Raw genomic sequence first — 83,454 nt, forward strand, 5'->3', positions numbered from 1 at the left:
AACAACATAGAGAGCCGTAGTCGGATTTTTTTCCATCAGAGCATCGACTCAGCGAGGGAGCATAATGACGCCCCTTTATGGATAAGCAGAACGAAGGAATTAAGGACCCTGGAATCAGGTGATCCCGTATGACATGGGAGGTTAGGCTGCCGTAAGGACTTGGGGATAAGAAGGGCCAATCATAGTGATAATAAGACGACGTCTTATTAAGTGCACCCCAAATACCTGTATATCCGTAGTTTTGGCCGTGGGGAATGGCATGGACTTAGATAGCTTCATCTATGTGACTATGAAAAAGTGAGAAAAAGTGAGTTAACAAGAGATAAAACAAGATTAATATGGGAGGTGTTCTTGTGTTAATAAAGATTGACGAAGATGAAAGAGTAATCGTATTATGGGAAAGACTAATGATATTGAGAGGTAAGTTCTATGACTGAAAAAAGAGTATGTACCCGTTGCTTATTGAGGGATATGATTGATGCCGATATGGGGATGATAGAAAAATATAGGTCGGCTTTAAAGGCGGAGGACACTGTGGATGATGCAGAATATGAAAGACGTCTTGGAATCTGTACCAGCTGCGAGAAGCTAAATGAAGGTACCTGTATGTCCTGCGGATGTTATGTGGAGCTCAGGGCAGCAGCTAAAGTATCTAGATGTCCTAACAAGAAGTGGTAAGAGAAAACGGGTAAGCGAAAATCTATTTAGTACCTATATGGTGAACAAGCATATAAAAATGGAAGAAAACTAAAAATTATATGCTTGGAGAAGGAGATTATATAGGGATTTAATCTGTTCAAGCATATAAAAAAGAAAAAAATTGAAAAATTATATGCTTAGAGAAGGAGATTATATAGGGATTTAATCTGCTCAAGCATATAAAAAAGAAAAAAATTGAAAAATTATATGCTTAGAGAAGGAGATTATATAGGGATTTAATCTGCTCAAGCATATAAAAAAGAAAAAAATTGAAAAATTATATGCTTAGAGAAGGAGATTATATAGGGATTTAATCTGCTCAAGCATATAAAAAAGAAAAAAATTGAAAAATTATATGCTTAGAGAAGGAGATTATATAGGGATTTAATCTGCTCAAGCATATAAAAAAGAAAAAAATTGAAAAATTATATGCTTAGAGAAGAAGGTTACATAGGAATTAAACCTGTTCAAGCATATAAAAATGCAAAAAAATAGAAAATTATATGCGTGGAGCAAGAATTAAGATTTTTGGGATTTAATAGCTCCCCAGACAATACTACAAATATTTTAGAGAAAATTAAAATATTTATTGAAAACATAAAATTGATTTGATATATTGAATTCATCGGTTGAGGATTATCCTCATCTACTAAGCATATTTAATAGGGGCTTGATGCTTAGCGATAAGACAAATATGGAGGATGAACCATGAAAAGATTTCTTTCATGTGTTCTGGCTATTTCTATGGCAGGTGGTCTTGTGGCGTGCTCAGGCTCAGATTCAGAAGTGAAAAACTATACGGTCAGCTATGATGGCATTGCCACTGGCGACGTTTCTTCGGGCGTTTCTGTCCATGACCCATCAATCCTAGAAGTAGACGGAACATATTATATTTATGGCTCTCATATGACAGCAGCAAAAAGTGATGATTTGCTTAGCTGGAAGAAGGTAGCTGATGGCTACAACAAAACTAATCCGGTCTACGGCCAGATTTATGATGTAAAGGAAAAATCCTTTGCCTATGCAGGCAGCAAGGACAGTATTATTAAAACTGATGATGGCAAGACCCATGTGTGGGCACCGGATGTAATTTACAACGAGTCCATGGGAAAATATGTGATGTATTATTGCACCACAAGTACATTTAATGCATCAAACCTCTGCTTTGGAATAAGTGATTCTCCAGAGGGTCCGTTTGAATGGCAGGGAGCTTTGATTTATTCAGGCTTTACAAATAAAAATATAGATGCCACAGACGTTCTTGATTATGTGGATGAAGACTATGCAAAGAAGCACTACATAAAGGGTGGCGCTTATAATTACGAGGACTATCCAAACGCCATCGATCCAACAATTTTCTATGATAAGGATGGCAGGATGTGGATGACCTATGGTTCGTGGTCTGGTGGAATTTATCTGTTGGAACTCGATCCTAAAACAGGCTATGTGATTCACCCGGAAGCTGATGAAGCAAATAGGGTAGACGCCTATTTTGGTAAAAAGCTTCTAGGTGGTGGACATATTTCCATCGAAGGACCGTACATTATGTATGACGCAAATACGGATTATTATTATTTGTTTGTATCTTACGGTGGTCTAACCTCAACTGGTGGATACCAGATGCGCGTTTTCCGTTCAAAGACTGTTGATGGAGATTATGTAGATATGAATGGCGCTTATCCTGAAAAGAGTGCACTTCATCAGAACTTTGGACTTAAGCTTTCAGGAAATTATAAGCTTCCAAGTATAGACAAGGCATACATGGCAACAGGTCATAACTCAGCCTTTGTAGATTCGGATGGAAAAGAGTATATCGTTTATCACACCCGCTTTAATGACGGCGGTGAGGGGCATTCTCCAAGAGTGCATCAAATGCTGATGAATGAAGAGGGATGGCCATGCGAACTTCCATATCAGACTCAGGGGGAGACTGTTTCTAAGGCAGGATATGACAAGAAAGAGGTTGTTGGCCGTTACTTTGTAGTTAATCAGGGAACAGATATCTCCAGCGATATCGCAAATCCGATAATTGTTTATCTTAACAAGGATGGAAGCTGTGATGGCAAGGAAGTAAGTGGTAAATGGGAAATGAAGGATGGCACTTACTATATGACTATTACTATTGATGGACAGGATTATAGTGGTGTTTTTTGCCAGATGAAAGATGAAGCTGGCACAGATGTAATGACATTCTCGGCTGTTGGGAACAATCAGTCGGTTTGGGGCGTAATGTATGATGATAAATAATAAGGGAGATTATAAGTAATTATGGATAAGAATTTTGAATACAATAAACCGTGGATATTGCAGCGTGCAGATCCATATGTATACAGACACACAGATGGAAAGTATTATTTTACTGCTTCAGTGCCAGAGTATGACAGGATAGTTTTGCGCTGTAGCGACACTCTTGAAGGGCTTAAGGATGAGTCAGAACTTGAGGTTTGGCATAGACATGAGTTAGGTCCGATGTCCAAGCATATTTGGGCTCCAGAAATCCACTTCCTTTTTGGAAAATGGTATATCTATTTCGCAGGAGGTGAAATGGAGGATATATGGAAAATTCGTCCATACGTATTGGAATGCCAGGGACCAGATCCTATGAAAGATCCTTGGGTTGAAAAGGGAAAGATTACCAGAGCTGAGACAGATGAATTCTCTTTTGAAGCCTTTTCTTTGGATGCTACTGTATTTGAGAATAAGGGTGTCTGGTATTATATTTGGGCTGAGAAAGTTGGTGTTGGAAAACAGATTTCAAATCTTTATATCGCCCGTATGAAAAATGGATATACTTTGGAGACTGACCAGGTGCTTCTCACTACTCCTGATTATGACTGGGAGCGTCATGGATACTGGGTAAATGAAGGACCATCTGTAATTATTAGAGATGGCAAAGTGTTTATGACATATTCAGCCAGCGATACAGGTGTAAATTATTGCATGGGAATGCTGACTGCTGATGCAGACAGTGATTTGCTTGATCCACTTTCGTGGAAGAAGGAGAGATATCCTGTATTGGCATCATCACCTGAACATGTGGTATATGGTCCAGGCCATAATTCATTTACTGTGGATGAGGAAGGCAATGATATTCTTGTTTATCATGCCAGAACTGAAACAGAGATAGTGGGAGACCCACTGTATAATCCTAACAGGCATGCGATGCTAATGAAGTTCCAGTTTATAGATGGGAAACCTGTATTTAAGTTTTAGGACAATAAAGAAGCCAGTCTGTAGTTGACAAGCTCATAGATTTCTCAAGCGGAGAAATACTATGGCTTGTCAGCGTAACAGGCTGGCTATTTTTAATTATTCTATTGGCATATAATTTAATGATACTCTGATGTCCTGACTGTAATTTCCGAAAGTCTTTCCGAAGAGTGTTACACCTCCGATGTGGTCTGCATCATCATCTACAGCAATTCTAAAATCTAAAGGCTGGCCCTGTTTGATGTTTAAATCAGCGATAGTGAGATCTGAAATCTGAAGACCATCAATAAATGTGCCGTGCTTGTTTATAACAAGCAGCTTAAGCAATCCGTACTGATTCCAGTTCTGTGGCCACCAGTCTGGCGTAAACATTCCTAAGATATCTCCACCAAAATCTCCAGGGCTGGTCCACATACCAAGCTTGGTTCCGTTAAGATAGAAGCTGATATCGGAAGGCCAGTTGTTATCAACCCCTGGTGCCTCAGAAGAAATCTCAAAAGAGATGGAAATCTGAGTGATGCGATTGTTGCTAGGTACAAGATTAGGGAAAGAGTACTCCACAAATCCCTTTGTAAACCACATAATATCTGCATTGAATCTGTCTGGATGACTAAAGTATCGTGCATCATCGATTTCACCAATAACAGAGGTGCTGTTAGCAAGACCGCAGGTAGGGCAGATATCATATTTTGAAAACTGTCCAACTTTTATGTCTGTGGTAAATACATTTGTAAGATCCGCAGGCTTTTCTACTTCTATAACAATTTTATCCTGAATAACTGAACAAAGCTTTGAATTGCCGTGACTGGCAGATTCATTTGAGGTAGAAATAAGACCGCATTCCTCTAATTTTTTTATGTGGCCAGTGAGAGCACCATTGCTGAGATTGAGCTGTGTGGCCAGCTGGTTCATACTCATACGGTCATTTTCTAATAAGATATTAAGTATCTGGATTCGCACGTCTGAGCCTAAGGCTTTAAACAATTCTAGTCCTTCATCCAGGGAAGTGATATGAATCATCGTACTGCTCCTTTTAAATAATGAAAATTAGTTCATATAATTATAAAATATACGTAATTTAAGTGTCAATACAAATAGAATAAGGAATTAAATATTTTATAATAAATTAAAGATATGAAAAATTTAGCTATTTAAAGTGATGCAATGTATATTCAATTGGTAATAATGACTAAAAATATTGTGACGAATTTGTGGATAATAAAAGAACATCCAAAATAGTTTAGTTTTATCTAAAATAAATATTGACGTATGAATATCATGGCTTTATTATAATACCATAATCGTTAATGAGTTGTGCAGTTCAATTCACGGGCTAACAAGCCTCAGCCCTTGGATATATAAATTGCATAGCCAGACGCAAAAACATTTCTTTTAAAAACAAGGAGGAGAAGAATGAAGAAGAAATTGGTAAGTGCATTGCTTTGCACATCAATGGCAGCCAGCTTACTTGTTGGTTGTGGGGGAGCAGCATCAGAAGGCGGGGTAGATCCTGACGCTGTAGATGAAACAGAAGAAGTAGAAGCTGAGTCAGCAGAAGCTGAGGTAGTAACAAATACATTTGGTGATCCAAATGGTACTCATCTTGAGATGTGGACTTTCGTTGAGCTTCACGGACAGCATTACGGTGTAATGGCTGAGGAGTGGAACAAGCAGCATCCAGATAACACAATCGAAATTACATGTACAACATATCCATATGGCGATATGCACACAAAGCTTCTTACAGCTCTTGAAGCAGGAACAGGTGCTCCAGACATCTGTGACGTAGAAGTAGGTCAGTTCCCTAACGTAGTTGAAGGTCTTGATCAGTGGTTAGTTCCACTTAATGACTACGCAAAGGATTATCTTGATACAATGGTTACATCTCGTATGGAGACATACCAGGGCGAGGATGGAAATTATTACGGTGCTCCTTACCATGTAGGTGCTACAGTAATGTATTACAACGTAGCTGCTATGAGCGAAGCTATGGGACTTAGCCAGGACGAAGTTATTGCAAAGATTGATGCAGTAAAGACCTGGGATGATTACGCAAAGCTTGGTGAAGAGTATCTTGGTACAGTAAATGAAGAGGGTAAGTATTGGACATCAGTTGATACAGGCGGTGTTGATTGGCTCTGGATTGCAATGGCTGAAAACGGAGATGACTGGACAGGTGGATTTGATAATCCAGCAAACGTAAATATTGATTCAGTAAAGACAATGCTTACAATGCAGCAGGATTGGTTAAAGAGTGGTCTTGCAGAGGTTTCTCCAGATGGACACGTTGACCTTGAGGCTGGTTTCCAGAATATTATGGATCACAACATCGTTTCATTCCCTAAGGCAATGTGGTACATGTCACGTTTCACAAACTATATGCCTGATGAGAAGGGCAACTGGTACATTGCTAAGTGTCCTGTATTCAAGGCTGGACAGAAGTGCTCTGTAGGTATTGGTGGTACAGGTACAGTAGTAACACAGCAGTCTGAAAATAAGGATCTTGCAGCTGAGTTTACTTGCTGGGCAAAGATGTCTGAAGAAGGCGAGCAGCACATTTGGGATACACTTGGATTTGATGTATGTAATTCAGCTTTATGGAATGATGATGCATTCGCACATGATGATAACAACCAGTACAATCAGTTCTTTATAAATTATCCATATGATGTACTTAGCGATATTGGAATGGAAAACATCGGAAAGATTTCTGTTGTATCTATCAGCCCAACAATCAATGAGTACTTCTGCACAACAACACTTAATCAGGTTCTTGAAGATCCAGATTACTCTGTTGATGATGCACTTGAGGAAGCTCAGAATGCTGTCGATATGGAACAGTAGGAGATATTTATATGGATATAAATACAGCAAGGATGCCTGCCAGAGGGCAGGCATCCTCTTTTAAAAAGGTAGAAGGAGCAAAAGGCTTTATGAAGTTTAAGAAATTATTCTATTCTCAAAAGGTTGCACCATATGTTTTTGTTGTGCCTTTTGTCCTCAGTTTCTTTTTCTTTTGGGTTTATCCTCTTATCACAGCTTTTACTATGAGCTTTCAGGATATAGGAGCGATAAAATCTGATTGGGTTGGTTTTGCAAATTACGCAAAGCTTTTAAAGGATAATGTATTTCATATTGCAGTCTTTAACAGTGTAAAATACATGTTCTTCACATTAGTACTTCTTATTCCATTCCCAATGCTTTTTGCTGTTTTGATGGATAGCAATTTAGTAAAGGCAAAGGGTGTATGGAAAGCAGTTCTTTACATGCCAGCTTTAACATCAGTAGTTATTTCTGGTACATTATTCCGTCTCATGTTTACAGAGTACACAACAGGTCAGATGAATATGGTAACAGCGGCTCTTGGCCTTGGAACATATAAATGGTTAAAGATGGGCTGGTCAGGAATGCTTGCTCTTTTAATCGTAGCCTGCTGGAGATGGACAGGAGTAAATATGCTTTACTTCCTTTCAGGACTTAAATCTATTGATACAGCTCTTTATGAGGCTGCAGATATAGATGGAGCGTCAAGCTGGCAGAAGTTTAGATTTGTAACACTGCCTCTTTTAAAGCCAACAACAGTATACGTACTTACAATATCTGTATATGCAGGTCTTGCAATGTTCCTCGAGTCATACATGTTATGGGCAGGAAATTCATCACCAAACAATATCGGTCTTACTATCGTAGGATACCTGTATAAACGTGGTATTGAAAAGAATGATATGGGTTATGCCTGCGCTGTTGGTGTAGTGCTTCTAGTTGTAGCTCTCATCATCAACTTCGCACAGTTAATTTTTAATGGAACATTTAAGAAGGAGGAGCAGTAGTATGGCAAAGCAGAAAACTATGGCAGCCACTCCTCAAAGAAGAATAGGAACAATTCTAGGAACAGGCTTCTTTCTGATTCTTAGCTTGATTATCGTATTTCCGGTATTTGCAGGATTATTGGCATCATTTCGACCAGGCACACAGCTCATTCGTAGAGGTTTATCTATAGATTTAGATTTCTCTACAATGAATTTAAATAATTATACTTATTTATTTAGTGGTAATGCAGACAGCCAGAAGTACTTTATGTGGTACAAAAACTCACTCATTATCACAGTACTATCAGTGGCTCTTACACTTATTATTTGCTACTTTGTTGCATATGGACTTACAATGTACGATTTCAAATTTAAGAACCTTTTATTTACAATTGTACTCGCAACAATGATGGTACCATTTGAGATCCTTATGCTTCCATTATATAAGGAAATCATTGCACTTAAGTTGATTGACACCTACACAGGTGTAATCATAATAGGCGTGTGCAGCGCTTCAACAATTTTCTTCTTCAAGCAGTACCTGTCGGGTTTGCCAAAGGATTTATTGGATGCAGCGCGCATTGATGGCTGCAGTGAATATGGCATTTCGGTAAGAATAATCCTTCCACTTGCCAAACCAGCTTTTGCATCCATGGGTATTTTATGTGCAATGGGCAGCTGGAATGCCATCCTTTGGCCACTGCTTGTACTTAAAGGCGCAGAGAAGTTTACACTTCCAATTGGACTGAACACACTTCTTACACCATACGGAAATAACTATGATGTTCTTATTGCCGGTTCGATGTTCGGAATTTTACCTATTTTGGTAATTTTCTTAATCTTTAACAGATACATTATTGACGGAATGACTGCCGGTGCGGTAAAAGGTTAATAAACAATCGGAGATTGTTTATTAACCCTAATTGAAGGAGACATAATATAATGGCAAAATTAGTAATCAATAACGAAAATAAAAAATCCACAATCGCTCCAGAAATCTACGGTCATTTCTCAGAGCATCTGGGCAGATGTATCTACGAGGGACTTTATGTAGGAGAGAACTCAGACATTCCAAATGTAAATGGAATGCGTAAGGATGTTGTAGAGGCTCTTAGGGAAATGAAGGTGCCTGTACTTCGTTGGCCAGGTGGATGCTTCGCAGATGAGTATCACTGGATGGATGGTATTGGTCCAAAGGAAAAGCGTAAGAAGATGATTAACACTCACTGGGGTGGTGTAGTAGAAGATAACAGCTTCGGTACACACGAGTTCTTCGAGCTTTGTCGTCAGCTTGGATGTAAGACATACGTAAATGCGAATGTTGGTTCAGGCACAGTTCGTGAGATGAGTGAGTGGGTTGAGTATATGACATTTAACGGAGTATCTCCAATGGCAGATCTTCGTAAGGAAAATGGTCATGAAGAGCCATGGGTAGTTGATTACCTTGGCGTTGGTAACGAGAACTGGGGATGCGGCGGAAATATGCGCCCACAGTTTTATGCTGATGAATACAGACGTTATCAGACATATGTTAGAAATTACAATGGCAACAAGCCAATCGCAAAGATTTGCTGCGGTGCCAATGTAGATGATTATCACTGGACAAAGGAGGTTCTTGATACCTGCTTTGATCATACACCAGAGCACTTCCATGGATTTATGGATGGTCTTTCTCTTCATTATTATACCCTCCCAGAGACAGAGGATGACTGGAACTTCAAGGGAAGTGCAACAGATTTCACAGAGGAGGTATTCTACCAGACTCTTAAGAGATCTTACTTTATGGAAGAGCTTATCAATAAGCATGGTGCAATTATGGACACTTACGACCCAGATAAGAAGATTGGCATGATGATTGATGAGTGGGGTATCTGGACAGATGTTGAGCCAGGTACTAATCCAGGCTTCTTATATCAGCAGAATACAATGCGTGATGCCTTAGTAGCTGGTATGAACCTTAATATCTTCAATAAGCATTCTGACAGAGTAAAGATGGCATGTATTGCTCAGATGATTAACGTACTTCAGTCAGTAATGCTTACAGATGGCGAAAAGATGATTAAAACCCCTACATATTACGTCTTCAAAATGTATCGTCATCACCAGGGAGCTACACTTCTTGATTCAAGCCTTGTTGGAAACGGCACAGTTGGATCAGAGAAGAATGAACTTCCTAAGGTATTCGAATCAGTATCAGAAGATGCTGATGGTGTTATCACAATTACTCTTACAAACAATTCTCTTGAGTCAGCAGAGGATGTGGAGATTCAGCTTACAAAGGATGGTGCTTCATACAAGGTATGTGAGGCAGTATTTGTATCTGGAAAGATGAACGCTTACAACACATTTGAGAATCCTGAGGTTGTTAAGGAAGAAGAGTTCAAGGATTTCAATAGAACTCCTAATGGTATCACAGTTAAGCTTCCAGCTTGTTCAGTTGTTAGCATCAGAATCAAGAAGTAAATTGAACTAACTTTTTTTCATTCTTAAAATAATAGTGGCAGAGCAAAATGCTCTGCCACATTTTTTTATCTCCAACCGCCGAAGAAGAAATTGAAAATTTTTGTCTGAATCACCTGTAAGTGTTGTTTTATAACTGGAAGAACGTTCTGAACCTGTGGACAGTATTTCTTTACAATAGGAACAACCACACAATTTACAAACTCATTAATTTTCTTATCGATGCATTTTACAGTTTCTTTTTGTTCGTCACTAAGAACATCGGTAGATGGCTTTGCTGGTTCTGTTGGTGTATCGATAGCTGGCTCCTCTGGAGTATCTGGATTATCAATTACTGGCTCTTCAGGAGTGTCTGGCTCGTCTGGCTCAGTTGGCTCTTCTGGTTCTGTTGGGGCACTTGGATCGGTGCCTAGAGTTTCAGGATTAACAGTTGATGTGATATCTGCATACTCATCATTTACGAGAGTAACTGTGTAAGATTTCTCAGGAATGAGTTCATCTTCAACAGTGTATTTTATAACGCCGTTTACTACTGTTACAGGAGCCTTGTCAACAACTGTTACTGACTGACGACCCTCTTTGTATGAAAGAGAAAGGGTAGTATTCTGAAGCACTGTGTCGATACCTGAAATGATAAGCTCCTTGTTATTATTCTCATTAAAGAATGTGCTAAGAGCTGAGCTATCATATGTAGCTTTTACCTTGACTGGAGTTTCAAACTTAAAGCTGTAAACATCAGAAGCTGTAAGGTAATCTACTGAAGTGATGGATCCACCTTCAAAGGATACTGCTGAATTGGTATCAGGTGAGAATGCGATTTCATATGTAGAAACCCATAACTCCTTAAGATGTCTTACGCCCATAGAAATAGGATTTCCATTTGCATCAGTACCGCGAAGGATTGCACCATGAACTGAGTTATTAATAGCGTAAATATCGTTGTCTCTTGTTCTTCTAAGGTAGCTTGTAGTTGGCTCCATAACCTCGAGCTGGTAAGTTCCATATCTTGTGTAATACTTTAACTCACCTTCAGCATCGTTGATTGAAACGCTCTTTCTGATTACCGCATTTTTGAATTCACTTCCATCATAAGGAAGATAATATGATGGAATATCGTTATTTTCATTTAATGTAATCTTTAAAAGATTTGCATAAGAATCATTATCAAGCTTGTCTGCTGAATCAAGAATTGCTGCTTTTACATAGTCTTCTTTTGAAACAGCTACGTTTGCATTTTTAAGTCCGTAAATCTGGTAGCCATCGTCAGTAACTTCTGAAACATTTGTGCTTGTAAATAGGTTACTCTTGCCCTTTGTAGCAGATGATACTGCATCATATTCAGGGGCAGATGTTTGTCCGCGATAAAGGTCTGTATAGGATGCTTCGTAGGTTCCGTAAAGCTTTCCGGAAAGATTTGCTGTGGTGTAATAGTAAACATCAGAGTCATCAATTTCTGTGAAAGAAGAGAAACCAGTTTGCGTTTTTTCTTCATCTGTGTTCTCTAAAACAATTGCTGAATCAGGTGTGAGGTCATCACTGTTGGCTAAGAAATAGTAGGTCTCGTCATTGATTGTAATTTTAGAAGCTGTAACCTCCTGAAGGTCTTCAGATGCATCATCAACATCTTCAGATTCATTTACATTTTCATCAGCTTCTACATATGCTTCAACATCTGCTTCTACATCTTCATCTGCTTCTGCTAGCGCAAGTTCTTCAACATCCTGAGTATCCTCATCAGCGACAGGTGGTTCTGCCTCTACTACAACATCCTCAGTAATTTCAGCAGCAGATACTGAAACTGGAAGTGATGTCAGCGCAAGTCCAAATGCAAGGAACTGGGCTAAAACTTTTCTTTTCATATTAATCCTCCTAAATTATATTTTGTCCGTTAGTATTCACTAACCCTACCGTAGTCAAATATAACACAAGTTAGAAATACCTAACAACTGTTATTTACACTATTATTTGGATAAAAATTATCGTTATTACGTATTGACTCTGAAATTATGAAATGATAATATCCGAAAAGTTAGTGGAATCTAACGATGGTTATATAAATCTAAATATAATTAGGAGGAATAATATTATGAGAAAGAAGATGTATTTATCCCTTATGTCAGTTATGGCATTAGGACTTATTGGTTGCGGAGCTAATGAGGCAGCTGTTGATACAGAAAGTGTGGAGGTAGCTGAGGAAGAGGTGACTCAGGCTGCAAGTTTACTTGATCCAAATACAGAGTATGTATTTGGTACAGCAACACTTTCATATGCTGAGTTTTATTCAGGGGATGTTTCGAGTGTAGATTCTTATGATGCAGTAGCATCTGCAACAACTGGAAAGTCAGAGATTTTCCCAAATATGGTTACAGATTTTGTAGATGAGACAACTAATGCAGATGGATACCACATCACAGGTGTTAAGAATGTAAATGTGGCAGTTCCTGCAGATCAGGTAGAAGCTTACAAGTCTATCAATGACAGCTTTGTAGAGGCTGATGCTGAGCCAGAGCAGTACAAGGTTGTTACAGTAGAAGATGGCAAGGCTACATATTCAGAGACAAATTTTGCAGTAGCTGACACAGTAACAGATGCAGATGCACAGCTTCTTACAGGAACAGTTTGGGGCGATTATGAGATTGATATTTTAGAGACATCTACTTCTTATATTAAGAACACAAGAGAGGATGGAGACTTTAAGATTGATGGAAATATTCAAGGTATCATCCTCGAGACAGAGTCTGGTCTTAAGGTAGGTATGGAGTACCTTCAGAGCGTATGGGTTCAGCCATATGAGATTTCATTTAACGTAGCTTCTGATAACACACACAATCAGAGAATGACTTTTGATAACCTTGACGAGCTTAGCAAGCTTGAAAAGGAGACAGTAACAAAGGTTACATTCATCAATCAGAATGACACATATGTATATGAGCTTGATGGAGTTTATGTAAAGCCTGTATATAAGGATGCAAGGGCAACAGCTGTAGTAGACGAAAAGGCTGAGACAATTACTTTATCAGATGTCCCTGAAGATCTTGAGAATCCTACAGTAACTGCTACTTATGTAGTAGGCGAAGGCAGAGAGGCTATCAGAACTGAGGTATGTTCTGTGGCAGCTGCTGACTCAGTTCAGATGGATTCTGCTGCTCTTAAGGAGGCAAAGGCTGCTGGAGAGGGAAGCTATACAATTGTTATTTCTAGTGATAACTATGCAAATATAGCAGTGGTAACAGAGTAATGGTATTTTTAATCTCTTTGTGCCTTGCACTGATTTTCATCCTTGTATGTGGTGACAGCTTAAAAAAGAATCCAGTTCCTTTTTACATAGGAACATTCGCAATTTCCTTTCTATCTATCTTTGCAGCATGGTCAGATATGGCCATGCCTGCATTGATAGAAAATTGGATTATTCCAATAGTTGCAGGAGGTGGACTGACTGGCGCATTTTTCGCAATAGTAATGTATGCCGGCGCATTTCCAAACCGAAGCCTTGGTGCAAAGACATTTATTCCACTGAGAGGACCGCTTTCGATTATTGCTTCTATTAATGGATTGGGACACAGTGTTGCTTATGGCCTGTCCTATTATAAGAAGGCTTTGAATGGTTTTTCGGAATTAAGTACTAGCCTGATTATTTTTATCGTTCTTTCTACAATAATGACCCTGATAATGATTCCACTTTTCATAACATCATTTGTATCTGTCAGAAGAAAGATGAAGGCTGTTACATGGAAGAAGTTGCAAAGAATGGCATATATTTTCTATGCACTTTTATTTGTCCATGTAATGATGCTTATGGTTCCACCTGCTCTTAAGGGCAGCAAGGGATATGATATTACAGTTTTTGTATATGTATTCATCTATCTAAGCTATCTGGTATGTAGATTGGCAAAAGCAACTGGTGCCACCGCAGAAAAGCTTCCAAGGAAACAGATGGTTTTGGTTAGCCTTTCACTCCTAGTAGCAACTTCAACTGTTGCTGTTATAAATGCCAATATTGAAAAGCCAGAAGAAAAGCCAGATGAAAAACTTGCATCAGAGAAGATTGAGCAGACCACAGATTTATCTGCCACAAATACTCTTAAAGATGGTACATTTACTGGCGAAGGAATGGGTAATAATGGTACAATAGCAGTTGAAGTTACCATTACAGGTGGAGAAATTTCTGATATCGTCTTTACGAAGTTTAGTGATGATGCAGAATACTTTGATGTAGAAAAAGATGGCAAGGAGATGATTGACCAGGTACTTCAAGCTCAGAGTGCAGATGTGGATACAATTGCGGGTGCCACATACTCTTCAGAGGGCTTTTTAGCCGCAGTTAAAGATGCTCTGAAACAGGCTGGTCAGTGAGAATAATGGTTTTGAATTGTGATTCTTTTAAAATAAACTATAAGAAAATGGGCGCAGGTTTACTTTGCGCCCTGCTTTTATGTGGTTGTGGTACTGAAAAGCAGATAGAAGATAAGCTGACAGATACCAAATCAACCACTTTTTTTGCAATGGATACAGTTATGGATATTCAGATAACTGGAGATGAGGAGCTTTTATCTGAGGCAGAACAGAAGGTGGTTGCTCTTGAAAAGCAGCTTTCTGTTACAGAAAAGGATAGTGAGGTCAGCTGCATCAACAGAGATAAAATTGGCAGGCTCACAGGAGATGGCGCTAAGATTTTTGCTGGTGGTATGGATATTTGTGCAGCCACAGATGGCGCTTTGGATTTGACTATCTATCCTGTATTAAAGGAGTGGGGATTTACAACCGGTGAATACAAGGTTCCAAATGATGATGAGATTAATCAGCTATTAGAGGCTGTTGATTATAATAAAGTAGAAATTTCTAATTTGGGAAATGATTATATTGATATAGTCTTACCTGATGATATGGAGATAGATTTAGGCAGTATTACAAAGGGTTACACCAGCCAGATGCTTCACGATTTCTTTAAAGAGAATGGTGTGGAATCAGCCCTTATAAATCTCGGTGGAAATGTTCAGTGCCTTGGTGGAAAACTTACTGGCGAACCATGGAAGATTGCAATTAAAAGTCCTTTCCCTGACAGTAAGGATGGAATCATTGGGGTACTTCAGGCGGAGGATTTAGCCATTGTTACTTCAGGCGGATATGAGCGCTATTTTGAAGAGGACGGAAAGGTATACTGGCATATTTTAGATCCAACCACAGGAAAGCCTGCAGACAAAGGCCTCGCAAGTGTTACAATAGTGGGTAAGGACGGTCTGAGATGTGACGGATTATCTACAGCGCTTTTTGTTAAAGGCTTGGATGAAGCAGTAGAATATTGGAAGAATAATGATGACTTTGACATGATTATTGTTATGTCAAATGGAGATGTGCATATCACTGAGGGGATAGCAGAGAATTTCGCACTTGCATCAGAATATGCCAACGCTAATTTGACAGTAGAGACGAGATAGTATTATGAAAAAGAACGATTTGATATTAATAGGGGCTCTGCTTATTATCGCATTTACGATACTAGGGATTACCAGAGTATGGCAGAAGAATAATACTGACGAAACAGCTATGGTAATCGTCACTGTAGATGGGCAGGAGATGGGGAGATTTCCTCTTAATCAGGACTTGGAGCAGCGCTTTGATTTTGCAGATGGAAGCTATAATGTTCTTCGTATATACGATGGTAAAGCTGAGATTGCGGAGGCATCATGTCCAGATCAGATTTGCGTAAAACATCACAAGATTCACTATACAAATGAGACTATTGTATGCCTGCCAAACAAGCTTGTTGTGGAAATCGTTGGCGGGAAATCCAATGATGTTGATACTGTAGCAAATTAAGGGGGCTCTTATGAAAATGAATACCAGAAAAACTGCATATTTAGGTCTTCTTATAGCCCTTGCATTTGTTCTTAGCTACGTGGAGGTGTTGCTGCCGCTTAATATTGGTATTCCTGGTGCAAAGGTGGGACTTGCCAACATCGTTATCGTTGTTGCACTTTATACCATTGGCGGGAAAAATGCAGGGATGCTGTCACTGGTTCGTGTAATCCTAGTGGGGCTCACCTTTGGAAATTTTGCAATGATGCTTTACAGCTTAGCAGGAGCAGTTTTGTCTTTTGTGATGATGTATGTGGCAAAGCGCACCAAGAAGCTTTCAATAACTGGAGTCAGTGTTGTTGGAGGAGTTTTTCACAATGTGGGACAAATCATTGTTGCCATATTTGTTTTGGAAACCAGCCAGCTGGTTTATTATCTACCGTTTTTGATTATCATAGGAACCATATCAGGTGTAGTAATAGGCATCCTTTCAGGTATGATTTGCAGGCGTGTAAAGGTTGCATTCGCATAAGCTTTTGGAGTATACTCTAACGAGTTAAAAAGATTCTTTAGAAGATGGGATATAAATATGAGCGATTATATTATTAGCTGTTGTTCCACAGTAGATGTTACTGAGGAATATTTAAAAGAAAAGAATATTGAACACGTATGCTTCCATTATTATATGGACGAAGTGGCTTACACAGACGATTTGTTTAAGTCTATGTCAGCAAAGGACTTTTATCAGGCTATGGTTGACGGAGCAATGACTCGTACATCACAGGTTAATGCGGAAGAGTACACAGCTTACTTTAGAAAATTCTTAGAGCAGGGTAAGGATATTATTCATCTTACACTTTCAGGCGGTATCTCAGGAACTATTAATTCTGCACGTATTGCAGCTGAGGCACTTCAGGAAGAGTTCCCAGACAGAAAGCTTGTTGTATTTGATAGTCTTACAGCATCAGCTGGCTATGCCCTTATGATGGATAAGCTTGCATCACTCAGAGATGAGGGCTACGATTTCGACAGACTTGTTAATTGGACAAACGGACATATCCAGAATCAGAATACATGGTTCTTCACAACAGATCTTACATTCTTCATCAGAGGTGGACGTGTTTCTAAGCTTTCAGGATGGTTCGGAACAGCTCTTAATATCTGCCCACTTTTGAATATTAATGACGAAGGAAAACTTTGCCCACGTCAGAAGTGCCGTGGTAAGAAGATGGTAAAAAGAGCAGCTCTTGAAGCTATCAAGCAAAGAATTGATGATGGTGAGGATTACAGCGAGAATATTTTCATCACTCATTCTGTTTGCTATGATGATGCAAGAGAGATGGCAGATATGCTTGAGTTTGCCTTCCCTCACATGAAAGAGAAGATTCGTATTTTCGATATAGGACCTACTATCGGTTCTCACACAGGCCCTGGTACAGTAGCTATTGGCTTCTGGGGCTCATTAAAGGAGCATTAATAAGTAGTACAAAAGTGTTGAGTTTATTATAATGAACTCAGCACTTATTATATTGGAGGGAGAAATAATGAAAGAAAAAATTAAAGGCTTACGTCTAAACATCACAATCTCAGGAATTATCAGTATTATAGTAGGTATACTCCTTTTGGCATATCCAACAGAGAGCCTTAATACAATTAGCAGAGTAATCGCAGTTATCGTAATTCTTGCAGGTATTTGTGCTATTATCAGCCAGATAATTGAAAAGGGCTTCAATGCAATGGGTATAGCAGTAGGTGGCGTTCTTGCGCTTATCGGACTGTGGATTTTTATCGCACCAGGATCTATTGTTTCAATAATTCCAATTGCTATTGGAGTGCTTTTGGTAGTTCACGGACTTCAGGATTTAGGTCTTGCTATCGAAACAATTAAGACTAAGGCACCACGTCCATGGCTTACATTTATTATTGCAATTGTAACAATTCTTCTTGGAGCAGTTTGTATCGCAGATGCTTTCCATTTAGTTGAGATTGCTACAAGACTTATCGGTTTAATGCTCATCTATGATGGTATTACAGATGTCTTCACTGTTCACAAGGTTAACAAGGCAGAAAAGATTATTGATGTAGAGCTTTTAAGCGAGGAAGATGTTATATAATGGGTCAGATGGAATTTAAAATGGAACGCACCGGTCTTCTTGAAGAGGGCGAGGTGCTTCCAATTACTGAATATGCCCTTTCCAACTCATATTATTATGTGTTGGGAAGGTCTTTTGCCATGTCGGGCAATTACACTACTTTGGAGCGAATTAAGGCCAAAGAGGGTAAGGTTATCGACATTAAAGAGACACCCAAAGGATTCTATGTCACAGTAGAATATGAGGATTCTTAAGGAGCAGTTAATGAACAATCAATCACAAAATGCTATTGATATTGTGCTTGCTGAGAGTTTGAAAGAGCTTGCAGCCACCAAGCCAATCGAAAAGATTACAATAAAAGAAATTACAGATAAGGCAGGGGTAATTCGTCCTACCTTTTATAATCATTTCCAGGATAAGTATGAGTTGCTTGAGTGGATTACTGTAAACGAGCTTTTTGCTCCTGTAGAGCCATTTTTGTCCAACGGCATGTTGAAGGAAGCGGTTATGTTTATCCTTACAACAATGGAAAAGGAAAAAGATTTTTACAAGAGAGCTGCCATGTTAGAAGGGCAGAATTCTTTTAATGAGATTTTTAACAGATGCGTTGCGAAGGCAGTGCAGAAGTATCTGGATTTGGAGAGTCTTGCGAAGGTTGCTAATTATCCATGGCTAAAGGAAGAGCTTGTGGCTGATTTTTTGGCGCACTCTATTAGCTGGGTTACAATCCAGTGGATAATGCGAGGCATGAAGGTCCCTGTAGAGGAGCTTACAGATGTCTATGTTAAGATTTTCCACAGTCCATTCATAGAAATTGTTTCCAGTCTTAAAAAATAATTTTTTGGTTTTATGTTAAAACTACAAACTAAAAGCTTTGTATCTTGTATATAAGTCTATATTAGTGGTTGAATATAAGATGTAGAGAAATGTGTAAAATATGCGAACATTGTTCGTATTTTATTTGATTGGAGTATAATAATTTTATGAGTTTATTTGAAGACTTGCTAATTATAGTAGGTGTACTTTTAGATGTATTTGCCACAATGGAAATACAGGGAGCTATGATAGCTCAGATTAAAAAGAAGACGCTACTTATTGCCTGCGGTGTTGTTGCTGCTATAGAGCTGGCGTTCTTTTTTGTGGGCTACACAACCTGCTGGCTGTTAGCAGGTAGAGGCGCTATATCTAATCCTTATTATTACGGCGAGACAGTGGCGGTCATTGTCCTGGCTATCCTTGGTGTAAGGCTTATCGTAAAGGCTATTAAGCGAGAGATTATTCAGGAACATTTAAGAGATGCACTTAGAGTTTGGGACTATGTACGATTTATCATAGTTTCAAGTTTTTATACAGCTGCAGCAGGCTGTGTTTGCGGATTGGTTGGTATTACAGTATGGCACGTAATCGTCATCATTACTGTTATATCGATTCTCATGGTTATTATGGGCTTGTATACAGGCCTTCATTTTGGCTTTGAGAACAAGACTATTGCCTACGTTATCGGGGCAGTATTGTTATGGGGAGTAAGCTTGGAAATGTTATTGCATAGGATACTTGAGGTTATCTAGTAGGGCATTTTTAGGGGCAGGAGTTTGAAAAAACATTATTTTCCTAAAACACTATTTCAAAAGCTGATTTTCACATTTATCATTATGGCGGCTTATCTGGTAGGTAGGGAGCTGCCACTTTATGGTGTGGATTTAGCAGCTTATGAAGCGTTTAGGGATAAGAGTGCGGATTTAATAATGCAGACTATTGGAGGAGATAGGTACAAGACAAGCTTGCTTGCTCTTGGAATATCTCCTTTTATGTTTTCTACGCTGTTTATACAGATGATCGTGGCTTTCAAAAGTGCAGACAGCAAATCACATACATCACCAAAGAAAATCACCAGAGCCACACTTATTCTTATGGTTATCTGGGCCAGTGTTCAGGCCTATCTCACTACAAAATCTACAATTTACATATACGACGGTGGCACGGAGCTGATTCTCGCTAAGATAATTTCTGGTGTGGAAATGGTTACGGGAGCATTTGTTATTCTGTGGCTGGCTACCAGAAACGGCAAGTATGGCGTAGGCGGTCAGACTATTTTGATTTACGTCAACATTTTAGATAGCGTTGTTCAGACTGTTAAAGGGGCAACCTTTAAAGAGCTGAAGGCGATTGGAGTTATATCTTTAATAGCTCTGTTATTCACCATTATTTTTGAGAATACTGAGTACAGAATTCCTATGCAGCGAATCTCAATTCACAGTATTTTCTCAGATAAGAATTATATTCCTATTAAGCTTAATCCTATTGGAATGATGCCTGTTATGTTCGCATCAGCATTTTTCCAGCTTCCTGCGTACATTATCACAGGACTGGCTTCCACATTTCCGGATAATAGTGATTTGCAGTGGCTGGGGGAAAATATGGATACCAACCACCCTTTTGGGATAGGAGTGTACATAGTTGTTTTATACGTAATTACGATAATTTTCTCTTTTATCTTCATCAGCCCAAAGAATTTGGCAGAGTCATTGCAGAAGGCTGGAGACAGTATCACAGGATTGAAGGCTGGTAGAAAGACCAGAGTGTATATACGAAATAGACTGTTGGTTATAGCTATTTTTTCAGCTACGTTTTTGAGTTTGTTTATTGCGCTGCCACTATATATGCATATGGAGGAGATGATTCCTGCATCGGTGATGAGCCTTCCATCAATCCTTATAGCAATGGCTAGTATTAATTGTAATTTGTACAGGGAGTTTAGGGCGGTGAAAGAGTACGACGCCTATATACCGTTTATATAATTGGGGGACCTATGCTTTACTTTATTCCTGCATGGTACCAACAGAATAAGTGGAAAGAGTTGGAGCAGAGCTGGCACACCAGAAGAATGCACACAGAGTTTGATGATACCGTTAAACAGGTGCAGATGTTCCACAGAAGTGGAATGCACGATTTCAAGATTCTTCTTTTGAGTCACACTCCAAACTTCAGACATTTCCTTCATCGCCAGGGTGTTTTACATGCATCTTACTGGTCTTGTTTTGATGCCATTCAGGAGGTTACAAAGAAGAAGGCAGTGGTTTTCTCATTCCACAATCTGAATTGGCCGGAGGGAATTGAATTCGTATATACGCCATTTGTTGTGGTGGCTTATTTGAAGAATGAGAAGTATGCCCAGATTGAATTTGGTGAAGCTGGAAATCCTATTGAAGTGGCCATGTACCAGAATGGTCTGGTGAGCAAACGAAACATCTATGACGACAGAGGATTTGTTTCGGCAATGGAGGCTTATGATCAGGGTAAGCTTTTATATACCGATTATTTGACGGAGGCTGGTGTTGCCAAGATGAGGGTGTACGCAGATGATGGACGTGTGGAAATCAATCCTCAGAATAATACATTCCTTGTTTTTGATGGTGATGAAGTGGAGACTGTGAAGTTTAGTTCCCTGAATTACCCGAACCTTGGGGAGGTTATTCGCGAGGTCTTTTACACCCATATTTTGATGAATAACGATGACGATATTTTCTGCATCGCCATGCATAACCAGAATATTCAGGTGGCAAATGAGCTGATTGGTCGAGAGAAATGTATATTGTCATTCTACGGTGATAGATATCGAATAAAAGATCATCCTGAGGCAAAGGAGCTAGTGAAGAAGGCGGGATATATTATCACTGATTCCGAGGCTACCAGTAGATATCTGGTGAGGGAGCTGGGAGAAGAAATTGAGAATCTTATTGATATTTCACCATATGATTCACGTATGGATTTTGGAATCAGCGGCGAGCTGACAGTACAGAAGGTGCTGGTGCCTGTTGATGATTTGCCTGAGGACAGATTTAAGGCTCTTGTTATTCAACTGGCAAGTTATCTTCCTCAGAATGAGAATGCTATGATTCATCTGTTCACGAGAAATGCTACCTATAACTGGCCGGAAGTTCTTCTTAACAAGGTAGCAGACATTGTGGAGGAAGCGGGATTCGACAGAAGGATTGTCATCCCAGAAGAAATCGAGGATGACACAGCAGAAAATGAGGTGGATTTGGAGGACGAAGAAGAGGAAGAAATCCCTGTAAGATTTTTTGTGGAACAATGTGTGGATGAGCTTTCTGTAAGTAAATGTATCAGAGAGCAACGAATCATGGTGGATATGAGACATAATCCTGATTTGTACTTGCAGATAAACTGCATCAGCACGGCTATACCACAGATTATCAGGCGAGAGACCCAGTACATGCAGAATATGTACAACGGCTTTGTCGTGAAGGATTTTGAGCAGATTCCGGCGGCGTTGGACTACTTCTTAGGTTCCCTTGCTAACTGGAATCAGGCTAAGGTTTATTCTTATGACATAGCCCAAAAGTTTACAACCAGAAAGCTTTTGGAAAAGTGGAAGGAAGTTAGGGCTTATATGGAAAGCCAGGAAAGAAAGTAATTATGGAAAAAGCCAGTTGGACAGTCTATTGGAATGAATATAGTTCGGATACCTATCTGTACGGCTCTGAAATCGAGTATGTGGCAAGGAATAATGTGCGCTTTAAAAATGAGCTGATGCCACCAGGAACCGTCATAAAACAGTGGTATTCTCTGACCAATTATCAGGCCCAGAGAATAGAACCGGCCCTGCCGATTATCGATGGCGAGAGTAGATATCGAATCAAGGTAAATGTGGAGACGCCGGAGGATACAGGCTGCCTGGTTCGTCTGGTATTTTTGGACAGATACGAGAGAGAGGCCGGGGATTTTACACTTCGTGGTAAGGAGGCAGAATTTTCCTGTCCACTTAAAACCTACAGCTACAGAATGCAGCTAATAAATGCGGGGATGACAGAATTTGTTTTTCATTCAGTGATTATTGAGGAATTAGAGAGCAAGGACTAATGAAAATCAAAAAGACCAAGGGGATTGTGAAGCAACTTTATAAGGAGCTGAAGAAGGTCAAAAGCTACAAGGAGGAGATGGCAGCTCTTACTGATGAGGAGCTGAAGGCTAAGACTGTGGAATTCAGACAGCGTTTTGAGAACGGAGAGAGTCTGGATAAAATGCTGCCGGAGGCCTTTGCTGCAATGTGTGAGGCGGACATGCGTGTGCTTCACATGTTTCCTTTTGATGTTCAGATTCTGGCGGGAATTGCTTTGCATTTAGGATATCTGGCTGAGATGAATACAGGTGAGGGAAAGACTCTTACAGCTACATGTCCTATGTATCTAAATGGTCTTACAGGAAAAGGTGCAATTCTGGTTACAAACAACGAATACCTGGCACTTCGTGATGCTGAGGAAATGGGACCGGCCTACGAATTTATGGGTCTTACAATTTCCGCAGGTGTTAAGCGAGATGCTGATGATAAATTTGAAAATGATGAGAAGAAGGAAATCTACAACTCGGATATCGTATATACGACCCACTCTGCTTTGGGATTTGATTATCTGATTAACAATCTGGTGAAGTCGGCCGATGAGCGATTTATGAGGGATTTCTATTACATAATTATTGATGAGGCTGACTCAGTTCTTCTTGACAGTGCCAGCACCCCTCTTGTTATTTCTGGCGCTCCACGTGTCCAGTCAAACCTATATGACATGGCGGATTTCTTCGTAAGGACTCTGCAGGAGGATGTGGACTATGAGGTAGAGGAGAAGAATGTCTGGTTCACAGAAAAGGGGCTTGAGTATGCCGAGAGTTATTTTGGAATAGAGAATATTTTCAGCCCTGAGTGTTTTGAGATATATCGCCATCTTGTGCTGGCGCTGAGAGCTCACAAGATAATTGAAAAGGGAACGGAGTATATGATTTCAGAGTCGGGAGAAGTGGCACTTATCGATGCCAGCTCTGGTCGTATGTTGAAAGGTGTAAAGCTTCGTGGTGGTCAGCATCAGGCTCTTGAGTGCAAGGAGAAGGTGGAGATTACCCAGGAGAACCGTTCTATGGCATCTATCACCTATCAGAATTTCTTCTCAATGTTTCCGAAGATGGCGGGCATGAGCGGAACCATTTATGATGCCAGAGATGAGCTCTACGATGTGTATGGAAAGAAGGTTGTGGTTATCCCTACCAACAATCCAATTCAGCGAGTGGATTGTCCAGACTGGTTCTTCAGTGATTCTGAAAAACAGTTTGAGGCGGCGATTAAACTGGCGGTTAAAAAGCATGAAACAGGACAGCCTGTTCTTATAGTTACTACTATGATTTCTGATACTGAAATCATTTCACATCTTCTTGTGAAGGAGGGGCTGGCTCACTCAGTTTTGAATGCAAATAACGCATTTTGGGAGGCTGAAATCATCAAGGAAGCAGGTCAGATGGGAGCAATGACGGTGGCTACTTCCATGGCTGGTCGTGGTACTGATATTAAGCTGGGACCAGGCGTTAAGGAGCTTGGTGGACTGGCAGTTATTGGTGTTGGTCGAATGCTTAACATTCGTGATGAGAGACAGGCCAGAGGTCGTGCAGGACGCCAGGGTGACCCAGGCTACAGTAGGTTTCTTGTATCTCTTGAGGATGATATTGTGGAAAAGGGGACTGACCCTGAAAAGCTGAAAAAATATATTGATGGCAAAAAACGTATAAGCGATAGAAGGATAAAGAAAATTGTAAACGGAGCCCAGCGAACCAATGAGGAAATGGGCGTTACCAACAGAAAAAATTCAAAGGATTATGATGTGGTTCTCCAACTGGAAAGAAAGCTTATGTATGACACCAGAGATATGCTTTTGGATGGTGGTACAGTTGAAAAAGAAAAGCTTATGGCCATTGCAGGTGAAAACATTGATGAGTTTTTGAGAGAGAATAAAAAGCTGGATACATCAACGCTGAATAGATATTTGCTTGATAATATTTCCTATAGGATGGAGAAGGAAAGCAGCCTGATAAATCTTTCAAACAAGGCCAGAGTGAAGGCTTATATTCTCGCTAGAGTGGAGCGTTCGCTGGAGGAAAAGAAGGAGGCTATCGGCTCAGAAAATGGCATGAATGATTTCATCAGAGTCTCAGCTCTTTCGGCCATAGACGAAGCGTGGATTGAGCAGGTTGATTATCTACAGCAGCTTCAGGGAGCAGTATCGGGACGAAGCTCCGCTCAGAGAAATCTTATGTTTGAGTACCAGGGGGAAGCACTGGAATCTTTCAGAAAGATGGAAAGCAGGATTAAGAGAAATATTATCCGAAATGTGCTGTTGTCGGAAGTGAGTATGGATAAGAAGAATAAGTTAAGGATTATTTTGCCATGATATACAATTTTAATCTCGGTATTGGCTGGGCGTCATCGGGTGTTGAGTATGCCCAAAGCTACAGAGCCGACATTCTAAGAAAAATAAATAAGCCTGCCAAATTTATTTTCACCGACATGTTCCCGAGGGATAACCTTATTGACATGACAAGAAACATTGGTTTTAAGGATGATGAAATCATTTGGCTTTACACCTTCTTTACGGATTTTGTTCCGGAGGAGGTTACCTATGAGCTGAAGGATTTGCTGGCATCGATAGGGGATGATGAGTATACCCTTGAGCGAGATGGTAAGATTGGTCGAATAATATTTGGTGGAAGCAATAATTTCTTCAGAGTGTACTTTTTGAATGAGACTGAAGAAAAGGTACACAGGGTGGAGATGGTTTCCAGAGGATGCCTGATTCGAAAAGATTACTTTATGTCCAAAAGAGTCTTTGCTGAATATTATGCACCCCTTGATGGCAAGGCACATCTTTATCAGAGACGATTCTTTAATCGGGATGGTTCTGTCGCTTATGAGGAGGCAATCGATGATGATTCGGTGATGTACAAATTTCCTGATAAGCTAATCTGCTCCAAGGAAGAATTGATTGGGTATATGACATCCAGGCTAAATCCCACGGCAGATGATATTATCATAATTGACCGCGCTACGGGGCAGGCGCAGGCCATACTTGAAAATGCCGGTGAGGCCAGAGTGGGTGTGGTTATTCATGCGGATCATTTTAGCGAAGGTTCTACTGATGAGGACAATATTCTTTGGAATAATTACTATGAGTATACCTTCTCCATGAACAGACATATTGATTTTTATATCACTGCTACTGAGGATCAGCGGAAGCTATTGATGGAACAGTTTGAGCAGTATATGGGAGTTACTCCTACCGTATATACGATACCAGTTGGAAGTCTGACAGAGCTAATCTATCCAACGGAGCCTAGGAAAAAGCATTCGTTTATTACGGCATCGAGATTGGCTACAGAAAAGCATGTGGACTGGCTGGTTGCAGCAGTGGCAGAAGCCCGAAAAAGAGTGCCGGATATCAGTCTTGATATATACGGTAAGGGTGGTGCAGAAGAGGAGTTAAAGAAGCAAATCGATAAGCTGGGTGCTGAAGAATATATACGACTTATGGGCCAGCGTGATTTGACTGATGTATATAAAAAATACGAGGGGTATTTATCTGCGTCCACAAGCGAGGGCTTTGGATTGACATTGATGGAGGCTATAGGTTCAGGGCTTCCGATAATTGGTTTTGATGTAAGATACGGCAATCAGAATTTTATAGATCAGGGATTAAACGGCTACAAGCTGCCATATCTCATTGGAATGGAAAGAGTCAGACGCCAGGAAAAGCTGGTTCAGGCCATTGTGAAACTGTGTACCGAGGATGATATTGAGTCCTTTAGTAACCATTCGTACGAAAAGGCTAAACAGTATTTGACTGAAGAGGTGGAGTTGAAATGGAAAAAGCTGGTAGAGATGAAATAATTTTATTATTTGATTATTTTAACAGGGGAAGCCAGGATCTTTTTGAGTCTTTTCGTAATGCTGAAATTCCAGTGATTGCCCTTGTCATAAACGATGATGGATTCCTGCCAGATGGTGTGACAAACATTTATGAGCACTTTTTGGGGGATTATCGTAAATGCGATAAATGCAAGGGAAAACCTTTATATTTTAATCAAATTACGGTTCCGGATTATTGGGAAATTAGCGCTAATAACACCAGTGGAAGCATCCATGATAAGGATAAGGAACGAGGAAGAATATTCTTTGCACAGCCTACCCACAAACGCTTCGTTAGACTGGTGGATTATCTTGATGAACTGGGTAATGTCCGGTGTACGGAGCACTATAACAAATACGGTGCGTTGTACGCCAGAACAATGTTTAACAAGAAATCGGAGAAGGTGAATAAAACCTTTTTCGATACCGAGGGCAGAGAGGTAATCGTGGAAAACTACGTTACCTCTGACATAATTTTGAACTATCAGGGGAAGACTTTTATCTTTAAGAATCGGACGGATTTTGTGTGCTTCTTCCTGAAGCTGAGAGGACTGGAAAATAACAGGATTTACTTTAATTCACTTTCGGTTCCGTTCTTTGTTTCCAATACTCTCAAGTCTCCTGGAAAGCCGAAGGAAGATTTGCTCTTCTGGCAGGAACCTGCCAGAGATGATATTCCTGGAAATATGCAGGTTATCTTCGATGGGAAGTCCGGTAGCTGCGACAGGGTGGTGGTTCAAAATCGACAGGCTTACAGGAAGCTTCTGGAGCTTGGAGCACCGGAGGAGAAGCTGAAGCATCTGGGATTTATTTATACGTTCCACAAGAAAAATAATGGTCATCCAGAGGCACTGATTTGCACTAACACGGAGAATGTGGAGAAGCTAAAGGAGATTGTTGAAGGATTACCTCAGGTGACATTCCATGTGACAGCAATAACAGAAATGTCGGCTAAGCTTTTGGCACATGAAAAATATGACAATGTAATCATGTACCCTAATGTTAAGGCGATAACCCTTGAAAGATTGTTTAATCGGTGCGATTTTTACCTTGATATTAACCATGAAGGGGAAATTGTGGAGGCAACCAGAAGGGCATTTGTATACAATCTTCTGATATTTTCATTCAAACAAACGCAACATGGTGTATATACAGCGCAAGAAAATATATTTGATTGTGCAAATTGCACAGGATTAATTCAAAGACTGAATAATCTGCTAAAAGACAAAACAGCTTTAAATGAGGCAATTTCCACTCAGCATTCGGAAGGTTCGACAACTAGCACAAAAGAATTCATAGAAATTTGTAAACATTAACGAATACAGCCCTTTTTGTGGAGTAAAACTGCACAAAAACATGGGCTGTTTTTTTATGTTCTATACAACCATTTTTCTTGAATTGGGGTGGAAATTATGCTTAAATAATAACGGACTGTCTGTAACCCCTTAATTGCAGACGGTAATTTTCAGTTATTTTTATTTTTAGGAGGATATTGTAATGGCTAACAAATGGGTGTATATGTTTAGCGAAGGTGACATGTCAATGCGCAACCTTCTCGGCGGAAAGGGTGCTAATCTTGCAGAGATGACAAGCATTGGCTTACCAGTACCACAGGGTTTCACAATCACAACAGAGGCTTGTACTCAGTACTATGAGGATGGCCGTAAAATTAACGACGAGATCATGGCTCAGGCTATGGAGGGTGTTAAGAAAATGGAAGAGATCAACGGCAAGAAGTTCGGAGATCTTAAGAACCCACTTCTCGTTTCAGTTCGTTCAGGTGCTCGTGCATCTATGCCAGGTATGATGGATACAATCCTTAACCTTGGTCTTAATGATGAAGTAGTTGCAGCTATGATCGCTGGTAACCCAGATCCAGCTTTCGAGCGTTTCGTATATGATTCATACAGAAGATTTATCCAGATGTTCTCAGATGTAGTTATGGAAGTAGGTAAGAAGTACTTCGAGCAGCTCATCGATGAGATGAAGGAAAAGAAGGGTGTTAAGTTTGACGTAGACCTTACAGCTGCAGACCTTAAGGAACTTGCAGAGCAGTTCAAGGCAGAGTACAAGAATCAGCTTGGTTCAGACTTCCCTTCAGATCCAGTAGAGCAGTTAAAGCTCGCTATCGAGGCAGTATTCCGTTCATGGGACAACCCTCGTGCAAACGTTTACAGAAGAGATAACGATATCCCTTATTCATGGGGTACAGCAGTTAACGTAATGCCAATGGTATTCGGTAACTTAAATAATGAGTCTGGTACTGGTGTTGCATTCACTCGTGACCCAGCTACAGGCGAGAACAAGCTTATGGGTGAGTTCCTTATCAACGCACAGGGCGAGGACGTAGTTGCTGGTGTTCGTACACCAATGCCAATCGCTCAGATGGAGAAGGAGTTCCCAGAGGCATACGCAGAGTTCATCAAGGTATGTGAGACTCTTGAGAATCACTACCATGATATGCAGGATATGGAGTTCACAGTAGAGAACAAGAAGCTTTACATGCTCCAGTGCCGTAACGGTAAGAGAACAGCTCCAGCTGCTCTTAAGATTGCTTGCGACCTCGTTGATGAAGGACACAAGACTCCAGAAGAGGCTGTAGCAATGATCGACCCACGTAACCTTGATACACTTCTTCACCCACAGTTCGAGGCTGCTGCTCTTAAGGCTGCAACTCCACTTGGTAAGGGTCTTGGCGCATCTCCAGGTGCTGCTTGTGGTAAGGTTGTATTTACAGCAGATGATGCTGAGGCATGGGCTGCTAGAGGAGAGAAGGTAGTTCTTGTACGTCTTGAGACATCTCCAGAAGATATCACAGGTATGAAGGCTGCTCAGGGTATCCTTACAGTTCGTGGTGGTATGACATCACACGCTGCAGTAGTTGCTCGTGGTATGGGTACATGCTGCGTTTCTGGTTGTGGCGACATCAACATGGATGAGGAGAACAAGAAGTTCACTCTTGCAGGCACAACATTTACAGAGGGTTCTGAAATCTCTATCGATGGTACAACAGGTAACATCTACGCTGGTATCATCCCAACAGTTGACGCTGTTATCGCTGGCGAGTTCGGTCGTGTAATGGCTTGGGCTGATGAGTTCAGAAGACTTAAGGTTAGAACAAATGCAGATACTCCAGCTGATGCTAAGAAGGCTAGAGAGCTTGGTGCAGAAGGTATCGGTCTTTGCCGTACAGAGCACATGTTCTTCGAGGCTGACAGAATTGCAGCATTCCGTGAGATGATCTGCTCAGATACAGAGGAAGAGAGAGAAGTTGCTCTTGATAAGATTCTTCCTTACCAGCAGGGAGACTTCAAGGCTCTTTACGAAGCACTTGAGGGATGCCCAGTTACAATCAGATTCCTTGATCCACCTCTTCACGAATTCGTTCCTACAGAGGATGCTGATATCGAGAAGCTTGCAAAGGCTAAGAACAAGTCAGTAGAGGAAATCAGAAACATCTGCGAGTCACTCCACGAGTTCAACCCAATGATGGGTCACAGAGGATGCCGTCTTGCAGTTACATATCCTTCAATTGCTAAGATGCAGACAAAGGCTGTTATTCGTGCAGCACTTGAAGTACAGAAGGCTCATCCAGATTGGAATGTTAAGCCTGAAATCATGATCCCACTTGTATGTGAGGTTAAGGAGCTTAAGTACGTTAAGCAGGTAGTTGTAGAGACAGCTGATGCTGAAATCGCAGCAGCAGGCGCTACACTTGAGTATGAAGTTGGTACAATGATCGAGATTCCACGTGCAGCTCTTACAGCTGACGAGATCGCTAAGGAAGCTGACTTCTTCTGCTTCGGTACAAACGACCTTACACAGATGACATTTGGTTTCTCTCGTGATGATGCTGGTAAGTTCTTAAATGCTTACTATGATACAAAGATTTTCGAGAACGATCCATTTGCTAAGCTTGACCAGACAGGTGTTGGTAAGCTTATGGAGACAGCTATTAAGCTTGGTAAGCCAGTAAATCCTAAGCTTCACGTAGGTATCTGCGGTGAGCACGGTGGAGATCCATCTTCAGTAGAGTTCTGCCACAAGATCGGTCTTGACTATGTATCATGCTCTCCATTCAGAGTACCAATCGCTAGACTTGCAGCTGCACAGGCAGCTATCGCCGAGTCACGTCAGTAAAAGATCCGAGCTGTTTTTTGGGAACTTTCGAAATTTCGAAAGATTTTATGAAACAAAGCATGAGGATTTATCATCCAAATAATTCGTTTCATTACCCAGAAAAGCTTGAAATAGAGCTATTCCTAGTATAGGGTGTCTGCAAAGGCACCCTATATTTTTATGTAAAAAATAATTTCAACCAAGCTGTAATGAAATCTAGATACAAGTAATTGTTATCTGCATTCGACAAAAATTTATGTCAAAAGTTCGGAAAATCCGAACCTAAAAAATTGACCAATTTGAAAAAAGTTCGGAATATCCGAACTTGGAAGGAGGTTCGAAAATGTCGAAATTTACAGCGAAAAAGCTTAAAGATGCTCGTGTAAGAGCTGGATTTACTCAAGATGAAGCAGCCAAGCTAATGAATCTGAAAAAGACTAGCATCAGTGAAATGGAAGCTGATAAGAGAAGTATATCTGCAGATGAACTTGCTCAGTTTTCTCGTATTTATAATGTAGATGTGAGAGAATTGCTTTTTGTTGAATTTACAGAAGCAGGAGACGAGCAGAGATTAACTGCTAAGTATAGTTCTTTCCTTAAGTTACTCGAAAAACTATCTGATCGAGAAGTTGAAGATGTTTATTGGGTAATAAAGCGTAAGGTTGAAGGATTACTATAAAACTTAACAGTTTATTTGAAAGGCCGGTTGGTGATATTTACTTGCCGGCCTTCTTTAATTATGTAGTTAAATGCAGCACCGAAACCTCATATTCGATGCTGCATAAAGCTATTATAAGATGGCGGATTGTTCTTCTGTTATGTCATCGACAGAATCATCTTGTGTTACACAATGGCTCGAAGGGTGTTGAAGTGTATTTAGTATTACCTGTCCTTCACGTTTGATTTTCTTTTTCTGCTTGGCGTGGTTTATTAATGCAATACCTCCGCCTACTGTTACAGTAATCAATATTCCAACTGTAGCCCCTTGAATTCTCCCAAGTTTAAGGTTAGATGCAGATTCTGATGCATAGTAACGTACAATACGCTTTAGACCATCTTGCATGCTTCCATTACCCAACTCTGATAGAGCGTGTGTGGTAACTGGAGCAGATGGATTCGGCGTGTTAATTAGTTTTGTTATTTGTGTTGCTGTAGAATTCATTTTTATATCCTCCTGAAATCTTTTATTTGTTGGTTTTATTTTATAAGGTGTGGTATTATAAGTAAAGAATAATAGTTCGCGTAAGAAATCATTTGCGTGCGTCGAGTCTATTCTAACGAATAATAATTCGTATAAAGGAGTTTTATATATGCTTAAAGGAAAAAGCTTGAGTGAATACGAGGGTTTTGCTTATCGTTTAGTTATGGCTGCAAATAATAAACAGATTGATGATACCAAGGAATTGGCGGAAAAATTATATAGTGATGAGACTTGTAGAGGGATAATCAAGATGAGAAAAAGAAAAAAGGAGGTCGCTTCTAATCCGGTAGATAATGTTTTAAGAAATGTTCAAAAGCATTTAAATGAGAAAGATCCATACAAAGTTCCCAGTACATACATTTATGCGTATAGTGTGGTTTTGGATTGTTCGATTGATTATCTTTATGGACGAACTGACGTAATGTCTGTTGACATGGATGTGAAAGAGATTTGTAAAAAAACGGGTTTGTCAGAAAAGGCAGTAAAATGCTTACTAGAATATAAAAGTGACAATGATGATAGTAGTATATTTTCTATAACTCAATGGTGGTCAGAGTTTCTTTGTGAAGATTCTTTTTATAGCATTCCAATGGTTTGGCATGATTATGCTAGTAGAATTGTTGAATTATATGATTTAGATAAAAAGGTAGCAGCTATGCAAAAGGCGGACAATGAGGTTGTGGTTGATGATCACATAATGCAATTGTTGTTGGAAGATGATAACCATAAAACATTACGAAGTATAAGGCGTGAAAAGGAAGACTCGACCTTAGGTGCATATCACAAAATGATACAGCTTATAGAGCATTATTTTGAACAATATGCAGAAGAATGGGCGAAAAATCAACATCTTGATTATGAGGAAATGTATTACCGTGGTGAAATAAATAAAAGGAAAATTATAAAAGAGCAAATAAAACAACCAGAAATAAAATAAAGTAGATTGAGACCATCCAATTAAATGGATGGTCTTTTTTTCTTGACGTGTACGCAATGACTACATTATAATGAAACTAAAGATACACGCAGTGACTACATAAAGGAGGACAGCCATGAAGAAGGATACATACAATGTCGAAGGCATTGAAATCGAAGTGGAACATATAGATAGGAATGATGGCAATCGTGAGCGTAGACTTGTAGCATATCAGTTTAAAGCAATTAGAGAGCAGTCTGGTATGAATCGTAAAGAGTTTTCTGAATGGCTTGGCATTCCCTATCGGACCATGCAGGAATGGGAACTTGGACGCAGACAGATGCCGGATTACGTGCTTCGCTTGATTGCATATAAAGTTAAGATGGAGAAGGAAAGGGGGAATCTATGATGACAGTATTATATGGTGTTGGAACAGTCTTAAGAGTGATCGTTAGAATCTCATTATTGCCGGTACAGGCAGCTCTTACATTACTGATGCTTGCTATCGGCTTTATTGGTGGATTAGCAAATATTGTATGCTGGTTGTTAGGGGCTTTCTTTGTTATTGGTGGTATCTGTTCATTTATTAATGGATCTACATCTCTTGGATGGCAGGGCGTTATAGTAGGTATTATTGTAGCTGTAGTTCCTCAGGCTTTAACTCTTTGGGGCGCCGAAGGAATACTTGGACTTAAGGAACTTTTGGGAAAGATATAGCTGGCACTAGTGTGCTTTTAATAATATAAATTTATAAAAGTTGGTGGGGACTAATTATTATGACTAGAATAGAAAAGGAATATAATAGAGTAGTTGAGTATGGCTGTCAGATTGATGAATTATCATTAAATTGTAAATTTGAAGAGTTAAAAAAAGTATTGGACGACATGATTGAATATAAAAATGCTGATGATAATGTAAGCAATGATGTCAATTTTAATTACTATCTTGGAACTGGTTTTGGTATATATGCCGATTATGTGCAACAATCAGCGAATGATAAATTTGATTCGTCAGTCATAGATTTAAGACGGAAATCAATGATTTATTTTCGTAAGAGTCTTGAATTGAATAATGGAGTTAGTAATCCTGACTCAAGATTAAAGTTATGTATATTAACAAATTATGCAAATCAGTTAGTGATTGCAGGACGGTACATAGAAGCACTAAATGTATATCGCAATGTACTTGGAATCGATAATGAGTTTTCGATGGGAATGGGAAATTATGGTAGAACTTTAATGTTTTTGGCAAATATGGTAAATGATAAGGGACACTATCAAGAACTGCATTGTTATGCGTATCATGCACTAAAAAAAGCTATACAAAACATTGATTATGATATGCATGAGCAGGCATTATCAGCGTTTGGAAAAATTGTAGAGGAATATGAAGCATTGCCATCGATTGATTATGTTAATAAACCAATAGTTTTTCCTGAATATACACTTGGAGATAGTGATGAAGAGATTCAATATAGAAAATGGTGCTTAAAAAATCATCTTTTTCTTAATCCGTTAAATGATGTAATTGAAATAGAATCTGCATTTGCTCACGATCCATTGAATATCATAAAATATACTGAAGATATTACCGCCTCTGATTCAATCAATGGAAACCCAGCAGAACCACCAAGATGGTTTGCTATGTTAAATAATTTAAAAGAAGAATACATTTATGCAAGGTATCTATGTTTTACTAGTAGCCAAGAGGATGCATATCCCCATTTTGCTGATAAAGATGTCACTTTATCTTTTGGGAGCTTTGATAACACAGTTTATTCGATACGGGTGGAACAAGGTAAAACGGCATTTAGAGTCTTATATTCATTACTTGATAAAATATGTTTTTTTGTAAATGATTTTTGGAGAATCGGTTTAGAAGAGGGAAAGGTAACTGCAAGGGGTATTTGTAAGGCAAGGAAATATCCTAAAGATAATAAAGCATTAATGTCATTATATTGGGTTCTATGTGAGTTTTTCGAAAAATACGGGGATGCTGAACAGCCATATGAAAAGGAACTAGCAATACTAAGAAATGCTCTTGAACATAAATATGTCAAAATCCATAAAGGGGATTGGAATAGAAGACTAAAAATTGAAAGTGATAGTTTTTATCATGTATCAGAAAATGACTTAAGAGCTAATACAATCAGATTATTACAACTTGTTAGAGAATCTCTTATGTATCTTATTTATGCTATTGAAAAAGAGGAAATCAAAAAGAGTCAATCAAAATCATATGTTGGAACTATGCCTATTTCAAATTATCCTGATGCATGGAAAAAATAAAATTTAGACAGCGAAAAATATATTTCATAAAAACATAAAATGGTCTCTGACCGACATTGTCTCTTTTTGACTCGTTTTGTCTCGTCTCGACCGACATTAGCACTTCTCTTATAAATTTAACGGTGCTATTATTATCATAGACAAGTGAGAGGTAAACAAAAGCCACTCACTTGTTTTTCTTTTGCAGAAGAATAGGAAGCAGATACAAGCGTCATTGCATGACCAAACCCTCAAGGTCGTGTGTGGCGCTTTTTTTGTTATCCGAAACCGGTAAGCGCGCGCCGGTGTTTCTATAAAAAACTGTTAAAGAAAAGGAGAAAATTGAATATGGATTATGAACGTTTCAAAGAAGGTTTCCAGGATGCGTTAAAGGCTGAACTTGCTGTTAGAGGAGCTGATGTTGAACTTACTGCTCGAAGAGTAGATAAGATGAATGAAAGCTATGATGCTATCACAGTAAGACATACGGACAGTTCTATTGGAGTGAACATCAGTGTTGAGAAAGCATTTGCTGCTTATGAGAATGGTACACCAATCCCTGAGATCGCTGAGCATTTTGCTGATGCAGTGGAGAAAGGATTCCGTGAATCGCCTCAGGTGGATCTGGAGTCGCTCTCTGATTATGAGCAGATGAAGAACAAGCTTTCTATGGAAGTGGTTTCTGCAGAGAAGAATGCGGAACTTCTTGAGAGCGTACCTCATGAAAGAATGGAGGATATGGCTGTTGTTTATCGCTTTGTGCTTGATCAGACAGATTCCGGCAATGGAACAATCCTTGTTACCAATCAGTTGCTTGATCAGTATGGCATTACCAAAGAGCAGCTTCGCGCTGATGCCATGGAGAATGCACCTGAAATCAGACCATCTGAGATCAGAGGTATGTCTGAAGTAATGAGTGAGCTTGCACCTGGCATGATTCCTGAGGTTGCACCGGAAGATGAGCAGATGTTTGTTGCTACAGTTCCGGATAAGATCCATGGAGCTGGTGTTATCGCATATCCGAATTTCATGGAGGATGCAGCTGAAAAGATGGGCGGTGACTTCTTCGTTCTTCCAAGCAGTATTCATGAGGTTTTGCTTGTAAAGGACAATGGCCAGATAACAGCCAAAGAGCTGGAAAACATGGTCAAAGAGGTCAATGCTACTCAGGTAGAACCTGCAGATCAGCTTACAGATCACGTTTATCATTACGACAGTCAGAATCATATTTTTGAGTTGGCTGATAAGTATGAGGAACGTCAGCGTGAGGCTGAGGTTGTAGCTGATAAGGATTCTGTCCTTGGAGATCTAAAAGAAAAGAAACAGGAGATTGCAAAGAAAGATCCGTCAAAGGATGCAGTTACAAAGGCTGAAACTAAGAAGTATGAGGCTTCTCTATAATGCCTGGTAAATCATCTGTCAGAAGCAATCTCCAAGAGAAAAAATCCGGACTGGAAAATGTACAAAAGTCAGCTGCTTCTGAGAATTTTGTATCTCTCAGGAAAGAGACTGGCATGAACAGAAAAGAGTTCGCTGAATGGATGGGGATACCATATAGAACCATGCAGGATTGGGAACTCGGTATATCCAAAGCTCCGGATTATGTTTATGACTTGGCTAGGTACAAAGTCAAGAATGAGCTTGAAAAAGGCAATTTAATAAGAAAACAGCACTTACAAAAAGAGTGCAGGTAATGATAAGGCTTCGAAGCTTAGGCTTCGGGGCCTTTTCTTATGGTGAAAGGAGATATCTAAGATGAGTAAAAAACATATGAGAGTTCAGAAGAACTTTAACAAAAATGGCATTTCAAGGGTGCCACACAGTGTTGCACCTAAGCTTGGTCCAGTTACACCTTGCAATTGCAGTCATCCTTGTCCTTATGGTAATGGCAGAACGTTTTGCTTTCCTTGCTATCAGAAGCTTGTTGCTGACAGCAGAAGTAACAGTGTTGCTACAGGTAATGCCTAAAGAGGTGTGGTATGGACTTTGGCTATTTTCATGAGGAAGAGTCTGAGCAGTTTGCCTTCTATCGGATTCCCCAGGTGCTCTTTAAGGATGAAAAGTTCGTAAAGCTTTCAACGGATGCCAAGGTTCTATATGGATTATTTCTGAATCGGGTATCTCTTTCTAAGAAGAATCACTGGATTGATGAAGAGGGCAGAGTATATGTCTATTACACCCTTGTCAGTATCCAGGAGGATTTGCATTGTGCGAGTCAGAAGGCATTAAAGCTTTTAAAGGAGCTTGAGTGCTATGGACTTATCGAAAGAATAAAGCAGGGACTTTGTAAACCTGACAGGATTTATGTGAAGAACTTCATCACACTTCAGGAATCACCAGCCCGGAGTGGTGAAAATCACCATACCGGTGTAGTGAAAATCACCAGCCCGGAATGTCGAGAATCACCACCTAATAATATAGAGTTAAATAATACTGAGTGTAGTAATACTAATCTTATCTTATCTAAGAGCAGAGAAGATGAGATGGAGCTATACAGACAATATTTATACCAGTTACTGGATATAGAGATACTCAAAGAGCGCTATCCCTATGGAGTAGAAGAGATAGATGAGATTTTTGACATAATCCTGGATGTGCTGTGCAGCAATCAGAAGTTTATCACTATATCCGGGGATAAAAAGCCTATTAACGTAGTGAAAAGCAGATTCATGAAGCTGGATAGCAGCCATATTCAGTTTGTAATGGACAGTATGAAGGACAAGACTACAAAGGTTCGCAATGTAAAGAAATACATAGTGGCAGCACTTTATAATGCGCCAATTACGATTAACAACTATTATCAGTCGCTGGTCCAGCATGACATGGCGACAGGAAAAATCTAAGGAGGAATGACAATGGAACAGATTACAATTGATATTCAACTTGATCCTATGAAGGATGGAATTAAAGTACCGGAGACAGATGTATCCAGACCTGATGCTCATGCTGTGATTCTTGGGACCAACGGCAAAATCAGACAGATTTCTATGAAGGAAGCAGAGACAATCCTTGATCAGATGGCTACTTGTGGGGCTGGAACTCATCTTGGACAGTCAGATTATATTGCTGTTTACAACAAGGATAAGCTTTTTAAGGCTGAAGGTGAGGAGTACCTGGTAGGCAGTGTTCTCATTTTTCAAAGAGCAGGGAATGTGCTCAAGGCTATTCCTGATGATGAGATTGGTGATCTCTTAGAGGTTGCTATGGCACAGATGGATACTTTGAAGGCAGGAGATGCCTGCTTTTCTGCAATGCGTGTTGATTAAGGGAGGAAAATCATGAGTAGAACAATACCGAGAGCTTACGTTACTGCAGCATGGAATAAGAATCCGGTTGTGGCAAAAGAAGATGCCAAGAAATACTGTCAGGAACTAGTAAAGGAAGGATACCTTCCGCTTTGTCCTATTCTTGCTTTTGATGGAATCTTTTCAGCTGAGGATACAGAAGCTCATAAGAGATTCAAGGAGATGTCCGAGGATCTACTTCGTAGAGCCAGATTCCTTGTTATCTGTGGTAATAAGCAGAATGAGGAAGTTAAGGATGATATCGCAATAGCCAGAAAGTCCAAGGTTATTGTTACAACCTTAGATGGAGTCATTGGCTTGTAGGATGTTAGTCAGGAAGGAGGCGATAGTTCATGGTTAATGAAGAGTCATCAGCCAAGTCGCTCCATTTCATGGTGGAAAAAGGTGCTAAGCCAACAGTGCGTATGTTTATGAATATCCTGAAAGCTTATATGCGTCACAGGCATGATAAAAAATATTTTGGGAAGGAGAAAGAGCCTACAGGTAAGATGCCTGTGAAAAAGCTCATTAAGCAGGGCAAAGGTGCTCAGAAAATTGAGCTGGATGGTGAAGATATCCATTTGTTTAATCGCCTTGCCAAGAAGTATGGTGTAGATTATGCCGTGGTTAAAGACAAGGAGGCTGGCACTTATAAGATCTTTTTCAAGGCTCAGGATGCAGATGCTATCTCTGATCTAGTAGCGGATTATACCAAACGTACCCTTGGAAAAGAAAAAGGTGCAAAGGAGAGCGTACTTGGTAAGCTAAAGAAACTTAAGGAAAAGGTTGCTTCTATACCTCGCAAGGTAGTAGAGAAGAGGAAGGAGCAGACACGATGAATCAGAAATTAAAAAAGAAGATTATCCTGAATATCCCTTATGTTGCAATAGGCCTGTTTGCTACCAACTTAGGTGAGGCCTGGAGAATAGCAGAAGGGATGAATGCTTCGGAAAAGCTTCAGGGGCTTATTATCGGAGGTGGATTTCAAACTGCATTTACGAATCCGCTTCCTAGCTTACATCCCTTTGATTTGCTTATTGGTGCAGCCTGTGGCGCAGCACTAAGACTTGCAGTTTATCTAAAGGGAAAGAATGCCAAGAAATTTCGGCATGGCTCAGAATATGGTTCAGCCAGATGGGGAAAGCCCTCCGACATAGAACCTTTCAAAGATCCTGATCCGAAGAATAATGTGATTCTGTCCCAGACGGAGCAGATTACACTAAGTTCCAGACCATCACAGCCAAAGTACGCAAGAAATAAGAATGTGCTGGTTGTAGGTGGTTCCGGCTCAGGTAAAACACGCTTTTTTATTAAACCAAACTTGCTGCAGTGCGACAGTAAGGATTACCCTTGTTCGTTTGTAGTAACTGATCCTAAGGGAAGCGTGGTTCTTGAATGTGGTAATGCACTTTTGAAGAAGGGGTATCGAATTAAAATCTTCAATACCATCAACTTTAACAAGAGTATGCACTACAATCCTTTCGCTTATATTCGTAGTGAAAAGGATATCCTAAAGCTTGTAACTACGCTGATTGCCAATACTAAAGGTGAAGGAAAAGGCGGTGATGAATTCTGGGAAAAGGCCGAAAAATTGCTGTATTCAGCGCTTATAGGCTACATCCATTATGAGGCTCCAATAGAGGAACAGAACTTCACAACACTTCTTGAAATGATCAACGCAATGGAGGTCAGAGAAGATGATGAGGAGTTCAAAAATGCAGTCGATATGCTCTTTGATGAGCTGGAAGAAAAAGATCCAAATCATTTTGCAGTTCGCCAATATAAGAAATACAAATTGGCAGCTGGAAAGACAGCGAAGTCAATCCTTGTAAGCTGTGGTGCCAGACTGGCTCCATTCGATATCAAGGAGCTTCGAGAGATTACAGCTTATGATGAATTACAACTGGATACTATCGGTGATAAGAAAACGGCGTTGTTTCTGATTATGTCAGATACGGACGCCACTTTTAATTTTCTGATATCTATGGTGTACACGCAGTTGTTCAATCTCTTATGCGAGAAAGCTGATGATGTTTACGGTGGAAGGCTTCCGGTCCATGTAAGGTGCCTTGTAGATGAGTGCGCCAATATCGGACAGATTCCTAACCTGGAAAAACTTGTGGCAACTATCAGATCCCGTGAGATTAGTGCCTGCTTGGTATTACAGGCAAAGTCACAGCTTAAGGCAATCTACAAAGATAATGCGGATACCATTATCGGTAACATGGATTCTCAGATCTTCCTTGGAGGAACTGAGAAGACAACGCTTAAGGATCTTACAGAGATTCTTGGCAAGGAAACCATTGATATGTACACCACAGGAAATACTAAGGGCTCTCAGGAGTCCTACAACATGAATTATCAGAAGCTCGGCAAAGAGCTGATGAGTATGGATGAGCTTGCTGTTATGGATGGCAGTAAATGTATTGTGCAGGTGAGAGGTGTGAGACCTTTTCTTTCAGATAAGTATGACCTGACAAAGCATCCAAACTATCCGCTGACAGCAGACTATGACAAGAAGAACTGGTTTGATATTGAGAGGTATCTAAACAGAAAGCTTGTCCTTCATCCAAATGATGAATATGAAGTGTTTGATGTTGATAATAACTGATGTCTTGACTAAAATATTATTGATGATTTTTATTTCGGTAAAAATCAATCTCCAACCTTGAGAGATAATCAAATGCAGGGATAATTCGATTTGTTATCGAATTCAGCTAAGAAGGTGACAGTATTGTCCGCTATCCGGTGCGTGATTATTGCATGTTATTAATGGAATCAAGGAGAAAGGAGATAGTCATGGCAAAAGGTGTATCATCTAAGACACACAGTCAAAAAGAATTGGATAATTACGCTAATCAGCATAATCCAAACAATAAGGCCTACAAGGCAAGAGTTGCTAATGATCAGGCGACTAAGAAACAGTCTAAGAAAGCATTAGCAAATCAGTCTAAGAAGCGTGCAAAACGCCAGGCTGAATTCGATGAGAAATATGGTCTTTCTTATCCGCTTGATTGGATGTGTTATAGCAATCCATATGATTTTGACTAATCATGAAAGCAAGAGAGCATCAATCTATTATGGTTGGTGCTTTTTTGTTGTAGTTTTTTAATTTTGAGAAAGAGCTTCTAATGCAGTTGCATTAGGGGCTTTTTTTAATGCGCGCATTTTCAAAGTTCAGTCGACGGGGCTTTGGAAGGACAACTAAATACAAAGAAACCAAAAACTATTTTTTTAATCACAAGGAGGATTTTATTATGGCATTTTTCAACTCAGCAGTAGGCGTACTTCAGACACTCGTTATCGCACTTGGTGCAGGTCTTGGAATTTGGGGTGTTGTAAACCTCATGGAAGGTTACGGCAATGATAACCCTGGAGCTAAGTCACAGGGCATGAAGCAGCTCATGGCCGGTGGTGGTGTTGCACTCATCGGTACTACACTCGTTCCACTTCTTTCCGGACTTTTCTAATCCGGCCTATCAACAACAAAAATCAGGAGGGGCAGTGTAACAAGCTGCCCTTCCCTGAGAAAGGAGGCAATCGTTGGAAAGTTTGTTAGAAAAACTGACTGATTGGCTCAAAGACATGCTGGTAGGTGGGATTATGGATAACCTCACATCTACATTTTCAACCTTAAATCAGAAGATTGGAGAAGTAACAGCACAGGTAGCACAGACTCCAGACCAGTTCCAGCCCACGGTATATAACCTCATCAGGAACCTGTCGGAGAATGTGATTCTACCCATAGCAGGAATCATCCTTACTTTTATTGCCTGCTATGAACTGATACAGCTGGTCATCGCTCACAATAACCTGGCAAACTTTGAAACCTGGATTTTTTTTAAGTGGGTATTCAAGACCTTTGTAGCAGTAACGCTGATTACAAATACCTTTAATATCACCATGGCAGTCTTTGATGTAGCACAACATGTGGTCAGTCAATCAGGATCACTTATCGCCGGAAGTACCGCAGTGGACGGTTCAACTCTGGCAACTATGCAAAGCACTTTGGAAGCAATGGATGTAGGGCCGCTGTTTGGTATATTCCTGCAGTCCTTTGCTGTGAAGTTCTTATTTGAGATTTTATCGATTCTGATTTGGGCTATTGTCTATGGACGAATGATAGAGATCTATTTGACCATCAGCCTTGCTCCGATTCCTTTTGCGACTTTTGGCAATAGAGAACAGAGCATGATTGGACAGAACTATTTGAGATCCCTTTTTGCTCTTGGCTTCCAGGGATTCTTAATCATGGTATGCGTAGCAATCTATGCAGCCCTGGTTCAGACAGTTTCATTTTCATCGGATATCATGGGCTCTTTGTGGAATGTCCTTGGTATCACATTACTTCTTGCATTCACTTTGTTTAAGACAGGTTCTATTGCAAGATCTGTATTCCACGCACATTAAGGAGGAAAAGAAATGGCATCTTATATTCCGGTGCCTCGTGATCTCACGAAGGTAAAGAGTAAAGTGGCATTCAACCTCACCAAGCGTCAGCTCATCTGCTTCTGTATAGCTGCAGCTATCGGTGTTCCAACCTTTTTCCTTTTGAAAAAGATCGGAGACTCAACCTTTGCAGCTATGGGTATGATGATTGTAATGATGCCGCTGTTTTTCTTTGCAATGTACGAAAAGAACGGACAGCCACTAGAGGTATTCTTGCATCACTTTATTCAGGCAACATTTATCAGGCCGAAGATCAGGCCTTACAAAACAGATAATTATTACGCTGCCCTGATGAGGCAGGAGAAAGCAGAGAAGGAGGTAGAAAAAATTGTTTCTGAAAGCGAAAAAAAGAGACATCGCAATGCCGGCAGGGTTATCGAGAGCAGACCAGAAAAGAGTAAGAGCCGTCATCAAAGAAGCTCAGAAAAATGATGGTGTTCCCAGAACAGCTCAGCAGAGCATTCCTTTTGACAGGATGTTTAAGGATGGCATTTGCAGAATAGGCAGCGATTATTATACAAAGACGATTCAGTTTCAGGATATCAATTATCAGTTGGCACAGCAGGAGGATCAGACGGAGATTTTTGAGGAGTGGTGTAGCTTCCTGAATTTCTTTGATAGTTCGGTTCACTTTGAGCTTAGCTTCATGAATATGGCAACGGATGCAGAGAAGTTTGAAAAGTCCATTGCCATACCACATCAGAACGATGGATTCAATGAAGTCAGGGATGAGTATACCGGCATGTTAAAGCGTCAGATGGAAGCTGGAAACAATGGTCTAACCAAGACCAAGTATTTATCCTTTGGTATTCATGCAGAGTCCATGAAAGCAGCAAAACCGAGACTTATTCATATCGAGATGGATCTTCTTAACAACTTCAAAAGACTTGGTGTTCAGGCAAACACACTAAACGGCGCAGAACGCTTAGAGCTGATTCACCAGCAGTTTCATATGGGAGATGATGAGAAGTTCTTCTTCGACTGGAAATGGCTTGTAGGAAGCGGCCTTTCAGTAAAAGACTTTGTGGCTCCTGCAGGACTTAATTTTAAAAATGGCAGATTATTCCAGATGGGTAATCTCTATGGAGCCATGAGCTTTCTTAGCATCACAGCTTCTGATATCTCAGACAGAATGCTGGCAGACTTCCTTGGTATGGAGTCCAGTCAGATTGTGACAATGCATGTTCAGTCTGTGGATCAGACTGAGGCGATTAAAACGGTAAAACATACCATTACAGAACTTGATCGAAGCAAGATTGAGGAGCAGAAGAAGGCGGTAAGAGCCGGTTATGATATGGACATTATTCCATCAGATCTTGCAACTTATGGCAAGGATGCGAAAGCGCTCTTAAAGGAATTGCAGAGTCAGAATGAGCGTATGTTTCTTCTGACTTTCTTGGTGCTTAATACAGGAAAGACAGAGCAGGAACTTGAGAACAATGTCTTTCAGGCAAATTCTATTGCTCAGAAGCATAACTGCAATCTGGTAAGACTCAATTTCCAGCAGGAGCAGGGACTTATGAGTTCTCTACCTCTTGCCTACAACGAGATTGAAATCCAGCGTGGAATGACTACAAGCTCCACAGCTATTTTCGTTCCATTTACAACGCAGGAATTATTCCAGGCAGGAGATGAGGCTTTGTATTATGGACTGAATGCCCTTTCCAACAACCTGATTATGGTTGACAGAAAGAAGCTTAAGAATCCTAACGGCCTTATCCTTGGTACTCCCGGTGCAGGTAAATCGTTCTCTGCAAAAAGAGAAATTGCAAATGCGTTTCTTGTTACAGATGATGATGTTATCATCTCAGATCCTGAGTCAGAGTATAGTGCGCTGGTAAAAAGGTTTGGCGGTCAGGTTATTAAGATTAGCCCTACCAGCAGTCAGTACATCAATCCGATGGATATCAATATGAACTATTCTGATGATGATAATCCGATTGCCTTAAAGGCAGATTTTATCCTGTCTTTGTGTGAGCTTATTGTCGGTGGAAAGGAAGGACTTAAGCCTGTTGAGAAGACTGTCATTGACCGTTGTATTCATCAGATTTATCAGCAGTACTTCCTGAATCCTGTGCCTGAGAATATGCCTCTTCTTGAGGACCTTTACAATGCACTCTTGAAGCAGGATGAGCCGGAAGCAAAGAATGTGGCAACAGCCCTTGAAATCTATGTCACAGGTTCTCTGAATGTGTTTAATCACAGAACTAACGTGGATATCACAAACAGACTTGTATGCTATGACATCAAAGACCTCGGAAAGCAGCTGAAGAAAATCGGAATGCTAGTTGTTCAGGATCAGGTCTGGGGCAGAGTTACAGAGAATAGAAGCCAGGGAAAATCCACTAGATACTACATGGATGAGATGCACCTTCTTCTTCGTGAAGAACAGACTGCAGCTTACACAGTAGAAATCTGGAAACGTTTTAGAAAGTGGGGCGGTATTCCAACTGGAATCACTCAGAACGTAAAGGACTTACTTGCTTCTAAGGAAGTTGAGAATATCTTTGAAAACTCTGATTTTATCTATATGTTGAATCAGGCAGTAGGAGATCGAGCTATCCTTGCCAAACAGTTGAATATCAGCCCTCATCAGCTCTCGTATGTCACACATTCGGGAGAAGGTGAAGGGCTTTTATTTTATGGCAATGTTATCTTGCCGTTTGTGGATCGCTTCCCTAAGGATTTGGAACTCTATCGTATCATGACCACCAAGCTTGATGAGGTGGCACAGTCTCAGGAGGAGAGCTAAATGGATGAAGAGAAGAAGTTTACGAAGGAAAGACATAAGAAGAGGGCCTCCGGTAGATATCAGAAGAAAAGCCAGGGCGAGAAGCTGAAAAGTGAAACTGCTGCTAAGAAGGCCTACGGAAAGAAGTTCCGTCATGGCAAAAAGGACCTGGAACTTACTGCAGAGGAAAAGAAAAAAATTAAAAAGCTTCAGGTACAGGGCAGGCATAAAATCCGCCTTGAGGTAGCTGAGAACGTATCCGTTCATCGTCAGATTGACAGAACGAATGAAGATCAGAATGTAGGTACAGAGGCTTTGAATAAGACTACAGCGACTGCTGAAAAAACAGTAAGAACACTTCAACAGAGCCGGTATTCTAAGAAACTTCAGAAGGATGTCAAAAAGGGCGCTGAGGAGACCACATCCACAAAGGCAGTTCAAAAGAATTACATGAAAAAGGAATTCCAAAGAGCTGCCTATAAGAAATCACAGAAAGAAGCTGCTAATCAGGTTGGAAGCATATCAAAGAAATTTGTCGATAAGGCAGAAGACCTGGTTGGAAGATTTGCAGAATGGATTCGTGAGAAAATCATGGATAATCCGCTGGTAATCATTATTGCGCTTGTGATTCTTATTCTGATTCTGATGCTTTCCGGCAGTGCCGGTCTTGCAGGAGGAATGCTTGGTTCCTTCAGTGATACTACAATAGCTACTTCTTATACTGCAGATGATGATGATATTCGTGCTGTAGAGCAGGATTATAAGACCAAGGAGTCTGACTTGCAGACGCAGGTGAATAACATCCCTACAACGCATCCCGGCTATGATGAGTATCGCTATAATCTGGCAGAGATCAACCACAATCAATATCAGCTGGCCGCACTTTTGACAGTACTGTATGAGGATTATACGGAAGTGGAAGTGCAGAGTAAACTTACTGAGATTTTCAATGCTCAGTATAATCTGACCAGCAGAGAAGTGATTGAAAAGAGAACCAGGACAGAAACCAGAACCGGTCACTATAAGGATGAGAAAGGGCAGGTGCATTCCTACACTTATACGGTGGAAGTTGAATATGACTGGCATGTACTTGTGACAACACTTACCAATAATACGATGGATTCTGTTGTAAGAAACATGGGACTAACTGAGGATCAGACGAGCCGCTATGAGCTTTTGTTGGAGACAAGAGGCAATAAGGCATATCTGTTTGAGGGTGATCCTTATTCCAATCCCGACCCGGGTGAATATCAGGATTATGATATTCCACCGGAGGCTCTTACAGATACCAGATTCGCCAATATGATTCGAGAGGCTGAGAAGTATCTTGGATATCCATACGTATGGGGAGGAAGTAGTCCAAGTAGTAGCTTTGACTGTTCTGGATTTGTAAGCTATGTCATCAATCATTGTGGCAATGGATGGAACTATGGCAGACAGACTGCGGATGGTCTTCTGAATAATTGCTGCATCAGAGTTTCAAAAGAAGATGCAAAACCTGGAGATCTTATTTTCTTCCAGGGAACCTATGATACATCAGGAGCCAGTCATGTAGGAATCTATGTAGGTAATGGCATGATGATTCATTGCGGCAATCCGATTCAGTACACATCTATTAATACAAGCTATTGGCAACAGCATTTTTACACATTTGGAAGAATTCGATAGGAGGAAATAGCATGTTTGAGAAATTAGATAAACTTCGAGAAGAAGTCAGGCGCTGTGAAAAGCGTAGAGATGAAGCCAATGAGCGCTTAAAAGCTGCTCAGGCTAAGCTAAAGGAAGCAGAAGCCAGTCAGATATTATCTGATGTTGGTGCACTTAAGCTTTCTCCGGAAGAGGTAGCAAAGCTTTTACAGCTTGCTGCAGCTGGACAGCTTTCTGTTCCAACAGCAGAGAATAAGACGGAACCCACAACTACTGAAGCAAAGTCATCCATCTATGGAGATGATGACAGTGATGATAAGGAGGAATCAGAGGATGAAGATTACTAAATTTAATAAGCGACTTACCGGAGCTGTGGCATGTGCTGCAGCTCTTTTTATTGGGATGACTCCCATGACAGCTTTTGCGCATACAGGACCTGAAGCGGAATGTACCTGTGAGACGAAATGCAGTGAAGACTCTGTAAATGAAGAGTGTCCTGTATGCAAAGAGGACATCTCTTTATGCCAGGGTGAAGAGAAACCTGAAGAACCTGAGGAACAAGAGGAAGAGAAAATGGGGCCTCTTACACCGGATGGGAATCTTACTCTGGTTGATGATTACGGTTCGGTAGAAGCCGGTGGCAAGCAGTTTATCACTGTTGTTACCAAGAAGGGGAATTACTTCTATATCATCATTGATCGTGATGATAATGGCACAGAAACCGTTCATTTCTTGAATATGGTTGATGAAGCAGATCTCTTGTCACTAATGGATGAGGATGAGCAGAAAGCGCTCAAGGAATCTTTAGAGAGCGCGGAAAAAGAGGAAACTACAAAGGAAACAGTTGAAGAGACTGAGACCACACCAGAACCTGAGGTTAAGGAAGAAAAGAAGAAACCGTCAGTTGGTCCAGCAGCTATTGTTGCACTTATTATTTTCCTCGGTGCAGGTGGATACATGGGCTTTAAGTATTTGAAGGAAAAGAAGCCTAAGAAGGTACAGGCATCACCAGATCCTGATGAAGATTACTTAGAGGATGAAGAGGACGATTATCTTGAAGATGCAAAAGAGGAATCAAATGAAGAGATTCCTGAGGCTGATGAAGATACATCGGAAGAATCTGATTCTGATGATGAGTAATTGAATATTTGATTCTAAAGGGCAGTCCATAAGGGCTGCCCTGATTTGTTTTGGAGGACAAGTTATGGCAAGAAAATCAAGATATATGGGTTACGTGGAAGGGGTAGAGCAGCTTAAGGCAAAGCATGAGAAGCGTAGAAAAATCGAAAAGGAAAAGTCTCTTACCAGGAAACTGAATCAGTACAAGAAGGAGGTGAGGGAGAATGGGTAAAACCACAAATTTTGATCCTGAGAAGGCAGCTGAGCAGCGAAAAGCTGAAATGAAGGATATTACAGAGAGGCTGGAAAAGGGTGTGCAGGATGTCTTTGGTTCAGAGCAGTTTCAAAATTTACTGGATACCATGGCTAAGTTTCCGCATTACTCGGTGAATAACAATATCCTTATCATGATGCAAAAGCCGGATGCAACGCTTGTTCAATCCTATACCGGATGGAAGAAAATGGGACGCTTTGTAAAGAAGGGTGAGAAGGGAATCCGTATCCTTGCTCCGGCTCCTTTTAAGTTGGAAAAAGAACAGGAAAAGGTGGATGAGGCTGGCAAAGTCATTCTTGATAAAGATGGCGAAGCTGTAAAGGAAAAGGTGGAAATCAATCTTACTGCATTTAAGCCTGTGAGTACTTTTGATATCTCTCAGACAGAAGGTGAACCACTTCCATCCATCGGTGTAGATGAGCTTACCGGAAGTGTGGAAGGATATCAGACATTCTTTGAAGCAATCAAGGCAGCAAGTCCTGTACCTATCGGATTTGAGGATATCAAGTCCGGTGCCAAAGGATATTTTCATGTTGAAGATAATCGCATTGCTATCAATAACGGCATGAGTGAGATCCAGACAGTAAAGACTGCAATTCATGAAATGGCTCATGCCAAGCTTCATAACCTGGAAGCCCAGAAAGATAATAAGCAATCAAAAAACAGTAAAGAGGTTGAAGCTGAGAGCGTTGCCTATACTGTGTGTCAGCACTATGGCATTGATACTTCTGATTACAGTTTTGTTTATGTTGCAACCTGGTCTCAGGGTAAAGAGATGCCTGAGTTAAAAGAATCACTTAATACGATTCGTGAGGCAGCAGCTGATCTTATTACAAAGATTGATGCGAAAGTACAGGAGCTTACAGCTGAGAAGGAACCTATCAGTTTCTATGTAGCTGAATGTGGTGAGTTTCATTCCATGGGTGAGTTCCATGAGAATCTGACCTTGCAGCAGGCAGTAGACATCTATAAGTCGATTCCATCTGACAGGATGAATGGTGTAAAGACAATCGGCCTTGTCATCAAAGACGATCAGATTCTTGCTAATGAATATGACCTGGTTGTTGGCAACAGATTGAATATGCAGGAGATAAAAGATATCCTTCCTGATCTGGCAGAACATCCTCTTGTTGTGAAGGCAGCAGATGAAATTGCAAAGCTTATGCCTGAACTTGAAGGGGTTGAGAAAAGTGAGTCTGTATCCAAGAAACTGAAGGAGAAGACAAAAGATGTTAAACCTAAAAAAGCTAAGGCATCAAAGAAGAAGGAGGAAGTTGCTATATAAGATAAAATTTTTCAACTACGCTTTTTTGCGTATATGATATATAATAAGTCCATGCCATAATTAATTTGGAGGTAGGACATGGAATTATTTGCTGAGAATCTAAAGAGATTAAGAAAAGAACGAAATATGACACAAGATCAATTAGCGCATGTTTCTGATATTCCGAAGGGGACAATTTGCAACTACGAGCAGAATCGTGGGGGCTGCGATCCTTCGCTTCACAATCTAATGGTTTTGGCAGATATTTTTGATGTTACTCCTTACAATCTATATTATGGAGGAAAGAAAGAAATGACTACAAATTCTATTTACATGGATGAAATTTTAAGTGAGCTTTTAGAGTTGGACGATGAGGCTATTGCGGAGATTCATGATAGCGAACTCAATGGCGTAAACTTACCTAAATTGAGTGTTTCAGAAGATGTAATAACTAGCCTTAAGAATCAATGGAACAAAGATGTTGTATATCCTAATCGTGGTTTGTATAAAAATTACATTGAACAGACAATTAGAAGATATGCGCAGGACAGGCAAGGTTGGAAAAAGAAATTCGGATTAGATTAATATTTATCGATTAGGCGTCTTGGAGAAATCCAAGGCGCTTATTTTATTATTAGGAGGTGTTTATTTGAAATTAGTGATTGCAGAAAAGCCTTCAGTAGCTCAGTCCCTGGCGAGAGTCATTGGGGCTAATCAGAAAAAAGATGGCTACCTAGAAGGTAATGGTTATATTGTCAGCTGGTGCGTAGGGCATCTGATTGAGCTGGCGAATCCTGAACATTATGATGAGAAATATAAGAAGTGGCGCAAGGAAGATTTACCGATTTTCCCTGCGCCATTTTCATATCAGGTAACAGCTTCCACGAAAAAGCAGTATCAGGTATTAAAGGATCTCATGAAGCGTTCTGATGTAGACAGCCTTGTAGAGGCAACTGATGCAGGGCGTGAGGGAGAGCTTATCTTTCGTCTTGTTTATAAGCAGGCAGGATGTAAAAAGCCGTTTGAGAGACTTTGGATTTCATCCATGGAAGATAAAGCAATCAAAAATGGCTTTGCTAATTTGAAACCTGGCGCAAACTATGATGATCTCTATGAAGCTGCACTTTGTCGTGAACGTGCGGACTGGCTTGTAGGTATAAATGCTACAAGATTCTTTTCTACAGTTTATGGTCAGACCTTAAATGTTGGACGTGTTATGACTCCTACACTCGCAATGATTGTAGAGCGTGAAGCTGAGATCAAGGGTTTTAAGCCTGAGAACTTCTATACCGTTCAGATGCTGGTATCCGGTGTTGCAGTTACCTCAAAACGCTTCAAAACTAAGCAGGAGGCAGAGGAACTAGTAGAGAAAATCAATGCAACTGATAATGCGAAAATTTCTAAAATGGAGACCACTACGAAAACTGAGAAGCCACCACTTCTTTATGATCTGACAAGTCTTCAGAGGGATGCTAATAAGTATTATGGCTTTACTGCTCAGCAGACTCTTGACTATACCCAGAGTCTTTATGAGAAAAAGCTTGTTACTTATCCAAGAACAGACAGCAGATATCTGACTGATGATATGGATGATAGCACAGCTCGCCTTTGTTGCCTGATGAAAGAAAAGTACGGATATACGAAGATGGCTCCTGTCCATACAAAGCAAGTGCTAAATAGTAGCAAGGTATCTGATCACCACGCGATAATTCCTACAGAAAATGTATCAGAAGCTGATTACTCAGAAATCCCTTCCGGAGAACAGAAAATACTTGGACTTGTAACAGCAAGGCTACTTTCTTCTGTTGGAGATACAGCAGAGATTACAGAATATGCTTTGGAAGTAGAATGTGCCGGCGAAGTATTCAAGGCTAAGAGTAAATGCTTTACAAAGCCTGGATGGCACCTTTTGGAAGACTGGATTCTTGGTAAGCAGAAAGAAGAGGATGAAGATTCATCAGACAAGAAAGACGCTGGTGGTTCTCACAGCGTTTTAGAAATCTTAGAAACAGATGCATCCCTTCTATCTGAAGGACGTGAGCTTCCCGCGAGAGATCCAATGGTAAAGGAAGGAAAGACAACTCCAAAGAAACGTTTTACAGAGGACTCTTTACTTTCTGCTATGGAATCAGCAGGAGCAAAGGAAACACCTGACGAAGTAGAGCGTAAAGGTCTTGGTACTCCAGCAACACGCGCTGGTGTAATTGAAAAGCTGGTTCGTATCGGTTTTGTAGAAAGACAGGGTAGTAAGAAAACAAAATATCTAGTTCCAACTGATAAGGGAACTTCTCTTATTACCGTTATGCCGGAACAGATTCAGTCAGCATCTATGACAGCTGAGTGGGAACAGAAACTCTTGGAAGTGGAAAAGCAGGATATTGCTTCTGAAGACTTTATGGCTGAGATCAAGGATATGATTGTTGATCTGATTGAGACTTATGAGCCTGTAAAGGGGGCAGATAAGTTATTTCCACCACGCCAATACAAACAGTATAAAAAGTATCCAAAGAAAGGAGCATCCAGATGGCAAAGATGAAAAAAATCAGAAAATGGGATGAAGTCACAGGAAATGCAGTAGAGGAACAGATTCCTGAGTCCATTGATCCGATAGAGGATGTTGGGGCAGGTCCATCCATAAGTAGAAATCATATGCGAGGCATCGAGGATATGGTGGAACAGAATGATAATTCATTTGACGGAATCATTAATAATGTGCCTGCAGCTCCTGTGCCGGATTTTGCAGAAATCAATGAAAAGGCAGATCAGGAGGATATTATTGCAGACACCAAGGCTTCTGTGATGGAGAAGATAAAAGAGCAGCAGGAAAAAGTGAAGCTGGCTCCAATACCGGAACCTGAGAAGAAGACTCCTGTGATTTGTCCCTGCAGGGAGATGTAATCATGAATAATAGAACGGAGCAGTTTCATTTCTTTGCAACTCCGGAGGAAGCTAAACTGATTCGTGACAGGGAGAAAGAAATCGGCATCTTAAATGAGAGTGCTTATCTTCGAAAAATGGCGATTGATGGTTATCTCATCCAGATGGATTTAAGTGATGTCAAAGAGGCCGTAAGGCTTCTTGGCATCACATCTTCCAATATGAATCAGTATGCAAAGAAAGCAAATGAAACCGGCAGTATCTACAAAGAAGATATCGATGATATCAGACTTCATCAGGAAGAACTTTGGAAAGTGATGAAGGAAATACTAAAGCGCTTGTCTACGATTTAGGAAAGGAGGTGAATGCGCATGGCGGCTACAAGACTTATCACGATGCACCAGAATAAAGGTAAAAGCGTAGCGAAGTCTCTCAGCGATAGAACAGATTATGCCAAGAATGGAGAGAAGACCGAAAATGGTCAATTCATCAGTTCCTACGCCTGCCAGGCTGAGAGTGTTGATGAAGAATTCATGCTCTCGAAAAGAGAATATGAGCGTCTGACAGGAAGACATCCCAGGGGCAATATCATCGCTTATCAGATCAGGCAATCCTTTAAGCCGGGAGAAATCACACCGGAGGAAGCGAATCAGGTAGGCTATGAAACTGCCATGCGATTTACCAAAGGCAATCATGCTTTTATCGTAGCGACGCATACGGATAAGGCGCATATTCACAATCACATCATCTTTAATTCCACGAGTCTTGACTGTACCCATAAGTTTAGAGATTTCTTTTTTGTTGGACTGGCTCTGCAGAGATTATCGGATATCATCTGCCTAGAGCATGGACTGTCTGTCATTGAAAAGAAAAAGCCTAGTGAGCGTGTTAAGCGAACCACTTATCCTGAGAAGAAATCCTTTCGCGATGATATTAGAGATGCGATTGATCAGATTCTTAAGGAAGGTAGCACAAAAGATTTTGATGAGCTGCTTTATAAACTGGAAGATGCCGGATACGAGATTAAGCGTGGAAAGCACATTTCTCTAAAAGGAAAAGGTCAGAAGCGTTTCATACGGCTGCGCTCTCTGGGGGATGGTTATACAGATGAGGACCTTAAGAAGATTCTTGCCGGTGAGATGGAGCATGCTTTCTACGATAATGAAAAAGCCGAAAAGCAGCCAAAGACTTACCTGCGAAAAAAGGAAAATCATGAGTTTGACCTTCTTATCGATATTCAAAAGAAGCTGGCCCAGGGCAAGGGAAAATATTATGTTCGCTTTGCCAAGAACTTTAATACAAAGCAGGTGGCTAAGGCAGTTTTATATCTAAAGCAGCATGACATTCGAAGCTATGATGATCTGGAGAAAAATGTGAAAACAGCAACAGAGCGATTTACGAAAATTTCAGCTTCCATAAAAGAAAAGGAAAAGCGACTTGCTGAGATTCAGGTCTTGAAGAAACATATCTTTGATTACTTTAAGACAAAAGACGTATACGCAGATTATCGTAAATGCGGATACAGCAAGAAGTTCCTGGAAGAGCACAGACAGGAAATCCTGCTTCATAAGGCTGCCAAGAATGCATTTGATGAGCTTCATCTAAAGAAACTTCCTAAGATAAAAGACCTCAGCGCTGAGTACGCTGAAATACTTGCAGAAAAGAAAAAGCTGTACGGTGAATATCGTCAGGTCAAGAAAGATATGCAGGAGATTCAAAGAGCAAAATATGATATCGACCAGTTCCTTAAAAGCGATGAAGAGCAGAAGAAGGAACGCGTCAGAAAACACAATATCACTCGATAATTCTAATAGGGAATCTGTAGGTTTAAGACTTATAGGTTCCCTTCTTTTTTCATTTCTGAAGAAAATTCCAACAGCAAAATAAAGCGTTTCGTAAGAATTGCGTAGCCAAGCGTTTAGCTTGTTCAAGGGGATTGGGGATGTGCCACCAACGAGCGGATAATAGCTTTTTGTACAAAAAAGCACTGCTCGCCACTTTGCGAAGACGCGCCCTAACACCATCAAAGATGGTGCCGCGCGAAGCGGAAATCCTATGGAAACTTTCATATAAAAATATTGTTATAAAAACAAAATTCTATACGGAGTAATTCGAAGTAGAGTTTCGAAAAGTCGAAATTTCTATTTGATATTGTGCGTGTGTGGGCGTATAATGTACATTAGGACTATTTATGAGGACTTTCGGGTCCTTCACCAAGATGGGTAATCCCCATAAGAGAGGAATTATATGGCTGTATCTTATAACGGATTATGGAAATTATTAATAGACAAGAACATGAAAAAGATGGATCTTGTTGAAAATGAAAACATCGGAATTAGCAGTAGTACACTTGCCAAGATGAGTAAGGGCGAGACTGTGTCTATGAGTATCTTGGAAAAGATATGCTTAGAATTGGATTGCGATTTCGGAGACATAATTAGCGTAGATAGGAAAAATAGTTCTGTGTAATTATTTAGAAGTCCGTCTTTTTGGACATCTAAAGATTTAAAATCAGAATTAAAAATAGAAATTAATGTCACAAGGAGTTAGAGACAGTGGATATAAATACAAATATCAATGAAGAAACCACGAGCCAACAATTGTTTTCGCATTTGTTTGAGGCTTGTAATATTTTGCGTGGCCCAATTAACCAGGATGATTATAAGAGCTACGTAACACCGATTCTTTTCTTCAAGAGATTATCGGATGTTTATGATGAGGAAACTCAGATTGCGTTAGATGAATCTGACGGTGATGAAGAGTATGCAGCATTTCCGGAAAATCATAGTTTTGTGATTCCAGAAGGTTGCCATTGGAAGGATGTTCGTGAAGTTAGCGAAAATGTTGGAACTGCTATTGTTAATGCAATGTATGGTATTGAAAGAGCAAATCCGGATAGATTGGCTGGAGTGTTTAGCAGTTTCGATGATGCTAACTGGACAGATAAAACAAAGCTTAGCGATGAGAGATTAAAAGATCTTGTTGAGCATATGTCTAAAATCCATGTAGGAAACAATGATTACGCTGCAGATGTAATGGGCGATGCTTACGAGTACCTTATCAAGAAATTTGCGGATTTGTCTAAAAAGAATGCTGGTGAGTTCTATACACCAAGAACTATTGTAAAGCTTTTGGTTATGCTTATGGCTCCACAAGCAGGAGAAACAGTTTATGATCCTGCATGCGGAACTGGTGGAATGCTTATTGAAGCAATTCACTATATGCATAATGACCAACTTACTTATGGAAAAATATATGGACAGGAAAAGAATCTTTCGACATCAGCAATAGCAAGAATGAATCTATTTTTGCATGGCGCTAGAGATTTCAAGGTTACACAGGGAGATACTTTAAGAAGTCCGAATTATATAAATGGTGGCCAGTTGCAGACGTTTGATTGTGTTATAGCAAATCCTCCATTTGGATTAAAAGCATGGGGCGCTTCTGCTTTTGAAATGGATGCGTATGGAAGAAATATCTGGGGATGTCCTTCAGATTCAAATGCTGATTTCGCATGGCTTCAGCATATGATTAAGTCTATGAATCCAGCTACGGGGCGTGTTGCTGTAGTTATGCCACAGGGGGTTTTGTTCCATGGTGGCAAAGAAGGAGAAATTAGAAAACAAATTATTGAGTCTGATAAGATAGAATGCATTATTACTTTGGTGGGAGGCATATTCTATGGCGCAGGTGTGTCTGCTTGCTTAATCTTGATGAACAATCAAAAGGTTCCAGATCACAAGAACAAGATATGTATGATTGATGCAACAGAGATTTATACACCTGCAAGAGCACAGAACTATATGTCTGAAGATGATATTCAGAAAGTCTTTAATTTGTTTTCGAATTATAAAGATGAAATTGAAAAAGTGAAGATTGTTTCACTTGATGATATCAGAGAAAAAGACTACACATTATCGGTAAATACATATATAGAGAAAAAAGCACAGGAAATTGTGCCACCAAGCGTAGTCCGTTCTGAATATATCAATGCTGTAAAAGAAGCTAAAGAATCTGAACAAAGATTACTAAAGCTTCTTACAGAAGGAGGTTATTTGGATGAGCAATAAAATAACGCTTGAAGAATTAGAATCATATTTATGGGGATCAGCAGTATTACTTCGTACACATATAGATGCGGGGGCATATAAGCAATACATTTTTCCATTGTTGTTTTTTAAGCGCTTATCAGACGTCTACGACGAAGAATGTGAGGCAATTTTAAAAGAGAATGATGGTGATGAAGAAGCGCTTCTTTGGGAAGAAAATCATCTTTTTATGATTCCTGAAGGGGCGCATTGGAAAGACGTTCGCGCAAAAACTGAGAATATAGGTGCAGCATTAGTGGACGCTTTTTACAAAATACAAAGTGCCAATAGTGAGAAACTTCAGGGTATATTTGGAGATGCAGCTTGGACTAATAAGAATAGACTTCCTGATCGTCTTTTAAAAGATTTGATTGAACATTTTAGTACAAAAACGTTGTCGATTTCAAATTGCCCAGAGGATGAACTTGGACAAGGATATGAATACTTAATAAAACAATTTGCTGATGATAGTGGGCATACGGCTCAAGAGTTTTACACCAATAGAACAGTAGTACATTTGATGACAAAGCTATTAAAGCCAAAGTCTCAGGAAACTATTTATGATCCGACATGTGGAAGTGCAGGTATGCTCATTTCTTGTATTGCTGCATTAAAAGATAGCAAACAGGAATGGCGTAATGTAAAACTATATGGACAAGAGATTAACCAATTAACGTCTTCTATTGGGAAAATGAATTTGTTCCTACATGGGATAAAAGATTTTTTTATTGTAAATGATGATACTTTAAAGTCACCAGCTTTTCTTGAAAACGGTGAATTGAAAAAGTTTAACGTTATATTGGCTAATCCACCATACTCAATTAAACAATGGGATAGAGCTTCGTTTGAATCAGACAAGTATGGCCGAAATTTTCTTGGAACGCCACCTCAGGGAAGAGCTGATTTTGCGTTTTTTCAACATATATTAAAAAGTCTTGATAAAGAAAATGGTAGATGTGCGATTCTCTTTCCGCATGGAATACTTTTTAGAAATGAAGAGGAAGAAATGCGGACTAAGTTAGTACAGTCAGATTTGGTTGAGTGCGTCATAGGAATAGGAAAAAATCTGTTTTTTAACTCTCCGATGGAGGCATGTATAGTAATTTGTAGAACGCGAAAAGAAAAAGATCGTGTGGGAAAAGTTTTATTTATTGATGCCCGAGAAGAAGTGACTAGAAAGAATACTCAGAGCTATTTGGAGGATCACCATATTGATAAAATTGTTTCTGCATACGAAGGATATAAAGAGTTGGATGGTTTTTCAGCTATTGCTAGCATAGATGAGATTCAGAAAAACCATTCCAAGCTAAGTATTGCTTTATACGTGCGATGTGTAAATCAAAAAGAGAATGAAGAAACAATAGAAGTTAAAGATCAGATTGATGAATGGATTACGAGCATGAATACCTATCATCAAGGAGTTGATGAAATAATGTCACTTTTGGAGGAATCAGTTAATGAAATATAAGATAGGTGATATTGCTAAAGAAATATCAGTTCGTATAAATGATCCAGCAAATAGTGGTTATGACAAATTTGTTGGACTGGAGCATTATGAATCAGGAGAAGTGCGCATCCATAATTATGGTTCAACAGAGTTATTAGGGTCAGCTATGAAAGAATTTAAGGCCGGAGATATTCTTTTGGCAAGAAGAAATGTTTATCTACGACGAGCTTCAGTGGTTGATTTTGATGGAATTACTTCTGGAGATTCTATTGTTCTTAGAGTCGAGAATCCGGTTATTGCAAGAATTGTTCCTTTCATTCTGAATACAGATGATTTTTGGAATTTTGCAGATATGTATTCCGATGGAACAATGTCGAAAAGACTGTCTCCAAAAATTCTAAAAGAGTATGAATTTGAATTACCAGAAGGTGATAAGCTTAAATGGTTAGCGGATACGCTTTGGGCAGCATATGAGACCAAAGAAAAATATGTGAGTCTACTACAGAAGACAGATGAACTTGTCAAATCGCAATTTATCGAGATGTTTGGGGATCCGGAGGAGAACCCTTTGGGATGGGATACAAGGCCACTTTTGACGATGGGTTCGTGCAAAAATGGTATGAATTTCCATAGCAATGATTCCGGTGTGGAAATCAACTGTCTCGGTGTTGGGGATTTTAAGGACTACGATGTGATTGAGGATACCCACATGCTACCGGCTGTTTCTCTGAATGAGATGCCCTCAGAGGATTATCTGCTGAAAGACGGCGATATCGTATTTGTTCGATCAAATGGCAACAAGACTATGGTCGGCAGGAGCGTTATAGTTTATCCCGGTGATAATCCAACGACTTTTAGCGGTTTTTGTATCAGGTATCGCAATGAAGACGAGTCTATTATGGTGCCTTATTTGTTGCGGGTCTTGAAATCAGAATCTGTGAGAAAACAGATGTATGGCAGGGGCGCTAATATTCAAAACCTGAACCAAAAGACTCTTGCGGCTCTCAATATACCGATTCCTCCTATGGAGGCACAAAGACAGTATGTTGAGATTGTGGAACAGAGCGATAAATCAAAATTTGAAATCCAGCATGCTATAAATGATTTGAATGCAACAATACGTGCGCTGGTACAACAAACGGAATAAGGTGTCCGCCATGAAATCCTCCCATGAAAATATGAAGACATTGGATTAAGGAGGAAATTATGAATATAGATTTGATACAACAGGTAGAGTCTCTTATGGCCGGGACCCTCAATAACATTCAGCTTGAACGCTTACATAACGTTTTAATACAAACATTTGGAAATGAAGAAATTAAAGACGATGAGAAAGATTACCTTACATCGTTTATTGCTGCAAAACGAGTTGAGGGTTGCTCTGATAAAACAATTCGTTATTACCAGGCAACAATAAAAACTGCTCTTGATAAGATTGGTAAGAGTGTAAAAAGAATTACCACTGATGATTTGAGAGGATATATTGATTCTTACCAACAGGAGAGTGGTGCTAGTAGGGTGACCGTGGACAACATACGAAGAATATTATCGAGTTTCTTTACATGGCTTGAAACCGAAGATCATATTATGCGGAATCCAATGAAGCGTATTCATAAGGTTAAAACAGGGAAGGCTGTCAAAGAAACATACTCCGATGAGGACCTTGAAGTGATGCGGGATGGGTGCGATAACATAAGGGATCTTGCAATGATAGATGTTTTAGCCTCAACGGGAATTAGAGTTGGGGAACTTGTAACACTAAACCGTGATGATATCGATTTTGAAAACCGTGAATGTATTGTTTTGGGAAAGGGAAACAAAGAAAGGCGTGTTTATTTCGATGCACGTACTAAGATACACCTGCAACAGTATTTGAACGGGCGTGATGATGATAATCCGGCGCTTATTGTTTCTCTTCAAAAACCCCACGAACGACTACAGATAAGTGGAGTGGAAATACGGCTTAGAGAACTTGGTAAGAGATTATCCATAAATAGAGTTCATCCGCATAAATTCCGACGGACTCTTGCCACTGTAGCTATTGATAAAGGAATGCCTATTGAACAGGTGCAACAGCTTTTAGGGCACCAGAGTATAGATACAACGTTACAATACGCTATGGTAAACCAAGCCAATGTGAAGAGCTCTCACAGAAGGTTTATTGGATAGTAATCGCAATTTATCGAGATGTTTGGCGATATGGAATCAAATCCTATGGGTTGGAAGGAGTCAACATTAGGAGAAGAATGCTATTACATAAAGGATGGGCCGCATAAGTCACCTAAATACATTGATGATGAGTCGGGAATACCATTTATTTCAACTCGAAACGTTGTGAATGGTGATGGCATTGACTGGAGTACAGCAAAGTATATTTCCGAACAGGATTATGAGGAATGTATAAAAAAATGTAAGCCTGAGAAAGGGGACATCCTTTATTCAAAGGGCGGAACAACAGGTATTGCGAAGTATGTTGACACTGATCGTAAGTTTGCTAACTGGGTACATGTTGCAGTCCTGAAATTTGGGAATCAGCTTAATGGCAGGTTCCTAGAAAGAATGCTTAACATGGACTACTGTTATCAACAGTCACAAAGATTAACAAAGGGAATAGCTAACCGAGATTTTGTTTTAAGTGCCATCGCACAAGTGAGAATTTACGTGCCACCAGTTAATCTTCAAGAAAGGTATGTAGCTTTTGTCGAACAGAGCGATAAATCAAAATTTGTTGTTTCAAATCGCAATTTATCGAGATGATAGATCCTTATATCAAGAATGATAAAACAGTAGTAATGGAGGACATGGTTCTTCCTGATAGACCTATAACTTATGGCATAGTAAAACCGGGAACGAATGTTGAAGGCGGGGTGCCAGTTGTACGTGTTAAAGATTATACGGACGGCATAATTCATACTAACGATATGCTTCATACAAAGCCGGAATTGAATAATAAGTATTTGAGATCAACTTTAAATGAGGGCGATGTACTTCTTTCAATTGGCGGTACCATTGGCCGTGTAGCAATTGTTCCGGTTGATTTAGTCGGTGCTAACATCACTCAGCACACAGCCAGAATATCTTTGAAATCAGAATATAATCCAATATGGTTGAAGGGATTGTTGGAGACTTCGTTGATGCAAGAGATGATGGCAAAAAATACACTTGGTGTAGCTCAGGTTGGATTAAATCTTAAGGACATACGTCAGTTCAAAATGCCAGACATGCCTTGTGAAGAACAGAGTGAACTTGTAAGGCTATATCAACAGAGCGATAAATCAAAATATATATGTAATGTTACGAGGAGGTTTTTATGTTAAACGAAGATACTATTGAGCAGATGCTTATATCGGTCCTTCAAAAAAATGGATGGACATATATTCCGGCAGATAAGATGCCGCGTCAGGATTCAGAGGTTATGGTTGAATCCATGGTTAAGGCTGCCCTAATACGATTGAATCCAGAAATAGCAGAAGAACCAAGTCGTGCAGATGAAGTCATATATAAGCTTAGATCGTTGATATTGTCCGCACAGCCACATAACCTGATTGCTCAGAATGAGACATTTAAGAAACTGATATTTGAAGAAAACTCATTCCCGTTTGGTAAGGATGGTAGAATGGTTCCTATTCGTTTTTTCGGTACGATGACTAAGGAAAACCTTGCTTTAAATGAGTATGTTGTAACAAACCAGTGGTGCTTTCCAACAAGAGAAGGTGGTAAGCGTCTTGATTTAGTTTTATTAGTAAATGGATTTCCACTTATTATTGGTGAACTTAAGACTCCTTTCCGTGATGCAATTACTTGGCTAGATGGAGCAAAGGATATTGCAGATTATGAGAAGAGTATTCCTCAGATGTTTGTAACGAATGTATTCAACTTTGCATCTGAAGGAAAGTGTTATAGATATGGTTCTGTAAATATGCCTATTGATATGTGGGGACCATGGCATACTCCAGATGACAAAACAGAAGGTACGCTTATTTCAGTGCAGAAGAGTGTTGTAGACATGATTACGCCTGAGAAGGTAATGGATATATTCCAGTTCTTTACTATGTTTGCAACGGATAAGAAGTATAGAAAGTACAAGATTATTTGCCGTTATCAGCAGTATGAAGGTGCAAACCTTATAGTTGAGCGTGTTAAGGCCGGATATCCAAAGAAAGGTCTTATCTGGCATTTCCAAGGTTCCGGTAAATCCTTGCTTATGGTATTTGCAGCATATAAGCTTCGAATGATTCCGGAATTGAAGAATCCAACAGTTGTTATTGTTGATGACAGATTGGATTTGGAAACACAGATTACAGCTACCTTCAATGCATCTGACATACCTAACATGGCAGCTGCTCGTACAAAAGAAGAACTTATAAAGTTCTTTGAAGGTGATATGCGTAAAATCCTCATCACTACAATATTCAGATTTGGTGATGTAGATAAGTGTTTGAATGAGAGCAGCAATATCATTCTTATGGTAGATGAAGCTCATAGAACTCAGGAAGGTGACCTTGGCGAGAAGATGAGAACAGCCTTACCTAATGCTTTCTTCTTTGGATTGACAGGAACGCCTATCAATAGAGTTGATAAGAATACATTTAGAACATTTGGGGCTGAAGAAGATAAGAGTGGATATATGAGTAAGTATTCATTCTCGGATTCTATTCGTGATGGAGCGACACTTCCTCTTAACTTTGAAGCTGTGCCAGTCGAGCTGCATGTAGATAAAGAAAAAATCAATGAAGAATTTGATTTGATGACAAAGGACTTATCGGAAGAGGATAAGGCAGAGCTTTCACGCAGAGTCAACATGAAGGCTATCATGTATGACAGAAAGCGAATAAAAAAAGTATGTGAGCATATAGCGAAACATTACCAGGAAAAGATAGAGCCTAATGGTTATAAGGGGCAGGTGGTTGTTTATGACCGTGATTGTTGCCTTATGTATAAGGAAGAGCTTGATAAGTTGTTAGGACCAGACGCTTCTACGATTGTCATGGATACTAACAATGATAAAGCTGATAAGTATAAGGCTTACAGAAGAGACCGTGATGAAGAAAGTAAGCTTTTAGATTACTACAGAGATCCAAAGACACCATTAAAGCTTGTTATTGTTACAGCAAAGCTTTTAACAGGATTTGATGCGCCAATTTTGCAGGTAATGTATTTGGACAAGCCTATGAAAGATCATAATCTTTTACAGGCTATTTGTCGTACCAACAGAACCTATGATTCAGGTAAAACGTTTGGATTGATTGTTGATTATATTGGGATTTTTGATAATGTAGCAAATGCTTTGAACTTCGATGAAGAAGGTATGAAAAAAGTTATTACCAACATTGAAGAAGTAAAGAAGAAGTTACCTCAGCTTGTTGATGATTGTATGCAGTTTTTTGATGGTATTGATACAAAAGGTGATGATTGGGAAATTTTGCTGCAAGCTCAAGAAAGACTACCTGATGATAGAACAAAGGATAGGTTGGCTGCATACTTTAGAGTACTTTCACGTGCATGGGAAGCTCTTTCACCTGATGCATGTTTAAATGAATACCGTGATAAGTATAAATGGTTAGCAAAAGTTTATGAATCTGTAAAACCAACCGATAGTCGTGGCGCTTTAGTTTGGACTGCTTTTGGAGCAAAGACAATGGAACTTGTTCATCAGAATATTATTGTTGGTGAAGCAGAGGAACCAGATGAAATTATTACGATGGATGCAGAGCTTATTGATGATTTTATTGCAGCACAGAAAGATATTAAGAAAACGACCATGAAGGTTGAAATCAATCTGGTTGCTATGATTCAAAGACACTCCAAAGATCCAAAGTATATTGAATTAGGAGAAAAACTTGAAAAATTACGTGATCAGCATAAACAAGGTTTGATTGGAAGTATCGAGTTCCTAAAGATGTTGCTTTCATTAGCGCGTGAAGCTGCAAGAGCTGAGCGTACCGTTGTACCTGAAGAAGAGATAGATCGAGGTAAAGCTGCGCTTACAGAACTATTTAATGGTGTTAGAAATGAAAAGACACCTATAATTGTTGAGCGAATTGTTAATGATATTGATGGCATCGTTAAAATAGTTCGTTTTGATGGCTGGCAGAATACTACTGAGGGCCAAAAGGAAGTAAAGAAGGCATTACGTAGCATTATATGGATCAAGTATAAGCTTAAGAACCAGGAAGTATTTGATCAGGCTTATAGTTATATTGAGCAGTATTATTAATTGCATTGGCGAGAAAGAGTGGTGTTTGTATGCCAATAGGGTGGATAGATTTTTCGAAAGATGAACGAAATAAAGTTTTAAATGTGATTCATCTGTTGGATGAGCCAGGAGCTGTTGATGAACTGGGAATAGGTGCAATTCGTGATGCTTTTGCGGATTATTTTTTTCCAGGTACATCCACTGTCCAAACAAGGGCAAAGTATTTTCTTATAGTACCGTATGTTCTTTTTGAAGCAGGGAATGGTAAATATGGTTCGGATATAAACACAATACTAAGAAGAATTGACAGTGAGGAACGCAACTGCAGAGATATTCTCATAAAAACAAGCAATGATGGCGTTATAGGTAGTCTAGTGCCAAGATCATGGGTTTTAAGAACACCTTCGAATATCTATTGGAACGGAATAAAGAGAATTGGAATCTTTAAGGAGGATCTTTCTGTTAAGGAATATATACATCAGAGTATTATTCAAAGAAATTTAAAACAAACTAAAGCGTATGGTAATAGAGATAAGGACGCAGAAGAAAACGAAAAAGATGATGTAGATGCAGGCGATATTACTTCCATTCAATTTTGGAGTTTAGGTGATACATATCATAGTGATTGGAGAGATAATCTGAGTATTGAATTGTTGCCTGGAGAGGCAGCATTCTTGAGAACTCAGATTATCACAACTCAGAGAAACAGCCTATTTGCGTTCATTTTAAAGAACAATATTGAACTGGATAAGTATAGTTCCTTCGGTGCACTTACAGAGGACATCAAAGAATCTGTTGATGAGGAACTTCGCTATATGATGGAGCTGGCGAATGATTTCAACAATCTTGTATCAATAATCACTACAAGATACAACCTGATTGTTTCCGGTGGAAATAACGAATATGCTCAGGAGAATTGGGAGCTTTATTCAAAGGATTTAAAACGTCGAAGTGAGGTTGACCTAAAAGCTATCTTTCACAAATTGGACATTAGGAATCTTAAACTGAAAACGTTTTTGATTAGAGTCCAGGATGCAATCAGAGATGACGACATCGAAGCGGTGGATAATCTTATTGTTAAGCGGGAAATAGCATTAAAAGGCCCGAAGAGAGCCAAAACAAATCGAGTTGGAGAATTTAAGAGCCAGAATTGGATTGGAATAGATAGACTAGACTATAGATACACGCCAGCTAAGAGAATAATTAGAGATATTATGAATGCGGAGGTGGTGTGAGATGTTTAAGCCAACTTCAGCAAGGGACAGAATAAACTACGGCGAAGTGCTTATGCCACCCGTTGGTTACAAGTTGGAACATGCTATCGGAACAACATATTCACTTGATCTTGAGACCTTAACGGCAGTAGCTATAGCTTTAGGGTTAATTGAGGATACCGATAGTGAGCTGATTAGTAATCCAATTAGTATGCTTAGCGCACTCCAAAAGATATCAGACAGGATAATTGTATTTTGTGAAGCAGGGCAAATTAAACTACCGTCCAAGCCGAATGCACTTTGCTTGACTCTTGAAAAGATGGTGGTTCCAGTATCGGTGCCATATGATAAGAAGATTAAACGTTTTCCTGCTTTTCATCCGAAAACATGGTTACTTGAATATAGCAATGAAGAAGGAAAAAAGAAGTACAGATTTGTAGTCATGAGCAGGAATATGACATTCGATCACAGTTGGGATGTTGCTTGTGCTCTTGATGGTGATACTTCGTCTTTAGGAGAGGTGAGTGCGGAACCGATAGTGGAATTTTTAAAATTCCTTAAGAAACAATTGAACAAAGATCTTGTAAATTTTACAAGACAAAACAGTGATATTGCTTACATGATTAAGACAATTTCGCATGTAAATTTTCAGGTGGAAGATGGTTTTTCTGAATGTGTCATCATGCCTCTTGGCATAGGTTCAGGAAGCTATGATATGGCTGCAAATTGGCTTTTTACAGAAAACTTCCACGAGTTGGTAGTTATGTCCCCTTTTTTGACTGGAAGCGTGATAGCTGGATTTAATAATCCTGGAAAGACATTAACCGGTACGACAAGAACATTAATAACACGAAGGTCTGAACTTCCAAAGATAGCTGATGGGAAGGCTTCTAATTTTGATGTTTATGTAATGAAGGATGATATCATTGACGGCGAGAGTTCGATATCTGACGGAGAAGAGCAATTTGAACAGGAATCAGGCAAACAGGATATTCACGCCAAAATTTACGTGAGAAGAAAGTATAATACCACAGATTTATATTTAGGCTCAATGAACGCATCATACGCTGCCATTAATTCAAATGTGGAAATGATGCTGCGACTTAGGACGAAGAATAGTTTGTTGAATGGTGAAAAATTTCTTGATGACATCATGGGAGATGACCGTGAAGGAAAGAAAAATCCGTTTGAGTTGGTTTCTCTTGATGATATAGATGAAATTGATGAGACATCAGTTCAGGATAGTGTTGAGCAGTTGATAAAAAAAATATGCCGGATAAAGATGAGCGCGCGAGTTGAAGCTAATTCTGGAAAATTTGATGTTCGAGTATCAGCGGAAATCAACTGTAAGATGGACGGAGTTGTTATCAGACCTTTGAGAAGTAATAAGGAAAGTGAATTACTGCCAGATATGGAGTTTAATTCACTGGAGATGCTACAGCTATCGGAGTTTTATGTTGTGTCTGCGACAATTGATGATTGCACATTGGACCGAGTGATAATGATTCCTACATCTGGAATACCAGAGGGAAGAGATGCGGAAATTATCAAGAATGTCATAAAGACAAAGAATCAGTTTATTGAGTATGTCGCGTTTATTCTTGGTGATGACTATGTTCAGTCGTTTTTGGAAAACAAGAAATCATCGGGAGAATTTGGTGAATGGGAACAGAATAGTGCAATGCCCGCTGTTTATGAAAAAATGTTGAAGACTTCTGTTTCTGATCCAGAAAGGTTAGGCGAGATACAGTATATTACTAAAGCTATAGAGGAAGAAGAAATTATACCTCCGGAATTTAGGGAGATGTATGAAGTTTTTTGTAATACTCTTGGAATAAAGCAGGTGTAACTTATGGACTTGGAGAAAAATCTTCGTTCAATTGAAGAAAAGACGATGGCTCAGCTTAAAGATTTTCAGTGTGCAACAGTTGAAAGAATCGATGAGCTTTTTCGTCATGGGCAAAATAGAGTCCTGGTTGCAGATGAAGTGGGGCTAGGGAAAACTCTTATTGCTAGAGGAGCAATTGCAAAGACTGCTCTGATTCAATATGAGAAGAACGATGACATATTTAAGATTGTATATATATGTTCGAATCAGGTTATCGCTAATCAGAACATACAGAAGCTAGATGTATTCAATATTAGACCTGATGGGAATAGTGGTGATGCAAGACTGTCCATGCAGCACTTGAAAATTGCAGAACAGGAGTATTCCTCAAAGAAGAATAAATCTTATGCACAGTTGATACCATTGACTCCGAGTACATCATTCAGTATGACAAATGGTGGAGGTACGAAAGAAGAACGAGCATTGATGTATGCCATTCTAATGAGAATACCAGCACTCGAAGATTGGTTGCCGGAGATTAATTCATTTATTTCTCAGGGGGTTAACTGGTGGGATTGGTATGTAAATCATTATAACGAGAAGATTAATTTCCTAGAAGATGAAGGAACAGAGTATCCTGGTAACGTAATTAAAAAGATTGAAGAATTTGACTCAAAGAATCATATATATGATCTTCTGATTCAACACGTACAGGAAATAAAGAATGGGGAGGAAGTAACCTATTCGAATAATTATGTTCTTCAAAAACTCAGAAGAATGTTTGCAGAAATAAGTGTCAGCATGCTTCAACCGGATCTTGTTATTATGGATGAGTTTCAGCGGTTCAAAAGTTTGATTGATTCTGAGGCACAAGAGACGGAAAACGGTGTAATTGCAAAACGGTTTTTTGAGACAAAAGGATTGAAGGTACTCTTGCTTTCCGCAACGCCATACAAGTTATATTCGACAATGGAGGAAATTGAGGAAGCTGATTCACCAGATGAGTATTACAGAGAGTTTTTTCAGGTTATTGAATTTTTACTTAATGACAAAACGAGGATGAAACATTTTTCTGAAGTGTGGTCGGATTATTCTGTAGCGCTTAGAGAAGTGATTCAAGGTGATGCAGCTGTCTTACATCTTAAGAAAAAAGCAGAAGATGAAATGTATGGTCTCATGTGTCGTACAGAGCGTATATCTGTAATGGATACAGGTGATTATATTGATGATAGCAGTGTTCACCATTCACTTAGTATTTCAGAGGGAGATATCCATACATTTGTTGATATGGGGCGGATGTTAAAAGATATCGGGGAAGAAAGATCACTGCTGGTTGACTATGCAAAGAGTACACCGTATCTCATGTCTTATATGAATCACTATAAGGTTAAGGAGCGAGTAGAACGGATTATTAAAAAGAATCCGGAAGAGATTTCAAAGACAAAAGGGAAGTATCTTTGGATTAATCGTAACTGGCTCGAAACCTACAGTGAGATTCCTTCTAATAATGCAAGACTTGAAGAACTAAAACGACAGATTTTTAATAATCGTTCTGAACTATATATGTGGGTTCCGCCTTCAAGACCATATTACAATTTGGAAGGTGTTTATAAAGATAGTAAAGGCTTTTCAAAGATACTAGTTTTTTCATCATGGGAGATGGTGCCTAAGATGATTGGAAGCATGATTTCATATGAAGAAGAACGAAGAACAGTTGGTGTAGTATCGAATGAAGAAGGGATAAAATCCGAAAACAACAAATATTTTACCGAGGCAAAATTACGTTATCCAACGGCAAGACTCCGATTTAATGTTTCTAAGGGAGAACCAAGAGGAATGTATATGTTCTGTTTGCTTTATCCCTCTGAAACGCTTGCAGAAGTGTATAAGCCAATTGATTATCTTAATGCCGGATATACACTGAGCGAGATTCGTGAAGAATTAAAAGTTAAGATTAGTAATCTTTTAATTCCGATTCTTGAAGAATACGAGCATGATTCTGTTCGTGAGGATAAGAAATGGTATTATATGGCTCCGGCACTTCTGGATGGAGCTGAATATGTCAGTAGATGGATAAACGTAATGATAAATACAAATCCTGATGCAGATGATACAACAGAGGATTCGGGAACGACCGGATTGGAAGTACACCTTAGAAGAATGAATGCTCTTATGAATGCAGCCGACCGAGAAATGGGACGTGTTCCAAGTGATCTGGCGAGTGTTTTAGCAGATATGGCAATAGGTTCATTTGCAGTATGCGCATTTCGTTCTAATGGTGGGGATCTGAGAAAATCTTCGGAATTGGCTAAAGTTTTCATCAACCGTTTCAATGCAACTGAAGCAACTGCGGCAATTATGCTTGCTTATGGAGATAACGAGGATTCAGAAGGAGATGGGCATTGGAGAAATGTTCTGAGATATTGCTGTGATGGTGGTTTCGGTGCAATGCTCGATGAGTATGTTCATATGGTTTCTGAAGGTGCTGGTTTTGGATTATCAGAAGATAAAAATAGCCAGGTACATGAGCTGATGATTGATGCGTTGAAGATTCATTCTGCCAGTTATTCAATTGATACATTTCCGGCATTCAAGAAAAGAATGAATGGAGAAAGATATCAGAGAACATTCATGAGATCTCATTATGCAGTTGGATTTACTAAAAGCGAAGGTAATGAATCCAAGAATGTTGATCGTAAGGATAGTATTCGAAATGCATTTAACAGTCCTATGAGGCCGTTTGTTTTGGCAACCACTTCAATTGGACAGGAAGGTCTGGATTTTCACCATTATTGTCGCAAAATTATGCATTGGAATTTGCCTAGTAATCCTATTGATCTTGAGCAGAGAGAAGGACGTATCAATCGATATAAGTGTCTTGCTATAAGACAGGATATTGCTGGACGATTTTCTGACAGGGAATTTGATAGTGATGTATGGCAGGAACTATTTGCTATGGCTGCAGAGGAAATACGTACAGAAGATCAATCAGAGCTTGTTCCTTATTGGTGTCTGGGAAAAAATCAGGCAGTAAAGATAGAACGAATTATTCCGATGTATCCAGTCAGCAAGGATGAAGTTAATTACGATAGGCTAAGAAAGGTACTGTCGTTATACAGACTAACTATGGGACAAGCAAGGCAGGAAGAACTTGTAGAATACATTCTCGAAAGTGGGATAGAGGACAAGGACTATATTAGAAAACTTTTTATCAATCTTAGCCCTTATATCAGAACTAATCGAGAATGGAAAGAAAAAATGAGTGCAAGAAAGCCTGTCATTGAAGAAAAGAAAAAATCAGAGAGACAGACTCGAATTGAAATACTACAAAAAGAACTTGATAGTTATGAAGAGCAGCTTCAGTTGCTGACAGCTGAAAAAGATGACATCAAAGATTACGAAGTTGTAGGTATGCTGATTACTCATAAGAGTTTTGGTGAAGGTATTGCGACGGAATATGATGGTAAGCATATTTCTATAGAGTTTGAGGTTGGAAAAAAGGCCTTTCAAGTTCCACAGGCATTTGAGAGCGGTTTCCTTAAATCAGAATATCCTGATTTTTTGGATAACATCAAGAAGAAAGCTGAAATCAAGCAGAAGATAGATATTCTTGATGCGGAGATAGCTGAGAAGAAAAAGCAGCTGAAAACTCTCATTATCTAGAGAAATAAGTAATAGGTATAACTAATACAAAATTAAAGAGGGTGCTATGAGTTCTATAGAGATTAAGAAGATTGGTATAACAAAACTTGATACAGATGCCATTGTAAACGCAGCCAATGAAGGGTTGTGGGAAGGCGGTGGAGTATGTGGTGCAATCTTTAGAGATGCAGGATCAGCAGAGCTTACAAAGGCTTGTAATGTTATAGGGGGATGTAAAACAGGAAATGCTGTGATTACTCCTGGATTTAATCTTCCGGCAAAGTATGTGATTCATGCTGTTGGACCTCGGTGGACAGATGGCGAACACAATGAGCCAAAGCTTTTATATAGTGCTTATAAACAATCATTGCTCTTGGCGAAGGAAAAAGGATTGCATTCTATTGGTTTTCCTCTTATATCTGCAGGTATTTTTGGTTATCCTTTGGATGGCGCATGGAGAAAAGCCATTCAGGCTTGCAACGATTTTATTTGTAATAATTCTGACTATGATATTACTATCATCTTCGCTGTTTTAGATGAAAGGATTCTTGAGGCTGGAGAGAAAACTCTTAAAGCAATTGTAGGGGATGAGAAGGTTGAAAATACTGTAATTCAGTGGTGCAAAAAATATGAGGTTCTTTTTCATGCGATACATGAGGATGATGAGTTAAAGGAGTTTTTTGAAAGATATAATGTATATCAGCCACCTCAGGGACATCATGGGCTGTATCAAATATTACATGTTTGTATGAAAGAGGCCTATGACAGCAATGTGGTAATTACCGATTATGGTAAGGTGGTTGAAGGTGGAAAGTTTTCTGATAGAGATTTAGCCAATCCTTCAAAGGAATGGTTGACTAATCTTACGGAAAAACAAATCTTAGCTGTTATTGCATGGCACTTTAGAAGAGATCATTTTTGCGAGGGTAGTTGGATTTGTGAATCTGTTGCGGATGGCCACATGGCGTTGTTGGTTGATACGTTGTTAGAAAGATGTGAGAAACAAGACTGAACGCAAAGGAGGATTGGCGGAATGTATTATCAATATGATAGTCAGTATAAAAATGTGCTTATAAGAACTGCCCAGGGAAGATTTCCTGAAATCCTCCACAAAGGCGATAAACAATGGAGTATTCTGGCACCGAAGCCAAATGATCCTGATGATATGTATATCAGAGCTATTTATTTAGGCGGAGGTTGCTGGGAAAGGCTTGATGATATTGATGAGGATATGGCTGAAAATATCTTGAAGGAATGGGGATATGATGCCAATCCGCCAGAAGCGGATGGTGTTTTAATACCTGAAAAGAATGCCAATATTGACGGTGTAGATAGATTTCCAGAAGGGTACTTATTCAAAGGAAAATTAAAGAAGATTCGCATCGATTCTAACTGTATTTGCTTCGGCCCATGCCCGATGCCAGAGGATGAGACGGAACAGCATCTTACTATTACTTTGGAGGGTGGTGTATGGCTTACAAGATTATCTTTTGCTAATGGGCAGATAGAAAAGACAAACTTTAAGATAGACGTTGGAGTTGTTAATAATCTGTTTGATGTGATAGAAAATCGTTTTTCGCAGGAACATGAGCTTTATTGCGTGACGGATGTGGGGGCCTGGGAAATGATTTTAACAAACGAAGAAGGTAAGGAGTTTCAATACAACGGGCCTTTGCTTGAAAATGCTGGAGACAGAGTTGAGGGACTTTCTGATATGGTTAGAGAAGCTACTGGCAGAGATGATTTATTTGTATTTGATGGATGCCCTGAAAAGATTGACTACTTGAAGCTTGAGTACAACCGTGAGACCAAGATAAAGCCCAAACATTTACCGGAAGAAGCAGAGTATGAATTTGTGACCTGGAATTATGCTGAAGTTTTGACAATAGACAGGGCTACGGAGACGCTGACAAATCATATTCAATTTGCTGAGCAGTGTTCTGTTACAAATACTTATCATGTAGAGGAAGGTATCAGTAGCCTTCTGGATGAATTATGGCCAGAGATGTTTGATGATGTTACAGGCAATCCGCCTGATGCCATTGATGATCCAATGAATCAATGCAACTATAGGATAACTGTTCGCACACAGCATGGAACCGAAAAGACGATAGAGGGTTCTTTTGATAAACTTGGGCTGCCTGACGAGTATCCGGAGTTTATAGAAAAGATTTATGATTTTATGGCTTTCTATGGAATTGGAGAGCTTTTTAACAAAGCGTCTTATGGTAAGGCAAAGCGCACATCATCAGATTATATATTCTGTGATGTAGAGTTTGAGCCGGGAGGTAAGACCTACTGCTATTTGACAGATGATGATTCTTACGAAGTTGGGGATACTGTTCTTGTTCCTGCGGGACATGATAACCATGAAGCTTTGGTAAGGATTGTAGATAAAAACTATTATTCTTCTGAAGAAGCGCCATTTCCTGTGGAGAAGGCGAAACATATTATTAAGCGTATTGATGAAGATGAGATAGACGATTATCTAGATTTAAAATGATATTAAGGTTGGAGGGTTAACTTTTGGAATCATATGAATTAAAAGATACAGACGATAATATTTTGGATACATTACTTCATGATTCTATATCAAGAAATCAGTCCCTTTATAGATTTCTTGATATGTTAAATACTATTGATGGTAGTGTGTCACTTGCAGTAAACGGTAGATGGGGAACCGGCAAAACTTTTTTTGTTAAGCAAGCTAAGTTATTGCTCGAAGCAGAGAATCCATTTTTTGAAAATAGACCATACTACAATGAGGTAAGAAATAATTCTTCTTGGAAAAAGCATAAGGCTGAAATTGGTCAGGAGTTTGCTCCTGTGCTTCCGGTTTATTATGATGCTTGGCTGAATGATAATGCTACAGACCCGATATTATCAATTGTTTATGAGATTATTAATCAGCTTGATTTAAAGGATGAGATAAAAGGTAAGCCTGAATTTAAGGAGATTATTAAGGGCGTTGCAATTCCTTTTGTCGAAAAAAAGACCGGTGTTAATATAGAAAAGTTTTTAGATTCTCTTGAAAGTAAAGATTATTTAGAAGAAATCTCCACACAGCAGCATGTTCATGAACGGGTTGAAGAATTCATAACAAACGTTATAAAGGAACGTGGAAATCGCTTGGTTATTTTTATTGATGAATTAGATCGTTGTCGCCCAGATTATGCGGTTAATCTTTTGGAACGTATAAAGCACTATTTCAGCAATGAAAATGTTACATATGTTTTTTCCGTAAATATAGACGAGCTACAGCATACAATAAAGCGGTTCTATGGTGATGGATTTAGCTCTACTGAATACTTGGATCGTTTTTTTGACTTAACGATAGATATTCCGATGATAGATGTAGATAAGTATTTTAACTCCATTTGTTTTGCATCCAATGATTTAGCGTCATCTGTTTGTAAAATTGTGGTATCAAAGCTTGATTTTAGTATGAGGCAGGCTGAGAGATTTGCAAAAATCATAAAAATTGCAATTTATAATAATAGATTTTATAAAAATAATCCAGTCTGGTCAGAGGATAGAGCAAAGTTTTTTATGATGGCTAATGTCGCGCCTTTGATTATTGGATTAAGAATGGCAGACATTAAGAAATATAGAAAGTTCATTGATGGTAAAGAAGCATCATTTATGCTTGAAGTATACGAAGGTGATAATAAAGATTTAGTAGATCATTTTATGCTGAAAAAAAATGAAGTCTTTAAAACTGGTAATAATGCCGCAAATGAAGTGGATTTTAACCAGCGATTAACAGAAATATATGAAGCGATTTTTGATTACGATAAATCCAATTCATATCAGAAGGAAATTGGATTAATGACTTTTGACAAGAACAGTAAGGCCTGGTTATTGAATGTAATCAATTTGTTTTCATTGCAGATTGAGTTTTAATTCATATATACAAAGAATTTTAAAAGAACAGCTAACCTTAACGGTGAGCTGTTCTTTGTATATACGGTATTAGAATAAATCCTCATCTGCAGGCACAAATTTTTCTCTAAATTTTTGAGGCGCACAATAGGAGTCTGAGCTCAATTCATTAAGGTATGTATTGATTAATATTTTATAAGCTTCTTCTGGCATGCCTTTTTCTGAATTGAAGTTCTCAATATCCAAGTATTTTTTAATGAAGGCATTGATTGCGATATTATCACTGTCGCTATTGTCATAGCATGCAGAGGCTCCATTAATCATTTTATCAAATTTAAAGCCTTCAAATCGTGCACTGTTATTATCATAATTTGGGAATAGCAGAGCTTGGTATTCGGTAGATGTAGGAAAATCTTCCCACTGATTGTTAGCATCTGTTTCCTGAAGTGTTACTGTTTTTAATATAGCTCTTTTGGATTTAAACAAATCGATAATCCATGAACCGATGCTTCTAGCACTAATTTGAGATGAAGCTGTTTTACGTCCGAATAATTCATCAAGTGAAACACCAAAGTAATCAGCTAATGCAATATACTGTTCAATTGTAAAGTGGCGTCCTTTTTTTTGATTAAGCGCTGAGCTGAAATTCGGTTGATTTGTTCCGAGAACTTTTTCAGCTAATTCTTTTTGTTTAATTTTGGATTTATTCATTCTTTCCCTAATGAAATTGTTAGCATTTTCAATATATTCCATAATGTAGTCACCTTTTCTAAAATGATATGCGATATTGTTAATATATATCGTTGTTATATATATCGATATAATAGCATTAAAGTGATATAAGTACAATTAAATATATGACTTTTGATATATCGTATGTCGATAAATATAATTTAATCATAGGAACTAGTTACTATGATTATTAGGACTGAAGTTTTTCATTAAAGGAAGGAGTAATAATGTAATGAAAGATATGAGGTAAAGTGTAAGAGGTGCACTTGCCTCATGTAAAAGTCCATATATCGGGACAGGTATTTTTGTTAGCATTAGAATCATAAGGTAGAGGACACGTTTTTCACGACTGTCAGATATTTTTGTTATTTTGTAGGCTATTATTGCGAACAGGTGTTCGAGGTGATATACTTTCAATTAGGAAGTAACGAAAGAACGAAAGAAAGGCTTTGATGGTGATGAATTCTGTGGAGGAAAAAATTGGGGGAGTCCCTGTCAGTAAAGGGCATGCAGAGGGCGTTAATAAACAGTATGTAACGGAGTGTTATAGTGAATATAAGAAAATTGATTTCTATTGTAAGAACTGTAAGAAGTCAATGCGGATGTCGTACTGTTTATGTGGTGATGATAATGCACCTGCTATGAATGGAATTATATTAAAGTGTCATACACATAAGTGTACCAGAGTAATTACTTTAAAAAGGTTTACTGAAGGACAAATTAAAAAGAAAACAGAACCTTCAGGTAAGTGTTATTTATAAAAATACCAAAGAAAAATAAAAAATACCTCATTTTATACCATGACTATTTAAAGAGAATCTTGAATAATAATGGCATAACTAAACTAATATGAATGGAGGATGTGGTATATGCTCAAAGATTATATGGGCTGCAAATGCATTTTTCTTAATAAGAAATATGATCAACTTATGGATGAAGACTCGCGGACCAAAACAGATATACAAAGAATTATTTGTTATAAGATTGAAGAACTTTCTTCACAGACAGATAATAATTTAGCTCCGGTTGGCATCGAGACAATAAGGCGTTGGAACAAGTTTAAGGATGATATGCCTATGAGCCAGCCTGGAAAAATAGAGTATGTTGAAATAATTGCGGAAGTACTTGGCGTTGAAGTTAACGACTTAATTGTTCCTTATGAAGAAAATAGAAGAATTGGTAATGAGAATTGTTCTACTCCGGCAGAGAACGAACATGCATTATCTAGTCAAGAAATAGAGGAAACAATAAATATTATAAAAAAGCTTCCGATGGTGAAATACTATTTAGAATCAATATTGTGGTATTTCTATGGCATACCGTTAGGGTTGCTTGAAAAGTACCGACTATTTAAAGGTACATCTGACAATTACTATGAATTGGGAGCCTATTTGGTTGAAATAGGTAATCAAATTAAATTGCCGGTTGATGTAGTTGCATTCCAAAAAGGAAATTGGTTGCAGGCTCTTTGGGATAAGAAATATATTCGTAATAAGATAAAGTTTTATGGCGTTGATAAGTTGTTCGTTATCACTTGCCTAAAATACTTAAGTAAAATAAATATTAGATGGTATCAAGTTATTAGTGTTTTTTATGGTCCGAGAGCCTTGAGCAATGAACTGATTCAGGCAATGTCATACGTATTGCAAATCGCTGCGTACAGAAAATTACAATATGCTCTTCCTGTGCAAGATATAGATAGTTGTAATTCCTTTGAAAAGCTATCTGAGAAGTCAGTAATTGATTTTGTCGCTGATGCGGAGGTTGTACTATTGCCTGAGAGTTATGAAAGAGTTGGAGGCATAAAAAAGCGTTTTGATGTCATAGAAAGATACCTAAATAACCATGGGATAAAGCTTCCCAAATGTACGACTAGAGATACTTGCGAGATGAGTAACTTGCATGATATTAGAGATGCATTTTGTCTTGTAACAACCGAGGGGGCGATTATTTTTTACGATAACGGTTATATGGGAGATGAAATGTTAAAGCAGCAAGTAGAAGCTTATGCATATGAGAATAATATAGGATTAATATATTGCCGTAGTTTGTGATGTTTTGATTTTGCATGTGTTTGAACATTACGGGGGTGGAATAATGTATGCAAAAGGTAGATTTTTATTGTAAAAAATGTAAGAAATATATGAGCATTTCATATATACCTATAGGAGATAAGGAACATCTTGTTTTGCCTGGGGTCATAATGAAGTGCCATACAAACAAGTGTAAAAGAGTAGTTACACTAAAGAATTGTTCGGAAGAAAGAATAATAGTACGAACAGAAAAAAACGGTAAATGTTATTTATAAAAATTGAATTAAGGCTTCATGATATGGGGACATAGATCCACCGCGGACGCATGAAAAGATAATCGGCTAAAGCTGAATCTTTTTATGTGTCTTTTTCTTTTTCCGGTTATCAGCCGGAAAAGAGGAGAAGATGAAAAAAGTAAATAGAAACAATGGAGCAATTGATGTAACAACAGTTGGGGGAAGAATTAAGAAACTAAGAACAGATGCTGGATTTACCCAAGAGGAGCTTGCTATAGAACTTCATCTTGAGGGGAAGTCTGCTATTTCCAATTATGAGAACAACAGCAGAGGTGTTTCAGCGGAGATGCTTACACAGCTCAGTCGCCTGTTTCATGTATCTGCTGATTATATATTAAACGGTGATTCACCGGATAATCTTGATCCTATCGTTAATGAAGCAATAGAGATTCTAAACAATCTGAAGACAGACAAGGCTAAGAAGTCTGCACTTGAAATGCTAAGGCAGATTCAGATTCTTGAGAGATAAGGTTCACATTATGTGTACCTTATGTTCACATACGCGCTAACGAATATAAGGCGCATTCCAATTAGACTTATACATGTAAGAGTTACGAAGCGGCGCGCAGCCAAGTGACATAAACACAACTGAATATAGGAGGTGTATATGGCCACTATGGTTAATATCTATGAAAGCTACGGTGACAAATCAGCGAGGGAGAGGGCCGAACTGATTTATTCCAATTACTCTTCTTTCCAGGGAATCATCGAGGATTGCAAGATGAGACTGATCTACGAGATTAAGGCAGAGAAGGAAAGAAAGCGTAGCAATCATAAAGATGAACTTGGAGTCCGTATTCAGAATTTGGGTAATTATAGTAATCCTACAGCGGATGAAGCGGTTCTTGATGTAATGCTTGAGGGAGCTATCAAAGGACTGAATTCAGCAGAGGATGCTTTATCAGATCCGGCTTTGGTACAGGAGTTCAAGCGAAGAGAGTATGTCATTGTAATGATGGCAGATGAATATGCTTCTTTTAAGAGACACCTGCATGCACTCAGTGTGAAAGAGCAGGAACTTATTATTCCGCTTTTGAAACAGGAGAAGGATTATTACACTTTGGCAGAGGAAGCTGGTGTTACTGTTCCTGTTGTCAGGAGAAAAGCAAGCCGTATTCATTGTGAAGTGATTTCCTACATGGAAAATTATTTCATCGAAAAGCTATAGGAGGGATGTGCATGAAGGAATTAAAAGAACTTACATTTCCTCCGGAAGCTGAGGAAATGGCTATCAAGCTTGCTGCTTTTGATATTATGAAGCAGCTCAATAAAGAAGGTAAAATTACAGATGAAGAGTTGAGGTATATTGCTGAAAAACGCAATTTACCCATTGAGTAAACAAGATAATAATTTTATAATTAAGCTGTATCTAGGTTTCATCTAGTACAGCTTGATTGAGGAATGCGAGGTGCGTTATGGCGCGAAAAGTTGCTATCTACGCCCGTGTTTCCACAGAGCATGAGGCGCAGATTTCTGCATTGGAAAATCAGGTGCAGTACTATGATGATATATTGAGCAGGCATACGGACTGGACTTTGGTGGATAGATATATTGATGAAGGTATCACCGGTACATCTATTCACAAGCGTGATTCGTTTATGCGAATGCTCAGAGATGCAAAAGAAAAGAAATTTGATCTAATTGTAACCAGAGAGGTATCCAGGTTTGCAAGAAACACAGTTGATACACTGCAGCAGACCAGAACCCTCAAGACTTATGGCGTGGAGGTGTGGTTCACAGAAGATAATATCTGGACAATGAATGATGAGGATGGAGAGCTTAGACTTTCTATCATGGCTACGCTGGCTCAGAACGAGAGTAAGAAAATTTCACAGAGAGTAAAAGCTGGTCAGATGATTTCATTTAAGAATGGAGTCTTATATGGCAATGGCAATATTCTTGGTTACGACAGAGTAGGTGATAAGCTTGTTGTTAATAAGGAACAGGCCGACACTGTAAAGCGAATCTTTGAACTTTATCTTAAAGGCAATGGTGTCCGTAAGATTCAGGACATCATGGAGCAGGAAGGGCGAAAGACAGCGACAGGACTTACCAGATGGCAGTCTGGCAATGTAAACAGAGTTCTGCAGAATCCTTTTTATTGCGGTAGAATTGTTTATCGTAAGCAGTATGTTCCTGATTATTTGGTTCAAAAGAAAATCAACAATCATGGAGCAGTTGATAAGGTGTATGTGGAAGGTACACATGAAAAGCTGGTTTCTCCTGAGGACTTTGACAGAGCACAGGAGATAAGAGAAAAACATCGAACCGGTAAACGTGATAAAGCCGGTAGATTGCTTGGCCAGTCGCCCTGCAAGAATATCTGGGGTAACAAATGTGTTTGTTCCTGTGGTCATGCCATGAACAGAAGAGTAGCTCACAAGGCAAAAGATGGTTCAGATTCCTTTGTATATCAATGCTATGGACAGCTTCGAACGGGGACTCCCGAAGGAAGAAGGAAAAAGGGACTTGATACTGAAGGCATTTGTGATAACTCATCATTTATGGGATGGAAGTTAGAAGTTCAGGCTGATTTCATTTTCAAGAAAGTTCTTTCTAACAAGGAAGCTATTTATAAGGAAGCTATGGCTATGGCACAGGATGTTGCCGAGGTAAAGGCTCCGGAGAGAAACGATAAGGAAATGCTTGAACGTAACATGCGTCAGATTGAAAAGTTTAACAGACAGATTGCGAATCTGGTCGACATGTGTACTGAAGGAGATATTTCCAGAGAAGTCTTCCGCAGCAAGAAAAAGAAGTTAGAAGATCAAATCTTAAATCTTGAAAAATTAAATGACGAATGCAGACAACGGGTTTTAGAATTGGAAGATAATGAAGCAAAGGATAGACGTATTGATAGTCTCTCAGAGTTCATTAGAATGACTGCCTTTGATTCCAGAGCCAAGATACCTGAAACAGTGATTGATAATTTCGTTGATCAGATTGTTTATGATCACGGAGTATTTAAGTGGTATCTTAATCCGGCATATGGAAATGAGATTTATAGTCAAGCAACTTCCGATTGGAAAAAAAAACAGCTGCAGGAATCTATGAATGATAAAGTGTTGTTACCTGCCTGCACCAGCACAGGCAGCTATAGCTAACAAGTAATCTGAGATTACTACACTGCGTTGCATAAAATGAAATAATTGGGCTCAGCCCCTTGGCTTTTTTGCCGGGGCTGGGCCTTTTTTGTGGGATTGCCTAGGCGTTTCCGGTGGCGCGGGCAGTGCTGGCGGCGGTTTTAGGATTTTCACTGCCTGAAAACAGCTGCACAGGCAGTGCAGATTGGGAGATATATGATTTGCACTGCCTTTATAGAGCGATTCGGGCAGTGGAAGAAAAGAAAATGGATTTAGCACTGCTTTAGAGAAGAGATTGGAGCAGTGCAAAGGGAGAAAATGAATTCAGCACTGCTCTTGAGAAGTGAAAAGGGCAGTGGTAGAAAAGAAAAAGAATCTAGTACTGCTCTAAGCAAAGAAGATTTCAAAACCGGATGATTTCTTCCGGTTGAATGAGGTTTTGGTATTTCATGAAGACTAAGGATTCTGTATAATTAAAGACAATGAAATTAACAAATCTTGCTAATGTTTGTCAAGCTGATTTTTGGAGATCTTGAGCACTTTGAGAACAGAAAAAGAGTAACCTTAATAAGACCTGCTGTTGCAGGCCGGCAGTTTACGGCTATAATGAAGGCGGACGGATTTACTTGTACAACTCCATTGCACGAGCGTAGTAGATCCGCAGGAACTTATTGACGGCAGCCATCTTGGCTACGTTGTAGGGTTTCCCTTCCTGTTCCTTTTTGAGCAGAAAAAGGTATACAGGATCATCCTGAGGTTTTGTCAGTTTGAGAGCCTGCATAACCTCGAAACAAGCTTTTCTGAGAGCCGGGTTGCCACGTTTAGAGATGTGACGATTCCGGCTCTCAAACTGTCCGGACTGATACGGCGGGGCATCATTGCCGGCATAAGCATTGAGCGCTTTTCCACTGTGAAAACGGCGTACGTCACCGATTTCTCCGAGTATGATGGGGCCGAGCCGGTCACCTACGCCAGCCATGGAACGCAGCACTTTATATTCCGGTATGGTTTCTGCGATGATTCTCATTTGCAGGTTGATCTCATCAGCAGCTTTCTGCGACGTTGATACAAGATCAACACACTGATCCTGAGCCATGGATGACAAAGGGTTTTCACCGCGCGTTGTAATGCTGTTAAGGGCGAGTTCATAGATGGCCAATCCTTTGGCACCGGCATAATAATCTTTCGTTTTTTTGACCAAGACCTGATAGCTGTCAAGGAAACGCGATTTACCCATCTTTCGGATCACGTCAAAGGACTTGAAACGCTTAATGAAGCGCAGAAGAACGCAGTTGTCGGGATCCCGGCTTTTAAGAGGAAGGATAGTCGTAATACCTGGCATCGTTTCATCCAGAAGATTGAGTAGTTGTACTTTGGCAACTGTAAGGGTTGATATCCTCTGGGTGTATTGCCTGGAAAGAAAACGAAGATCTTCATACTTTTGATCAGTAGGAGTGTAAGGAACCAATGTGTAAGATTTTTCGAGAGCATACTGAGCAATCCGTAGGGCATCCCTTTTATCCGTTTTCGCCTTCCGAAGCTCGGTATCGCCATATTTCTTCATCTGGTAGGGATTGATTAGACAAACAGAAAGATCCGCTTCCTGAAAGGCTTTTAGGAGTGGATAATGATAGTGGCTGGTGGGCTCCATAAGTATGGTCGGGGGTTCAGAAGTTCCTTTGATGTAGTTGACTAATGCCTGCAAATCATCAGCGACGTGGTGAACATCAAAAGGCTTAGCACGGATACTACCATCTCCATTGAGGATGGCAACTGTGCTTTTGGATTTTGAAACATCAATACCAACAGCAATCATAGAGAGTATCTCCTTTCGATTTATATTGATTGGATCCGGCTCTTCATGGTTCACTCATATTCTTTAGTTAAACGGGAGAAATACTTTCCCAACTTGCTGAATCGAATGTAGAACGATGAAGGCGGGCTGACACATTTGTCTCCGGGCGTGGTGTCCCAATCGAAGATTCCGTCAGACCAATCACCTTCATCATAAATAAAGAGCAGAGACTATAAAAGCCTCTACTCATATATTAAGAATCG

At 39.4% G+C, this 83,454-nt stretch carries 76 protein-coding genes; 71 read left to right on the forward strand and 5 right to left on the reverse strand.

What is annotated here, in order from left to right; translation table 11 throughout:
* Positions 1-429: 429 nt before the first annotated feature.
* From BUA88_RS09990 to BUA88_RS10000, 3 genes are all read left to right on the forward strand, one after another.
* Positions 430-678, forward strand: a complete 249-nt coding sequence (locus BUA88_RS09990; protein WP_072917129.1) for a DUF6171 family protein — start codon at positions 430-432, stop codon at positions 676-678.
* A 729-nt stretch (positions 679-1,407) separates the two neighbouring features.
* A complete protein-coding gene (locus BUA88_RS09995) occupies positions 1,408-2,946 on the forward strand; it encodes a glycoside hydrolase family 43 protein (protein ID WP_072917132.1) in 1,539 nt (512 codons plus the stop codon).
* A gap of 21 nt (positions 2,947-2,967) precedes the next feature.
* Positions 2,968-3,912, forward strand: a complete 945-nt coding sequence (locus BUA88_RS10000) for a glycoside hydrolase family 43 protein (RefSeq protein ID WP_072917135.1) — start codon at positions 2,968-2,970, stop codon at positions 3,910-3,912.
* 96 nt (positions 3,913-4,008) lie between these two features.
* Here the strand turns inward: BUA88_RS10000 and BUA88_RS10005 are convergent, their stop codons facing one another.
* A complete protein-coding gene (locus BUA88_RS10005; RefSeq protein ID WP_072917138.1) occupies positions 4,009-4,929 on the reverse strand; it encodes an ArsR/SmtB family transcription factor in 921 nt (306 codons plus the stop codon).
* A gap of 393 nt (positions 4,930-5,322) precedes the next feature.
* On the opposite strand from BUA88_RS10005, the gene BUA88_RS10010 reads away from it, so the two are divergent.
* The 4 genes from BUA88_RS10010 (at position 5,323) to BUA88_RS10025 (ending at position 10,181) form a co-directional block, all read left to right on the forward strand.
* A complete protein-coding gene (locus BUA88_RS10010) occupies positions 5,323-6,753 on the forward strand; it encodes an ABC transporter substrate-binding protein (protein WP_072917142.1) in 1,431 nt (476 codons plus the stop codon).
* An 89-nt stretch (positions 6,754-6,842) separates the two neighbouring features.
* Positions 6,843-7,739, forward strand: a complete 897-nt coding sequence (locus tag BUA88_RS10015) for a carbohydrate ABC transporter permease (RefSeq protein WP_028246552.1) — start codon at positions 6,843-6,845, stop codon at positions 7,737-7,739.
* Position 7,740: 1 nt separating this feature from the next.
* Positions 7,741-8,610 carry a carbohydrate ABC transporter permease gene (locus BUA88_RS10020; protein WP_242939608.1) on the forward strand — a complete coding sequence of 290 codons (870 nt, stop codon included), beginning with the start codon at positions 7,741-7,743 and terminating at the stop codon, positions 8,608-8,610.
* A gap of 50 nt (positions 8,611-8,660) precedes the next feature.
* A complete protein-coding gene (locus tag BUA88_RS10025; RefSeq protein WP_072917145.1) occupies positions 8,661-10,181 on the forward strand; it encodes an alpha-N-arabinofuranosidase in 1,521 nt (506 codons plus the stop codon).
* Between the two features lie 65 nt (positions 10,182-10,246).
* Here BUA88_RS10025 and BUA88_RS16160 read toward each other — a convergent pair whose 3' ends face one another.
* Positions 10,247-12,037, reverse strand: a complete 1,791-nt coding sequence (locus BUA88_RS16160; RefSeq protein WP_072917148.1) for a hypothetical protein — start codon at positions 12,035-12,037, stop codon at positions 10,247-10,249.
* A gap of 227 nt (positions 12,038-12,264) precedes the next feature.
* On the opposite strand from BUA88_RS16160, the gene BUA88_RS10035 reads away from it, so the two are divergent.
* From BUA88_RS10035 to BUA88_RS10120, 18 genes are all read left to right on the forward strand, one after another.
* Entirely contained in the window at positions 12,265-13,416 is a 1,152-nt protein-coding gene (locus tag BUA88_RS10035; RefSeq protein WP_072917151.1) for a hypothetical protein, read from the forward strand.
* The gene (locus BUA88_RS10040; RefSeq protein ID WP_072917154.1) at positions 13,416-14,531 is read left to right on the forward strand and encodes an FMN-binding protein; all 1,116 of its coding nucleotides are present in this window, start codon (positions 13,416-13,418) and stop codon (positions 14,529-14,531) included. Before BUA88_RS10035 ends, BUA88_RS10040 begins: the two co-directional genes overlap by 1 nt.
* Before the next feature lie 11 nt (positions 14,532-14,542).
* A complete protein-coding gene (locus tag BUA88_RS10045) occupies positions 14,543-15,613 on the forward strand; it encodes an FAD:protein FMN transferase (RefSeq protein ID WP_083572484.1) in 1,071 nt (356 codons plus the stop codon).
* Between the two features lie 4 nt (positions 15,614-15,617).
* Complete coding sequence (locus tag BUA88_RS10050; RefSeq protein WP_072917158.1) at positions 15,618-15,995, forward strand: NusG domain II-containing protein; 378 nt, start codon at positions 15,618-15,620, stop codon at positions 15,993-15,995.
* 10 nt (positions 15,996-16,005) lie between these two features.
* Complete coding sequence (locus BUA88_RS10055; protein WP_072917162.1) at positions 16,006-16,506, forward strand: Gx transporter family protein; 501 nt, start codon at positions 16,006-16,008, stop codon at positions 16,504-16,506.
* Positions 16,507-16,563: 57 nt separating this feature from the next.
* Positions 16,564-17,451: a DegV family protein gene (locus tag BUA88_RS10060; protein WP_072917165.1), complete on the forward strand. Its 888-nt coding sequence runs from the start codon at positions 16,564-16,566 to the stop codon at positions 17,449-17,451.
* A 67-nt stretch (positions 17,452-17,518) separates the two neighbouring features.
* On the forward strand, positions 17,519-18,088 hold the full coding sequence (locus BUA88_RS10065) for an HdeD family acid-resistance protein (protein ID WP_072917169.1): 570 nt from the start codon (positions 17,519-17,521) through the stop codon (positions 18,086-18,088).
* The gene (locus tag BUA88_RS10070; protein WP_028246561.1) at positions 18,088-18,321 is read left to right on the forward strand and encodes a hypothetical protein; all 234 of its coding nucleotides are present in this window, start codon (positions 18,088-18,090) and stop codon (positions 18,319-18,321) included. Before BUA88_RS10065 ends, BUA88_RS10070 begins: the two co-directional genes overlap by 1 nt.
* A gap of 10 nt (positions 18,322-18,331) precedes the next feature.
* Positions 18,332-18,904 (forward strand): TetR/AcrR family transcriptional regulator C-terminal domain-containing protein, encoded by a 573-nt coding sequence (locus tag BUA88_RS10075; RefSeq protein ID WP_072917383.1) that lies wholly within the window; start codon positions 18,332-18,334, stop codon positions 18,902-18,904.
* Between the two features lie 146 nt (positions 18,905-19,050).
* Entirely contained in the window at positions 19,051-19,635 is a 585-nt protein-coding gene (locus tag BUA88_RS10080) for a manganese efflux pump (protein WP_072917173.1), read from the forward strand.
* A 24-nt stretch (positions 19,636-19,659) separates the two neighbouring features.
* The gene (locus BUA88_RS10085; protein WP_072917177.1) at positions 19,660-20,865 is read left to right on the forward strand and encodes a hypothetical protein; all 1,206 of its coding nucleotides are present in this window, start codon (positions 19,660-19,662) and stop codon (positions 20,863-20,865) included.
* Positions 20,866-20,876: 11 nt separating this feature from the next.
* Positions 20,877-22,502 carry an accessory Sec system protein Asp1 gene (gene asp1, locus BUA88_RS10090; protein WP_072917182.1) on the forward strand — a complete coding sequence of 542 codons (1,626 nt, stop codon included), beginning with the start codon at positions 20,877-20,879 and terminating at the stop codon, positions 22,500-22,502.
* Positions 22,503-22,504: 2 nt separating this feature from the next.
* A complete protein-coding gene (asp3, locus tag BUA88_RS10095) occupies positions 22,505-22,948 on the forward strand; it encodes an accessory Sec system protein Asp3 (RefSeq protein WP_072917187.1) in 444 nt (147 codons plus the stop codon).
* On the forward strand, positions 22,948-25,296 hold the full coding sequence (secA2, locus tag BUA88_RS10100) for an accessory Sec system translocase SecA2 (RefSeq protein WP_072917190.1): 2,349 nt from the start codon (positions 22,948-22,950) through the stop codon (positions 25,294-25,296). Before asp3 ends, secA2 begins: the two co-directional genes overlap by 1 nt.
* Positions 25,293-26,789, forward strand: a complete 1,497-nt coding sequence (gtfA, locus tag BUA88_RS10105; RefSeq protein ID WP_072917194.1) for an accessory Sec system glycosyltransferase GtfA — start codon at positions 25,293-25,295, stop codon at positions 26,787-26,789. The genes secA2 and gtfA overlap by 4 nt, the downstream gene beginning before the upstream one ends.
* Positions 26,762-28,123: an accessory Sec system glycosylation chaperone GtfB gene (gtfB, locus tag BUA88_RS10110; protein ID WP_072917197.1), complete on the forward strand. Its 1,362-nt coding sequence runs from the start codon at positions 26,762-26,764 to the stop codon at positions 28,121-28,123. The genes gtfA and gtfB overlap by 28 nt, the downstream gene beginning before the upstream one ends.
* Positions 28,124-28,304: 181 nt before the next feature.
* Entirely contained in the window at positions 28,305-30,947 is a 2,643-nt protein-coding gene (ppdK, locus tag BUA88_RS10115) for a pyruvate, phosphate dikinase (protein ID WP_072917202.1), read from the forward strand.
* 322 nt (positions 30,948-31,269) lie between these two features.
* Positions 31,270-31,605, forward strand: a complete 336-nt coding sequence (locus tag BUA88_RS10120) for a helix-turn-helix transcriptional regulator (RefSeq protein WP_072917207.1) — start codon at positions 31,270-31,272, stop codon at positions 31,603-31,605.
* A gap of 111 nt (positions 31,606-31,716) precedes the next feature.
* Here the strand turns inward: BUA88_RS10120 and BUA88_RS10125 are convergent, their stop codons facing one another.
* A complete protein-coding gene (locus BUA88_RS10125) occupies positions 31,717-32,088 on the reverse strand; it encodes a hypothetical protein (protein ID WP_072917211.1) in 372 nt (123 codons plus the stop codon).
* Positions 32,089-32,236: 148 nt separating this feature from the next.
* On the opposite strand from BUA88_RS10125, the gene BUA88_RS10130 reads away from it, so the two are divergent.
* The 41 genes from BUA88_RS10130 to BUA88_RS10325 all read left to right on the forward strand — a co-directional run bounded on the left by BUA88_RS10130 (position 32,237) and on the right by BUA88_RS10325 (position 75,273).
* Positions 32,237-33,064 (forward strand): hypothetical protein, encoded by an 828-nt coding sequence (locus tag BUA88_RS10130; RefSeq protein WP_072917219.1) that lies wholly within the window; start codon positions 32,237-32,239, stop codon positions 33,062-33,064.
* Positions 33,065-33,179: 115 nt separating this feature from the next.
* Complete coding sequence (locus tag BUA88_RS10135; RefSeq protein ID WP_072917223.1) at positions 33,180-33,452, forward strand: helix-turn-helix domain-containing protein; 273 nt, start codon at positions 33,180-33,182, stop codon at positions 33,450-33,452.
* A complete protein-coding gene (locus BUA88_RS10140) occupies positions 33,449-33,760 on the forward strand; it encodes a hypothetical protein (RefSeq protein WP_143151424.1) in 312 nt (103 codons plus the stop codon). Before BUA88_RS10135 ends, BUA88_RS10140 begins: the two co-directional genes overlap by 4 nt.
* A 59-nt stretch (positions 33,761-33,819) precedes the next feature.
* Positions 33,820-35,331, forward strand: coding sequence for an LA2681 family HEPN domain-containing protein (locus BUA88_RS10145; RefSeq protein WP_072917232.1), 1,512 nt, complete (start codon positions 33,820-33,822; stop codon positions 35,329-35,331).
* A gap of 327 nt (positions 35,332-35,658) precedes the next feature.
* On the forward strand, positions 35,659-36,711 hold the full coding sequence (locus BUA88_RS10150; RefSeq protein WP_072917238.1) for a DUF5688 family protein: 1,053 nt from the start codon (positions 35,659-35,661) through the stop codon (positions 36,709-36,711).
* Positions 36,711-37,004, forward strand: coding sequence for a helix-turn-helix domain-containing protein (locus tag BUA88_RS16515; protein WP_242939609.1), 294 nt, complete (start codon positions 36,711-36,713; stop codon positions 37,002-37,004). Before BUA88_RS10150 ends, BUA88_RS16515 begins: the two co-directional genes overlap by 1 nt.
* 61 nt (positions 37,005-37,065) lie before the next feature.
* Positions 37,066-37,278, forward strand: a complete 213-nt coding sequence (locus tag BUA88_RS10160) for a hypothetical protein (RefSeq protein ID WP_004602788.1) — start codon at positions 37,066-37,068, stop codon at positions 37,276-37,278.
* A gap of 11 nt (positions 37,279-37,289) precedes the next feature.
* Positions 37,290-38,153 carry a DUF6017 domain-containing protein gene (locus BUA88_RS10165; RefSeq protein WP_072917242.1) on the forward strand — a complete coding sequence of 288 codons (864 nt, stop codon included), beginning with the start codon at positions 37,290-37,292 and terminating at the stop codon, positions 38,151-38,153.
* A gap of 12 nt (positions 38,154-38,165) precedes the next feature.
* Complete coding sequence (locus tag BUA88_RS10170; protein WP_072917246.1) at positions 38,166-38,576, forward strand: hypothetical protein; 411 nt, start codon at positions 38,166-38,168, stop codon at positions 38,574-38,576.
* Positions 38,577-38,588: 12 nt separating this feature from the next.
* A complete protein-coding gene (locus BUA88_RS10175) occupies positions 38,589-38,918 on the forward strand; it encodes a DUF7768 domain-containing protein (protein ID WP_004602785.1) in 330 nt (109 codons plus the stop codon).
* Between the two features lie 29 nt (positions 38,919-38,947).
* The gene (locus BUA88_RS10180; protein WP_072917250.1) at positions 38,948-39,433 is read left to right on the forward strand and encodes a PcfB family protein; all 486 of its coding nucleotides are present in this window, start codon (positions 38,948-38,950) and stop codon (positions 39,431-39,433) included.
* Positions 39,430-41,205: a VirD4-like conjugal transfer protein, CD1115 family gene (locus BUA88_RS10185; protein ID WP_072917254.1), complete on the forward strand. Its 1,776-nt coding sequence runs from the start codon at positions 39,430-39,432 to the stop codon at positions 41,203-41,205. Before BUA88_RS10180 ends, BUA88_RS10185 begins: the two co-directional genes overlap by 4 nt.
* Positions 41,206-41,393: 188 nt before the next feature.
* Positions 41,394-41,645: a hypothetical protein gene (locus BUA88_RS10190; RefSeq protein WP_072917259.1), complete on the forward strand. Its 252-nt coding sequence runs from the start codon at positions 41,394-41,396 to the stop codon at positions 41,643-41,645.
* 206 nt (positions 41,646-41,851) lie between these two features.
* Positions 41,852-42,064: a Maff2 family mobile element protein gene (locus BUA88_RS10195; protein WP_004602781.1), complete on the forward strand. Its 213-nt coding sequence runs from the start codon at positions 41,852-41,854 to the stop codon at positions 42,062-42,064.
* Positions 42,065-42,137: 73 nt separating this feature from the next.
* Entirely contained in the window at positions 42,138-43,004 is an 867-nt protein-coding gene (locus BUA88_RS10200) for a VirB6/TrbL-like conjugal transfer protein, CD1112 family (protein ID WP_026508818.1), read from the forward strand.
* A 12-nt stretch (positions 43,005-43,016) separates the two neighbouring features.
* A complete protein-coding gene (locus BUA88_RS10205) occupies positions 43,017-43,475 on the forward strand; it encodes a PrgI family protein (protein ID WP_026508817.1) in 459 nt (152 codons plus the stop codon).
* Complete coding sequence (locus BUA88_RS10210; RefSeq protein WP_072917263.1) at positions 43,405-45,795, forward strand: VirB4-like conjugal transfer ATPase, CD1110 family; 2,391 nt, start codon at positions 43,405-43,407, stop codon at positions 45,793-45,795. Before BUA88_RS10205 ends, BUA88_RS10210 begins: the two co-directional genes overlap by 71 nt.
* Positions 45,796-47,442, forward strand: a complete 1,647-nt coding sequence (locus BUA88_RS10215) for a C40 family peptidase (RefSeq protein WP_072917267.1) — start codon at positions 45,796-45,798, stop codon at positions 47,440-47,442.
* An 11-nt stretch (positions 47,443-47,453) separates the two neighbouring features.
* Complete coding sequence (locus BUA88_RS10220; RefSeq protein WP_072917272.1) at positions 47,454-47,768, forward strand: DUF4315 family protein; 315 nt, start codon at positions 47,454-47,456, stop codon at positions 47,766-47,768.
* Positions 47,755-48,561 (forward strand): DUF4366 domain-containing protein, encoded by an 807-nt coding sequence (locus tag BUA88_RS10225; RefSeq protein ID WP_072917277.1) that lies wholly within the window; start codon positions 47,755-47,757, stop codon positions 48,559-48,561. Before BUA88_RS10220 ends, BUA88_RS10225 begins: the two co-directional genes overlap by 14 nt.
* A gap of 64 nt (positions 48,562-48,625) precedes the next feature.
* Positions 48,626-48,772 (forward strand): hypothetical protein, encoded by a 147-nt coding sequence (locus tag BUA88_RS16165; protein ID WP_159430890.1) that lies wholly within the window; start codon positions 48,626-48,628, stop codon positions 48,770-48,772.
* Entirely contained in the window at positions 48,765-50,099 is a 1,335-nt protein-coding gene (locus BUA88_RS10230; protein WP_072917282.1) for an ArdC family protein, read from the forward strand. The genes BUA88_RS16165 and BUA88_RS10230 overlap by 8 nt, the downstream gene beginning before the upstream one ends.
* A gap of 78 nt (positions 50,100-50,177) precedes the next feature.
* Entirely contained in the window at positions 50,178-50,663 is a 486-nt protein-coding gene (locus BUA88_RS10235; RefSeq protein ID WP_072917286.1) for a helix-turn-helix domain-containing protein, read from the forward strand.
* A gap of 73 nt (positions 50,664-50,736) precedes the next feature.
* Positions 50,737-52,614: a DNA topoisomerase 3 gene (locus BUA88_RS10240; RefSeq protein ID WP_330390270.1), complete on the forward strand. Its 1,878-nt coding sequence runs from the start codon at positions 50,737-50,739 to the stop codon at positions 52,612-52,614.
* Positions 52,602-52,976, forward strand: a complete 375-nt coding sequence (locus BUA88_RS10245; protein WP_004602771.1) for a DUF4316 domain-containing protein — start codon at positions 52,602-52,604, stop codon at positions 52,974-52,976. Before BUA88_RS10240 ends, BUA88_RS10245 begins: the two co-directional genes overlap by 13 nt.
* A 2-nt stretch (positions 52,977-52,978) precedes the next feature.
* Complete coding sequence (locus BUA88_RS10250; protein ID WP_004602770.1) at positions 52,979-53,308, forward strand: plasmid mobilization protein; 330 nt, start codon at positions 52,979-52,981, stop codon at positions 53,306-53,308.
* A gap of 18 nt (positions 53,309-53,326) precedes the next feature.
* Positions 53,327-54,760 carry a relaxase/mobilization nuclease domain-containing protein gene (locus tag BUA88_RS10255; RefSeq protein WP_072917294.1) on the forward strand — a complete coding sequence of 478 codons (1,434 nt, stop codon included), beginning with the start codon at positions 53,327-53,329 and terminating at the stop codon, positions 54,758-54,760.
* 442 nt (positions 54,761-55,202) lie between these two features.
* The gene (locus tag BUA88_RS10260) at positions 55,203-55,424 is read left to right on the forward strand and encodes a helix-turn-helix domain-containing protein (protein WP_072917300.1); all 222 of its coding nucleotides are present in this window, start codon (positions 55,203-55,205) and stop codon (positions 55,422-55,424) included.
* 86 nt (positions 55,425-55,510) lie between these two features.
* The gene (locus BUA88_RS10265) at positions 55,511-57,025 is read left to right on the forward strand and encodes a type I restriction-modification system subunit M (protein ID WP_083572480.1); all 1,515 of its coding nucleotides are present in this window, start codon (positions 55,511-55,513) and stop codon (positions 57,023-57,025) included.
* Positions 57,015-58,511, forward strand: a complete 1,497-nt coding sequence (locus tag BUA88_RS10270; protein ID WP_072917304.1) for a type I restriction-modification system subunit M — start codon at positions 57,015-57,017, stop codon at positions 58,509-58,511. Before BUA88_RS10265 ends, BUA88_RS10270 begins: the two co-directional genes overlap by 11 nt.
* On the forward strand, positions 58,501-59,637 hold the full coding sequence (locus BUA88_RS10275) for a restriction endonuclease subunit S (protein ID WP_072917309.1): 1,137 nt from the start codon (positions 58,501-58,503) through the stop codon (positions 59,635-59,637). Before BUA88_RS10270 ends, BUA88_RS10275 begins: the two co-directional genes overlap by 11 nt.
* 59 nt (positions 59,638-59,696) lie before the next feature.
* A complete protein-coding gene (gene xerA / locus BUA88_RS10280; RefSeq protein ID WP_072917313.1) occupies positions 59,697-60,659 on the forward strand; it encodes a site-specific tyrosine recombinase/integron integrase in 963 nt (320 codons plus the stop codon).
* Positions 60,660-60,689: 30 nt separating this feature from the next.
* A complete protein-coding gene (locus BUA88_RS10285) occupies positions 60,690-61,247 on the forward strand; it encodes a restriction endonuclease subunit S (protein WP_159430891.1) in 558 nt (185 codons plus the stop codon).
* Positions 61,244-61,807 (forward strand): restriction endonuclease subunit S, encoded by a 564-nt coding sequence (locus BUA88_RS10290; protein ID WP_083572481.1) that lies wholly within the window; start codon positions 61,244-61,246, stop codon positions 61,805-61,807. The genes BUA88_RS10285 and BUA88_RS10290 overlap by 4 nt, the downstream gene beginning before the upstream one ends.
* Entirely contained in the window at positions 61,801-64,707 is a 2,907-nt protein-coding gene (locus BUA88_RS10295; protein WP_072917324.1) for a type I restriction endonuclease subunit R, read from the forward strand. The genes BUA88_RS10290 and BUA88_RS10295 overlap by 7 nt, the downstream gene beginning before the upstream one ends.
* A gap of 29 nt (positions 64,708-64,736) precedes the next feature.
* Positions 64,737-65,921, forward strand: a complete 1,185-nt coding sequence (locus BUA88_RS10300) for a DUF6361 family protein (protein WP_072917327.1) — start codon at positions 64,737-64,739, stop codon at positions 65,919-65,921.
* 1 nt (position 65,922) lies between these two features.
* Complete coding sequence (locus BUA88_RS10305; protein ID WP_072917330.1) at positions 65,923-67,749, forward strand: phospholipase D family protein; 1,827 nt, start codon at positions 65,923-65,925, stop codon at positions 67,747-67,749.
* Between the two features lie 3 nt (positions 67,750-67,752).
* Positions 67,753-71,391 carry a DEAD/DEAH box helicase gene (locus tag BUA88_RS10310; protein WP_072917333.1) on the forward strand — a complete coding sequence of 1,213 codons (3,639 nt, stop codon included), beginning with the start codon at positions 67,753-67,755 and terminating at the stop codon, positions 71,389-71,391.
* 46 nt (positions 71,392-71,437) lie between these two features.
* Complete coding sequence (locus BUA88_RS15930) at positions 71,438-72,382, forward strand: macro domain-containing protein (RefSeq protein WP_083572482.1); 945 nt, start codon at positions 71,438-71,440, stop codon at positions 72,380-72,382.
* A gap of 21 nt (positions 72,383-72,403) precedes the next feature.
* Positions 72,404-73,873 (forward strand): hypothetical protein, encoded by a 1,470-nt coding sequence (locus tag BUA88_RS10320; RefSeq protein ID WP_072917336.1) that lies wholly within the window; start codon positions 72,404-72,406, stop codon positions 73,871-73,873.
* A gap of 23 nt (positions 73,874-73,896) precedes the next feature.
* The gene (locus tag BUA88_RS10325; RefSeq protein WP_072917341.1) at positions 73,897-75,273 is read left to right on the forward strand and encodes a KAP family P-loop NTPase fold protein; all 1,377 of its coding nucleotides are present in this window, start codon (positions 73,897-73,899) and stop codon (positions 75,271-75,273) included.
* Positions 75,274-75,342: 69 nt separating this feature from the next.
* Here BUA88_RS10325 and BUA88_RS10330 read toward each other — a convergent pair whose 3' ends face one another.
* Positions 75,343-76,005 (reverse strand): helix-turn-helix domain-containing protein, encoded by a 663-nt coding sequence (locus BUA88_RS10330; protein WP_072917345.1) that lies wholly within the window; start codon positions 76,003-76,005, stop codon positions 75,343-75,345.
* An 848-nt stretch (positions 76,006-76,853) separates the two neighbouring features.
* Here BUA88_RS10330 and BUA88_RS10340 point away from each other — a divergent pair.
* The 5 genes from BUA88_RS10340 to BUA88_RS10360 all read left to right on the forward strand — a co-directional run bounded on the left by BUA88_RS10340 (position 76,854) and on the right by BUA88_RS10360 (position 81,417).
* Positions 76,854-78,038 carry a hypothetical protein gene (locus tag BUA88_RS10340; protein ID WP_072917348.1) on the forward strand — a complete coding sequence of 395 codons (1,185 nt, stop codon included), beginning with the start codon at positions 76,854-76,856 and terminating at the stop codon, positions 78,036-78,038.
* Between the two features lie 384 nt (positions 78,039-78,422).
* Positions 78,423-78,782, forward strand: coding sequence for a helix-turn-helix domain-containing protein (locus BUA88_RS10350; protein WP_072917355.1), 360 nt, complete (start codon positions 78,423-78,425; stop codon positions 78,780-78,782).
* A 138-nt stretch (positions 78,783-78,920) separates the two neighbouring features.
* The gene (locus BUA88_RS10355) at positions 78,921-79,481 is read left to right on the forward strand and encodes a hypothetical protein (RefSeq protein WP_072917359.1); all 561 of its coding nucleotides are present in this window, start codon (positions 78,921-78,923) and stop codon (positions 79,479-79,481) included.
* Between the two features lie 11 nt (positions 79,482-79,492).
* On the forward strand, positions 79,493-79,651 hold the full coding sequence (locus BUA88_RS16170; RefSeq protein WP_159430892.1) for a hypothetical protein: 159 nt from the start codon (positions 79,493-79,495) through the stop codon (positions 79,649-79,651).
* 77 nt (positions 79,652-79,728) lie between these two features.
* A complete protein-coding gene (locus BUA88_RS10360) occupies positions 79,729-81,417 on the forward strand; it encodes a recombinase family protein (RefSeq protein ID WP_072917364.1) in 1,689 nt (562 codons plus the stop codon).
* 601 nt (positions 81,418-82,018) lie between these two features.
* Here the strand turns inward: BUA88_RS10360 and BUA88_RS10365 are convergent.
* Complete coding sequence (locus tag BUA88_RS10365) at positions 82,019-83,212, reverse strand: IS110 family RNA-guided transposase (RefSeq protein ID WP_072917368.1); 1,194 nt, start codon at positions 83,210-83,212, stop codon at positions 82,019-82,021.
* Between the last annotated feature and the right edge of the window lie 242 nt (positions 83,213-83,454).

Origin of the sequence: Pseudobutyrivibrio xylanivorans DSM 14809 (genome assembly GCF_900141825.1) — a bacterium.
GTDB lineage: Bacteria > Bacillota > Clostridia > Lachnospirales > Lachnospiraceae > Pseudobutyrivibrio > Pseudobutyrivibrio xylanivorans.

Coding starts and splice junctions, on each gene's coding strand:
- BUA88_RS09990 (WP_072917129.1), top strand. CDS start 430: ATGACTGAAAAAAGAGTATGTACCCGTTGCTTATTGAGGGATATGATT.
- BUA88_RS09995 (WP_072917132.1), top strand. CDS start 1,408: ATGAAAAGATTTCTTTCATGTGTTCTGGCTATTTCTATGGCAGGTGGT.
- BUA88_RS10000 (WP_072917135.1), top strand. CDS start 2,968: ATGGATAAGAATTTTGAATACAATAAACCGTGGATATTGCAGCGTGCA.
- BUA88_RS10005 (WP_072917138.1), bottom strand. CDS start 4,929: ATGATTCATATCACTTCCCTGGATGAAGGACTAGAATTGTTTAAAGCC.
- BUA88_RS10010 (WP_072917142.1), top strand. CDS start 5,323: ATGAAGAAGAAATTGGTAAGTGCATTGCTTTGCACATCAATGGCAGCC.
- BUA88_RS10015 (WP_028246552.1), top strand. CDS start 6,843: ATGAAGTTTAAGAAATTATTCTATTCTCAAAAGGTTGCACCATATGTT.
- BUA88_RS10020 (WP_242939608.1), top strand. CDS start 7,741: ATGGCAAAGCAGAAAACTATGGCAGCCACTCCTCAAAGAAGAATAGGA.
- BUA88_RS10025 (WP_072917145.1), top strand. CDS start 8,661: ATGGCAAAATTAGTAATCAATAACGAAAATAAAAAATCCACAATCGCT.
- BUA88_RS16160 (WP_072917148.1), bottom strand. CDS start 12,037: ATGAAAAGAAAAGTTTTAGCCCAGTTCCTTGCATTTGGACTTGCGCTG.
- BUA88_RS10035 (WP_072917151.1), top strand. CDS start 12,265: ATGAGAAAGAAGATGTATTTATCCCTTATGTCAGTTATGGCATTAGGA.
- BUA88_RS10040 (WP_072917154.1), top strand. CDS start 13,416: ATGGTATTTTTAATCTCTTTGTGCCTTGCACTGATTTTCATCCTTGTA.
- BUA88_RS10050 (WP_072917158.1), top strand. CDS start 15,618: ATGAAAAAGAACGATTTGATATTAATAGGGGCTCTGCTTATTATCGCA.
- BUA88_RS10055 (WP_072917162.1), top strand. CDS start 16,006: ATGAAAATGAATACCAGAAAAACTGCATATTTAGGTCTTCTTATAGCC.
- BUA88_RS10060 (WP_072917165.1), top strand. CDS start 16,564: ATGAGCGATTATATTATTAGCTGTTGTTCCACAGTAGATGTTACTGAG.
- BUA88_RS10065 (WP_072917169.1), top strand. CDS start 17,519: ATGAAAGAAAAAATTAAAGGCTTACGTCTAAACATCACAATCTCAGGA.
- BUA88_RS10070 (WP_028246561.1), top strand. CDS start 18,088: ATGGGTCAGATGGAATTTAAAATGGAACGCACCGGTCTTCTTGAAGAG.
- BUA88_RS10075 (WP_072917383.1), top strand. CDS start 18,332: ATGAACAATCAATCACAAAATGCTATTGATATTGTGCTTGCTGAGAGT.
- BUA88_RS10080 (WP_072917173.1), top strand. CDS start 19,051: ATGAGTTTATTTGAAGACTTGCTAATTATAGTAGGTGTACTTTTAGAT.
- asp1 (WP_072917182.1), top strand. CDS start 20,877: ATGCTTTACTTTATTCCTGCATGGTACCAACAGAATAAGTGGAAAGAG.
- asp3 (WP_072917187.1), top strand. CDS start 22,505: ATGGAAAAAGCCAGTTGGACAGTCTATTGGAATGAATATAGTTCGGAT.
- secA2 (WP_072917190.1), top strand. CDS start 22,948: ATGAAAATCAAAAAGACCAAGGGGATTGTGAAGCAACTTTATAAGGAG.
- gtfA (WP_072917194.1), top strand. CDS start 25,293: ATGATATACAATTTTAATCTCGGTATTGGCTGGGCGTCATCGGGTGTT.
- gtfB (WP_072917197.1), top strand. CDS start 26,762: ATGGAAAAAGCTGGTAGAGATGAAATAATTTTATTATTTGATTATTTT.
- ppdK (WP_072917202.1), top strand. CDS start 28,305: ATGGCTAACAAATGGGTGTATATGTTTAGCGAAGGTGACATGTCAATG.
- BUA88_RS10120 (WP_072917207.1), top strand. CDS start 31,270: ATGTCGAAATTTACAGCGAAAAAGCTTAAAGATGCTCGTGTAAGAGCT.
- BUA88_RS10125 (WP_072917211.1), bottom strand. CDS start 32,088: ATGAATTCTACAGCAACACAAATAACAAAACTAATTAACACGCCGAAT.
- BUA88_RS10130 (WP_072917219.1), top strand. CDS start 32,237: ATGCTTAAAGGAAAAAGCTTGAGTGAATACGAGGGTTTTGCTTATCGT.
- BUA88_RS10135 (WP_072917223.1), top strand. CDS start 33,180: ATGAAGAAGGATACATACAATGTCGAAGGCATTGAAATCGAAGTGGAA.
- BUA88_RS10140 (WP_143151424.1), top strand. CDS start 33,449: ATGATGACAGTATTATATGGTGTTGGAACAGTCTTAAGAGTGATCGTT.
- BUA88_RS10145 (WP_072917232.1), top strand. CDS start 33,820: ATGACTAGAATAGAAAAGGAATATAATAGAGTAGTTGAGTATGGCTGT.
- BUA88_RS10150 (WP_072917238.1), top strand. CDS start 35,659: ATGGATTATGAACGTTTCAAAGAAGGTTTCCAGGATGCGTTAAAGGCT.
- BUA88_RS16515 (WP_242939609.1), top strand. CDS start 36,711: ATGCCTGGTAAATCATCTGTCAGAAGCAATCTCCAAGAGAAAAAATCC.
- BUA88_RS10160 (WP_004602788.1), top strand. CDS start 37,066: ATGAGTAAAAAACATATGAGAGTTCAGAAGAACTTTAACAAAAATGGC.
- BUA88_RS10165 (WP_072917242.1), top strand. CDS start 37,290: ATGGACTTTGGCTATTTTCATGAGGAAGAGTCTGAGCAGTTTGCCTTC.
- BUA88_RS10170 (WP_072917246.1), top strand. CDS start 38,166: ATGGAACAGATTACAATTGATATTCAACTTGATCCTATGAAGGATGGA.
- BUA88_RS10175 (WP_004602785.1), top strand. CDS start 38,589: ATGAGTAGAACAATACCGAGAGCTTACGTTACTGCAGCATGGAATAAG.
- BUA88_RS10180 (WP_072917250.1), top strand. CDS start 38,948: ATGGTTAATGAAGAGTCATCAGCCAAGTCGCTCCATTTCATGGTGGAA.
- BUA88_RS10185 (WP_072917254.1), top strand. CDS start 39,430: ATGAATCAGAAATTAAAAAAGAAGATTATCCTGAATATCCCTTATGTT.
- BUA88_RS10190 (WP_072917259.1), top strand. CDS start 41,394: ATGGCAAAAGGTGTATCATCTAAGACACACAGTCAAAAAGAATTGGAT.
- BUA88_RS10195 (WP_004602781.1), top strand. CDS start 41,852: ATGGCATTTTTCAACTCAGCAGTAGGCGTACTTCAGACACTCGTTATC.
- BUA88_RS10205 (WP_026508817.1), top strand. CDS start 43,017: ATGGCATCTTATATTCCGGTGCCTCGTGATCTCACGAAGGTAAAGAGT.
- BUA88_RS10210 (WP_072917263.1), top strand. CDS start 43,405: ATGCCGGCAGGGTTATCGAGAGCAGACCAGAAAAGAGTAAGAGCCGTC.
- BUA88_RS10215 (WP_072917267.1), top strand. CDS start 45,796: ATGGATGAAGAGAAGAAGTTTACGAAGGAAAGACATAAGAAGAGGGCC.
- BUA88_RS10220 (WP_072917272.1), top strand. CDS start 47,454: ATGTTTGAGAAATTAGATAAACTTCGAGAAGAAGTCAGGCGCTGTGAA.
- BUA88_RS10225 (WP_072917277.1), top strand. CDS start 47,755: ATGAAGATTACTAAATTTAATAAGCGACTTACCGGAGCTGTGGCATGT.
- BUA88_RS16165 (WP_159430890.1), top strand. CDS start 48,626: ATGGCAAGAAAATCAAGATATATGGGTTACGTGGAAGGGGTAGAGCAG.
- BUA88_RS10230 (WP_072917282.1), top strand. CDS start 48,765: ATGGGTAAAACCACAAATTTTGATCCTGAGAAGGCAGCTGAGCAGCGA.
- BUA88_RS10235 (WP_072917286.1), top strand. CDS start 50,178: ATGGAATTATTTGCTGAGAATCTAAAGAGATTAAGAAAAGAACGAAAT.
- BUA88_RS10245 (WP_004602771.1), top strand. CDS start 52,602: ATGGCAAAGATGAAAAAAATCAGAAAATGGGATGAAGTCACAGGAAAT.
- BUA88_RS10250 (WP_004602770.1), top strand. CDS start 52,979: ATGAATAATAGAACGGAGCAGTTTCATTTCTTTGCAACTCCGGAGGAA.
- BUA88_RS10255 (WP_072917294.1), top strand. CDS start 53,327: ATGGCGGCTACAAGACTTATCACGATGCACCAGAATAAAGGTAAAAGC.
- BUA88_RS10260 (WP_072917300.1), top strand. CDS start 55,203: ATGGCTGTATCTTATAACGGATTATGGAAATTATTAATAGACAAGAAC.
- BUA88_RS10270 (WP_072917304.1), top strand. CDS start 57,015: ATGAGCAATAAAATAACGCTTGAAGAATTAGAATCATATTTATGGGGA.
- BUA88_RS10275 (WP_072917309.1), top strand. CDS start 58,501: ATGAAATATAAGATAGGTGATATTGCTAAAGAAATATCAGTTCGTATA.
- xerA (WP_072917313.1), top strand. CDS start 59,697: ATGAATATAGATTTGATACAACAGGTAGAGTCTCTTATGGCCGGGACC.
- BUA88_RS10285 (WP_159430891.1), top strand. CDS start 60,690: ATGGAATCAAATCCTATGGGTTGGAAGGAGTCAACATTAGGAGAAGAA.
- BUA88_RS10290 (WP_083572481.1), top strand. CDS start 61,244: ATGATAGATCCTTATATCAAGAATGATAAAACAGTAGTAATGGAGGAC.
- BUA88_RS10295 (WP_072917324.1), top strand. CDS start 61,801: ATGTTAAACGAAGATACTATTGAGCAGATGCTTATATCGGTCCTTCAA.
- BUA88_RS10300 (WP_072917327.1), top strand. CDS start 64,737: ATGCCAATAGGGTGGATAGATTTTTCGAAAGATGAACGAAATAAAGTT.
- BUA88_RS10305 (WP_072917330.1), top strand. CDS start 65,923: ATGTTTAAGCCAACTTCAGCAAGGGACAGAATAAACTACGGCGAAGTG.
- BUA88_RS10310 (WP_072917333.1), top strand. CDS start 67,753: ATGGACTTGGAGAAAAATCTTCGTTCAATTGAAGAAAAGACGATGGCT.
- BUA88_RS15930 (WP_083572482.1), top strand. CDS start 71,438: ATGAGTTCTATAGAGATTAAGAAGATTGGTATAACAAAACTTGATACA.
- BUA88_RS10320 (WP_072917336.1), top strand. CDS start 72,404: ATGTATTATCAATATGATAGTCAGTATAAAAATGTGCTTATAAGAACT.
- BUA88_RS10330 (WP_072917345.1), bottom strand. CDS start 76,005: ATGGAATATATTGAAAATGCTAACAATTTCATTAGGGAAAGAATGAAT.
- BUA88_RS10340 (WP_072917348.1), top strand. CDS start 76,854: ATGCTCAAAGATTATATGGGCTGCAAATGCATTTTTCTTAATAAGAAA.
- BUA88_RS10350 (WP_072917355.1), top strand. CDS start 78,423: ATGAAAAAAGTAAATAGAAACAATGGAGCAATTGATGTAACAACAGTT.
- BUA88_RS10355 (WP_072917359.1), top strand. CDS start 78,921: ATGGCCACTATGGTTAATATCTATGAAAGCTACGGTGACAAATCAGCG.
- BUA88_RS16170 (WP_159430892.1), top strand. CDS start 79,493: ATGAAGGAATTAAAAGAACTTACATTTCCTCCGGAAGCTGAGGAAATG.
- BUA88_RS10360 (WP_072917364.1), top strand. CDS start 79,729: ATGGCGCGAAAAGTTGCTATCTACGCCCGTGTTTCCACAGAGCATGAG.
- BUA88_RS10365 (WP_072917368.1), bottom strand. CDS start 83,212: ATGATTGCTGTTGGTATTGATGTTTCAAAATCCAAAAGCACAGTTGCC.